This is a genomic window from Umezawaea sp., assembly GCF_036375055.1.
Classification (GTDB): domain Bacteria; phylum Actinomycetota; class Actinomycetes; order Mycobacteriales; family Pseudonocardiaceae; genus Umezawaea.
The window spans coordinates 1-83,124 of sequence record NZ_DASUSQ010000173.1; the positions used below are offsets into that span (position 1 = coordinate 1).

General features: G+C 72.6%; 53 protein-coding genes, 1 tRNA gene and 2 pseudogenes. 17 read left to right on the forward strand and 39 right to left on the reverse strand.

Annotated features, from left to right (window positions below; all coding sequences use genetic code 11):
• Positions 1-395 precede the first annotated feature (395 nt).
• The 7 genes and pseudogenes from VFZ92_RS40770 to VFZ92_RS40800 all read right to left on the reverse strand — a co-directional run bounded on the left by VFZ92_RS40770 (position 396) and on the right by VFZ92_RS40800 (position 8,586).
• Positions 396-2,075, reverse strand: a complete 1,680-nt coding sequence (locus VFZ92_RS40770) for a ThuA domain-containing protein (protein ID WP_414720119.1) — start codon at positions 2,073-2,075, stop codon at positions 396-398.
• 13 nt (positions 2,076-2,088) lie between these two features.
• Positions 2,089-4,899 (reverse strand): carbohydrate-binding protein, encoded by a 2,811-nt coding sequence (locus VFZ92_RS40775; RefSeq protein ID WP_330883263.1) that lies wholly within the window; start codon positions 4,897-4,899, stop codon positions 2,089-2,091.
• 202 nt (positions 4,900-5,101) lie between these two features.
• Positions 5,102-6,244 carry a metabolite traffic protein EboE gene (gene eboE, locus VFZ92_RS40780; RefSeq protein ID WP_330883265.1) on the reverse strand — a complete coding sequence of 381 codons (1,143 nt, stop codon included), beginning with the start codon at positions 6,242-6,244 and terminating at the stop codon, positions 5,102-5,104.
• A gap of 94 nt (positions 6,245-6,338) precedes the next feature.
• Positions 6,339-6,719, reverse strand: a complete 381-nt coding sequence (locus VFZ92_RS40785; RefSeq protein WP_330883267.1) for an EboA domain-containing protein — start codon at positions 6,717-6,719, stop codon at positions 6,339-6,341.
• Positions 6,716-6,943 (reverse strand): hypothetical protein, encoded by a 228-nt coding sequence (locus tag VFZ92_RS40790; protein WP_330883269.1) that lies wholly within the window; start codon positions 6,941-6,943, stop codon positions 6,716-6,718. Before VFZ92_RS40790 ends, VFZ92_RS40785 begins: the two co-directional genes overlap by 4 nt.
• A pseudogene (locus VFZ92_RS40795) lies at positions 6,940-7,182 on the reverse strand (myo-inositol-1-phosphate synthase); the annotation flags it as partial. The pseudogene VFZ92_RS40795 and the gene VFZ92_RS40790, both read right to left, overlap by 4 nt.
• Before the next feature lie 153 nt (positions 7,183-7,335).
• The gene (locus VFZ92_RS40800; RefSeq protein WP_330883272.1) at positions 7,336-8,586 is read right to left on the reverse strand and encodes an ROK family transcriptional regulator; all 1,251 of its coding nucleotides are present in this window, start codon (positions 8,584-8,586) and stop codon (positions 7,336-7,338) included.
• A gap of 974 nt (positions 8,587-9,560) precedes the next feature.
• Here VFZ92_RS40800 and VFZ92_RS40805 point away from each other — a divergent pair.
• Positions 9,561-10,079: an ATP-binding protein gene (locus VFZ92_RS40805; protein ID WP_330883275.1), complete on the forward strand. Its 519-nt coding sequence runs from the start codon at positions 9,561-9,563 to the stop codon at positions 10,077-10,079.
• 296 nt (positions 10,080-10,375) lie between these two features.
• On the opposite strand, the gene VFZ92_RS40810 is transcribed toward VFZ92_RS40805, so the two are convergent.
• From VFZ92_RS40810 to VFZ92_RS40825, 4 genes are read right to left on the reverse strand one after another with little or no spacing between them, the layout of a single operon-like run.
• Positions 10,376-14,197, reverse strand: coding sequence for a KR domain-containing protein (locus VFZ92_RS40810; RefSeq protein WP_330883277.1), 3,822 nt, complete (start codon positions 14,195-14,197; stop codon positions 10,376-10,378).
• On the reverse strand, positions 14,194-15,537 hold the full coding sequence (locus VFZ92_RS40815; protein WP_330883279.1) for a cytochrome P450: 1,344 nt from the start codon (positions 15,535-15,537) through the stop codon (positions 14,194-14,196). The genes VFZ92_RS40810 and VFZ92_RS40815 overlap by 4 nt, the downstream gene beginning before the upstream one ends.
• A gap of 21 nt (positions 15,538-15,558) precedes the next feature.
• The gene (locus VFZ92_RS40820) at positions 15,559-21,291 is read right to left on the reverse strand and encodes an SDR family oxidoreductase (protein WP_330883281.1); all 5,733 of its coding nucleotides are present in this window, start codon (positions 21,289-21,291) and stop codon (positions 15,559-15,561) included.
• A 4-nt stretch (positions 21,292-21,295) separates the two neighbouring features.
• Entirely contained in the window at positions 21,296-22,801 is a 1,506-nt protein-coding gene (locus tag VFZ92_RS40825; protein WP_330883283.1) for an acyltransferase domain-containing protein, read from the reverse strand.
• Between the two features lie 968 nt (positions 22,802-23,769).
• Here VFZ92_RS40825 and VFZ92_RS40830 point away from each other — a divergent pair.
• Both VFZ92_RS40830 and VFZ92_RS40835 read left to right on the forward strand, forming a co-directional pair.
• Positions 23,770-23,856, forward strand: a tRNA-Ser gene (locus tag VFZ92_RS40830).
• Positions 23,857-24,763: 907 nt separating this feature from the next.
• A complete protein-coding gene (locus tag VFZ92_RS40835; protein WP_330883285.1) occupies positions 24,764-25,402 on the forward strand; it encodes a GTP pyrophosphokinase family protein in 639 nt (212 codons plus the stop codon).
• 166 nt (positions 25,403-25,568) lie between these two features.
• Here VFZ92_RS40835 and VFZ92_RS40840 read toward each other — a convergent pair whose 3' ends face one another.
• The 9 genes from VFZ92_RS40840 to sbnB all read right to left on the reverse strand — a co-directional run bounded on the left by VFZ92_RS40840 (position 25,569) and on the right by sbnB (position 47,909).
• Positions 25,569-26,084, reverse strand: a complete 516-nt coding sequence (locus VFZ92_RS40840; protein ID WP_330883287.1) for a flavin reductase family protein — start codon at positions 26,082-26,084, stop codon at positions 25,569-25,571.
• On the reverse strand, positions 26,081-27,355 hold the full coding sequence (locus VFZ92_RS40845) for a cation:proton antiporter (protein ID WP_330883290.1): 1,275 nt from the start codon (positions 27,353-27,355) through the stop codon (positions 26,081-26,083). The genes VFZ92_RS40840 and VFZ92_RS40845 overlap by 4 nt, the downstream gene beginning before the upstream one ends.
• A gap of 155 nt (positions 27,356-27,510) precedes the next feature.
• Positions 27,511-28,452 (reverse strand): ATP-binding cassette domain-containing protein, encoded by a 942-nt coding sequence (locus VFZ92_RS40850; protein ID WP_330883292.1) that lies wholly within the window; start codon positions 28,450-28,452, stop codon positions 27,511-27,513.
• A gap of 31 nt (positions 28,453-28,483) precedes the next feature.
• Positions 28,484-28,702, reverse strand: coding sequence for an MbtH family protein (locus VFZ92_RS40855; RefSeq protein WP_330883295.1), 219 nt, complete (start codon positions 28,700-28,702; stop codon positions 28,484-28,486).
• Between the two features lie 114 nt (positions 28,703-28,816).
• Entirely contained in the window at positions 28,817-30,034 is a 1,218-nt protein-coding gene (locus tag VFZ92_RS40860; protein WP_330883297.1) for a cytochrome P450, read from the reverse strand.
• 24 nt (positions 30,035-30,058) lie between these two features.
• A complete protein-coding gene (locus VFZ92_RS40865) occupies positions 30,059-30,931 on the reverse strand; it encodes an ABC transporter permease (protein ID WP_330883299.1) in 873 nt (290 codons plus the stop codon).
• Complete coding sequence (locus VFZ92_RS40870) at positions 30,928-45,840, reverse strand: amino acid adenylation domain-containing protein (RefSeq protein ID WP_330883301.1); 14,913 nt, start codon at positions 45,838-45,840, stop codon at positions 30,928-30,930. The genes VFZ92_RS40865 and VFZ92_RS40870 overlap by 4 nt, the downstream gene beginning before the upstream one ends.
• Entirely contained in the window at positions 45,840-46,844 is a 1,005-nt protein-coding gene (gene sbnA / locus VFZ92_RS40875) for a 2,3-diaminopropionate biosynthesis protein SbnA (protein WP_330883303.1), read from the reverse strand. The genes VFZ92_RS40870 and sbnA overlap by 1 nt, the downstream gene beginning before the upstream one ends.
• A gap of 33 nt (positions 46,845-46,877) precedes the next feature.
• Positions 46,878-47,909 (reverse strand): 2,3-diaminopropionate biosynthesis protein SbnB, encoded by a 1,032-nt coding sequence (gene sbnB / locus VFZ92_RS40880; RefSeq protein ID WP_330883305.1) that lies wholly within the window; start codon positions 47,907-47,909, stop codon positions 46,878-46,880.
• A gap of 352 nt (positions 47,910-48,261) precedes the next feature.
• On the opposite strand from sbnB, the gene VFZ92_RS40885 reads away from it, so the two are divergent.
• Positions 48,262-49,854, forward strand: a complete 1,593-nt coding sequence (locus tag VFZ92_RS40885) for a tryptophan halogenase family protein (protein WP_330883307.1) — start codon at positions 48,262-48,264, stop codon at positions 49,852-49,854.
• A 67-nt stretch (positions 49,855-49,921) separates the two neighbouring features.
• On the opposite strand, the gene VFZ92_RS40890 is transcribed toward VFZ92_RS40885, so the two are convergent.
• Together VFZ92_RS40890 and VFZ92_RS40895 are read right to left on the reverse strand one after the other, a co-directional pair.
• Entirely contained in the window at positions 49,922-50,770 is an 849-nt protein-coding gene (locus tag VFZ92_RS40890) for an LLM class flavin-dependent oxidoreductase (protein WP_330883309.1), read from the reverse strand.
• 50 nt (positions 50,771-50,820) lie between these two features.
• Positions 50,821-51,705, reverse strand: a complete 885-nt coding sequence (locus tag VFZ92_RS40895; RefSeq protein WP_330883311.1) for an alpha/beta hydrolase family protein — start codon at positions 51,703-51,705, stop codon at positions 50,821-50,823.
• 130 nt (positions 51,706-51,835) lie between these two features.
• On the opposite strand from VFZ92_RS40895, the pseudogene VFZ92_RS40900 reads away from it, so the two are divergent.
• A pseudogene (locus tag VFZ92_RS40900) lies at positions 51,836-52,390 on the forward strand (TetR/AcrR family transcriptional regulator); the annotation flags it as partial.
• Between the two features lie 67 nt (positions 52,391-52,457).
• Here the strand turns inward: VFZ92_RS40900 and VFZ92_RS40905 are convergent.
• Positions 52,458-53,408 (reverse strand): helix-turn-helix domain-containing protein, encoded by a 951-nt coding sequence (locus VFZ92_RS40905; RefSeq protein ID WP_330883313.1) that lies wholly within the window; start codon positions 53,406-53,408, stop codon positions 52,458-52,460.
• A gap of 71 nt (positions 53,409-53,479) precedes the next feature.
• On the opposite strand from VFZ92_RS40905, the gene VFZ92_RS40910 reads away from it, so the two are divergent.
• On the forward strand, positions 53,480-54,529 hold the full coding sequence (locus tag VFZ92_RS40910; protein ID WP_330883315.1) for a saccharopine dehydrogenase family protein: 1,050 nt from the start codon (positions 53,480-53,482) through the stop codon (positions 54,527-54,529).
• A 10-nt stretch (positions 54,530-54,539) separates the two neighbouring features.
• On the opposite strand, the gene VFZ92_RS40915 is transcribed toward VFZ92_RS40910, so the two are convergent.
• Positions 54,540-55,271 (reverse strand): MOSC domain-containing protein, encoded by a 732-nt coding sequence (locus VFZ92_RS40915; protein ID WP_330883317.1) that lies wholly within the window; start codon positions 55,269-55,271, stop codon positions 54,540-54,542.
• Positions 55,272-55,436: 165 nt separating this feature from the next.
• On the opposite strand from VFZ92_RS40915, the gene VFZ92_RS40920 reads away from it, so the two are divergent.
• On the forward strand, positions 55,437-56,531 hold the full coding sequence (locus VFZ92_RS40920) for an ionic transporter y4hA (RefSeq protein WP_330883319.1): 1,095 nt from the start codon (positions 55,437-55,439) through the stop codon (positions 56,529-56,531).
• Between the two features lie 18 nt (positions 56,532-56,549).
• Here the strand turns inward: VFZ92_RS40920 and VFZ92_RS40925 are convergent, their stop codons facing one another.
• The 8 genes from VFZ92_RS40925 to VFZ92_RS40960 all read right to left on the reverse strand — a co-directional run bounded on the left by VFZ92_RS40925 (position 56,550) and on the right by VFZ92_RS40960 (position 64,254).
• The gene (locus VFZ92_RS40925; RefSeq protein WP_330883321.1) at positions 56,550-57,746 is read right to left on the reverse strand and encodes an acyl-CoA dehydrogenase family protein; all 1,197 of its coding nucleotides are present in this window, start codon (positions 57,744-57,746) and stop codon (positions 56,550-56,552) included.
• Positions 57,743-58,426, reverse strand: a complete 684-nt coding sequence (locus VFZ92_RS40930) for a DUF2786 domain-containing protein (protein ID WP_330883323.1) — start codon at positions 58,424-58,426, stop codon at positions 57,743-57,745. Before VFZ92_RS40930 ends, VFZ92_RS40925 begins: the two co-directional genes overlap by 4 nt.
• Entirely contained in the window at positions 58,423-59,193 is a 771-nt protein-coding gene (locus VFZ92_RS40935) for a hypothetical protein (RefSeq protein WP_330883325.1), read from the reverse strand. The genes VFZ92_RS40930 and VFZ92_RS40935 overlap by 4 nt, the downstream gene beginning before the upstream one ends.
• 83 nt (positions 59,194-59,276) lie before the next feature.
• The gene (locus tag VFZ92_RS40940) at positions 59,277-59,561 is read right to left on the reverse strand and encodes an acyl carrier protein (protein WP_330883327.1); all 285 of its coding nucleotides are present in this window, start codon (positions 59,559-59,561) and stop codon (positions 59,277-59,279) included.
• Positions 59,562-59,591: 30 nt separating this feature from the next.
• Positions 59,592-60,878 (reverse strand): type III PLP-dependent enzyme, encoded by a 1,287-nt coding sequence (locus VFZ92_RS40945; RefSeq protein WP_330883329.1) that lies wholly within the window; start codon positions 60,876-60,878, stop codon positions 59,592-59,594.
• Positions 60,875-62,224, reverse strand: coding sequence for an ATP-grasp domain-containing protein (locus VFZ92_RS40950; protein WP_330883331.1), 1,350 nt, complete (start codon positions 62,222-62,224; stop codon positions 60,875-60,877). The genes VFZ92_RS40945 and VFZ92_RS40950 overlap by 4 nt, the downstream gene beginning before the upstream one ends.
• 8 nt (positions 62,225-62,232) lie before the next feature.
• The gene (locus tag VFZ92_RS40955) at positions 62,233-63,162 is read right to left on the reverse strand and encodes a 3-oxoacyl-[acyl-carrier-protein] synthase III C-terminal domain-containing protein (protein WP_330883333.1); all 930 of its coding nucleotides are present in this window, start codon (positions 63,160-63,162) and stop codon (positions 62,233-62,235) included.
• A gap of 72 nt (positions 63,163-63,234) precedes the next feature.
• Positions 63,235-64,254 (reverse strand): LysR family transcriptional regulator, encoded by a 1,020-nt coding sequence (locus VFZ92_RS40960; RefSeq protein ID WP_330883335.1) that lies wholly within the window; start codon positions 64,252-64,254, stop codon positions 63,235-63,237.
• Positions 64,255-64,500: 246 nt separating this feature from the next.
• Here VFZ92_RS40960 and VFZ92_RS40965 point away from each other — a divergent pair, with 246 nt between their 5' ends.
• The 7 genes from VFZ92_RS40965 to VFZ92_RS40995 all read left to right on the forward strand — a co-directional run bounded on the left by VFZ92_RS40965 (position 64,501) and on the right by VFZ92_RS40995 (position 73,321).
• Positions 64,501-65,259 carry an ABC transporter ATP-binding protein gene (locus tag VFZ92_RS40965; protein ID WP_330883337.1) on the forward strand — a complete coding sequence of 253 codons (759 nt, stop codon included), beginning with the start codon at positions 64,501-64,503 and terminating at the stop codon, positions 65,257-65,259.
• The gene (locus tag VFZ92_RS40970; RefSeq protein ID WP_330883339.1) at positions 65,259-67,757 is read left to right on the forward strand and encodes an FtsX-like permease family protein; all 2,499 of its coding nucleotides are present in this window, start codon (positions 65,259-65,261) and stop codon (positions 67,755-67,757) included. Before VFZ92_RS40965 ends, VFZ92_RS40970 begins: the two co-directional genes overlap by 1 nt.
• Before the next feature lie 117 nt (positions 67,758-67,874).
• Positions 67,875-69,890 (forward strand): prolyl oligopeptidase family serine peptidase, encoded by a 2,016-nt coding sequence (locus VFZ92_RS40975; RefSeq protein WP_414720120.1) that lies wholly within the window; start codon positions 67,875-67,877, stop codon positions 69,888-69,890.
• Positions 69,891-70,002: 112 nt separating this feature from the next.
• Positions 70,003-70,563: an RNA polymerase sigma factor gene (locus tag VFZ92_RS40980; protein ID WP_330883343.1), complete on the forward strand. Its 561-nt coding sequence runs from the start codon at positions 70,003-70,005 to the stop codon at positions 70,561-70,563.
• Complete coding sequence (locus VFZ92_RS40985) at positions 70,556-71,701, forward strand: CU044_5270 family protein (RefSeq protein ID WP_330883345.1); 1,146 nt, start codon at positions 70,556-70,558, stop codon at positions 71,699-71,701. Before VFZ92_RS40980 ends, VFZ92_RS40985 begins: the two co-directional genes overlap by 8 nt.
• Positions 71,702-71,781: 80 nt before the next feature.
• The gene (locus VFZ92_RS40990) at positions 71,782-72,870 is read left to right on the forward strand and encodes an LLM class flavin-dependent oxidoreductase (protein ID WP_330883347.1); all 1,089 of its coding nucleotides are present in this window, start codon (positions 71,782-71,784) and stop codon (positions 72,868-72,870) included.
• Positions 72,848-73,321 (forward strand): MarR family winged helix-turn-helix transcriptional regulator, encoded by a 474-nt coding sequence (locus tag VFZ92_RS40995; protein WP_330883349.1) that lies wholly within the window; start codon positions 72,848-72,850, stop codon positions 73,319-73,321. The genes VFZ92_RS40990 and VFZ92_RS40995 overlap by 23 nt, the downstream gene beginning before the upstream one ends.
• On the opposite strand, the gene VFZ92_RS41000 is transcribed toward VFZ92_RS40995, so the two are convergent.
• The 3 genes from VFZ92_RS41000 to VFZ92_RS41010 form a co-directional block, all read right to left on the reverse strand.
• Positions 73,290-74,153 (reverse strand): SDR family oxidoreductase, encoded by an 864-nt coding sequence (locus VFZ92_RS41000; protein ID WP_330883351.1) that lies wholly within the window; start codon positions 74,151-74,153, stop codon positions 73,290-73,292. The two genes, VFZ92_RS40995 and VFZ92_RS41000, sit on opposite strands and share 32 nt — an antisense overlap.
• A gap of 43 nt (positions 74,154-74,196) precedes the next feature.
• Positions 74,197-74,664 (reverse strand): DUF732 domain-containing protein, encoded by a 468-nt coding sequence (locus tag VFZ92_RS41005; RefSeq protein ID WP_330883353.1) that lies wholly within the window; start codon positions 74,662-74,664, stop codon positions 74,197-74,199.
• A gap of 114 nt (positions 74,665-74,778) precedes the next feature.
• Positions 74,779-75,555 (reverse strand): isocitrate lyase/phosphoenolpyruvate mutase family protein, encoded by a 777-nt coding sequence (locus VFZ92_RS41010; protein WP_330883355.1) that lies wholly within the window; start codon positions 75,553-75,555, stop codon positions 74,779-74,781.
• Between the two features lie 65 nt (positions 75,556-75,620).
• Here VFZ92_RS41010 and ilvA point away from each other — a divergent pair, with 65 nt between their 5' ends.
• A complete protein-coding gene (ilvA, locus tag VFZ92_RS41015) occupies positions 75,621-76,862 on the forward strand; it encodes a threonine ammonia-lyase IlvA (RefSeq protein WP_330883357.1) in 1,242 nt (413 codons plus the stop codon).
• Here the strand turns inward: ilvA and VFZ92_RS41020 are convergent.
• Positions 76,855-77,472 (reverse strand): hypothetical protein, encoded by a 618-nt coding sequence (locus VFZ92_RS41020; protein WP_330883359.1) that lies wholly within the window; start codon positions 77,470-77,472, stop codon positions 76,855-76,857. The two genes, ilvA and VFZ92_RS41020, sit on opposite strands and share 8 nt — an antisense overlap.
• 192 nt (positions 77,473-77,664) lie before the next feature.
• Positions 77,665-77,832: a hypothetical protein gene (locus VFZ92_RS41025; RefSeq protein WP_330883361.1), complete on the reverse strand. Its 168-nt coding sequence runs from the start codon at positions 77,830-77,832 to the stop codon at positions 77,665-77,667.
• A gap of 18 nt (positions 77,833-77,850) precedes the next feature.
• Here VFZ92_RS41025 and VFZ92_RS41030 point away from each other — a divergent pair, with 18 nt between their 5' ends.
• Together VFZ92_RS41030 and lysS are read left to right on the forward strand one after the other, a co-directional pair.
• Positions 77,851-78,486 (forward strand): hypothetical protein, encoded by a 636-nt coding sequence (locus tag VFZ92_RS41030; RefSeq protein WP_330883363.1) that lies wholly within the window; start codon positions 77,851-77,853, stop codon positions 78,484-78,486.
• A 33-nt stretch (positions 78,487-78,519) separates the two neighbouring features.
• Positions 78,520-80,157 carry a lysine--tRNA ligase gene (lysS, locus tag VFZ92_RS41035; protein ID WP_330883365.1) on the forward strand — a complete coding sequence of 546 codons (1,638 nt, stop codon included), beginning with the start codon at positions 78,520-78,522 and terminating at the stop codon, positions 80,155-80,157.
• 44 nt (positions 80,158-80,201) lie between these two features.
• Here the strand turns inward: lysS and pgm are convergent, their stop codons facing one another.
• Positions 80,202-81,839: a phosphoglucomutase (alpha-D-glucose-1,6-bisphosphate-dependent) gene (gene pgm / locus VFZ92_RS41040; RefSeq protein ID WP_330883367.1), complete on the reverse strand. Its 1,638-nt coding sequence runs from the start codon at positions 81,837-81,839 to the stop codon at positions 80,202-80,204.
• Positions 81,840-81,897: 58 nt separating this feature from the next.
• Positions 81,898-82,905, reverse strand: coding sequence for an EcsC family protein (locus VFZ92_RS41045; RefSeq protein WP_330883369.1), 1,008 nt, complete (start codon positions 82,903-82,905; stop codon positions 81,898-81,900).
• Positions 82,906-83,124 lie beyond the last annotated feature (219 nt).

Below are 83,124 nucleotides of genomic sequence, written 5' to 3' on the forward strand. Positions count from 1 at the left end.
ACGTGGCCGTACACGTCGTTGTCGTTCCACCGCGTGGGGATCCGCTGCCAGTAGCCGTAGTCGTCGCGCACGCGACGCACCTTACGGGGATCCGGTCGAACCGCTCAGCGCCCGGCGAGGAGATCCAGCTCGGCGAGGATCCGGCCACGTGGACGGCCGGCGGCGGGGGCGGCCAGCCGGACCGGGTGTCGATCGCGTCGTTCGACGAGCGGCGCGGGGGGTCGGTGGTCGAGCCCGCGAAGGCCGTGGCGGGGTACCGGTCGTTCGAGCGGCCTCGGGCGGGCGGGTCGGCGCGTCCGGGTGGGTCGCGGGCAGCACCGGCCAGGTCGCGGGGCCGGCGGTCCGCTCGTCGTGACGGACGGTGGGCGCGGACCGCGTCCGCGCCCACCGCCGCGCTACCCGAGGGTGAAGTGGTCGACGTCGAACAGACCGCCCGACCCCGCCCCGGTGAACACGAGCACCACCTGGCCGGTCGCCGTGCCGGTCAGCGCGGTCGACACGCTGGTGAACGTGTCGTAGCCGCCGGTGTTGGGCACCGCCACCGAACCCAGCAGCGGCCCGGTGGACGAGCCGGACCGGACCTCGATCCGGCCTCCCGCTCCGCCGGAGGACACCCGTGCGGTGAACTGCCGGGCACCCGCGGTCGACACCTGGGAGTAGGCCGCCCAGTCGCCGTTCTCGATGTACCCGACGGTCTGGCCGCCGACCGCGCCGGCGTGCCCGGCGGGCTGCACGCCGGACGACGACGTGTACGCCTCGCCCTGCACCTGCGTCGGCACGACCACACCGAGTTCCTTGATCCGCACGTTGCGGAAGGACACCGCGCCGTCACCGAGGTTCTGGAGGCCGACGTGGCCCTGCCGCAGGCTCCGCGCCGGATCGGTGTTGGTGAAGTCGTTGACCTGCCTGCCGTTCAGCAGCACCCGCAGCCGTTCGCCCTCGACCAGCAGCTCGAAGGTGTTCCACTGCCCCGGCGGGTTCAGCGCCGCGTCGCGGACGGCGGTGTCGGGCGCCTGCGCGCCGTGGACCGCTCCGGTCGTGGTGTTGGCCGCACCGGAGGCGTCGATCGCCACCTCGTACCCGCCCGCGCCCGGATCGGCGGCGCCGGAGGCCGGGAACCCGAGGAAGATCCCCGAGTCGCCGTCGCCGGTGAGCCGCCAGTCGAGCTTGAGCGAGTACGAGCCGAACTCCTTGGCGGAGTGCCAGAGGTTGCCCGGTCCGCCGCGTGACGTGAGCGTCCCGTCGGCGTTGGCGAAGCTCCCGGTGCCCGCCTGCGACCAGCCAGCGGTGGAGCCGGTGAACAGCCCGGTGTAGCCCGATTCCGGTCGGCAGTCCGCCTTCGCCCGTCCGGCGGCGAACCTGATGCCGCCGAGCAGGTGGGCGCGGAACACCGGGTCGGCGTAGGACTCGATCGTGTGACCGAGTCCGGTGTAGAACGACCGGCCCGCCGACACCGCGCGGCACCAGGAGATCGGGTGGTCGGCGCCCATCCTGCCGCCGGAGTAGCTGGACTCGTCCAGCGTCGCCAGCACGTGCACGTTCGGCCTGGGGTTGGCGCGGTAGTCGTACAGCTCGTCGGTGCGGGTCCACGTCGGGCCGAGGTGCGCGGTCGCGGCGTGCGCCCGGTCCTCGACCTTCACGGTGGCCTGCTGGACGGTGGGGTGGCTGAGGAAGTACGCCCCGACCACCTGCCCGTAGAACGGCCAGTCGTACTCGGTGTCCGCCGCCGCGTGCACGCCGACGAACCCGCCGCCGCCGTTGACGTAGGACTCGAACGCCGACTGCTGGGTGCCGTCGAGCACGTCACCGGTGGTGCTGAGGAACACCACGGCGGCGTACTTGGCCAGCTCGGTGGGGGTGAACGCCGCCGCGTTCTCCGTCGCGGTGACGGTGAACCCGTTGGCGGCGCCCAGGTCGCGGATCGCCTGGATCCCCGCGGGGATGGAGTCGTGCCGGAAGCCCGCGGTCTTCGAGAAGACCAGGACCTGGTAGGGAGCTTGGGCCTGCGCCGCCGGTGTCATGACCACACCGGCCGACAGTAGTGCCGCCGCGGCGAGCACGGGGAGTCTGCGCATCGTCTTCAGCCCTTCAGCCGGAGGTGGTGAAGTGGTCGACGTCGAACGCGGAGTCCGCGGGCGCGCCCGGACCGGTGAAGGTCAGGAACAGCGGCCCGGACCCGGTCCCGGTGAGGGTCGTGGAGACCGTCTGGAACGTCTCCCACCCGCCGGTGACCGGTACCGCGACCGAGCCGAGGACCGTCCCCGTCTGGGAACCGGACCTGATCTGGATCGTGCCGCCGGTGCCGGCCGAGGACACCGACGCGCTGAACGACCGCAGACCCGCCGTGCTCACCGACGAGTACCCGGCCCAGTCGCCGGTGTTGATGTACCCGGCGGTGGCGCCGCCGCTGGCGTTCGCGTGCGGTGCGGGCTCCACGCCGCCGGTCGAGGTGAACGCCTCGCCCTCGACCCGGTTCCCGCTCGTGGTGACCGTGATCGCGTCGACGTCGAACAGGTTGCCCTGCCCGGTCACGCCCTTGAACACCAGGAACAGCGGGGTGGACCCGCTGGGCCGGTTGGTCAGCGGGGTGCTGACGTCGACGAAGGTGTCCCAGTTGCCGGTGTTGGCGACCGCCATGGAGCCGAGCAGCGTGCCGGTGGCCGAGCCCGCGCGGACCTCCAGCGTGCCGCCCGGACCGCCGGACGAGACCCGTGCGGTGACCGAGGTGGCGTTGGCGAGAACGTAGGGCGAGTAGGAGATCCAGTCGCCGTTGTCGGTGTAGCCGACGGTCTTGCCGCCCTCGGCGGTGGCGTGGTCGGCGACCTGGACGCCCTGCTGGGCCCCGAAGTGCTCGGCCTGCCGGTGCCTGGGCTGGAGGATGCTGACGCCGTGGGAGGTCAGGCCCGCGTTGTCGGTGTACTCCGCGTCGAAGACGCCGTAGACGTTCGCCGCGGCGTCGTGCTCACCGTCGACCGGCACCGGGATCGTTCCGGAGCAGCCGGTCCTCTGGGTGATCTGGTGGCGGTGGGAGTCGTGGCCGAGCAGGTAGGTGACCTTGACCCGCGAGCAGTCGACCGGGCCGTCCTCCGGGTCGCTGGCGCTCACCTGGAACGGGACGGTGTCGCCGAAGGAGAACAGCGCGCCGTCGCCCGGCAGTCGCAGGGTCACCGTCGGGGCGGTGTTGCCCGCCGTGACCAGGATGCTCGCCGACCCCGTCAGACCGGTCGGGTCCGTCACGGTCAGCTTCGACGAGTAGGAACCCGCTGTCGTGTAGGTGTGCGACGGGTTCGCGGCGGTGGACGTGCCGCCGTCGCCGAACTCCCACCGGTAGGTCAGCGCGCCGCCCTCGGGGTCGGCGCTGCCCGCGGAGGAGAACGCCACGGTGAGCGGGAGCGCGCCGGACACCCTGTCCGCCGCCACCTTCGCCGTCGGCGGCCGGGGCGTGTTGCCCTTGTAGTCGATCCGGTACAGGGCCTGGTTGTCCGACCCGGTGCCGTAGTCGAGGACGTAGAGCGCGCCCTCCGGGCCGAAGTTCATGTCCATCACCTGCGTGCCGCTCCACGGGAACGCCTCGATCGCGCCCCGCGAACCGTCCGCGTCGACGCCGATCGCCTTGATCCAGCGGCGGCCGTACTCGCCCGCGAAGTACTTGCCGTCCAAGGACTGCGGGAACTTCGTGGCCGAGTTCAGGTTCGGGTTGAACCGGTAGACCGGGCCGCCCATCGGGGACTCCGAGCCGCTGCCGAACTCCGGCGGCGACCCCTCGTCACCCGCGTACTTGATCCACGCCGCGCGCGGGGCCGGCAGCTTCGCCAGCCCGGTGTTGCGCGGCGAGGAGTTGGTCGGGCCGGTGGCGCAGTCGTGCTTCGCCCCCGACGGTCCGCTGGGGAAGGTGAACCGGTTGTACGTCTCGGTGGTGCTGTTCGAGCCGGTGCAGTACGGCCAGCCGTAGTTGCCCGCGCTGGTGATGCGGTCGAACTCCACCTGCCCGCTCGGCCCGCGGTTGGCGTTGGTCACGCCCGCGTCCGGCCCGTAGTCGCCGAGGTAGACCACACCGGTGGCCTTGTCGACGTTCATCCGGAACGGGTTGCGGAAGCCCATCGCGTAGATCTCCGGGCGCGTCCGCGCGGTGCCCGGCGCGAACAGGTTGCCGGACGGGACCGTGTACGTGCCGTCGGGTTGCGGCTTGATCCGCAGCAGCTTCCCGCGCAGGTCGTTCGTGTTGCCCGAGGTGCGCTGGGCGTCGAACTGCGGGTTGCGGCTCGTGCGCTCGTCGATCGGCGAGTAGCCGTCGGAGACGAACGGGTTCGTGTCGTCGCCGGTGGTCAGGTACAGGTTCCCGGCGGCGTCGAAGTCCAGGTCGCCGCCGACGTGGCAGCACTGGCCGCGGTCGTTGGGCACCCTCAGGACGACCTTCTCGCTGGCGAGGTCGAGGGTGTTGTCCGTCTTCAGCACGAACCGCGACAGGTGCAGCTCACCCTTGAACGGCGCGAACTGCGCCTCCGTGCCGTCGGCGGGCGCGTCACCGTCCGGTGTGGACAGCCGGGGCGAGTGGTACAGGTACAGGTAGCGGTTCGAGGCGAAGCCGGGGTCCGCGACGACGCCCTGGAGCCCTTCCTCGTCGTGGGTGTAGACGGAGAGCTTCGCGGCGACCGTCGTGGAGTTGCCCGCGGAGTTGGTGACGCGGACCGTGCCGTCGCGGGCGGTGTGCACCACGGAGCGGTCGGGCAGGACGGTGAAGGACATCGGTTCGCCGAGCTTCGCCGAGCCGACGGCGAGCTGGACCTGTTGGTAGTCGGCGGCCGGGATGTCGGCCGCGGCGGGCAGGGGTGTCAGCAGTGAGGCGATCAGCAGTGACGCGCCGAACGCCCGCGCCCACACCGGTGGGGTTGCGGACATGGCAGGGTTTCCTCTTCCGGCAGGGGGCATCGCCCGCCGACCTCTGGTGCCTGGTCGGCGGTGGTGCCCTGGCAGGGTGGTGCCCTAGTCGGTGCTCGGGACAGCGGCGCCGGCGGAGGCTTGTGGCCGTCCGACGCCGGGCTTGCGGTGGAGTTCTGGTGGGCTGGTGCTCACCCGGTCGTGCGGAGGTCGGTGGCTCGGCTCATCCACCCACCTCCACCAGGCCGAGGGACTGGAGTTCGTCGCGCACCCAGTCCAGCTCGGCCGTCAGCCCCTTCACGAGGCCGGCCTCCCCGACCGGGCGTTCGGGCAGCGCCTGCCACGTGTACGTCTCGACCTCGACGTGGTCGGTCCACGCGGTGGCACCGCCGAAGAGCTTCCTCAGCGTCCCCCGCAGGACGTCGCGGGTGGTGGTCAGCGGCGGGCGCGGGTCGGCGTGCAGCGGGGTGTGGAAGTGCACCCGCCACGGGGCGTGCCCCGGCAGGCCGCCCGCGAGCGCCGCGTCCAGGTCGTCCACGCCGTACGGCGCGCCCTCCCTGGTCTGGTGCAGGAACCGGCGCTCCACGAACGACGACAGCGCGTACCGGGTGGCCGGGTCGCGGGGCCTGCGGACGTGCAGCGCGGTGGAGGCCTGCACCTTCACCACGGGGATGCCCGCGGCCGACAGCGCGTCGAGGGCCTCGACGGGTTCCTCGAACGCGACCGCGAGGTGGCAGGTGTCCAGGCAGACGCCGAGCCTGGTGGTGTCCGCGTCGCGGAAGTGGGTGACGGCCTGGCCGGTGTTCTCCACGACGCAGCCGGGTTCGGGCTCGAAGCCGACCCTGATCGACCGGTCGAGCCGGGACAGCCCGTCGGCCAGCAGGTCGAGCTGGCGGGCCGCGCGGATCGACCGGGAGGCCGTCCACGGGTCGCGCCAGCCCAGCGGCAGCGTCGAGATGCTGCCGCGCGTCGCGTCGTCGGGCATCAGCGCCGCGAGCAGCCTGGCCAGGTCGAGCGTGTAGCGGGTGCGGCGGGGGTCGGCCCAGTCCGGGTGGTAGACCGCGTGCTTGACCACGGGTGCGGGGAAGCCCTGGTAGGGGAACCCGTTGACGGTCACCACCTCCAGACCCCGGCTGCCCAGCTCGGACCGGAGCTTGGCCAGTGCCGCCCGGTCGGCGAGCAGTTCGCTCGCGACCGGTCGCGCCAGCCAGAGCCCGAGGCCGAGCCGGTCGACGCCGAGGCGCTTGCGAACCGGCTCGCCGAACCGGCGCAGCTGGTCGAGCACCCCGGCCATGTTCTCGGCCGCGTGCACGTTGGTGCAGTAGGCGACGTGCACCGTGGTGCCGTCGGAGTGGCGGAAGCGCACGGCCCTCACCCCCGCCCGCGCGCGGGCGCGACCACGGCCCGGCGGTCGTCGGTGGTGCGGGGCCCCCGGTGGACGTGGTGGTGGAAGAAGCGCATCAGGCCTCCCCGGCGAGGACCATCGGGACGTCGGCGGGCACCGGACGTCCGGCGGCGACGCGGTCGGCGGCGAACGCGCGCGGCGTGCGGCGCAGCTCGTCGTCGATGCGCGGAGCGCCCATCTCCGCGGGCGGCACGCCCGCGGCGACGCACTTGAGGACGGCGGGCCGGTAGGCGTGCGCGTCCAGCCCCTCGACCCTCGCGGTGGCGAGCGCGGCGGCGACCGGGGCGAGGTCGTCGGTGCGCAGCGCGTCCAGGACCAGCGGCAGCCGGGCGTCACCGACCGGCAGCACGTCCAGCGCGGACCCGAAGAACTCGGGGTCGCCGAGCCGGTGCTCGGCGAAGCCGGTCGTCGCGCAGCCGAAGCGCGGCCCGGTCACGGCGGCAGCACCTCCCCGGACTGCGTGCGCCCCACCGGGTTCGGGTTCGTCCCGACCACCCGCCGCACCTGGCGCGGCACCGGATCGCGGGCCGCCTCCAGGTGCGCCGGGCCGACGGCCACCGCGTGACCGCCGAGCGGCGCGCCCCCGAGCACCGGACGGGGCGCGCCGACCTCCACCGCGACCGCGGTGGTCGCGAGCACGGGGGTGGCGGGCGCGCTCATCGGCGCGCCCAGTCGCGCAGCACGTCGTGCTGGGCGGCCAACCGGTGCGGCCCGGCACCCGGCGGGTCCTCGAAGAAGAACGCAGGCTCCGGCACCCGGCCGGGCGCGTCGACGGTCGCCGTGAACCGGGCCGGGTCGAGCACCGGCGGCGCGGCCAGCGCGGAGTCGCTGCCCTGCCAGGTGACCTGGAGGGTCATGCGGGTGCCGAGGAAGCCCTCGAACAGCACGTGGTCCCACGAGGCCGGTCGGCGCCGCGGCGACCGCCCGCACCGCCGCGGCGGCCACGACGGCCGTCGTCGCGACCGCTCCCCGTGCCCCCACGAGCCGCACCCCGGTCCTGCCCGCGGTGGCCCCCCGGTCCCGTCGCACGTCGGACGGCGCGGAGTCGGTGCTCATCGGACGCTCCCCACCGCGGACCGGACGGGCACCAGGGCCGGGTCGCCGAACACCGCTTCGAGCGCCACGTTCGCCCCGCCCCGCGACGCGGCGGCGAACCCGAGCGTGGACAGCTCCACCCGGCAGCCGCCGATGTCCGGCGCGATCACGCGGGACCGCAGCTCGGCCATCATCGGGCCCAGCAGGTACGGGCCGAGGCGGGCGAAGTAGCCGCCGAGGACGACCACCCTCGGGTTGACGAAGTTGATCAGGATCGACGCGCCGACGCCCAGCCCGGCACCGACCTCCGCCAGCGCGTCGAGCGTGCGCCGGTCACCGGTCTCCGCGCGGCGGCGGATCATGTCCAGCCGCTGCTCCAGGTCCAGCGACGGGTCGCTGACCGGGTCGTCGGCGTCGGCCGCGAGCCGGAGCATCCCCGCCATCCCGACCAGCGTCTCCCAGCAGCCGCGACGGCCGCAGCCGCACTCGTGGCCCGCCGGGTCGAGCTGGATGTGCCCGACCTCGCCGGAGAACCCCTCCGCGCCGCCGAGGAGCCTGCCGCCGGAGATCACCCCGCCGCCGACCCCGATCTCGCCGGTCAGGTACACCAGGTCGGGCGTTCCCGCGACGCCGCCCATCGCGTACTCGCCGAGCGCCGCGAGGTTCGCGTCGTTGGCCACCCGGATCGGCACCGGGTGCTCGCCGAGCAGCCCGGTGAGCCGCTCGGTCATCCCGCGCACCACGGGCACGTCCCGCCAGTGCAGGTTCGGCGCGAACGCGACGACCCCGCCCTCCACGTCGACCAGCGCCGGGATCGCGACCGTCACGCCCACCGGCAGCACGTCGCGCCGCCTGCACTCCCGCACGGCGCGCGCCGTCAGCTCCGCCACGGCGTCCAGCACGTCCCCCGGCGGCAGCGCCTGCACGTCCAGCGCGACCCGCTGCTCGAACAGCACCGTGCGGGTCAGGTCGAGCACCAGCGCGGTCAGGTAGTCGACGTTGATCTCCACGCCGATCCCGCCGACGCACCGCCCGTCCAGCTCGACGCTCTTGCCGGGCCGCCCGACCGCACCCGCCCGGTCCACCTCGCCCTCGCGCACCAGTCCGCGGTCCACCAGTTCCGCCACCAGGCTCGACACGGTGGCCTTGTTCAGCCCGGTGTCGGCCGCGATGCCCGCGCGCGAGCGGGCGCCGCGAGCGCCGAGGTGCCGCAGGACCAGCGCCAGGTTGCTCCGGCGCACGGCGGCCTGGTCGGCGGGCTGCGCCAAGGCCAGAGATCGGAGGACTGGGGAAGGGTGCACGGCCACCGCCGGTTAGTCGGTCGGATCAACGAATCGCGCCACTCGAATGCTCGTTAACAGTCGGTTTTTTACGGGTAACGACCCGTGAATTAAGACTCAAGCGGACGCGCACAAGCAACAGTTCACGTCTCCATGTCCCACTAATGGAGTAGTCATCAGCGCGCCCACCAGCCCTAATGAACCACGCGAGCCGACCACTGCTCCGCCTGGCGCAACAACCCTTGCTCCGTAGGAAATTTCCGGTCGTCAGACGGCTTGACGCCATTTGGACCACACGCTATACAGGGGGTGAATTAGTTCCGGCATTGGCTTAATCTCACGCGCCGCACAGCACGCTTTTCCATTATTCGACACCCAATTGACATCGTTGTCACCCGCGCGGACACGAATTCCGCCCACAGTTCCACGACCAGGTGGGCCACTCCCGCACCACGACCACCCCGATCCCCCGCACCACCCGGCTCGCAGCCGGAACACGTCGGGTCGGTGCCCCTGGACGGCGATGCCACCCCCTCGCACACCGGGGCAGCGCTCACCGCCGAACCCCACCGTGACGAATCCCGAGGGCGACCACCGGCCGGACGACACCCGCGCCCTCGCCCGCGCCCCGATGACACAGCGGAGGCCCGACCGGACAAATGTCCGACTGGCGTCCACGGGGCCCGCCGAGCTTCACCAGGTCACAGCCGGGATCACCGGACCTGGCACACTTCCCGTGGACCAGCGCGACGGGAAGCACCTGGTCAGGAAGGAGCGCAGGTGGTAGAAGGACACCTAGCCGCTGCTCCGACCGTGGTCAGGGCGATGCTGGGAAAACTGATGCGAACGAACCACCCCCACCCCGCGTATCTATCCACGACACCGCGTACCACTTCTTCACCCGGTTGTGGCACGATTCCGGCCACCCACTCGCGCCGGCAGCGCATGACGGAAGGAGCCAGGTGAACGCCCGCACCGAGCAGGTCGACGACCTGCAGCTCGTCGCGCTACCCAGCGCGGTGAACTGCGCGGAACTCTTCGCGCGCTTCTCGCTGGCCGAATGGTCCTTGCGCCCCATGCAGGACGAGGCAGCACACGTACTGGGCCACCTGGTCGCGTCCGTAGTGGACACCGCCAACCACAGGGTGCCGCGCTTCATCACCCTGCGCCTGCGCCTCTCCGGCAACATGCTGATCCTAGAGGTCGAGATCGACCCGTACGCCCCGAAACCAGCCCCCACGAACGCCCTCAAGGGCAGGCACGCGGGCATCCTGCAACTGGACGACGGCTGCACGCTCCTCTGGTGCGAACTACCGCTGCCCACGGGCATGACCGCCTCAGCGGTCCCGCTCCCCAGGCGCGAACCCCGCCGCTCCCCGGCAGCGGAAGGCCTCCCCCCGGAGGCGACCGAGGTAGACCCGCAGGTGATGGAACGCCTGCTCTACGGCTTGGGCGGCTCACAGGGCTGGCAGGGCGAGTAACCACAGCGGTCGAGCGACCACGGCAGTACGGGGACCGGCGCGCAGGTTCCGCGGACGAGCGGCACCGGGTTCCGCGGACCAGCAGCAGTCGGCTCCTCCGGACCAGCGGCAGCGGGTTCCGCGGACCAGCGCCGCTCGGCTCCTCCGGACCAGCGGCAGCGGAGTTCCGCGGACCAGCAGCAGGCTTCTCCTGACCAGCAGCAGCGGAGTTCCGCGGACCAGCGCCGCTCGGCTCCTCCCGACCAGCGGCAGCAGGCTTCTCCGGACCGACAGCAGCGGGGTCCGGTCAGACCCCCTCACCCCCGAGCAGCAAAGTCCTCCAAGTACCCAGCAGCCGCCCCAGCCCCACCAGCCTCCAGAAACGCCCGCCGAACCCTCCCGGCGGCCTCCCGGTACCCACCCTCCCCCAACACCGCGTCCAGGGCCGCCCCGATCTGCCGCGCCCCGGCCAACCCGAACCTGACCTGCACCCCAACCCCGGCCCCCTCCACCTGACCGGCCACGATCGGCTGATCATCCCGGATGGGGGCGACCACCAGCGGCAGCCCGGAGTTCAACGCCTCGCACACCGTGTTGTGCCCCGCGTGGCAGACCACCGCGTCCACCGACGCCATCAGCTCCAACTGCGGCACCTCCGGCAGCACGAGCACGTCGTCATCGGACGCCCCGACCGCCCCGGACGGGTCCACCACCACGGCCTGCACCCGATCGGCCCGCTCCCGGACCGCGACCACGGCCTCCCGCAGGAACCGCGCCCCGGCGCCCACGCTGATCGTCCCCAGGCTGATCAGCACCAGCGACCGCCGCGGGTCCAACCGGTCCCACGGGAAGTCGGCCACGACCGGACGCGGGTGCAGCGACGGCCCGACGTACGCGATCGGCTCACGCCGGGGGATCGGCCCGACCAGGTCCTCCACGGTGTACGCGAGCACCAGGTCCGGTGAGTACCTCAGGTCGGAGGACGGGCCGCCGTAGTCCTTGCGCAGCCCGGCGAACAGGGCGTGCAGCCAGTCCAGCACCTTCGGCAGCCCGGCCTCCATGTCGATCAGCTCGGCGGGCGTGGTGGCCGAGGTGGCCCACGGGATCCCCGCGGCTCCCGCGACCAGCGCCCCGGCCAGCGCCTGCTGGTCGGCCACGACGACGTCCGGCGCGAACACCTCCACCGCCGCCCGCACACCCGGAACCATGGTGTGCGCCAACGGTTCCAGGAACTCCTCCCACATGACCTTGATCGATCTCATGCTCCGCACCTCGGGCCCGCGCTCGGTCCACCGCCCGGCGGCGGGCGGGACGGCGCAGTCGAACACCACCGCGTCCGGCCCCAGCACCGACCGCAGCAGCGGCCCGTACCCGGCCCACGCGACCGAGTGCCCGCGCTCCACGAGCTTCGCCGCCACGCCGATCGTCGGGTTCACGTGCCCGGTCATCGGCGGCACCACGAACAGGAACCGGCGGGCCGCACCGTCCCCTCCGGACGGGACCGGGGGCCGGACCGCGAGCGGGTGCACGGGCGGCGGCGTGAACACCGGGCCGGTGTTCACGCGCAACTGGGCGACGACCTCGTCCACCAGCGTCCCCACCCGCAGGGAGATGAGCTGGTCCATGTCCAGTCCCCGGAGGAACGGGACCAGGTCGACCCGGCCGCCGTAGAACGCGCCGAGCACACCCAGCAGCACGGGCAGGTCGGTGCCGATGCTCTCGAACTGGAGGTCGGTGTGGAGGTCGGTGTCGCGGGTGATCGACTCCGCGGCCACGCCGTAGTCGCCCAGCACGCGGACCAGGATGTCCGCGACTTCGCGGTGCACGACGTCGGGGTCCACGGTGGTCGGCATCAGGTCCTCCGGAAGGGTGGGGGAAGTGGGTGTCGACGCGGTGAGGACCGGCCGACCGTCAACGGGATCGACGACGTGCCAGCGCCCCCGCACCGGGTCGCCGTCGATTCGGCTGGTGGGCGAGGGTGGCCCGTGGGGCACCAGCCTGGTGATCCGCAGCACCCGGCCCGGTCGGACCCGCAGCACCGAGCGGACGATGTTCTCCAGCGCCGCCAGCGGCAGGGCGAGCGGCGGGGTCAGCGGAACGGCCCACAGGTCGGCGGGCTGGGGTTCGCGCACCACGGCGGTCCGGTCGACCGGGCCCGCGCCCTCGTGCCAGGTGGCGACCGGGATGACCGCGCCGAGCCAGCGGGCGGGCGCGGGGACCGTCGACTCGCGCGCGGCGTGCACCGCTACCGGCGCGTCGACCTCCCGCGACTCGTAGCCGAGGCGGAGTTCGGCGACCGGACCGAGACCGGGGCGGTCGAACCGCACGTCCACCACCGTCTCACCATCCACAGTGGACAGCGTGGTGGTGCGGCGCAGTTCGAGCGCTCCCCGCTCCAGCCGCAGCCCCTCCAGGCACACGGCGACGTCGCCGATCCAGGCCACCGCGGGCTCCTCGCCCGCCGGGTGCACCCACACCGCGGACGCGAGCGCGTTCTCCAGCAGCACGCCCACCGGCACGGCGGCGTGACCGGACACGGCGAAGTCGGTCAGCACGGGCGCGCTCGCGTCGTCGAACAGCACGTCGGCGACGAACTCGACGCCGGGCCGGTAGCCGACGGGGATGCCGAGGTGGAAGACGCGCGGGTAGACGGCGGCGAACTCCGGCACCTCGCGGTGCAGCGGGAACCCCCGCACCTGCACGGGGTTCAGCGCGCTGCCGAGCGCGCCGAGGAACGTGACCTCGCCGTGGGCGGGGGCGCGCAGCTCCTCCGCCCAGCGGCGCACGCCCTCGTCGGCGCCGATGGCGGTCATGTACCGGACGGCCGCGTCGTAGTTCGTGATCAGCCCCATCCGCTCCCACGTCGGCCAGCACAGCGTGGTGACCGGGAACGGGGCGCGCGCGTCGGCCCAGAGCCCGAGGCGGGTGAGGCCGTCGTTGGCCGCCGCGTAGGCGATCTGGCCGACCATCCCGCCGAGGCGTCCGCTCATGGAACCGGTGTTGCAGAAGAACTTCAGCGGCCGGTCGCGCAGCGCCGCGAACAGGTGCGCGAACCCGTCGACCTTGGTGGCGACGGTCCGCAGGATGTCGTCGTCCGACATCCTCGGCAGCCGGGTGGCCGTGTCGACGCCCGCGTTGTGCACCACGCCGGTCAGCGCGGGCCCGAGCCTCGCCAGCAGCGCGTCGACCTGCGCGCGGTCGGTGAAGTCGCAGACCTCGTAGTCGAGGCGCAGCCCGTCGGCCCTGGCCGACGCCACGTTGGCCGCGAGCAGCCGCCGCTGCGCCATCCTGGTCGTCTCGGCGCGGACCGCGGCCAGCGTGCCGTCCGCGCTGGCTCGAATCCACAGATCCCGTTGGTGGGCCTTGAAACCGTCGTCGTCGAGCGAGCCCCACGCGTCGTCGGGGCCGGGCAGCGGGTGGCGTCCGGTGACGACCACGCGGCACCCGTGCGCCGCGGCGAGGGCCGTCGCGGCGGCGAACCCGATGCCCCGGCCACCACCGGAGACCAGGACGAGGTCGGAGGGGTCGAGGCTCACCGTCGGCGCCCCGCCGTCCTCCCGCCGGGGCGCCAGGGTGTAGCGGACGCCGCCCGCGTAGCCGACCTCGTAGGAGCCCCACCGGTACAGCTCGCGGACCAGGACGGAGGGCAGGTCGGCGACCTCGGCGGGGTCGATGTCGACGACCTTGGTGTTCAGGTTCGGCAGCTCCTGGTGCAGCGTCTTGGCCAGCCCGGCCCACAGCCCGCCCCACGGCCGGTCGCTCGCGCCCCGGTACCCCATCCGGCCGCCGAGGTAGGTGACGGCGACGTAGCAGGTCCTGGTGGCGTCGGTCTCCTCGGACCAGGCGTCGTAGCAGCCGCGGAGCGCGCCGATGGTGCGGAGCAGGGCGGGCCGCCAGTCGGCGGGGAACCCGGCGTCGGACGTGAGGTCGACGATGCCGTCCGGCCGGTCGTCGGCGTCGCGCAGGTGGCCCTGGCCCACGAGCACCACGCCGTGCGCGACCAGCTCGGCCCCGACCGCCTCCCGCGTCTCGGGCGTGCCGCCGATCAGCAGGATCCGCTTGCCCGCCAGCAGTTCCGATGGTGAGGGGTCCGGTGTGGACGTCCGGCGCGGGTGCCAGACGAACCGGCGGGTGCTCACGACGGCACGCGGGAGGCGGTCATCAGCACGTTGGGCATCGGGCGCAGGGACGCCTTGGGCCAGATGCCGGTCGGCCTGCCGGGCGTCAAATCCATCCGCACGCGTCCCACGACGGTGGCGACGACGAGCTGAACCTCCATCAGCGCCGCTTCGAATCCGATGCACTTGCGGGCTCCGCCCCCGAACGGGTAGTACGCGTACTTGGGCCGGTCCGCGACCTGGTGCGCGGGGCAGAACCGCTGCGGATCGAACGCCTCCGGGTTCTCCCACAGGCTCCGGCTGTGCTGCGTCACGTAGGACGACAGCAGCACCGAGCTGCCCGCCGGGACGTGGTAGCCACCGATGGTGTCGTCGGCCACCACGTCCCGAGGATAGGACCACACCGCCGGGTAGAGCCGCAACGACTCCGACACGACCTGCTTGAGGTAGGGCAGCTCCGGCAGGTCGTCGACGGTCGGCGTCCGTCCACCCAGGACTTCCGCCAGCTCGGACTCCAGCCGCCTGCGCACCTCCGGGTGCTGCGACAGCGCGTGCAGGGTCCACACGATGCTGCACCCGGTGGTCTCGTGGCCTGCGAGGAACAGGGTCTTCAGCTCGGCCAGCACGGCCTCGCGCGGCCACGGCGCGCCGTGCTCGTCGCGGGCGGCGAGCAGCGCGGACACGACGGTGTGCTCCTCGACCTCGCCGCGCACGTGCCGCTCGACGACCTCGTCGAGCACGCGGTCGAGCGTGGCGCGGTGCCGGGTGGAGGTCCGGCGGTAGGGGGTCGGCACCCAGCGCGGCAGCAGCTGCGACACCGAGCCGCTGCGCAGCACGGCCTGCATCGCGAACAGGGTGGCGGGCTGGAGCTCGGCGGAGTGCGGGCGCAGGTCGACGCCGAGGAACATCTTCCCGAACACGCCCATGGCCATCGTCATGACGCCGTCGGTCACGTCGACCGGCTCGCCGCGGTCGGCGGCGGCCTCCCACCCGGCGACCAGGTCCTCGGCGCACCCGGTGATCGCGGAGGACTTCTCCACCAGCCGGGGCTTGTGGAAGAAGGGCTGGCTGACCTGTCTGCGCTCGCGCCACTCGGCGCCGTCGGTGGTGAGCATCCCCCGGCCGAAGAACAGGTCGAAGTTGCCGTAGAACTTGCCGCGCACGTAGTTCCTCGCGTTGTCCTGGAGGATGTGCTTGACCGCGTCCGGGTCGCTGACCAGGTGCACCACGAACGGGCCGAGCGAGATGCGCACGATCCCGCCGTGCTCCTGCTCCATCGCCGTCACGAAGCCGATGGCGTCGCGGTCGAAGCGGCCGAGCTGGCTGCCGCTCGGGCCGGGCGCGTTCACCTGGTCAGCCACCGGGGTTCTCCTCGTGGACGGTCACGCCCGCGTCAGCGCGGCGGTGAGGGGGTCGACGTACCCGAGCGCGGTCGCCTCGACGTCGTGGATCTGGACGACCACGCGGCCGTCGGCCGTGGTGGCGACGAACCGGTTGCCGGGAGCCTGGCGGCCCACGGTCGACTCGGCTGGGGTGGCGTACAGCTCCAGGTCGCCGTGCCGCGTGACGAGGGCGTGGTCGTCGCCGCGCTGGTAGAGGTCGATGCGGCGGATCGACACGGGAACGGCCACCGGCAGCCCTTCGTCCACCGGCGCCAGCACCTCGGTGCGGACCATCGCGTCGAGCAGCACGGCGGGCACGCCGTACCCGGACGGGCGGACCTCGGCGGGCGCGAACCTCGCGCGCTTGCCCTGCGGGTGCCAGCGGGTGTCGGTGGTCGCCACGAACGGCCCGGTCAGCAGCACCGGCGAGGACTCCAGGTGGTACGGGTCGGGCAGGGCGACCTCGTCGTCCTCCGGCCACGCCTCCCAGTGCGGCGCGCGCGGGAACTCCCGCGCGAAGCGCACGACGACGCTGCTCAGCAGGCGGTCCTCGACCAGCAGGACACCGCCGGGCGACACGACGTCGACGGTGATGCGCACCTGCACGGACGTCACCTCGTCGCCCTGCTCCAGCAGCCGCGCGCTGATCCGCTTCGGTCCGGCGGGGTGCGCCTGCACGAAGTGCTCGAACCGCAGGTCGGTGAAGCCGATGACCTCCTGGCCGGGCACGATCCGCGCGGCGGTCTCGGCGGCGAGCGCGACGACCCAGCTCGCGGGCACCGTGGGCGTGCCGCGGACCAGGTGGTGCTCGACGTCCGGGACGGCCCTCGGGTCGAACTCGCGCACGAACTCCGTGCGGGGGCCCGCGTCCGCGGACTCCAGGTAGCCGGGGTAGAGCCGCCTGCCCAGTTCCAGCTCCGCGTCGCCCATGTGCAGCACGAACGGGTGCCGGTTGGTCGCGTGCAGCTCGCGGACGAAGTGCCGGACGCCCTCGCTGATGGCCATGTGCGTGTACAGGCCGCCGCGCTTGAAGTAGGAGCGGGCCAGCGCGTCCGCGCCGATGCCGACGCCGTCCCACAGCGTCCAGCCGACGGTGAACTCGTCGGTGCCGGACAGGGTGGCCGCGTGGTCGGCCGCGGAGGCGAGGAAGTCGTTGCCGGAGCCGTAGTCCAGCTCGCCGGAGAGGCCGAAGTGGCCGAGCAGCGAGCCGAAGTTGCACCACAGCCTCGGCGGCCGGTCCCGCAGCGCGCTCTTGAGGTTGCGGTAGCCGTCGACCTTGAGGTCGCGGATGGCGCGGAACTCGGCGAAGTCCTTGTCCGGGATCAGCGCCGACCGGTTGCGGCCCGCCGCGTTGATCACCAGGTCGACCCGGTCGTGCGCGGCCAGCACGGTCGCGACCGCGGCCTCCACCGACGCCCGGTCCGTCACGTCGCAGGTGAGGTAGGTGACCCGGTCCGCGCCGCAGTGCTCGACCAGCTCGGCGAGGTTGCGGTGGGCGGCGCGGGCGTCGACCATCCGGTCGAACTCGCGGTTGAGCCCGGCCACGAGCGCACCGCGGCGGCGGGACAGCTCGGCGCGGATGAAGTGGCTGCGCCCGGCGGCGAACTCCTCGTCGGTGCCCTCGAACACCTCGGGGCCGTAGTGGTCGAGCGGGTTGCTGCCCACCAGGTAGAGCCGGGGCCGGAACGTGCGCGCCAGCTCCTTGACGACCTCGGCGGTGATGCCGCGGGCGCCGCCGGTGGCCAGCACGACCGAGTCCTCCGACAGCAGCGCGTCGGCCGGGTGGTCCAGGTCGACGGGCTCCGGCACGAGCACCAGCGTCTTGCGGACCGTGCCGCCCCCGTGGTCCGCGTCGAGCACCACGACCGGGTACAGCCGTTCGGCGGCGCTCTCCCGCTCGGTGCGGCGCACGGCGGTCGCCAGGTCGGAGCCCGCGGTGAACAGCCCGAACGTGTGGCACCTCGGCAGCTCGTGGAAGGTGCACTTGACCAGCGCGGCGAACAGGCCGTGGGCCGGGTGGTCGCGGCCGTCGGGGCGGGCGCCGAGCAGCAGCGAGATGAACGAGCTGTCGCCCGCCGCCAGCACGTCGTAGCGCTCCTGCACCACGAGGAACGCGGCCTCGTGCAGCGCGGTGAGCCGGTCGTCGCCCGCGAGCACGGCGGCCGAGGCCGGGACGGCGCCGAGGTCGGCGACCAGCCGCAGGTGCCTCGCGGACGAGCCGGAGAGCAGGCTGCGGACGGCGAGCGGGGTGCGTTCGGCCAGCTCGTGCCAGCCCGCGCGGGCCTCGCGCAGCGGCCGGGTGGAGATCACGACGGTGTCGGCGGGCACGTCGACCGTCGCGAGCAGGTCGGGGTCGTCGGTCAGCACGACGGTGCCCGGCGGGAAGAACGGGACCTCGGGGCGGACGTCGTGGGCTGGCGCGGGCCGCAGCTCCGGCACGTACCTGCTGACCTCCGGTGCCGGGGCCTCCGGGTCGGTGAACCGGTGCGGCAGCCGGCAGGCGGCCCTCTCCGCCACCACCAGGTCCACGCGCACGCCGTCGCACACCACGCCGACCGGTCCGGCGGGGCCGGTCAGCGCGCGGGCCAGCGCCACCGCGCCCGCCGCGCCGGTGTAGCGGGCGTGCTCGGCGGCGTCGACGGTCCGGCGGGGGTCGGCGGACGCGTCCAGCGTCGCCAGCACCGGCAGGCCGTGCTCGGCCGCGGTCTCCGCGGTGGTCAGCGCGAACAGGAACACGCCCTCGGCGAGGGGGTCGTCCGGGTGGACCAGGTCGCCGAGCAGCGTCCGGTACTCGGGCAGCACGTTGCCGTTGAACCCGCCCACCAGCGCGAAGTCCAGCTCCCCCGCCGCGAGGTAGCGGTGGGCCACGTCGAACGCCGTCAGCGCCGAGGCCAGGCCGGAGTCCAGGGTGATGTTCGGTCCGTTGAGGTCGAAGTAGTTCGCCACCCTGGCCGAGATCACGTTCGGCATCATGCCGGGGAACGAGTCCTCGTTGGACGGTGGGACGAGCCTGCGGACCCGCGCGGACAGGGTCTCCAGGAACTCCGGTGGCAGGTCCAGCTCCGGGTCGGCGGCCAGCGCGGCGGCGATGTCGTCGAGGTAGCAGCGGGTGGCGTAGAGCATCGCCGAACGGGTCGGGCCGAGGTTGCCGACGACCACGCCCGCGCGTTCCGCACCCGCGTCCCACAGGTCGCCGAGCTGCTCGCGCAGGTCCCGCGCGCAGTGCAGGGCCATGAGCTGGCAGCGGTCGACCGTGCGGACGGTGGAGGCGGGCAGCCGGACCTCGGCGAACGGCGGCGACGGGTAGAACTCGCCGAAGCTGTCGTCCGGCGCGCGCCCGCCGTGCAGCCAGCGCACGACCTCGTCCCGCGTGGACAGGCCGGGCAGGTGGCCGGACCAGCCGACCACGACGACGGACCGGTCGGTGTCGGGCCTCGGGCGCGCGGGCGTGCCGGGGACGTGGTCGCGGAGCAGCACGTGGGCGTTGGTGCCGCCGAACCCGAAGCCGGACACGGCGGCCGTCCTGGGGCGGGTCGCGGTGCGCGGCCACGGCAGCGGGCTGGTGGGCACGGCCAGGCCGGTCCCGGCCATCCGGAACTCCTCCGGCGCGGCGGTGAACCGGTGCTGCGGCGGGATGGTCTCGTGGCGCAGCCCCAGCACGGCCTCGACCACCGACACGACGCCCGCGGCCCAGCCGGTGTGGCCGATGAGCGACTTGTTCGACGTCACGGCCGTCGGCCCGGCGGTGCCGAAGTGCTCGCGCAGCGTGCTGAACTCGGCCAGGTCGCCCGCAGGGGTGCCGGTGGCGTGCGCGAGCACCCACCCGACGTCCTCACCGCCCTTCTCGCGGCCCGCGAGCGCGCGGCGCACCGCCAGGTCCTGGCCGTCGGCGTTGGGCGCGTAGACGGCCTTGCCCCTGCCGTCGGACGACGAGCCGATCGCCTCGATGACGGCGAGCACGCGGTCGCCGTCGGCCTTGGCGCGGCTGAGCTTCTTCAGCACCACGACGGCGGCGCCGTCGGCGAAGACCACGCCGTCGGCACCGGCGTCCAGCGAGCGCACGTCGCCGCGCTCGGACAGGCCCTGGAGCTTCGCGAACAGCACCGTGCCGCGCGGGGCGAGGGCGAACGCCCCGCCGCACACGGCGACGTCCTGCCTGCCCATCAGCAGGCCCTTGACGCCGATGTCGATGGCGTACAGCGACGACGAGCAGGCCGTGTCGACCATGGTGGTCTCGGTGTCGGCCGGCAGCAGACCGGTCATGGCGAGCGCGGCGACCCGGTGCGGCAGGAACCGCGACGGCTCCTCGGCGCCGCGCCGGTACCGGGTGCGCAGCGCCCCCTCGACGCCGTCCAGCAGGGAGTCGCGTTCGACGTCGGTGAGCGGCAGTTCGGCGAGCACGTCGGCGGACAGCCCGGTGGCCGCCGCCAGCACGCCCGCCTCCTCCAGGTGCTGGCTGCCGTCGGCGGTGTAGCCGACGAGGAACGAGAAGCGGTCGTCGTGCCGGGTGGCGACGCCGTCGAGCGCCTGCACCAGCGAGTGCCGCAGCCAGCGGGTGGTCAGCTCGTGGTCGGTGTGCCCGGACGGCACGCCCGCGCCCGCCGCGGGGGTGAAGTCGGTGATGAAGACGCCGTTGTCCTGGTAGCCCTTGTCCTCGCGGGTGTGGTCGGGCGAGTGGAAGTTCGCCCGTTCCCACCGGTCGGCCGGTGCGGGCGCGAAGAGCTCCGCGCCGTCGAGCCGCAGCCGCCAGAACTCGTCCGGCCCGTTCGCGCCCGCCACGACCAGCCCCATGCCGACCACGGCGATCGTGTGGTCGTCGTCCTCGTCCTCGGCGTTGGCGTTGGCGGCGGCGGGTTCGGGTTCGGGTGCTGGTTCGGGCAGCGGTTCGGTGAGGCCCTGGACCGGCGGGAGCGGTCGCTCGTCGGGCGGGCTCGCGACGGACGCGGCCCGCCGGGGGGCGAGCGTCGCGGCACCGAGGCTGAGGCCGCCGTCGGCGAGGATGACCTGGCCGGTGATCCACGAGGAGTCGTCGGAGGCGAGGAACGCGACCACGCGCGCGAACTCCTCCGGCGTGCCGAGCCTGCCCGACGGCGTGGACTCGGCGATGACCCGCTGCATCTCCTCGGCGTCGGGGAACTTGTCGGCGACCTCGCTCACGAGCATCGCGGCCGACGCGGCGTTGACCCGGATGCCCAGCGGGGCGAACTCGACCGCGAGGTAGCGCATGGCGGCCTCGGCCGCCGCCTTCGCCGGGGCGCACGCCAGGTAGTTCGCCATCACCAGTTGGGAACCGCCGAGCGCGGACACCGTGACGATCGACCCGCCGCGGCCCTCCATGAGCGGCGCCGCCAGCCGGGCGCACCGCAGGCCGCCCTTGAGGTTCGTGTCCAGCGCGCGGTCCAGCAGCTCGTCGGTCACCTCGTCGACCGGGACGAGCGCGCCGTCCGCGGCGTTGTTGACGAGGATGTCGAGGTGCCCGAAGCGCTCGCGGATCTCGTCGAACAGCCTAGTGGCTTGATCCTTTCGGGCTATCGAAGCGCGGAACAGGTCGACGCGCGCGCCGGTGGCTTCCAGTTCCGCCTTGGTCCGCTTGGCTTCGTCGTGCGAGTGAAAATAGTTGATCAGAACGTGGGCGCCGCGGGATGCGAGTTCCGCCGAGATCGCCTTGCCCACTCCCCGCGCACCGCCCGTCACCAAGGCGAGTTTCCCGGTGAGCTCACGCATAGTGCTCATCCCGTTACTTGGTGGCGGCAACGGGGTAATCGAGGTGGCCTTCCACGATGGCGGCGTGCACGAAGTCGACGACCTTGCCCATCGTGTCGTAGTCGGCGAGTCGAACTCCCCGTGCCTGCTCGGAAATGCCGTAGCGGGTCGCGACGCGGGTCATCAACTCGATTTGCTTCACGGAGTCGACACCGAGTTCCGCCTCCAGGAGGACGTCGTCGGTGAACACCTCTTCGGGGTATTCCAACGCTGTGGCGTAAACCGCCCGGACCTCCAGCAACAGGTCCTCGCGGTCGACCTGCGCGCTGGGCACGGCGGCCAGTTTGACCACCTGGGGCTCCGGCGGCTCGACCGGCAGCGGCACGAGCCGGATCGGCGCGGGCGGCGCGACGGGGGCGCGCCCGGACGTGAACGCCTCCAGCCGGTCGGCCACGAGGTCGACGATCTCGCCGCGGCTCTCGGCCCAGAACGCGGCGAACACGGCGGGGTCGACACCGGGGGCCAGGGTCTCGGCGAGGCGGCGGACCGACTCCCCCTTCAGCAGGCCGCTCGCGCGCAGCGCGGCGACCGTCCCGGTGAGGGCGAGGACGTCGTCCCGCCCACGGGCGAGGGTCGACAGCGAGGTCGTGTCGTTGGGCACGACCGCCGTGACGAGCTTGGTCAGCGCGGTCAGCGCACCGGCCTCCACGAACACCCGGCCGCCGTCGGCGTGCACGCGGCGCAGGCCGTCGGCGAACGCGACCGGCTGGACGAGGTGACCGGCCAGCAGGTCGGCCAGCACGTCCTCGTCGCCGTAGTAGCGGCGCAGGATCGGGGAGTAAACCCGCACGTCCATGCGGTGCCGGGGCAGTCCGCGGATGCGGTCGGCGAACTCGGCGACCGCCGGGCGCAGCACCGGCGAGTGGAACGGGAACGGCGAGTTGAGCCGCACGGAGCCGATGCCGAGGTGGCGGGCGACGACCTGGAGCGTGTCCATCCCGGCCGACGCGCCGCTGACGACGACCTGGCGGTCGTCGTTCTCCGCGGCGACCGCGACGAAGGGGTCGCCGACCAGGTCCACGAGCAGTTGCGCGCGCGTGCGCGGCGTGCTCAGCGCGACGAGGTACCCGTCCGGCGAGACGGCTTCCACGGCCAGCACCCGGTGGGCGACGATCCGCGCCCCGTCCTCCACGGAGTAGGCGCCCGCGGCGACGAGCGCGGCGATCTCGCCGAGGCTGTGGCCCATGAGGACGTCCGGCCGCAGGCCCTGGGCTGCGAGCACGAGGTGCGCCGCGACGTCGCTCGCGTAGATCGCGAATTGAGACACCCAGGGGTCGTCGCGGAGCAGGTCCGCGATGTCGACCGACCGGGCGCCGAACACGACGGGCGAAAGCGGGCGGCCGAACATCTCCTCGGCGACCCGGTCGACCGCGGTGAAGACCTGCGCGACCTCGGGATGTTCCCGGTGAGCCGCGCGGAGCAGCTCACCATCGAAAGCGCCCTGCCCAGGGAAGAGCAGGACCACTTTTCCTTCAGCCATCGACCTCGCCCTTCGGATCGTGCACCACCCGGACCGCCGGGCTCATTGCCTAATGTGCGGTGAAAGCCGAACCAGGGCCGGCGACGAAATCCTAGCAGCGCCACTTGGATTCTCAAGCCCCCTGGTCTCCCCCTAAGGCAAATGCTATATATCAATGAGACCCCTACGCGTCCAGCGGCCCCCCGGACGTGGTGGTATTGCCCCCTTAGTCTTATAACAAGGTTACGAAAAAGAAGATTTATACTCTACGAAAACCGGGCCGTTCCGGGCGGCCGATTGCGACCCGGATCACCCCCGCGGAACAGCGCCGCTGGACTCTTCGGAGCAAGCGCCCGGCGCGACGACCGGCGCACCGGCCCCCACCGGCGGGTTTGCGGCGGGCCGAATGGGAACGTCACGATCCGCGCACGACTCGTCGCGGTGCCGGGCGGCGCGCGGGCCGCCGAACCGGTTCAGGTCGTGGTTCCCCCCGAGTCGCCGGTCCGGTCGGACGGTTCAGCCCCGCCTCGGCGACGTTCGCCGGGGGCTCGCGGATGGATACGACGACTGCCCGTTCCGCGCCCCCGACCGCCCACCCCCTGAAACGCCGTCACCCATCACCGGGGGACGACAGGGGTCGGGGCAGGGGTGGCGGTCCAGGTCACGAATCCGCGCAAAACAATTGACACTCGCGCGAAATGCGCGGGATAGTGATGGTCAACAGCTTCCTGGAGGACCGGATGACGGACATGCAGGGATGGGGTGCGGGTCGCCCCACCGACCATTCACACCTCGGCCGCCGTCCGCTGACGGCCGAGTGCCCACACCTCGGCCGACGCGTCCACAAGGCCCTGACCAGCGAAGGTTCCGCCTGCTGACGGCTTGACCGCCACCACGCGGAGCCGCCGTTCGCCGAGTGCGATCGAGCGGCTCTTTTTGACTGAACACTCGCGGAATCACATTCCGTGAATTCGACGACCTCTTTTTCCGGAGGGTTGGCCGAGCGGCTCAAGGCACCGCCTTGCTAAGGCGGGATCGGTAACAACCGAACGCGGGTTCGAATCCCGCACCCTCCACCGAGCCCCGGTGCCGCGTGTGATGGCACGCGGCACCGGGTCCGGTAGCAGGAGAGGGGTCACCGCCACCACCCACGCTGGTAATCGCGGTTCAGCGCCCCGTAGGCGCGGTCCGACCCCGGACCCCACACCCACGACAGGTGATCACGTGCACACGACCCCGGACATCCGCCCACGCCCCACGACCGGCACCCCCTGCCGCCCGACCGCGGTGGGCGGGTCCGCGCGGGCAGGCCGCCGACCGCCGAGCAGGCACCCCACGCCGCCCGACCGACCACCGCGCCCACCGACACGACCCGACCGCACTCGCCCGAAGGCCGCGCTCGGCGGGCTCGCGCCCGCCGAGCGCGGCCCGGGGCCGCGTCGACCAACGCGGCGCGGGCACGAGCAGGCCGAGGCGCGGTAGGGCCGAGACCGCGGCACGGGCACGAACCGGAACCCGCCAGGTGCACCGTGCGGCCGGGAGCCGCGTTCACCGACGCGGTGCAAGCGCGTGTTCCAGCGCTCGGCGGGTGCTCAGCGCGACCGGGACCGCGTCGAGCGGTGCGGTGCGGTGCGGGGCGATGCGGGGCGGGGCGGGGCGCGGGCCGGAGCCCGCCGAAGGGTGAGGGGCTCGGGCCAGGTGCGGCGGGCGGCGGCGCGAACCAGGTGCAGCAGCCGGGGGCAGGCCGTGCACAGCCCGCCGGGGGCGCAGGCCGGGTGCAGCGGGCGGGGCACGTTCAGCGCTTCCGTCCGCACCCAGCGCGGGCCGGGTCGGGCACGCGCCGCCTGCGGCCGCGCACCCCGACCGGTCGGTCTGCCGAGCGGGTCTTCGGTGTGGGGCGGGGCGGGCCCGGCGTGTCGTGCGGTGGGCGTAAGCCGCAGGTCACGTGATGGTCTAGACCAAGATCGCCGGTAGGCTTGACGCATGGACAACGGCGTGCGGGTGAGGGTGGTCGAGCCCGTCTCCGTCGACCTCGGGCAGCACCTGCTGGTGTACAAGTTCGCGATCGACGAGCTGATGACGAAGCTGCGCATTCTGAGCGAGGAGTTCGACTTCGTCCACCAGCACGACCCCATCGAGCACATCACGAACCGGATCAAGCGACCCGAAGCGATCATCGAGAAGCTCCGCCGCAAGGGTCTGCCGCCCGAGCCCGAGCTGATCGCCGAGCACCTGCACGACGTCGCGGGCGTGCGCGTGGTGTGCCCGTTCGTGTCGGACGTCTACCGCGTCGAGGCGATGCTGCGCCGCCAGCACGACGTGGAGGTCCTGCGGTCGAAGGACTACATCGCGAACCCCAAGCCGAACGGGTACCGCAGTCTTCACCTGATCGTGCGCATCCCGGTGTTCCTGTCCAACCGGGTGGAGCACGTGAAGGTCGAGGTCCAGGTGCGGACCATCGCGATGGACTTCTGGGCGACGCTGGAGCACAAGCTGTTCTACAAGTTCGACGAGCAGGCGCCGTCGGACTTCGTCGACGAGCTGACCAGCACGGCGCTCATCGCCGCCCAGCTCGACGCCCGGATGGAGTCGCTGCACCAGCGCGTGCACGGCGACGGCTGAACCCCGGTCCTGCGCGACCACCTCCACGTCCGCGGGGCGGGCGGCGCGACCCGCTGGCCCGACGAGCGGTGGTCCGGGGCGCGGGTCCGGCCGGGTGACGGCGGACCCGCGGAGGCTCGGGGGTCGCCTCCGCGGGTCCGCCGTCAGCGACGCGACCGGGGGTCGGTCACCGGCCCGGCCAGGAGAGGTACTCCCGCAGGCCGTACACGAGCGGTCCGTGCTCGTGGCGTTCGGAGACCGCGAAGACCTCGCCGAACACGACGACGTGGTCGCCGACGTGCTCGGTGCGGCTCACCCGGCAGTCCGCGGTGGAGTGGGCGTCCTGGTGCAGGTGCGGGCCGCCCGCCGCGGGCGGCATCTCCCACGGGATGAGGTCGAAGCGGTCCGGGGCTCCCGAGGCGAACAGCTCGGCCACGGTCTGCGCGCGGCCGTGCAGGAAGTTCACCGTGAAGGTCGACCGGTCGATGATCGCCTGCAACGTCGGGCTGCCGGTGCGCAGGCACACCAGCAGGGTGGGCGGGGACAGGGTCACGCTGCACACCGACGACACGGTCATGCCGCGCGGGGAGCCGTCGTCACCGGTGGTGGTGACCACGGCGACACCGGTCGGGAACCGCGACATCAGCGACCGGAAGTCGGCGACGGGGAGGTCGGACAGCGACTGGGCAGGTGATTGCGTCATTGCGTGCCACCTAGCGGTTCCAGGACCGGCTGCGGCGCCGTGCGGCGGGCGCGCAGGTCGATGAGCGACAGCAGCGGCCCGGTGAGGCCCGTGGTGACCAGGGCCATGATCACGAGTGCCAGGAACAGGCCCGGCGACAGCAGCCCGGCGCTGTAACCGGCCTGGAGCACCACGATCTCGGTGAGACCCCTGGTGTTCATCATGACGCCGATGGTGATCGAGTCGCGGCGGCTCTCGCCGCCGAGCCGGGCGCCCGCGTAGCTCCCGCCGACCTTGCCCGCGATGGCGAGGACGGTGGCCAGCACGGCCGCGAGCCACGGCAGCGACGCGGTGGGGGTGGCGAACAGGCCCATGCCCGCGACGACGAAGAACACCGGCACGAACAGGCGGCCGAGCGAGGCGACCGGCTCGGTGATCTCCTCCCAGCGGTGCGCGTCCTCGCCGTTGGGCATGGCGAGCCCGACGACGAACGCGCCGAACACGGCGGTGAGGCCCCAGTTCTCCATCTCGATCGCCAGTGCGAGGGCGGTGGCCGCCACGGCCACGGAGACCAGCTTGGGGAATCGGGCCGCCAGGGTGCCGGACAACCTGGTGCGCAGCACGACCCGGCCGAGCAGGACGACGGCGACACCGATCGCGAGCACGACGACCGAGCGGACCACCCCGCCCCAGCCGCCGGAGGCGGTGCCGAGCGCGACGACGAGCAGCAGCCACGCGGTGGAGTCGGTGAACACGGCGGCGGCCATCGACAGCTTGCCGTTGCGGCCCGTCATCAGGCCCCGGTCCTCGAGGATGCGGGCGAGCACCGGGACCGCGGTCACGCTGAGCGCGACGGCGATCATGAGCACTAGTGAGACCACGGGGGCGCCGCCGCGCAGCGACTCGTCGTCCGACCAGAGCACCCAGGCCGCGAACACGAACCCGGAGAGCAGTGCGGGGACGAAGGAGCCGACGGTCACCCAGCCGATGGAGCGGGACCCCAGGCTCCCGCTGCCCCGGCGCAGTTCGTGGGCCACGCCCACGAGGAACAGCACGAGAGCGATCTTGCCGATGTGCTTCAGCACGTCGAGCACGTCCGGCGGAAGCAGTTCCGCCAGGGCGCCGTGGCCCGCGACGGCCGCCACGACGGGGACGATCAACATACCGGCCAGGATCTCGCCGATCACCTCCGGCTGGCGCGCGGCGCGCGCCGCCAGCCTTCCCAGCAGGGCCGCGGCCAGCACGACCGCCAGCACCGCGACGACGTGCAGGCCCAGGAGCACCGTGCTCATCGGACGCCCCCCCGACCGGCGTCACCGCGGCGGGGGGTTGTCCTCACCATCGACAGTGCTCTGCTGCCGGAGAAGTTCTCGATCCGTCGTGTGGTCGTCCTCGGGTGGTCGAACATGTCTCACTCCCCAGTAGTGTGCGGAAAATCGGTGTGGGCCTACCTCGGCGCGTGGCCCACGAGGTTGAAGAAGACGTCGTCGAGAGTGGGGCGGCGCATGGCGAAGTCCGCCACCTCGACGCCCGCGTCCTTGAGCGCCACCGCGGCCGCGGCGATCCCGTCCATGCCGTCGCGCAGCTGGAGCGCGACCACGCCCTTGACGGGGTCGGACGTCGGGTGGTCGACGGCGATCGGCGCGAGCACCCGCACCGCGGTCTCGACCGCGTTCGGCAGCGCCACCACCACCTCCAGCCACTCCTGGCCGACCTTGCGCTTGAGCTCGTCGGGAGTGCCGTCGGCGATGACCTTGCCGGAGTTGATGACCACGACCTGGTCGGCGAGGTAGTCGGCCTCCTCCAGGTACTGCGTGGTCAGCAGGACCGTGACGCCGTCGGACACCAGCCCGCGCACGGTCGTCCACAGCGACTGCCTGCTGGCCGGGTCGAGGCCCGTGGTCGGCTCGTCGAGGAACAGCACGGACGGGTCCGCGACCAGGCAGCTCGCCAGGTCGAGCCTGCGCCGCATACCGCCGGAGTAGGTCTCCGCGGACCGGTCGGCCGCCTCGGTCAGGTCGAACCGCTCCAGCAGCTCGGCGGCGCGGCGGCGGGCGCCCGCGCGGCCGAGGTGCAGCAGCGTGCCCAGCAGCACCAGGTTCTCCCGACCGGTCAGCAGCTCGTCCACGGCGGCGTACTGGCCCGCCAGCCCGATCCGCCTGCGCACCTCGACGGGCTGCTTCACCACGTCGTAGCCCGCCACCATGGCCCGCCCGCCGTCGGGCTCCAGCAGCGTCGCGAGGACGCGCACGGCGGTCGTCTTCCCCGCGCCGTTCGGGCCGAGCAGCCCCAGCACCGAGCCCTGGCGCACGGACAGGTCGATGCCGTCCAGCGCCTGGTGCTGGTCGTACCGCTTCGTCAGGCCTTCGACCTGGATCGCGACGTCCACGTGCACTCCTCGTTCACTCAACCGAACCGGGTCAGCCCGCGCGGGTGGCGGACTGGTCGCGGAGGCTCCTGGGACGCATGTCCGTCCAGTTCTCCTCGATGTAGGACAGGGCCGCTTCTCTGGTTCCCGCACCGAGCGCCACGGTCCAACCGGGGGGCACCACGGCGAACGAGGGCCACACGCAGTGCTGGCCTTCGTCGTTGACCAGGACCAGGAACGACCCGTTCTGGTCGTCAAAGGGGTTCGTCACTTCGGCACTCCCGTTGGCTCGAAACTTCCTCGGTGCCCCTCGGCCAATGCTGTCCGGGGGCGCTGACCGGGCACTGACGGATTCCTGATCCACGGCGGCGCGCGGACCAGAGCACTACGGGACCAACTCGACGGGCAAGGAGCTGTAGCCGTAGACGAAGTTGGAGTACAGGCGCGTCGGTTCGGCGGGCAGCCGGATGTCCGACACGGTGTCGCGCAAACAGCCCAGCACCGCGCCGACGTGCGCCCGGCCGAGGAACGCGCCGAGGCAGAAGTGCGGGCCGAACCCGAACGCCAGGTGCTTGTTCGGCGTGCGGGCCAGGTCGAACCGCTCCGCGCCGGGGAACACGGCCTCGTCGAAGTTCGCGGAGCTGTTCCACAGCGTGACGACGTCGCCCTCGCGGATCGTCGCGCCGCCGATCTCCACGTCGGCGACCGCGCGCCTGCCGAAGTGCATGGCGGGAGTGGTCCAGCGCAGCACCTCCTCGGTGGCGCTCTCGATGCTCACGTCGCCGTCCTTGAGCGCCCGCCACTGCTCGGGGTTCTCGGCGAGCGCCCGGATCGCGCCGATGGAGGACATGCGGCTGGACTCGTCGGCGCCGAGGATGAGGCTGTAGCAGTTGAAGACGATCTCGTCGTCGGGCAGCGGCTTGCCCTCGACCAGGCCGGTGGCCAGCGCGGACACGACGTCGTCGCCGGGGTTGCGGCGGCGCTGCTCGGCGAGGCTCCCGAAGTACATCAGGATCTCGTTGCGCGCCAGCCACTCCTCCATCTCGCCGTCCTCGGAGCTGTGCCGCGCGAGGGTCTTGTTGTTCCACTCCACGAGCTGCTGCCGGTCGGCCTGGGGCACGTCCATCAGGTCGCCGATGGTGTTGATGGGGATGTTGTCGGCGACGTCGGAGGCGAAGTCGAACCGGCCCGTGCCGACGACACCGGCGAACAGGTCGCGGGTGCGCTGCCGGACCAGCTCGGCCACGTGGTCGAGCAGCCGGGGCGAGAACGACTTGAGCATCAGGTTCCGCACGGCCCGGTGGTGCGCGCCGTCGGTGACGGCGAGCATCTTGCCCGCCGCGGAGTCGTGGCCCTGGAGCAGCGTGGACAGCACGTTGCCGCGTTCGGAGGTGAAGTTCTTCGTGTCCTTGTACACCGAGACGACGTCGGCGTAGCGGGTGACGGCCCAGAAGCCGGGCACGCCGTTCTTCGGCTCGTTCCAGTGCATCGGGCTGCGTTCGCGGATCTCCCGCCACAGCCAGACCGGGTCGTGGTCGACGTAGGTCTGCGGGTCGGCCAGGTCGAGTGACGTGGCGTCGACGGTCCGCTCGGGTGCGGTCATCTCTTCAGTCCTTCAGCAGGGGGGTCACGCGGAGGCGGTGCGGTAGCGGCGGACGCTGAGCACGGTGGTCACCAGGAACAGCAGGCCGAGCGAGATGGCGATGACGGCCGCCGGGTGCTCGGACGGGAAGCTCGGCGACACCGTGACGGGGTTGCCCCACAGGTGCCGCAGGGCGGTGATGACGGCGCTGACCGGGTTCCACTCGGCGATCGGGCGGATCCAGCCGGGCAGCTTGTCCACGGACAGGAAGCCGTTGGACATGAAGGAGAAGACGACGGCGACGATGCCGGAGACCGACTCGATGGTCTCCACGTTCTTCGACACCATGCCGAGCAGCACGCCGACCCAGAGCATCGTGTACATGAACACCGCGAGCAGCGCGAACCCGGCGAGCACGGACAGGGGGTCGTTGTGCGTGCGCCAGCCGAACAGGAAGCCCGCCGCGACCACGATCACCAGGCCGATCATGGTGATCACCAGGTCGGCCAGCGTGTGCCCGACCAGCACCGCCGACCGGGAGATCGGCAGCGACCGGAACCGGTCGATCAGCCCGCCCTGGAGGTCGAGGCACACCGCGACGGCGGTCGGGCCGATGCTGGCCAGCCCGACCTGCGCCGCGACACCGGCGAAGATGAACTCCATGTAGTTGTTGCTGCCGGGGATCTCGATGGCGCTCTGGAACAGGTAGCCCAGGGCGATCATCGTGACCAGCGGGTTGAGGGTGATGCCGACGAGCCTGCCGGGGTTGCGCTTGAGGCGGCGCATCCGGCGCCCGCCGATGGCGAGCACCTCGGTGAGCGTCGCCAGCGGTCCGGCGGGCCTGGAGGGCCGCACCGGTTCGCCGCGTTCGGGTTCCAGCTGCTGGTTGTCGTCGCCGACGACGGCCGTGGTGCTCACGATTCCCCATCTCCGATCTCGGATTCGAGCACCCGGCGGAGGTCCGCCGCGACAGCCGCGCCGATCAGCGCCTGCGGTTCGGGGTGCATCATGTACTCGTGTCCACAGTGGACGGGGTGCAGCTCGACCGGCCCGTCGACGTGGGGTGCCCAGGCGGCGGCCAGTTCGCCGACCTCGGCCTCGGTCAGGTCCTCCACGGCCGCGAACAGCCGCATCGCACCGGTGTAGCGCGAGGGGGTGAAGCGCTCGACGAGCTTCGCGTGGTTGCGCACCACGGCCAGCATCGCGAGCAGCCGCTCCTCCCCCAGCTCCGCCAGGGGGTTGCGGTCGCGGCGGAGCACCTCGACCACGTCCCGAGCGGTCAGCTCACGGCCGTCGAACTCGGCCCGGTCGTGGCCGATGACCTCCATGACCCGCACCAGCTGCTCGCGGTCGTCCACGTCCTCGTCGTCGTGGCCGGGCCGGTGCGGGTAGCCGTCGAGGTTGACCAGCATCTCGACGGTGTCGCCCGCGGCCTGGAGCCGGACCGCGATCTCCTGCGCCAGCACACCGCCGAACGACCAGCCGAGCAGGTTGTACGGCCCCTCGGGGCGCACCTCCTTGATGTGGCCGACGTACAGCTCGGCCACCTCCTCCATCGACGTCGGCAGCGGGGCCATCCGCCCGACGCTCGGCGACTGGACGCCGTAGATCGGGTGCCGCTCGTCGACGTGCCCGGCCAGCCCCACGTACGGCAGGGCTGAGCCCAACCCGCTGTGGATGAAGAAGAACGGCGTGCGGTCACCGGTCGGCCTGATCGGCAGGACGGTGGCGAACGGGTCCTCCTGGTCCAGCTCCTCGATCTCGTGCAGCGCGCGGGCCATCGAGGCCGCACCGGACGCGGCGTCCGGGTCCGGCTCGACCTGGGCCGCCGCCGCGAGCGCCCGCACGGTCTTGTGCACGAACACGTCCGCGATGGTGAGCCGCAGACCGGCCTTGCGGGCCCGGCTGACGACACCGGTCGCGAGCAGCGAGTGCCCGCCCAGCTCGAAGAAGTCGTCGTCGATGCGGACGCCGTCGACGCCGAGCACGTCGCCGAACACCTCGACCAGCAGGTGCTCCGCGGCCGACTCCGGCTCGCGGGTCGGCGTCCGGGCGCCGAAGTCCGGTTCCGGCAGCGCCTTGCGGTCCACCTTCCCGTTGGGGGTCAGCGGGAACGCGGGCAGCACGACCAGCGCGGCGGGCACCATGTACTCCGGCAGCGCGACGCCGAGCGACCTCTTGACCTCGGCCGTGTCGATCCCGCCGCCGTCCGCGAGCGGCTCGCCGCTGCCCGGTACCAGCAGGTACCCGACGAGCCGCTTGTGCCCGCCCGCGTCCGTGCCGACGGTGACCACGGCGTCGACCACGGCCTCCTCGGCCCGCAGCGCGGCCTCGATCTCGCCCAGCTCGATCCGGTGGCCGCGCACCTTGACCTGGTGGTCCTTGCGGCCCAGGAACTCGATCTCGCCGTGGCGGTCCCAGCGGACCACGTCGCCCGTGCGGTACATCCGGGAGCCCGGCTCGCCGAACGGGTTCGCCAGGAACCGCTCGGACGTCAGGTCGGTGCGGTTGAGGTACCCGCGCGCCAGCCCGTCACCGGCGATGTACAGCTCGCCGGGCACGTTCGGCGGCACCGGGCACAGGGCGCCGTCCAGCACGTACACGCTGGTGTTGCTGATGGGCCTGCCGATCGTCGGCGTGCCGGTCCCGGCCTGGTCCACGTTGGAGACGGTGGACCAGATGGTGGTCTCGGTCGGCCCGTACATGTTGCGCACCTCGTGCGCCGCGGCCCGCAGCGCGTCGGCCAGCGACTCGCTGAGCGCCTCGCCGCCGGTGATGACGACCCGGACCCGCCGCAGCGACTCCGGCGTGGTGCCCACCAGCGCCTGCCACAGGCTCGGCGTGGCCTGCATGACCGACGTGCGGCTGGACACCATCAGCTCGCCCAGCGCGATCGGGTCCCGCACGGTGTCGCGGTCGGCGACGATCAGCTTCGCGCCCGCCACCAGCGGCACGAAGATCTCCAGGTTGGAGATGTCGAAGCCGAACGTGGTGACCGCGAGCAGCCGGTCGGCCTTCGTCATCGACAGCCTGCCGCACATGTCCGTGATCAGGTTGGCCAGCGCGCCGTGCGGGACGACGACGCCCTTCGGCCTGCCCGTGGAGCCCGAGGTGTACATGACGTACGCGGGGTGCGTGGGCGCCAGGACCTCGCTCCGGTCGGCGTCGGTCACGTCGACCGCACCGCCGCGCTTGCGCAGCGCCCGCTCGGCCTCAGCGCCGCCGAGCACGAAGCTCGGCGTGCCCGCCAGCTCGGGGACCCGGTCGGCCGCGGTCTCGTCGGTGATCACCAGCACCGGCTCGGCGTCGTCGAGCATGAACCGCACCCGGTCGGCCGGGTGGTCCAGGTCGATCGGCAGGTACGCGGCGCCGGACTTGAGGACCGCGAGCGCCGCCACGATCAGGTCGGCGCCCCGTGTCAGCGCGATGGCGACGACCCGCTCCGGTCCCGCTCCCCTGGCGATCAGCTCGCGCGCCAGCCGGTTGGCCCGCGCGGTGAGCTGCCGGTAGGTCAGCGCCACGTCGCCCGCGACGACCGCGGTGGCGTTCGGCGTGCCCGTCGCCGTGGTGGAGATCAGGTCCGGCAGCACGAACGCGCTGAGCGCGCGGCCGGTGTCGTTCCACTCCACCAGGATGCGGTGCCGCTCGGCGACGCTGAGCACGTCCACCTCGCTCAGCGCGGCGTCCGGGTTCGTCACGACGGCGCGCAGCAGGCGCACCAGGCGTTCGCCGATCTCGTCCACGGTGTGCGCGGTGAACAGGTCGGTGCGGTAGGCCAGCACGCCGTCCATGCCCGAGGGCGTGCCGTCGTCGTGCTGCTCGACCAGCTCGAACTCCAGGTCGAACTTGGAGCGCGTCGCCTTCATCGGCACGACGCCGCTCTCCAGCCCCGGCATCGCGTCGGCGGGCTCGTCGTTGTTCTGGAACGACAGCATCACCTGGAACAGCGGGTGCCGCGACAGCGACCGGGTCGGGTTGACCGCCTCCACCAGCGCCTCGAACGGCAGGTCCTGGTGCGCGTACGCCCCGAGGTCGGCCTCCCGGACGCGGTGCAGCAGCTGGCGGAACGTCGGGTCGCCCGCCGTGTCCGTGCGCAGCACCAGGGTGTTGACGAAGAAGCCGATCAGGTCGTGCAGCGCCTCGTCGGTGCGGCCCGCGATCGGGCTGCCCAGCGGGATGTCCGTGCCCGCGCCCAGCTTGGTGAGCAGCGCCGAGACCGCGGCCTGCACGACCATGAACACGCTGGCGCCGGTCTCGCGCGCCAGTGCCACCACGCCGGCGTGCAGGTCCGCGGGGACCGCGAACTGGCGCACGTCGCCGTCGTAGCTGCTGATCGCCGGACGGGGGAAGTCCGTCGGCAGCTCCAGCTCCTCGGGCAGCCCGGCGAGCGCGTCGGTCCAGTAGGCCAGCTGCGCGGACAGCACGCTGTCCGGGTCGGTCTCCGAGCCGAGCCACTCGCGCTGCCACACCGCGTAGTCGGCGTACTGCGCCACGAGCGGCGCCCACTGCGGGGCCCGGCCCGCGTGGCGGGCCTCGTACGCGGTGGCCAGGTCGCGGGCCAGCGGCGCGGTCGACCAGCCGTCGAACGCGATGTGGTGGAACACCAGCAGCAGCACGTGGTCGCGCTCGTCGAGCACGAACAGGTGCGCCCGCATCGCGGTGTCCGAACCGAGGTCGAAGCCGCTGTCGACCTCGGCGGCCACGGTGTCGAACAGGTCGGCCTCGGCCACGCGGCGCACGGCCAGCTCGGTGGGGGCCTGGGCCAGCACCTCCTGGTAGGGCACGCCGTCGACGTCCGGGAACACCGTGCGCAGGATCTCGTTGCGCGCCACCACGTCGCCGAGCGCGGCGGTCAGCGCCCCCACGTCCAGGTCCCCGGTCAGCCGGACCGCGAGGGGGATGTTGTAGGTGCCGGTGGACTCCTCCTCCATCCGGTTGAGGAACCACAGGCGGCGCTGGGCGTAGGACAGCGGCAGACCTTCGTCGCCGTCGCGCTCCCTGGCCACGAGCGCGGGCCGGGCGCCCTCGGCGCCCTCGACCAGCTTCGCCAGCCCGGCGACCGTGCGGGCCTCGAACAGCGCCCGCACGGGGAGTTCGACGTCCAGGACGGTCCGGACGCGGCTGACGACCCGCGTGGCGAGCAGCGAGTGCCCGCCCAGGTCGAAGAAGTCGTCCTCCACACCGACCTCGGTGGCGCCGAGCACCTCGGCGAACACGCCGCAGAGGATCTCCTCGACCGGGGTGCGCGGTCCGCGCACGGCCCGCGGCTGGGCCGCGAAGTCCGCGGCGGGCAGCGCCTTGCGGTCCACCTTGCCGTTGGGGGTCAGCGGCAGGACGTCGAGCACGACCAGCGCGGACGGCACCATGTACTCCGGCAGCGACCCGGCGAGGTGCTTGCGCACCACGGCGAGGTCGAGGCCGTCGTCACCGGGAGCCGGGACGACGTACCCGACGAGCCGCTGGTGGCCGCCCTGGTCGGAGCTGACCGCGACCGCCGCGTCGCCGACGACGTCGGCCGACCGCAGCGCGGCCTCGACCTCGCCCAGCTCGATGCGGTGCCCGCGGATCTTGACCTGGTGGTCGCGGCGCTCCAGGAACTCCAGCTGGCCGTCGGGGCGCAGCACCACGCGGTCGCCCGTGCGGTACATCCGCGCGCCGGGCTCGCCGAACGGGTCGGCGGTGAACGCCAGCGCGGTCTTGGTGCGGTCGCCCAGGTAGCCGCGGCCGACGCCCGCGCCGCCGACGTACAGCTCACCGGCCACACCGGCGGGCACGGGACGGAGGTCGTCACCGAGCACGTACAGCCGGGTGTTGCGCACGGGCCGGCCGATCGGCACGCGTGCCCCGCCCAGCTCGTCGTCCTTGGTGATCACCGCGTGCGTGACGTCGTCCGAGCACTCGGTGGGCCCGTAGGCGTTGACCAGCGCGATGTCCGGGAACCGCTGGAACCACCGGCCGCACAGGTCGGGCGGCAGCGCCTCGCCCGTGACGACCAGCCACTTGAGGCCGGGCAGTTCCGGCGCCTCGCCGGTGACGTCCCAGGAGTCCAGCGCCGCGCGCAGCAGCGACGGCACGACCTCCAGGACCGTCACGCCCTCGGTGGGGATCGTGGCGAACAGCAGGTCGGGGTCCACGGCCGTGTCGCGGCCGACGACACGGGTGGTGCCGCCGACGAGCAGGGTCGTGAGCATCTGCCAGACGGAGATGTCGAACGTGACCGGCGCGTTGTGCACCAGCTTGTCCGCGGCGGTCACCTCCAGGTCCTCCACCTTGCACAGCAGGTGGTTGACCATGCCCGCGCGGTGCACCATCGCGCCCTTGGGCTTGCCGGTCGACCCGGACGTGAAGATCACGTACGCCAGGTCGTCCGGCGCGCCGAGAGCGGGGGCCAGCTCGGTGTCCACGGCGTCGTCGAGCACGACCACCTCGACCCCGGCCGCGTCCGCGATCTCCGCGGCCAGTTCGCGGTGCGCGTCGTCCACGACCAGGCGCGTGGCGCCGCTGTCGGTCAGCAGCGCGGCGATCCGCGCCACCGGCGCGGCCACGTCCAGCGGCACGTAGCCGCCGCCCGCGCCCAGCACGCCGAGCACGGCGGTGACGAACCCGATGCCCGGCGAGGCCAGGACGGCCGACAGGTCGGAGCCGGGGACCCGGCGGGACAGCGCGCTCGCCCGGCCGACCAGTTCGGCGTAGGTCACCCGAGCGTGGTCGTCCACGACGGCGACGGCGTCCGGAGTGGACAGTGCGAACCCGCGCACCCGTTCCACCACGCCCTCGTACACCTCGGGCTTCACGTCGCCGGTGCCGATGGCCAGCAGCTCGGCGTGCTCGCCGTCCTCCAGCACGTCCACCCGGCTCAGCCGCGTGTTCGGGTCGGCGACGACGGTCCGCAGGAACGCGACCAGCCGCCGCGCCACCCGCTCCGCCGACGCCCTGGTGAACAGGTCGGTGCTGTACTCGACGACCCCGCGCATCCCGGCGGGCAGGCCGTCGGCGTACTGCTCCTCCAGCAGAACGGTCAGGTCGAACTTCGACCGCAGCGACCGCACCGGCTCGACCCGGCCGGTCAGGCCGGGCAGCAGCAGCGGCGCGTCCTCACTGGTCTGGAGGGTGAGCATGACCTGGAACAGCGGCTGCCGGTTGAGCGAGCGCACCGGGTTCAGCGCGTCCACGAGGTGCTCGAACGGCACGTCCTGGTGCTGGTAGGCGGCCAGGTTCGTGTCGCGGACGCGGTGCACCAGGTCGCGGAACGTCGGGTCGCCGCTGGTGTCGGTGCGCATGACCAGCGTGTTGACGAAGAACCCGACCAGCTCGCCCAGCTCCTCGTCGGCGCGGCCCGCGGTGGGGCTGCCGAGCGGGATGTCCGTGCCCGCGCCCAACTTCGTGAGCAGGGCGGACAGCGCGGCCTGGAAGAGCATGAAGATGCTCGCCCCGGAGTCGCGCGCCAGCGCCACCAGCGCCCGGTACAGCTCGGGGTCGACGGCGAACTCCAGCTCGTCGCCGTCGTAGGAGCTGACGGCGGGGCGCGGGAAGTCGGTCGGAAGCTCCAGCTCCTCCGGCAGGTCGGCCAGCGCGCCGGTCCAGTACGCGAGCTGGTGGGCCAGCAGGCTGTCCGGGTCGTCGTCGCTGCCGAGGAGCTCCTTCTGCCACACCGCGTAGTCCGCGTACTGCACGGGCAGCGGCTCCCACTCGGGCGCCTGGCCGGTGCTGCGGGCCTGGTAGGCCGTGCCGAGGTCGCCGACCAGCGGCGCGATCGACCAGCCGTCGAACGCGATGTGGTGGATCACCAGCAGCAGCACGTGCTCCGTCGGCGAGACGGAGAACAGCCGCGACCGCAGCACGGGTTCCACCGCGAGGTCGAACGCCAGGTCGGCCTCCGCCGTCATCGCGTCCGGCAGCTTCGCCTCGGACAGCCGCTTGAGCGGCAGCTCCGGGTAGCCCTCCGGGGCGTCCAGCACCCGCTGGAACGGCTCGCCCTCCACGTCGGGGAACACCGAGCGCAGGATCTCGTGGCGCACCACCAGGTCGTGCAGCGCGAGGCGCAGGGCGTCCACGTCCAGGTCGCCGACCAGGCGCACGGCCAGCGGCACGTTGTAGGTGCCGCTGGAGCCCTCCTCCAAGCGGTCGAGGAACCACAGGCGCTGCTGCGCGAACGACAGCGGCACCACGCCGTCCTCGGACCGCTCGGCCGGAACCAGCGCGGGACGTCCGACGCCCGCGACGCTGTGCACCTGCTCGGCGACACCGGCCACCGTGCGGGTCTCGAACAGCGCGCGGATCGGCAGCTCCACGCCGAGCGCGGCGCGGGCGCGGCTGATCACGCGGGTGGCGAGCAGGGAGTGCCCGCCCAGCGCGAAGAAGTCGTCGTCGATGCCGACCTGCGGCAGGTCGAGCACGTCGGCGAAGATGCCGCAGAGGATGTCCTCGACCGGCGTTCGCGGGCCGCGGCCACGGCCCTGGCCCGCGAAGTCGGGCTCGGGCAGCGCCCTGCGGTCCACCTTGCCCTGCGAGGTCAGCGGGATCTGCTCCAGCACCACGATCGCGGACGGGACCATGTACTCCGGCAGCGACTCGACCAGCAGCTCGCGCAGGCCGACGGGCACGGTCGTGCCCTCGTCCACCACGACGTAGGCGACCAGGCGCTTGTCACCGGTCGGGTCCTCGCGGACGACCGCGACGGCCTGCGCGACCGCGCCGTGCGACACCAGCGCCGACTCGATCTCGCCCAGCTCGATGCGGAACCCGCGCAGCTGGACCTGGTCGTCGGCGCGGCCGACGTAGTCGAGCTGCCCGTCGGCGTGCCAGCGCACCAGGTCGCCGGTGCGGTACATGCGTTCGCCGTGGCCGGAGAACGGGTCGGCGACGAACCGCTCGCCCGTGAGCCCCGGCCGGTTGAGGTAGCCGCGGGCCAGGCCGCCGCTGACGTACAGGTCGCCGACCACACCCGCGGGAACGGGCTGGAGCACGGAGTCCAGCACGTACACGCGGTGCGCCGAGGTCGGCGTGCCGATCGGCGGCCGTCCCCCGCCCGAGAGCGGGCCGCCGACGGTCGCGGCGATCACGGACTCGGTCGGGCCGTAGCCGTTGAACATCCGGTGCGTGGCCGACCAGCGGGCCACGACCTCCGGCGGGCAGGCCTCGCCCGCGACCACGATCACCAGGTCGTCGGGCAGCACCGTGCCCTCGGCCAGACCGCCCGCGACGACCGGCGGCAGCGCGGCCAGCGTGACGCCGTTGTCGGTGATCAGGTCGACCAGCGGCTGACCGGGCGCGCGGGCCTCGTCGCCCGCCACCACGACCGTGCCGCCTGCCAGCAGCGGGAGCGCGAACTCCCAGACGGTGGCGTCGAAGCTGTAGGAGGCGAACTGGAGGACGTTGGTGTCCGGCGTGATCTCGAACTTCTCGATCAGGCTCGCCGCCATCGCGACGAACCCGCGGTGGTCGACCACGACGCCCTTGGGCCTGCCGGTCGAGCCGGAGGTGTAGATGACGTACGCCGGGTGGCCCTGGCTCAGCGGTTCCCGCCGCTCCGGGTCCGTCACGTCGTGCGACGGCAGCGCGTCCAGCTCCGCGACCAGGTCGGGGGCGTCGATCGCGAGCACCGGCGCGCCGGTCACCGTCAGTCCGTCGGCCACCGCCGTGGTGGACAGCAGCACCGACGGGTTCGCGTCGGCGACCATGTAGTCGACGCGGTCGGCCGGGTACTTGGCGTCGATCGGCAGGTACGCCGCGCCTGCCTTGAGCACCGCGAGCACGGCCACGAGCGCCTCCAGCGAGCGCGGCATGGCCAGCGCCACCACGTGCTCCGGTCCGACGCCCCGGCCGATGAGCAGCCGGGCGAGCTGGTTCGCGCGGGTGTTCAGCCCGGCGTAGGACAGGCTCGTCCCCTCGAACACGGCCGCGACCGCGTTCGGTGCGGCGCAGGCGCGGGCCTCGAACACCTCGGGCACGACCTGCGGCGCGATCGGCGCGGGCGCGCCCGCCCACTCGCCCAGGATCAGCGCGCGCTCGTCGGCGGCCAGCAGGTCGAGCCGCGCGAGCGGCACGTCCGGCTCGGTCACCAGCGAGGTCAGCAGGCGCCGGAACCGGTCCACGATGGATTCCACGGTGGGCTGGTCGAACGAGTCGGAGCGGTACTGCGCGAGCAGCCGCAAGCGCTTGCCGGGGTAGACCATCAGCCCGAACGGGTACTCGGCGACCAACCGGCCGTCGGCTCCCAGGACGCGGACGCCGGGGATCAGGTCGCTCAGGTCGTCCACGTCGTGCGGGTAGTTGTGGAAGCTGACGACGGTGTCGAACAGCTCGCCGATCCCGACCAGCTGCTGCACCTCGGCCAGGCCGAGGTGGTGGTGCGGGGCCAGGTCGAACTGGTCCTCCTGGAGCTTCGCCAGCAGGTCGGCCAGCGACGCCGTCGGGTCGAGCGCCACCCGCACCGGCAGCGTGTTGAGGAACAGGCCGACCATCGACTCCATGCCGGGCAGTTCGGCGGGACGGCCGGAGCTGACCGCGCCGAACGCCACGTCGCGCTTGCCGGTGAGCCGTCCGAGCAGCACGGCCCAGCAGCCCTGCATGACCGTGTTCAGCGTCAACCCGCGGGCCCTCGCCCACGACGACAGCCGGTGGGTGACGTCCTCGGGCAGGTCGACGACGAACGACTCCGGCACGTCGGACACGCGCTCGCGGTCGGCCGGACCGAGCTTGGCGGCCTCGGCGAAGCCGTCGAACGCGGCCGACCAGGCGGCGCGGGCGGCGTCGACGTCCTGCGCGCCCAGCCAGGCCAGGTAGTCGCGGTAGGGCGGGACGGGCGGGAGCGCCGCGGTGTCGGCGCCGTTGGCGCACAGCGTGAACAGCTCGCGGGCGAAGATCGGCATCGACCAGCCGTCGACCAGGATGTGGTGCACCGCCCAGAGCAGGCGGAACCGCTCGGTGCCCACGCGCACGGCGGTGAACCGCACCAGCGGCGGCTCGGTCATGTCGAACCGGCTCGCCCAGTCGGCGTCGGTCAGCCGCGCCAGCTCGGCGACGGCGTCCTCGTCGGCCATGCCGGTGAGGTCGACCTCCTGCCAGGGCAGCGTCACCGACGACCGGATGACCTGCACGGCGTCGCCCGCCGGGCGCGACCGGAAGGACGCGCGGAGGGCCGGGTGCCGCCGCACCAGCGCCTCGGCGGCGGCGCGGAACGCGGCCACGTCCAGCGGGCCCTCCACGTCCACGACCGCCTGGAGGGTGTAGACGTCGCTGCCCTGCTTGTCGTACTCGGCCTGGAAGAGCAGGCCCTTCTGCAACGCCGAGAGCGGCAGCACGTCGTCCACGCCGCCCGCGCTCTCGAAGTCCTCGACCTCGGCCTCGGTGAGCGAGACGAGCGGGAAGTCCGACGGGCTGTGCCCGCCGGTGGCGCCGACGAACGACTCCAGCACCTCGAACCACGACCGCGCGATCTCGTCCACATCGGACTCGGCGAGCAGGTCTCCCGCCCACAGCCAGTCGGCGACCAGGCGCGGGCCCTCGGGGCGGTCCTCGGTGACGGGGGTGACCGCGAGGACGTGCCGCAGCGGCATGTCCGGGCTGACGCCCGTGCCGACGACGGACTCGCCGCCGTCGAGCGACCACTGCGCCGACGTGCCTCCCGCGGCGAACCGGCCCAGGTAGTTGAAGCCGATCTGCGGCACGCCGAAGCGGGCGAGCGCGCCGACGGTCTGCGGGTTGAGGTGGCGCAGCAGGCCGAAGCCGAGACCGCGGTCCGGCAGGGCGCGGAGCTGCTCCTTGACGCGCTTGACCGCCGCTCCCCCGGTGGCGTCACCGGGGTCGACGCGCAGCGGGAACACGCTGGTGAACCAGCCGACCGTGCGGGAGAGGTCCAGGTCGTCGGCGACCTGCTCGCGGCCGTGGCCCTCGACCTCGACCAGCACGCCGGAGTCGTCCGCTCCCAGCCGCGTGCGCCGCCAGCGCGCCACGGCCAGGGCGAGTCCCGCGAGCAGCACGTCGTTGATCTCGCCGTGGAACGCGGTGGGCACGGTGGTCAGCAGCGCGGTGGTCGTCGCGGTGGGCAGCACCAGGCGCAGCGACCGCGCCGTGCCGTAGGTGTCCAGCTCCGGGTCGAGCGGACGCGCGCCCAGCGGCGGGTCGACCGGCTTGACCTGGGCGGTCCACAGCGGCAGCTCGCGGGTGCGGGCCGCGGCGCGGGCGTTCTCCGACAGCGCCTTCGACCAGCGGCGGTAGGACGTGCCGACCGGGTCGAGCGCGACCGGGCGGCCCGCGGTGACGGCGTCGGTGGCCGCCTGGAGGTCGGGCACGATGATGCGCCACGAGACGCCGTCGACCACGAGGTGGTGCACGACCAGGACCAGCCGGTCGCCGACCAGCGCGGCCCGCACGACCCGGCCCTCCTCGGGCGCGAGGCCCTGCCTGGCGGCGGCGACGGCGCTGTCCACGTCGGACGCCTCGGCGATCTCCACGGTCACCGAGCCGACCGGCAGGGTCTCCAGGGACCACAGGCCGTCCACCGGCACGGAGAGCTTCGCCCGCAGCACGTCGTGGTGGTCCACGACGGCCTGGAGCGCGGTGGTGAGCACCTCGCGGTTCGCGGGCACCCGCACCACGACGTACTGGCTGTACTGGCGGGTGCGGTCGGTCAGCGACTCCAGGTCCTCGCGCAGCTGGTGCGCGATCGGGGTCAGCTCGACCTCGCCGACGCCGTCGGCGACCGCGACCACCTGGGCGCCGACCGGACGGGCGATCGTCGCGATGGCGGACGGGGACCGGTGGCGCAGCACGTCCCGCGAGGTGATCAGCAGACCGGCGCGGCGGGCGCGGCTGACGACCTGGATGGAGCTGATGCTGTCGCCGCCGAGCGCGAAGAAGCTGTCCTCCACGCCGACCTCGGGCAGGCCGAGGACCTCGGCCATGACCTCGCACAGCACCCGTTCCTCGGAGCTGCGGGCGGTGCGACCGCGCGGGCCCGCGGAGAAGTCCGGCTCCGGCAGGGCCTTGCGGTCCACCTTGCCGTGCGGGGTCAGCGGCATCGCGTCCAGCACGAGCAGCGTGGAGGGCACCATGTACTCCGGCAGCACGCCCGTGAGCCGGGCGCGCACGTCGTCGGTGTCGACCGGGGTCCCGTTGTCGGAGACCAGGTAGCCGATGAGCCGCTTGCTGCCGACCGGGTCGGTCACGACCGCGACGGCCGCGTCGCCGACGTGCGGCAGGGCGCGCAGCGCCGCCTCGACCTCTCCCAGCTCGATCCGGTGGCCGCGCACCTTCACCTGGTGGTCGCGGCGTTCCACGAACTCCAACTGCCCGTCCTCCCTGCGGACCACCCGGTCCCCGGTGCGGTACATCCGGAGACCGGTGCCCGCGAAGGGATCGGGCACGAACGTGGTCGACGTCCTGGCCGGGTCGCGCAGGTAGCCGCGCCCCACCCCGAGACCGCCCACGTAGAGCTCGCCGGGGACGCCGGGCGGCACGGGCCCGAGGTCGTCGCCCAGCACGTACAGCCGCGTGCCCCGCACCGCGCGCCCGATGGGCACGCGCGCGGTCGCGACGGCGTCGTCCACGGTGATCGTCGCGTGCGTGACGTCGTCGGAGCACTCGGTGGGCCCGTAGGCGTTCACCAGCGGGATCGTCGGGAACCGGGCGAACCAGCGCAGGCACAGGTCCGGCGGCAGCGCCTCGCCCGTGACCACCAGGCGGCGCAGCGAGGGCAGCCGCGGCCGGTCGCCGACGACGTCCCACGCGTCCAGCGCGGCGCGCAGCAGCGACGGGACGACCTCCAGCACCGTCACGGACTCCTCGGCCACCAGGCCGAACAGCGCGTCCGGGTCGGCCGCGGTCTCGCGCGTCACCACGCGCACCCGGCCGCCGACCACCAGCGGCGCCAGCATCTGCCACACGGAGATGTCGAACGTGAGCGGGGCGTTCTGCACCAGGGAGTCCGCCGCCGTGAGGGCGAGGTCGTCGACCTTGGCGAGCAGGTGGTTCACCATGCCGCGCCGGTGCACCATCGCGCCCTTGGGCTTGCCGGTCGAGCCGGACGTGAAGATCACGTAGGCCAGGTCGTCCGGCAGGCCCACCGCGGGCGCGAGCGCGTCGAGCGCGTCCTCGGCGTCGTCCAGCACGACGACGTCCACGGCGTGACCGGCCGCGCGGGTGATCTCCTCGGCGAGCGCGCGGTGCGCGGCGTCGACCACGAGGTGGCGGATCCCGTTGTCGGTCAGCAGGTCGGCGCTGCGCCGCACCGGGGCGCGCGTGTCCAGCGGCACGTAGGCGCCGCCCGCGCCGATCACGCCGAGCACGGCGGAGACGAACCCGGTGCCGGGGGCGCCCAGGACGCCGACCAGCGCCGCGGGCACGCGGCGGGACAGCGCGCTGGCGCGGCCGACGAGCGAGCCGTAGGTGGTGCTGACGTCGTCCTCGACGATCGCGACCGCGTCGGGGTAGCGGGCGGCCAGCGCGCGCACGGTCTCCACGACGTCGGCGTCCGCGCCCTCGGTGAACGCGCCGGTGCCCTCGTCCAGCCAGCCCGCGCGCTCGGTCGCGCTGACCACGTCGACGCGGCCCAGCGGCACGTCGTCGGCGACGGTGGCGAAGGTGACCAGGAACTCGGCGAACCGGTGCAGGTGGTCCTCGACCTCCTGCGCGGTGTACAGCTCGGGGTTGCCGTTGACGTGGATCTCGGCGCCGCCGTCGGGCGCGTCCACGACGGTGATCATCAGGTCTTCGATGAGCCCGGTCGACAGGTTGTTGACCTCGACGTCGCACGCGCCGAGCGCGAACGTCGTCTGCTGCGGCAGGATGTTGACGAACGGCCCGAACGGGCGGCGGTCCTCCGAGGACAGACCCATCTCCCGGCGGATGCGGCTGACCCGGTACCGCTGGTGCTTGAGCACCTGGGCCAGTTCGCGCGAGGTCCGCTTGAGCAGCTCGGCCTTCGTCGCGTCCGGGCGGACCTGGACGCGCAGCGGCAGGTAGTTCGCGATCATGCCGGGGATCGCGCGCATCGTGGCACCCATGCGGGCGGTGGCGGGCAGCGTGAGCAGCACGTCGCCGACGCCGGTCATCCGCTGGGTGTAGACGCCGACCGCGGACAGGACCACGGCGGGCCAGGTCGACGCGGACTTCGACGCCAGCTCGCGCAGCGCGGCGGCCGTCCCGGCGGGGACCGCGGTCGTGCGGCGGAGGAAGCCGCGCACGGCGGTGGCGGTCTGCTCGCGCTGCGACAGGCTCGGCAGGTCCGGCACCTGGTCGAAGCGGGCGGCCCAGAAGTCGCGGTCGCGCTGGAACCACACCGAGTCGGTGTAGGCCTTCTCCGCGTCCAGCAGCTCCTTGAGCGGCGGCAGCGTCCCCTCGGCGGTCGACCGGCCCTCCACCAGCGCCTGGTAGAGCTCGGCGAGCCTGCGCCAGTACACGACCTGGCTGTACCCGTCGCACAGCAGGTGGTGGATGCACATGTAGAAGAAGTGCCGGTCCGGGGCCAGCTCCACGACCGCGATCCGGAACATCGGGAAGTCGTCCAGCGTGAACGGCGTGGCCAGGTCGGCCGCCATCCACTCGACGGCCTCGGCCTCGTCCAGCCGCAGCTCCGCGATGGGCACCTCGGCCATCGGCTCGACGACCTGGCGCGGTTCGCCGTCCACCTCGACGTAGCGGGTGCGGGCGCACTCGGCCTCGACGATCAGCCGCCGCACGGCCGCGCGGAACGCGGGCGCGTCCAGCGGACCCCGGATGTCCAGGTAGCCCGCGGAGTTGTACGCGACCCCGCGTCCGTGGAACTTCTCGTCGAACCAGATCTCCGCCTGACCGGCGGACAGTGGCAAGCTCGCCGCTGCGGTCATCAGGTGCTCCTCGTGGTGGCCGTCGGGGGCGCCGGGAGCCGGGAACCGTTCTCCGCCAGCACTTCGGCGCCGTAGATGTCGGCGATCCACTGGTCGTGGTAGATGGTGTCCAGGTACCGGTCGCCGAGGTCGGGCGAGATGGCGACGGCCGACAGGTCGTCGCCGGGTGCGTTGCGGGCGAGCCAGTCCATCGCGCCGCTGATGACCGTGCCGGTCGATCCGCCGAACAGGAAGCCGTGGCGCACCAGCGTCCGGCACGCCCGCACGGTGTCGATCTCGGCGACGTGCACGACCTCGTCCACGATGGACTCGTCGAGCAGCGGCGGCCGGACGCTCGTGCCGAGGCCGGGCAGCATCCGCGGCTGGGCCGGGGTCCCGAAGGTCACGGAGCCGACGCTGTCGATGGCGACGATCCGCACCGACGGGCGGTTCTCGCGGAAGTAGCGCGAGCAGCCCATGAGCGTGCCCGTGCTGCCCGCGCCGATGAACAGCACCTCGACCTCGGGGAAGCTCTTGAGGATCTCCGGCCCGGTGGTGAGGTAGTGCGCCATCGCGTTGCCGGGGTTGGCGTACTGGTTGAGCCAGACGTAGCCCCGCTCGCGGCGCATCCGCTCGACGTAGCGGATGCGCGCGCCGAGCAGCCCCTCCTCGGGGTGCGGCTCGGTGACGACGTGCACCTGCGTGCCGAGCGACTGCATCAGCTGCCGCGCGCCGAGCGTGCACCGCGTGTCCGTGACGCACAGGAAACCGTAGCCCTGGCTCGCGGCCACCAGGCTGAGCGCGACGCCGAGGTTGCCCGACGAGCTCTCGACCAGCGTGTCGCCCGGTCGGAGCACGCCGGTGCGCACGGCGGTGGCGACCATCTCGGTGGCGGCCTTGAGCTTGATGGACCCGGCGAAGTTGAAGCCCTCGCACTTGAGGTACAACGGGTGCCCGGACAGCGTCCTGAGGTCGACGTACAGATCGTCCACGTTGAACTCTTGCGGCGTGGATATGACTGGCATGAACCGACTCCTACGAGATCGACCAGCAGCGACTCATCGCTTCCCGTAGCGATTGAGGTCAAAGAAGAAGTCCTCCACGGGAGCCAGGTCACCCGCGCGACCGACCTCGTCGTAGACGAACTTGCCGACGGCCAGGTCCAGCACGCCGAGGCCGAACGGCGAGAAGAACACCGGCTTGTCCGCGGGCAGCTCGACCGCCCCGGTCATCACGTCGAACAACGTGCCGGACAGGAACTCGCGGTTGCCCTCGGCCTGCTCGGCCAGGTGCACCGACGTGTTGGCCTTGAGGCAGTGCTCGACGTCGTCGACCACGTTGGTGCCGGACAGCACCACCTCGGGCGACAGGTCGCGCAGCGACACGTGCAGCACCAGGGGGTTGTGCTCGAACCACGTCGGGTCGGTGATGTGCGGCTCGCCCGCGACCGTGGCGAACACGACGAGGTCGCAGGCCTTGATCAGGTCCTCGGCCGACTCGTGGACGACCACGGCGCCGTCACCGGTGGACTCGACGTACCCCTGGAACCCGGCGGCGTGCTCGGCGCTGAGGTCGAAGATGCCGACCTCGTCGAACGACCAGCCGGTGCCGGTGAGGTAGGTGTGGATGTAGCGGGCGATCAGCCCGGTGCCGATGAAGCCGACCTTCGCGGGCCGGACGCGGTCGCGGGTCAGCCAGTCGGCGGCGAGCGCGGCCGAGGCGGCCGTGCGGACCGCGCTGATGATGGAGCTCTCCAGGCAGGCGATCGGGTAGCCGGTCTCCTGGTCGTTGAGGATCAGCACGGCCGACGCGCGCGGGATGCCGCGCTGGACGTTCGCCGGGAAGCTGGAGATCCACTTGACCCCGTGCACGCCGATGTCGCCGCCGATCGAGGCGGGCAGCGCGATGATCCGCGACGAGGGGTCCTCCGGGAACCGGAGGAAATACGAGGGCGGGTTCACGGTGTCGCCCGAACCGTGCAGCCGGTAGGCCGCCTCGACCAAATCCAAGAGGTGCTTGTCACGATCCCGCAAAACCTCGTGAACCTGTGCGCCGGAAATCACCGTGAAGGTCGGACTCGAATCCGACATGTGTACCCACGCTCCTCTGCGCTAACCACGGCAGGATGCCGAGGCGACCTGGTCAATAGGATGTCGACCAGGGCTGACGAGGCACTGACGCAGGACTGACGGAGCCCTTCACCTGCGGCTATGGGCACTCAAGTCGGCTTCTGGAGAAAATATATAGAAACTTCCAGAGAAGATGTATAGAACCGCATCGGCCAACTGCCCGCAACACGGACGGAACATTGACAGGGTCACCGAGCCGTGCATATGGTCTTCCTCAAGCCGAGCGCGCAATTCTTGGAAGCACCGTCGCGCCCCCATCAACAATTCTAATTCCGCGACTTTTGTCGTGTTGAGACAGAAAGGATCGTCTTCGATGGAAGATCGCAGGATCAAGAACGTCGTCGTCCTGGGCGGCGGCACGGCGGGCTGGATGACCGCGTCGTACCTCGGCCGGGCCCTGGGCCCCGCGGTGAAGATCACCGTGCTGGAGGCGCCGACGGTCCCCCGGATCGGTGTCGGCGAGGCGACCGTCCCGAACCTGCACAAGGTGTTCTTCGACTTCCTCGGCCTCTCCGAGGAGGAGTGGATGCGGGAGTGCAACGCCAGCTTCAAGATGGGCATCAAGTTCACCAACTGGCGCACCGGCGGCAGGGGTGACGCCAACCCCCGGCCCTACCGCGACACGACCGACCACTACTACCACCTGTTCGGCCTGCTGCCGAACCACGAGAACGAGCCGCTGTCGGCGTACTGGTCGCACAAGCGCCTCACCGGCCAGACCACCGAGGCGTTCGACTACGCCTGCTACCGCGAGCCCCCGATCCTGGACGCGAAGCTGGCGCCGCGCCACTCCGACGGCACCAAGTGGACGAACTACGCGTGGCACTTCGACGCCGCGCTGGTGGCCGACTTCCTGCGCCGCTTCGCGACCAACAAGCAGGGCGCGATCCACATCCAGGACGAGTTCATCGACGCCGACGTGGACACCCGCGGCCACGTGACCGCGCTGAACACCAAGGGCGGCCGCAAGATCGAGGGCGACTTCTTCGTCGACTGCTCGGGCTTCCGCGCGCTGCTGATCAACGGCGTGATGCGCGAGCCGTTCCTGGACATGAGCGACCACCTGCTCAACGACCGCGCGGTCGCGACGCAGGTCCCGCACGACGACGAGAAGAACGGCGTGGAGCCGTTCACCGGCTCGATCGCCATGACCAACGGCTGGACGTGGAAGATCCCGATGCTGGGCCGCTTCGGCACCGGCCACGTCTACTCCAGCCGGTTCACCACGCAGGACGCGGCGACGCAGGAGTTCTGCGAGATGTGGGGCCTCGACCCCAGCGAGCAGAAGCTCAACCACATCAAGTTCCGCGTCGGCCGCAACCGCCGCACCTGGGTCCGCAACGTGGCCGCGATCGGCCTGTCGTCGTGCTTCCTGGAGCCGCTGGAGTCCACCGGCATCTACTTCATCACCGCCGCGCTCTACCAGCTGGCGAAGCACTTCCCGGACAAGAACTTCGACCCGATCTTCGCCGACCGGTTCAACACCGAGATCAACACGATGTTCGACGACTCGCGCGACTTCCTCCAGGCGCACTTCAGCCTGGCCGCGCGCAACGACACCGAGTTCTGGCGCGCCTGCAAGGACCTGGTGCTCGCGGACGACATCAAGGAGAAGATCCGGATGTACAAGGCGGGGCTGGCGATCAACATGCCGGTCACCGACGAGAACACCTACTACGCGAACTTCGACGCGGAGTTCCGCAACTTCTGGACGAACGCGAGCTACTACTGCGTGTTCACCGGTCTCGGCTTCGACCCGCAGCAGACGCTGACGAAGCTGACGCACCACCCGTCCATGCTCGACTCCGCGGAGCACGTGTTCGCGGACATCAAGCGCAAGCAGGCCGAGCTGCTCAAGACGCTGCCGACGACCTACGACTACCTGAAGCAGTTGCACGGCAAGTAGTCCGGGCGACCAGGACGCCGGAACGGGCCCCCGACCCGTTCCGGCGTTCCCGCGCGTCCGCCACCCGTCAGGGCACCGCCGACGGGACGACGAGTTCGTCGGCGACCCACCGCGCCGCGGTCGCGGGGCAGGGCGACGACAGGCCGAGGACGACGTGCCCGAAGCCCGCGGCGACCGCGTCGCCGATCGCGGCGCGCGTGTCCCCCGGCCGCTCGCAGGAGACGGGCAGGTGGATCGAGCGGGTGATCGACGCGGGGTCGCGGCCGATCTCGGCGCAGCAGCGGTCCAGCAGGGCACTCCGGCGCACGACGTCGTCGATGTCGCCGCCCGCGATGTTCCGCACGTCGGCGTGCTCGGCGACCACGCGCAGCGTCCTGGACGAGCGCCCGCCGATCAGGATCGGCGGGTGGGGGCGCTGCACCGGCTTGCGGTTGCCGAACGCGCCGGAGAGCTGGACGTGCGCGCCGTCGAAGTCGAACGGCTCGGTCTCCGTCCACAGCCGCCGGATCACGGTGCACGCCTCGGCGAGGCTCTCCACCGAGTGGGCGAAGTCGTGGAGCGGCAGGCCGTGCGCCTCGTACTCGCGCCGGGCCAGCGGGTGGTCGGGCCGCGACCCCGCGCCGATGCCGAGGTCCAGCCGCCCACCGGACACGACGTCGACCGTCGCGGCGATCTTGGCCAGCACCGCCGGTGGCCGGAACCTGTTGCTGGTCACCAACAACCCGACCCGCAGCCGCCGGGTCTGGGCGGCGAGCGCCGCGAGCGGGGTCCAGCCCTCGTAGGCGGGCCCGAGCGGGCTGCCGCCGATCGGCATGAGGTGGTCGAACAGCCACGCGTGCTCGATCTCGGGGATGGCGTCGGCTTCCCGCCAGACCCGCAGGACGTCGTGGTAGTCGACCCGCACAGGGGCCGTCATGATGCCGAAGCTCGGCACGCGTGGTCCTTCCCGGTGCTCCGGGGCGCGCGTCACTTGGATTCGAGGCGGCCCAGGGGTTCCGCGCTCGCGCCGGGCCACGCGGTGTCCCCGACGCGCAGCGCGTGGCGGAGGAAGTCCGTGGTGGCGCGCTGGACGAGGGCGACCCGCTCGGGGCTCTCGTCCGTCGTCTCCGCGGCGTCGTACCCGGAGATCCCGCCCAGCGAGTGCTCCGCGCCGTGCACGGTGAGCAGGCTCTTGGGTCCGGGGCTCAGCGCGTAGGCGTCGGTGAACCAGTCCGGTCCCCTGACCGACAGCGCCGACTGGTCCCGGTCCCCCGCGACGACGAGGGCGGGCGTGGCCATCTCCGCGAAGCCGGGGTTCATGAAGGGCAGGTTCTCGACCGCGAACGGCGTCAGGTCGGCACCGCCCGCGCCGGGCACGGCGAGCAGCACGCCCGCCTTGACGCGCGGGTCGGTCGCGTCCTCGCCGGGGTGACCGTCGGCGTCGAGGACCCGCGCGCCGAGCAGCACGCTCGCGGTCTGGGCGCCCCAGGAGTGGCCCGCGACGGCGAGCCGGCCGTGGTCGACGCGGCCCGCGAGGCCCGGCAGGGCGGCTTCGAGGACGGCCAGCCGGTCGACGACCGTGCTCAGGTCCTCGACCCGGATGCGCCAGATCTCCGGGTAGCGGGGGTCGTCGGGCGTGAGGCCCAGCCTCCGCGAGTCGAGGTGGGTGGGCTGGAGCACCACGAAGCCGCGGGCGGCCCAGTGGTCGACCAGCGGGGCGTAGCCGTCCAGCGAACTGCCGAACCCGTGCGAGAAGACGATGACGGGCAGGGCGTCGCCGGTGGTCGGGGCGGACACCCGCACCAGCAGGTCGTCGCCGCGGCCGGGGGTGGGCAGCACCACCGGGCGCACCGAGTGGACGGGGTGGGTCATGGGGATCTCCTCGGAGGTGGTGGTCACGGACGTCCCGTTCCGCCATCCTGGCTAAACGGAGCCGTGTTCCACTACGAACATACGGAACCGTGTTCCGGTTATCAAGGAGGGTGACGGGGGCAACAGCGCGGTGGCCGGCAGCGAGCCGGGGTCGTCGGTGCCCAGGAAGCGCGCCGACGCCCGGTGCCGCGAACAGGCCCTCCTGGAAGCCGCCGCCGCGGCGTTCCTCACGTCCGGTGTGGACGCTCCGGTGCGCGACGTCGCGGCCGGGGCGCACGTCGGCGTCGCCACGGTCTACCGGCACTTCCCGACGCGCGCCGACCTCGTCATCGGCGTCCACCGGCACCAGGTCGACGCCTGCGCCGAGGCGGGTCCGGCGCTGCTCGCGGCGGTCGGCTCACCGCACGCCGCCCTGGTGCGCTGGATCGACCTCTTCGTCGACCTCCTCGTCACCGAGCACGGCTCGCCGAGGCGCTGCGGTCCGACGACACCGCGTTCGCGGCCCTGCACGCCCACTTCCTCGACCGCCTGGAACCCGTCTGCGCCGCACTGCTGCGCCGCCGTCGGTGCGGGCGAGGTCCGCCCCGACGTCACGGCCCTCGAACTGGGGGTCGGCGTGGGCGACCTCGGCGTCGGCGTCGGCCACGACGCCCGCCACCTGGTCGACCTCCTGCTCACCGGCCTGCTCCTGCACCAGCGGTGGCCGCGGTCCGCACGGCTCGGCGGGGGCGGCGGTCACCGCGGCAGAGCCGTCAGCGCGGGAGGCCGCCGCCGCGGAAGGTGCGGCGGTAGGCCTCGGGCGAGACCCCGAACAGGCGGGCGAAGTGCCGCCGCAGCGTCGTGGCCGTCCCCATGCCGGTCCGCGACGCGATCAGCTCCACCGTGGCGTCGGTGGTCTCCAGCAGTTCCTGGGCGCGGTGCGCCCGCTGGACCAGCAGCCACCGCAGCGGGCTGGAGCCGGTGACGGCGGTGAAGTGCCGCGCGAGGTTGCGGGAGCTCATGCCCGCCTGGCGGGCCAGGTCCCGGACGGTCAGCGGCTGGTCGAGCCGGGCGGTGATCCACGGCAGCAGGTCGGCGAGGGCGTGGCCCCGGCCGTGCGACACCGGCGCGGGCACGTACTGCGCCTGCCCGCCGGGCCGGTGCGGCGGCACGACGAGGCAGCGGGCCAGCGCGTTGGCGACGGCCGCGCCGTGGTCGGTGCGCACGAGGTGCAGGCACAGGTCCATCCCGGCGGCCTTGCCCGCCGAGGTCAGGACCGAGCCCTCGTCGACGTAGAGGACGTCCGGGTCGACCCGGACCCGCGGGTACCGCTCCGCCAGCAGCGCCGTGTGCTCCCAGTGCGTCGTGGCGCGCCGCCCGTCCAGCAGGCCCGCCGCCGCGAGGACGAACGCCCCCGTGCACAGCGAGACGACGCGGGCGCCCGCGTCGTGGGCCGCCCGGACGGCGTCGACCAGTTCGGGCAGCGGGGTGTCCTCGGCCGCGCGGAGGGACGGGACGACGACGGTGTCCGCGGTCGCGAGCACGTCCAGGCCGTGCCGGACGCCCGCCGTCAGCCAGCCGCCGACCTCGGCGCCGCCCGACCCGCAGACCGTGAACCCGTACCACGGGGAGACGAGGTCGCGGTCGACGCCGAACACCTCGCAGGCCGCGGCCAGCTCGAACAGCGGTGTCCCGTCGGTGACCGCCAGGGCGACCGAGTGCATGTCCGAAACTGTACGGGTCGTGGCTCCGCGGACGGTTGTGGCCGCCCGGCCCGCTGACCACGCTGATCACCGTGACCGAGCGGAGCACCACACCCACCAGGACCGTCGCCGTCATCGGCGCGTACGGGCACACCGGCCGGTTCGTCGTCGCGGAGCTGAGCGGGCGCGGGCTGGTCCCGATCCTCTCCGGCCGGGACGCCGACCGGCTGCACGACCTGGGCAGGGCCTTCCCCGGATCGGTCGTCCGACCCGCGGCGCTGGACCACCCCGCGGCGCTCGACCGCGTCCTGGCGGGCGCGGACGCCGTGGTCAACTGCGCGGGGCCCTTCGCGGGCACCGCCGCGCCCGTGCTCGACGCCGCCCTGCGCGCCCGCGTGCCGTACCTGGACGTGACCGCGGAGGTCGAGTCCGTCGCGGACGTGATCGCCCGGTACGACTCCCCCGCCCGCGACGCGGGTGTCGCGGTGGTCCCGGCGATGGCGTTCTTCGGCGGTCTCGGCGACCTGCTCGCCACCGCCGCGCTGCGCGACTGGCCCGCCGCGGACCGGGTCTCGCTCGCCTACGCGCTGAGCTGCTGGCGCCCGACCCCCGGCACGAGGGCGACCGGCCGGGTCTCCGCGCGACGCCGGGGCGGCGACCGGATCGTCTACACCGGCGACCGGTTCCGGAGGCGCACCGGTCCCGCACCGCTCGCGGAGTGGACCTTCCCCGACCCGGTCGGGACGCTGTCCGTGGTCGCCGAGTCCACCACGGCCGACAGCGCCACGATCCCCAGCCACCTCGCGGTCCCCGAGGTGCGCACGTACCTGTCGGCCGCGGCCGTGGACGACCTGCGCTCGGCCGATCCGAGGCCCCCGACCGCCGTCGACGACCGGGGCCGCTCCGCGCAGACGTTCCTCGTCGAGGCCGTGGTGTCGCGGGAGGGCTCGACGAGGCGCGCGGTGGCGCGCGGGCAGGACATCTACGCGGTCACCGCTCCGCTGGTCGTGGAGGCGGCCGTGCGGCTGCTCGACGCGCCGGGCAGGACCGGGGTCCTCGCGGCGGGCGAGGCGTTCGACGCGCGGGACTTCCTGCTCTCGCTGAGCCCCGAGCACCTGGAGGTCGACCTGGACCCGAGCTGACCGGGCGGCGCTAGCGGGCGCCGAAGGGCACGAAGCCGAGCGACTGCCCCACGGCCATCGACCCGCCCCTGGCGACCATGCCGACGTACCCGCGCCTGCCGGCCGCCACCCGGACGAACCGCTTGCCCAGCCTGCCGATGGGCCGCGGGTAGTACTTCTCGACCAGGGCGGCGGGCCGCGCGCACGGCTCGTTCACGCGGGTGACCACGACGGCGGCGTCGGTGAACCGGCGCCGCACCCGGTCGTACGGGCCGAAGTCGACACCCGCGGGCAGCGCGCCGAAGTCGGGGATGGCACCCTCCCCGGCGAACCCGCCGACGACGACGTTGACCCCGAGGCACTGCGCCAGGAACAGCCTGCCCGCCTCGCCGTCGGCCAGCCCGTCCAGCAGCGCCGCGTGGGCCGCGACGTCCACCCCGTCGGTGTCCACGTGGGCCGCGCCCAGCGCGCGCAGACCGTCCAGGCACGCCCGCTCGTCCAGGCCGAGCCCGGCCGCGATGTGGTCGAGGTCGGTGTCGCTGATGAGCGACACCGACTGCCGGTTGAGCACCGTCGTGCCCCGGCGGTAGGCCCGGCACCGCACGTCGGCGGCGACCACCCGGCCCGCGTTGCGGACGCTGCCGACGATCTTGTTGGCCTCCAGGTCGAACTCGGCGGCGGTCACCGGGAACGTGCTGAACTCGGTCCTGCTGGGCGCGACGAGCAGCAGGTCCACCCGGCCCGCGGGTGTCGGGAACGACATGGGCCAGGCTAGCCCGCCGTCCCCCGTGCCAAACCGGATCACCCGACGGGGGTCGGTTTCACCACACCGGAACGGCGAAACCGCTGGTTGGACGATTCGTCGGGGTGCGAAACAGCGGTGGAACAGGAATGCTGGGAGGGACCGTCCCCGAGCACGTGAGGAAGTATGGCGAACCCGACCCGCACCACCGCCCGGCACTGGACCACCGCCGTTCCCGTCGTCGCCGTCGCGGCGCTCGCCCTGACCTGGGGGCGTGAGCTGCCGGTCCTGGCGGTCGTGCTCGTGGCCGTGCTGCTGGCGGGAGCCGTGCTGGCCGCGGTGCACCACGCCGAGGTGGTCGCCCACCGGGTCGGTGAACCGTTCGGGTCGCTGGTGCTCGCGGTCGCGGTGACGGTGATCGAGGTCGCGCTGATCGTCACGCTCATGGCCGACGGCAAACCCGGCAGCGAGACGCTGGCCCGCGACACGGTGTTCGCCGCAGTCATGATCACCATCAACGGGATCATGGGTGTCTCGCTGCTCGTGGGCGCGCTGAGGCACCGGGTGGCGACGTTCAACCCGGAGGGCACGGGCGGCATGTTCGCCACCGTCACCACGATCACGACGCTGAGCCTGGTGCTGCCGACGTTCACCACGACCAAGCCCGGCCCGGAGTTCTCGCCGGCGCAGCTCGCGTTCGCGGCCGTCGCGTCGCTGGGCCTCTACGCGCTGTTCGTCGCGATGCAGACCGTGCGGCACCGCGACTACTTCCTCCCGCTCGACGAGAACGGTGTGGTGCTGGAGGAGCACGCGGAGCCGCCGACCGCGAAGGCGGCGGTGATCAGCCTCGGGCTGCTGCTGGTGTCGCTGGTGGCGGTCGTGGGCAACGCCAAGGCCGTCTCGCCCGCGATCGAGGCGGGTGTGGAGGCGGCCGGGTTCCCGCTCGCCGTCGTCGGTGTGGTCATCGCGCTGCTGGTGCTGGCCCCGGAAACCCTCGCCGCCGTGCGCGCGGCTCGCCGCGGCCGGGTGCAGACCAGCATCAACCTCTCGCTGGGTTCGGCGATGGCGAGCATCGGCCTGACGATCCCGGCCATCGCCATCGCGTCGATCTGGCTCACCGGCCCGCTGGTGCTGGGTCTCGGCCCGACGCACATGGTGCTGCTCGCGCTCACCGTCGTGACCGGGACGCTGACGATCGTGCCGGGGCGCGCCACCCTGCTCCAGGGTGGTGTCCACCTCGGACTGCTGGCCGCGTTCCTGTTCCTCGCCGTCAGCCCGTGACGGCGAGGAACAGGCGCGTCACACCGCCAGCGGCGCCGTGCGGAACGGGTCGTCGCGGTCCAGCTTGCCGGTGAACAACCCCTGGAACAGGTTCAGCTTCTGCATGTTCGAGGTGCCCTCGATGAACTCCATGCCGCGGGCGTCGCGGACCAGCTTGTCCAGCACCGGGTGCTCCAGCCTGGCGCCCGCGCCGAAGAACGTGCACGCCTGCTGCGTGGCGTCGTGGGCCAGTTCCGCGGCGCGCACCTTCGCCGCGGACGCCAGGTAGCCGTCGCCGGTGCGGGCGTCGACCGCGGCCGCCGCCAGGTGCACGAGCCTGCGCGCGCCGTCGATCCGCCGCGCCAGCAGGTCGAGGCGGTCGCGCTCGTCGCGCCGCAGCGCGCTCCGGTGGGTGATCACGTACTCGTGCGCGGCCCGCGCGATGCCCAGCGCGATGGCGGCGACACCGGGCCGCAGCAGGTTGAACGTCTGCACGAACGCCCACATCCCCCGCCGCGACGGGGAGAGGTGCCGCCCGAGGAAGCGCTCGGGTGCGATCTCCACGTCCCGCATGGTGATCGCGCTGATCCGCGCGCCCCGCAGGCCGATGGTCTCCAGGGCCTCGGCGTGGAAACCGGGGCTGGGGCTCTCCACGAGCACCGCGTTGATCCCCAGCGGGCCGGGGCTGGTGCGGGCGAACACGACGCCGAGCTGCGCGCGGGCCGCGTTGCCGACGTACCGCTTCTCGCCGCTGAGCAGCGCGGGCCGGTCCCCCGTGGCGGGCACGACCGTGGTGCTCAGCGCGCCCGCGTCGGAACCCCGGTCCGGTTCGGTGAGCGCGAAGAACGTCCACAGCGGACTCTCCAGCATCCGCCCGTAGAACCAGTCCTTCTGCTGCTCGTCGGCGAGCAGGTCGATCAGCACCCCGGCGAGCAGCGGGCCGGGTGAGGCGACCAGCATCCCCACGTCGGCGCAGGACAGCTCCTCCATGATGATCGCCCGCTCCAGGGCGAGCGTCCCGTAGAACCTGTTGCCCGCGATGGGGATCGGCACGTTGCCGTACTCCGGCGGGATGCCCATCGTGGACAGGTACCGCACGGCGGGCAGGTCGAAGTGCTCCCGGATCAGCTCGGGGTCGCGGTCGAGCGCCAACCCGAGCGCCCGGAAGTCGGCCCCCCACTCGCGGACCTGGCCGCGCAGCGCGAGCAACCGGTCGTCCAGCTGGATCGTCGTCACAGTCGCTCCTCCGGACGGCAGTAGGCCTCGGCGAGCAGCTCCGAGACGCGCGCGACCTGACCCGGCCCGCCCGCCAGGTAGCCGCTCGCGCCGAGCAGCTTCACCAGCGCGCGGTCGGCCTCGGTGATCTGGGCGTGCAGGTGGTTGAGCGAGGAGTCCGGCAGCTCGCCGGGACCGATCCCGGTCAGCACCGCGCGGACCTCCAGGTGCTCGATGAGGCCGTCCGCGACCGTGGACTTCACCATCTGCTGCTGGAGCAGCGTGGAGTTGCCGGTGCGCCTGCCGTTGAGGTAGCGCATCGCGGTCTCCCGCAGCTCCTCGGACAGGCCGAGCCGCAGCCACACCAGGCCGAGCGTCCACGCGGCGCGCTGCGCGGGCGCGAAGCCGTTCACCCCGGCCGGTGCCAGGTGGCGTTGCAGCAGCACCGGTCCGCCGGGCAGGTCGACCGAGCCGAGCGCGGTCTCCGCGCAGTCGGCCCGGTCGACCGTGATGCCGTCGGCCCAGATCCGCGTGGTGCCCGCCGCGACGTCCTCGGGGACGACGGCGTGCCCGGCGGGGCCGCACGGCAGCAGGCCGGGCAGCACCGCCGAGGCGAGTTCGGCCAGGGCGGCGGCCACGCCGTCCGCACGCGCGGCGCGGTGGCAGCGCGTCCACCGGTCGGCGTGCGCGAGCGTGGTCACGGTCCCCCCACGACGCAGTAGCCGAGGTCGCCGGTGCTCGGGTCGTGGTCGATCAGCACCACCGGGTCGGCGTCGACGCCGTGCGCGGCCAGCAGCGACCACGCCGCCGTGCACGGGTAGCCGGTCTCGGCCACGAGCACGGGACCGCTGTGCCGCACCAGGTCCGGGTCGATGCCCGCGCCGACGACGACCGTCGCCGACGAGTCGGGCCCGAGCAGCGAGCCGAGCGCGGCGTCGATCGAGGCGGGCAGGTCGGCCTGGCGGACACCGACCTCGTGCCCGACCGACAGCCCACCGGCCCTCCTGTCCTCCAGCAGGACCGCGACACCGGCGTTGCCGCGCGGCGCGGTGCCCTCGACCTCGTAGGGCAGGGTCGACTGGTCGAGCACCAGCACGAGCGCGCGCCGGTAGCCGTGCCGCCGCGCGTAGTCGCCCGCGAGTTCGAGCGCGGTGAACGGCGCGCAGGTGCCGCTGTCGGACAGCGCGAACACCAGCGGCCCGTTGGTCAGCTCCTCGGACAGGTAGGTCGCCGCGGACAGTCGGCAGTCCAGGTCCGGGGTGCTGTGCGCGACGAGCGCCAGGTCGACCTGGTCGGAGCCGAGGTCCAGCTCCGCCACCAGGTTCTGGGCCATCGCGGTGAACGTCGTCCCGGCCACCAGCACCTCGGGGCGCGCGGTGACGCCGTAGCCCCTGGTGAGGTCGGCGAAGTGGCGCTGGGAGAACTCGTCGTCGATCCGGCGGTCCCCGCCGTCGAACTTCCTGTGCACGACCCGTGCCACCCCGAGCGGGGACCGCACCAGGCGCGGGCGCCTGGTCGTCTCGGGAACGGGTGCCGCCGTCCGGTACATGCTCAGGCGTCCCGCTCTGCCACGACGAAGTCGGCGAGCGACGCGACCGTCTCGAAGTGCGCCATCTCCAGGTTGTCGGTGTCGAACTCGACCTCCAGGGCTTCCTCCAGCTGCATCAGCAGCTCGAAGACGCCGGTCGAGTCGAGGCCCAGCTCGTCGAACAGGCGCGACGACTCGGTCAGCTCGGGCAGGTCGTAGTCGAGCACCTGCGCCAGCACCGAGGTGATGGCGGAGACGATCCGGGCCCGCTCGGGCGCCGTCGTCTGGATGTCGGCCGTGTCACTCATGGTCTTCAGGTCCTTTCGGGGAAAGCGGGTCTATTCCGGCGTCGCCACGGCCGTGAGGTTCGGGAGGCGCTGGTGGCGCAGCAGGTCCTCGGTGGTGTCGCGCTCGCGCACGAGGTGGGCCCGGCCGTCCTGCACGAGCACCTCGGCCGGGTAGCCGTGGCTGAGGAACAGCACCGGGGACGCGGTCGGGCCGTACGCGCCGGAGCGCAGCACGCCGACGAGGTCGCCGACCCGCACCGGCGGCAGCGCGATCTTCTTGCCGAGGGTGTCGTTCGGGGTGCAGAGCGGGCCGGTGACGTGCCAGCTCTCGACGGCGGGCTCGTCCATCCGGTTCAGCACGGCCATCGGGAAGTTGCGCTTCACGAAGGAGCCGATGCCGACCGCGGCCATGTGGTGGTTCGTGCCGCCGTCGGCGACCGCGAACTTCTCGCCCATCGACTCCTTCACGTACCGCACCCGCACGACGTACGTGCCGGACGTGGCCGTGAGGTAGCGGCCGAGTTCCATCACCAGCCGGGTCTCCGGGTGGGCGTCGGCGAACTCCGCGATGATCGGGTTCACCCGCGCGGCCAGCAGCTCAAGGTCCAGGTCCCGCTCGCCGTCGAAGTACGCGACACCGAGGCCGCCGCCGATGTCGACCATCTCCAGCGGGAAGCCCAGGACGTCGGACACCCGGCAGGCCAGGTCGAAGATGCGCTCGGTGTTCTCGGCGATGGCCTCCTCGCTGAGGATGCGCGTGCCCATGTAGACCTGCACGCCCATCAGCCGCACGTTCGGGTGCCGCTGCGCGAGGTCGGCGTTGTCGAAGACCTGCGTCTCGTCGATGCCGAACTGGCGCGGCTTCCCGCCCATGGTCAGGCCGGAGCCCTTGACCGCGAAGCTCGGGTTGATCCGCAGCGCGACCGGCGCGACGACCCCGCGCTCGCGGGCGAACCGGTCGATCAGGGCGAGTTCGCCGAACGACTCGCAGATGATCGTGTAGATGCCCTCGTCGAGGCAGGCCTCGATCTCCCGCTCGCTCTTGCCGGGGCCGAGGAAGATGATGTTCTCCGGGGCCGCGCCCGAGCGGCGGACGGTGATCAGCTCCGCCATCGACGACACCTCGACCCGCGCGCCCGCGGCCTGGAGCACCGCGCACACGCCGATGTTCGGGTTCGACTTGAGGGAGAAGAAGAACTCCAACCTCGGGTGCAGGTGCGCCTTGAGGCCGTGCACCCGCGACGACAGCTCGTCGCCGTCGTAGAGGTACATCGGCGTGCCGAACTCCTCGGCCAGCTCGGTGATCGGGATGCCCTGGACTTCGAACTCGGCGGTCATCGCCGGTCCTCCTTCGCCAGTCGGGTGGTGATCTCCGCGTCGACGGCCGCGATCTCGTCGTCGGACGAGCCGACGACGATCCCGTACAGCCGTCCGTCGAACGCCGCGTCGTCGCGGGCGCCCGCGTTGACGGTGGCGAAGTTGTTGACCAGCAGGCCCGTTCCGCCCCGCCGTTCCAGCACCAGGCCGTCGAGCAGCGTCCGCACGGTGCCGAAGCCCAGCTCGCCGGTCAGCCGCAGCGGGTAGTGCCGGGCGAGCGCGATCTGCCCGGCGCCGACGAACCTCTCCTGCGAGGGGACCTGGTAGGTGGACATGTTGTTGCGGGCGTTGATCTCGATGACGGGGTAGAGCCCGTCGTCGGGGTCGACCATCGCGTCCACGCCGACGACGCCGAAGTACCCGTCGGCGGACAGCTTCTTGCCCAGCAGCCCCGCCGTGGCGACCAGCTCGTCCACCTGCGCGCCGGACAGCCGCGCGGGCATCCGGTGTCCCTTGTGGACCCCGCCCTCGGTGAACAGCTCCTTGACGAAGTCGAAGTGCGTCACGCCGTCGCGGCCCACGGTGAACTGGTAGTTCAGGTCGGTCTTCTTCGCGACCCAGTTCTCCACGCAGAACGCGATCCTCGGCTGCCCGGACTTCTCCACCGACTTGGCGATCATCCGGAACAGCCGGTCCATCCGGCGGGGGCTCTCCAGCACGGCGATGCCCTTGCCGGACACGCCGAGAGCCTCCTTCACCACGACCTTCTCGCCGCGCTCGACCAGCGGGGCCGCCTCGGTGAACGCGCGCTCCAGCTGCTCCAGCGTGTCGCACGCCCAGCCCGCGGGCTGCCGCAGGCCGAGTTCGTCGGCGACGCGGCGGCTGTAGACCTTGCTGTTGACCGACTTGCAGGTCGCCGCGTCCGGGGCCGCGAGCGGCAGCCCGGTCGCGGCGGCGAGCCGTTCCTCCACCTCGGACACGCCGTGCGCGACGAGGTGCGCGTCGAGCCCGCTCAGGGCCTCGACCAGCGCCGGGTCGGCCAGCGCGTCCTCGGTGACGTTGCGCAGCGGGTTCTGGTCGGCCACGACGTGCACCGTCGGCAGCACGATCCCGAGGCCGGTCAGGTGGTCCAGGTAGTCGGCGTCCGGAGCGGCCTTGAGCACCACGTGGTCGGACGGCCCGGCGAGCAGCAGGGCGAACTCGTCCATGTGGTTGACCACGGCGCTGCCGCTCGCGGCGGACACGCGCGGCAGCGTGTGCTCGCCGCGCGCCCACTGCTCCTCGACCTCGAAGTTGCCGAGGTACACCAGCGACGCGTCCGGCTCGCCGACCACGGCCCGCTTCAGGCGGGTGGTGAAGTCATCCATGTCGCGTCCTAGTGCTGGAAAACGGCGGCGGAGAACGTCTGGCCGAGACCGGCCGACGTCATCAGGTACTTGTCGCCCGGCTTGAGCAGGCCCAGTTCGCGGACGGTCTGGTAGTTGATGAACGGGTCCGCGCAGAAGCAGTGCCCGGTCTTGTCCAGGTTGTCCAGGAAGAACTTCTCGTTCGGCAGGCCCAGGTTCTTCGCGGCCACCGTCCACGACACGCGGTTCACGTTGTGCGGCAGCACCAGGTCGACGTCCGCGAGGGTGAGGCCCGCTTCGCCGAGCGCGCCGAGGATCACCTCTTCGAGGGCGTCCTGGTAGATCTTGCGCGCGTACTTGGCCACGTCCGGCGTCATGTCGATCACGCCGTCGTCGCGCCCGTGGATGCGGGTGGCGTAGCCGAGCAGGTGGTCGCGGTCGCCCCGTGCGGACACCAGGACCGCAGCGACGCCCTCGCCCATGATCGACACGTCCTCGACCCACTGGGTGAACGGCGTGAACGTCTTGTCGCCCGCGAGGATCAGCGCCAGCGCGTCCGGGTCGCCGTCGGCGGCCAGCAGCGTGCCCGCCACGTCCAGCGCCAGCAGGCCGGTCGCGCAGCCGTGGTCGGCCACCGCGAAGGTCTTGGCGTGCGTCAGCCCGAGCGCTTCGCGCACGTCCTGCACCGGGCTGATCGGGTAGGGGGCGGTGGTCCGCATCCCCTTGGCCCGGATGACGTACCGGACCCGCTCCTCCTGGCCGATGAGCGCGTCCAGCTTCCCGGCCGCCGCGATCATCAGCTCCGCTTCGGTCTGCCCCGGCGCCTGGCAGATCCGGTCCAGGCCGTACAGCCTGGTGAACCGCCGCACCTGCTGGTCGTTCAACCCCAACGACTCCCGCAGGTCCGCCACGGACACGGTCTCCGGCAGATGACTCGACACTGCCACCAATGACGTCATGGCCACAGCGTCACCGCCGGTGCTGACCACCCGCTGACACCGGACTGACCGCGTTCGCGGGGGGCTCGGGGGTCAGCTCGACGCGGGGTGCGCCTCGACGTCGTTCGGGTCGCGCGGCCACCAGCGGCCGGGGCGCGGCAGGAAGTTCGCCAGCTCCGGGAAGTCGGTGGGCCGCTCGGTCATCCAGTTCCAGTACCGCGGGATGGTCCTGGCGTAGTCGCAGTAGTACCGGCGCAGCGCGTCGATCAGCTGCCGCAGGGTGTTCGGGTGGATCGAGCCCGGCCGCCACACCAGCAGCAGGCGGCTGCGCAGCGGTTCGGTGATGGCCACGAGGTTGACGTCCGCCGTGGACCCGGTCGGGGTCGCGAGCGCCGCCGCGCCCGCGTCGCGCACCCACGCCATGGCCTCGGCGTGCCCGCCCGCGTAGTGCAGCACCTCCGGCGTCGGGTGGTCGAGCTTGCGGAACAGGTGCTCCTCGACGGGGTGGAACCAGTGGCCCTGGACGTGCTGCACCCAGCTCAGGGCGGCCATGTGCCTGCGGCTGACGGTGGTCCGGCGGGCGAGCGCGTGGTCGCGGGGCAGCGCGAGCCAGATGGGCTCGCGGACGATGATCTCCTTGGCCAGCGAGGGGTCCAGCGGGCGGACGCCGTCGACCGCCTCGGGGCTGGGCACCAGCGCGGCGGTCAGCTCCCCCCGGTTCACCGCCTCGACGCTCAGCGCGGGGTCCAGCGTCACCGTCTGGACCTCCACCGACGGCAGCGAGGCCTGGAGCGCGCGGCGCAGGGTCACGGGCGTCCACTCGGCGTTGCCGAAGCGGAGGATGCCGCTGGCCAACGAGGACGCCTCGGCCACGACGGCGTCGGCGCGGGTGGCCAGGTCCGCCAGCATGGGGATGAGCCGCTCGCCCAGCGGCGTCGGGGTGATGCCGAAGGCCGATCGCACGAACAGGTCGCCGCCCACGGCCTTCTCGATGCGCCGGAGCTGGGCGGTGAGGCTGGGCTGCGGGAGTGACAGCTTCGCCGCGGCCTTCGAGATGCTGCCCGCCTCGGCGAGCGTCATCACCACCCGTGCGTGCCGGATTTCCAGGTGCATGCGACCAACCGTTCACGTGGGACGGGACGGCTGGGCCAAACCTACCCCAGCTCCCGGCGCCGGACCCGGCTTTCCGTCGGAGAACCGAAGGTCGGGTCCCCGAGCGATTAGTCCTGCCTATCGCTGCGCCGACCAGGGAAGACCCGTTCGGGGGATGCTTTCGGGGGGCCTGCACCAGTGCGACGGCTTGCGCACCGTCCGTAAGGTCCCCCCGTGTCCGGAGTGGAAGACGTGGGGAGAAGGACAGTGGACGACGACGTGGTGCGCCTGGAGTCCGTGCGCAAGGTCTACGGCAACGACCGCAACGGCGTGGTGGCGTTGGCGGGCGTGTCGCTCGGCATCAGGCGCGGCACGTTCACGGCCGTGATGGGTCCGTCGGGGTCGGGCAAGAGCACGTGCCTGCACTGCGCGGCGGGCCTCGACCGGCCGACGTCGGGGTCGGTGGTGCTGGACGGGCACGAGCTGACGGGCCTGAACGAGCGCGAGCTGACGCGGCTGCGGCGCGACCGGATCGGCTTCATCTTCCAGTCGTTCAACCTGCTGCCCGCCCTGAACGTCGTGGAGAACGTGCAGCTGCCGCTGCGGCTCGCGGGCCGCAAGGCCAAGCGCGCGGACGTGGACGAGGTGCTGGCGCGGGTCGGCCTGTCCGACCGCAAGCACCACCGGCCCGGTGAGCTGTCGGGCGGCCAGCAGCAGCGCGTCGCCATCGCGCGGGCGCTGATCACCAAGCCCGCCGTCATCTTCGGCGACGAGCCGACCGGCGCGCTGGACACCCGCACGGCCCTGGAGGTGCTGGCGCTGATGCGCCGGGCGGTGCGCGACGTCGGCCAGACCGTGGTGATCGTGACGCACGACCCGGTCGCCGCCTCGCACGCGGACCGGGTGATCTTCCTGGCGGACGGCCAGATCGCGGGCGAGCTCCAGTCGCCGACCGCGCACGCCGTCGGCGAGCGCATGACGCAGCTCGGCGCCTGGGCCGACGAGCCCGCGGGCACGGTGAACTGATGTTCCGGCTCGCGCTGCGCACCCTGCGCTTCCGCAAGGGCGGGTTCGCCGCCTCGTTCATCGCGCTGTTCTTCGGCGCCGCCATCGTGATGGCGTGCGGTGGTCTGATGGAGACCGGCATCCGCGACGCCGTGCCGCCGCAGCGGTTGGCGGGCACGCCGCTGGTCGTGGCCAGCAGCCAGTCCTACCTGGAACGCGCGCGCGTCGACGCGGCGCTGACCGCCAGGATCGCGGCCGTCCCCGGTGTGGCGAAGGCCGTGCCGGACGTGACGTTCCCGCTGTCGCCCCTGCGCGACGGGGCCCCGGTCGCGGGCGGCGAGGTCAGCGGTCACGCGTGGGCGTCGGCGGAACTGACGCCCTACTCCCTCAAGGAGGGCACGGCGCCCACCGGTGACGGCACGGTCGTGCTGGACGAGGGCGTGGCCGCGGCGACCGGCCAGGGCGTCGGCGGCACGCTCGACGTGGCCGTGGGCGGCAAGAAGCAGGCGTTCCGCGTGACCGGTGTCGCGTCGGCCGCGTCGGACAACCGGGCGGCGTTCTTCACCGACGCCGACGCGACCCGGCTGCACGGCAAGTCCGGCAAGGTCGACGCCATCGCGGTCCTGCCGTCCGACGGCACGTCCGTCGCCGACCTCCAGGAGCGGCTCACGGCCGTGATCGGCGACAGCGAGCTGGCCGTGCTGGCGGGCGACGACCGGGGGCGCGCCGAGGCCGACGGGGCGGTCGGCGGCGGTGACGACCTGATCGCGCTGTCGGCGGTGTTCGGCGGTCTCGCGGTGATGGTCGCGATGTTCGTCGTGGCGGGCACCCTGGGGCTGTCCGTCCAACAGCGACACCGGGAGATGGCTCTGCTGCGGGCTATCGGCAGCACGCCGGGCCAGCTGCGGAGGATGATCCTGGGCGAGACGATCGTGGTCGCGGTGCTCGCGACGGCGCTGGCCTACCCGCTCAACCTGGTGCTCGGCGAGTGGCTGCTGGAGCAGCTGGCCACCGCGGGGGTCACGTCCGAGGCCATCGCGTTCCGCCAGGGCTTCATCCCGGTCGCGGCCGGTGTCGGCATCTCCCTGCTCAGCGCCACGATCGCCGCGTTCGTCGCGGGCCGGGGCGCGGCGCTGACCCGCCCGACCGAGGCGCTGGCCGAGGCCAGCCTCCAGGTCAAGTGGTTCAGCTGGGTGCGGCTCACGTTCGCGCTGATCTGCCTCGCGGGCGGCACGGCGCTGTCGATCGTGACCGCGCTGGTGATGTCCGGCCCGGTGGCCGCCAGCACCGCCGGTCCGACGGCGATGCTCTGGGCGTCCGGCCTCGCGCTGCTCTCCCCCGGCATCACCAGGGTGATCATCGCGGTGCTGCGCTGGCCGGTGCGCGCGGTGACCGGCCTGTCGGGCTACCTGGCCGTGATGAACTCCGACGCGCGCCGCGTCCGGGTCGCGGGCGCGATCACGCCGGTCATGCTCGCGACCGGTCTGGCGACCGCGCTCATCTACCTCCAGACCACGTCGGCGGGCGGCGGCTCCGGTTTCGCCGACGACCTCACCGCCGACGCGGCGGTCACGTCGCAGACCGGCGGCGTCCCGCTCGACCTCGTGTCGAGGATCGAGGGCCGCGAGGGGGTCGGCGCCGTGTCCGCCCTCGTGGACAGCACGGCCGTCTTCCGGTCCGGTGAGGACGACGACGACTCGGCCACCGCGCTGGGCGTGAACGGCGAGGGCGTCCAGGGCACCCTCGGCATCAGCCCCACGTCCGGCTCGTTCGCCGACCTCACCGGCTCGACGGTGGCGCTCACCACCGACCGCGCGGGCGCTCTCGGGTACGCGCTCGGTGACAACGTCCAGCTCAGGATGGGTGACGGCGCGAACGTCGACGCGAGGCTGGTCGCCCTCTACGCGGGGTCGGGCGAGGAGACGCTGCTGCTGCCCGCCGACCTGGTCGCGAAGCACACCACGACCGGTCTGGCCTCGCAGATCCTGGTGGGCGCCTCCGAGGGCACGTCGGAGGCCGCCCTGCTCACCGCGTTGCGGGGGCTGACCTCGTCCGACCAGGACCTGCGGGTCGGCGACCGGGCCTCGCTGGTCAGCTCCGGTGGCGGCGGCGGGGGCGAGCAGACCGGCGCGTGGGTAAACTACCTGCTGGTCGGCATGATCCTGGCCTACACGGTGATCTCGCTGGTCAACACGCTGGTGATCGCGACCGGTGAGCGGCGGCGCGAGTTCGCGCTGCAACGGCTCATCGGCGCCACGCACGGGCAGATCCTGCGGATGGTCGGTGTGGAGGCGGTGCTGATCTCGCTCGGCGGCATCCTCCTCGGCGCTCTGGTGTCGGCGATGACGCTGGTCCCGTTCGCCTACGCGGTGTACGACTCGCCGTGGCCGAGCGGCCCCCTGTGGATCTACCTCGCGGTGATCGGCGGCGCGTCCGGGCTGACGCTGCTGTCGACCGTGCTGTCCACGACGTACGTGCTGCGGACCCCGCCCGTGGAGGCCGCCGCGACCATCGGCTGACACCCACCCCGGCGGAGCCCGCTCCGGTTCCGCCGGGGGCGTACGCCCCGATGGTGCGGTCGCGGCCCCGACGACGATCACCCGGGGCAGACTGGCGGCATGACCGAGGAACTCGCCGTGCCCGCCGATGACCCCTACCTCTGGCTGGAGGACGTGACAGGGGAGGACGCGCTCGCGTGGGTGCGCGCCCAGAACGAGCGCACGCTGGGCGCGCTGAGCGGGTCCGAGGAGTTCGAGGCCCTGCGGGCGGGCGTCCTGGCCGCGCTGGACTCCGACGAGCGGATCCCGTACGTCCGGCGGCGCGGGGAGTTCCTCTACAACTACTGGCAGGACGCGGAGCACCCGCGCGGCCTGTGGCGGCGCACGACGCTCGACTCCTACCGCGACGAGCGGCCGGACTGGCAGGTGCTGCTGGACCTGGACGCGGTCGCCGCCGCCGAGGGCGAGAACTGGGTGTGGAAGGGCGCGGCCGTGCTGCGCCCCGAGTACCGGCTGGCGCTGGTGCAGCTCTCGCGCGGCGGCGCGGACGCCGTGGTGGTGCGCGAGTTCGACCTGGAGGCGGGCGACTTCGTGAGCGGCGGGTTCAGCCTGCCGGAGGCCAAGTCGTCGGTGGGCTGGCTGGACGCCGACCGCGTGTTCGTCGGCACGGACTTCGGGCCGGGCACGCTGACCAGCTCCGGCTACCCGAGGGTGGTCAAGGAGTGGCGGCGCGGCACGCCCCTCGACACGGCGACCGTCGTCTACGCGGGCAAGACCGACGACGTGTGGAACCGGGCGCACCACGACTCGACCGAGGGGTTCGAGCGGACGTTCGTGCGGCGCGCCATGACGTTCTACACCGCCGAGAAGTTCCTGCGCGCCGACGACGGCGGCCTGGTCCGGATCGAGGTGCCGGACGACGCCGAGACCGACGTGCACCGCGAGTGGCTGCTCATCGGCCTGCGCACGCCGTGGACGGTCGGCGCGACGACCCACCCGGCGGGCGCGCTGCTGGCGACCCCGTTCGACGACTTCCTCGCGGGCGGGCGGGAGCTGACGACCCTGTTCACGCCGGACGCGCACACGTCGCTGACCGGCCACGTGTGGACCCGCAACCACCTGGTGCTCAGCATCCTGCGCGACGTGCAGACCCGCATGGAGGTGCTCACGCCCGGACCGGACGGCTGGTCGCGGGAGCCGCTGGCGGGCGTGCGCGAGTTCGAGACCGCCGACGTCGTGGGCACCGACCCGCACCAGAGCGACGAGTACCTGATCTCCTCCAGCGGGTACACGGTGCCGTCCGAGCTGCGCCTGGGCCACGTCGGGGGCGAGGTCGAGGTGCTCAAGCGGGCGCCCGCGTTCTTCGACGCCGAGGGCATGACCGTGGCGCAGCACTTCGCCACGTCCGACGACGGCACCAGGGTGCCGTACTTCGTCGTCACGCCGCCCGGCGGGCCCGGCGGTCCGACGCTGCTGAACGCCTACGGCGGGTTCGAGGTGTCGCTGCGGCCCGGCTACAACTCCGCCGCGGGCCTGGGCTGGCTGTCGCGCGGCGGCACGTACGTGGTCGCGAACCTGCGCGGCGGCGGCGAGTACGGGCCGGAGTGGCACCAGTCCGCGCTGCGGGAGAACCGGTCCCGCGCCTACGAGGACTGCGCCGCCGTGGCCAGGGACCTGGTCGCGCGCGGCATCACCACGCCCGAGCGGCTCGGCATCCGCGGCGGCAGCAACGGCGGCCTGCTCGTGGGCGTGATGCTCACCCGCTACCCGGAGCTGTTCGGCGCGATCGTGTGCCAGGTGCCGCTGCTGGACATGAAGCGCTACCACCTGCTGCTCGCGGGCGCGTCGTGGATGGCCGAGTACGGCGACCCCGACGAGCCCGCCGACTGGGAGTTCATCAAGGAGTACTCGCCCTACCAGAACGCACGGGCGGGCAGGCCGTACCCGCCGACGCTGTTCATGACGTCCACCCGCGACGACCGCGTCCACCCCGGACACGCGCGCAAGATGGTCGCCAAGCTGCACGACCTGGGCTACGACGTGCCCTACCACGAGAACATCGAGGGCGGCCACGGCGCGGCGGCCGACAACGAGCAGTCGGCGTTCATGTGGGCGCTCACCTACACGTTCCTCTGGGACACGCTGGCGGAGTGAGCCCGCTCACCTGGCCGGGCCCGTCCGGGGACGCCGGCGGCGTCCCCGGACAAGAACCAGCGTGAACCGGATCGAGGAACGCAGAGCACAACGAGCGCGAGGCGCACCGGACGTGGACGAGACGCGTCCAGACCTGGCGAACGCGGAACCCGCGGCCGCGTTCGCCAGGCTGTTCGACACGCACGCCCGAGCGCTGCACGGGTACCTGGCGGGCCGCGTCGGCGTCGACATCGCGGACGACCTGGTCGCCGAGACCTTCCTGGTGGCCCTCCGCAGACGCGCCACCTACGACCCCGCGCAGGCCCCCGTCCGCGGCTGGCTGTACGGGATCGCCACCAACCTGGCGCGCAACCACGTCCGCACGGAGATCCGCGGCTACCGGGCCTCCGCACGCGTCTACGCGCTGCGGGAGGCGGGCACCGAGCACGACGCGCAGATCGTCGACCGCCTGGACGCCCAGCGGCACACCCGGCTCCTGGCCGACGGCCTGGCGGCGCTGAACGAGCAGGAGCGCGACGTGCTGCTGCTGACGTCGTGGGCCGGGCTCGAACCGGTCGAGGTCGCCGCCGCCCTCGGCGTGCCCGCCAGCACCGTCCGATCACGCCTGCACCGCGTGCGCCAGAAGCTCAAGGCGCACCTCCGCCCCACCGACGAGGAGAACCGCGATGACTGAGCGCGGCGACCACGAACTCGACGAGGCGCTCGCCTCGCTGCACCTGGAGGCCCGCGTGTCCGACCGCTCGCTCGACGACGCCCGCGCGAAGCTCATGGCCGAAGCGTCCTCGGCGAGCGCACCCGCCTCCTTTCCGTCGAAGTCGCCCTTCCGCAGGCGCGGGCTGGTCGTCGGCGTCGCCGCCGCGGCGGCCGCGCTCGTGGGGGGCGCCGTCGCCTTCGGCGGGAGCGGCGGGGCGCCGGAGCGGCAGCCCGCGGCGCAGTCGGCCCAGCCGACCACCTCGCAGCAGCCCACCAAGCGCGACGTGTCGCTGCTCTCGGCCTCCCAGGTGCTGAACGACACCGCGGACAAGATCACCGCGACGGACCCGGAGCTGAGGCCGGGCCAGTACCGGTACATCGAGGTCAGGGGTTCCTACCTGCGCGGATTCCAGGTCGGGACCTCGCAGGAGGTCGTGAGCGCTCCGACCGGCTACACGTACCTCGCCGACGTCACCTACCAGACCTGGATCCCGGGGGACGTGACGCGGGAGTGGTTGGAGAGGCGCGTCGCCGGTGACGCGAAGCTGATCGGCAGCTCCACGCCCGCGTCCGAGGTGCCCGCGTACCAGCCGGTGGACACCGACACGGGCGAGCGGCGCGGCGCGTGCGGCGACTTCTTCCCCAAGGCCCAGCCGAAGAAGGTCTGCGGCGACAAGACCGACATGGCGCAGCCCGCGTTCTACGAGGACCTCCCCCGCGACCCCGACCAGCTGCTGGCGTGGCTCAGGGACTACACCTCCCAGCGCGGCTCGGCCCCGACCACGATGTTCCACTTCGGCATCCAGTTCCTGACCTCCGGGATCATGCCCGCCGACCTGCGCGGACCGTTCCTGCGCGCGATGGCGAAGATCGACGGCGTGAAGGTCGTCGAGGAGGCGAGCACCCCGGACGGGCGCACGGGCATCGCCCTCGGCCTGGACAGCGACTCCGAGCGCCGCGACCTGATCGTGGACCCGGAGAAGGGCGAGGTGATCGGCGAGCAGACCGTCGCGAAGGAGCAGGCGGACTACCCCTGGATCAAGCCCGGCACCGTGACCGGCAGCGTGTCCGTGACGACGAAGGTCGCCGACGCGATCGGCGTGGTCCCCGCGTCCTAGTGACCTCGGGGAATAGACGCCGGTCTGCCTGGTGTTCACCTCAATGTTCATGCAAACGCATCGACTTTGGAAGAGGCACCATGCAGATCGGCGTCTTCACGGTCGGGGACGTCACCCCGGACCCCACCACCGGCACCACGGTCACCGAGCACGAGCGGATCAAGGCGATGGTCACCATCGCCGAGCACGCCGAGCAGGTCGGCCTGGACGTCTTCGCCACCGGTGAGCACCACAACAAGCCGTTCGTGCCGTCGTCGCCGACGACGCTGCTCGGCCACGTCGCGGCCCGCACGGAGCGGTTGATCCTCTCCACGTCGACGACGCTGATCACCACGAACGACCCGGTGAAGATCGCCGAGGACTACGCGATGCTCCAGCACCTCGCCGACGGCCGCATCGACCTGATGCTGGGCCGCGGCAACACCGCGCCGGTGTACCCGTGGTTCGGGAAGTCCATCCAGGACGGCATGGCCCTCACCGTCGAGAACTACCAGCTCCTGCGCACCCTGTGGGACAACGAGGTCGTGGACTGGGAGGGCAAGTTCCGCACCCCGCTGCACGGCTTCACCTCCACGCCGCGCCCGCTGGACGACCTGCCGCCGTTCGTGTGGCACGGCTCGATCCGCAGCCCGGAGATCGCCGAGATCGCCGCCTACTTCGCCGACGGGTTCTTCGCCAACAACATCTTCTGGCCGAAGGAGCACTACATCCGGCTGATCAACCTCTACCGCGAGCGCTTCGAGCACTACGGCCACGGCCGCGCCGACCAGGCGGTCGTCGGCCTCGGCGGCCAGGTGTTCATGCGCCGCAACTCCCAGGACGCCGTCCGCGAGTTCCGCCCGTACTTCGACAACGCGCCCGTCTACGGCCACGGACCGTCCCTCGAGGACTTCACCGCGCAGACGCCGCTGACGGTCGGCAGCCCGCAGGAGGTCGTCGAGAAGACGTTGACGTTCCAGGAGTTCTTCGGCGACTACCAGCGCCAGCTCTTCCTGCTCGACCACGCCGGCCTGCCGCTCAAGGTCGTGCTGGAGCAGCTGGACATGCTCGGCGAGATCGCGCCGGTGCTGCGCCGGGAGTTCGACGCCCGCAGGCCCGCCGACGTGCCGTCCGACCCGCCCACCCACGCGTCGAGGAAGCTGGCCCGTGACGCCGCCCCCGTCGGCTGAGCCCAGCCGCACCGAACTCGCCGCGGAGTCGTGGGAGGCGCTCTTCCGAGCGCAGTCCGCGCTCCTGCGGCGGTTCGCGGCCGACGACGTGTGGGACCCGATCAGCCTGCGGGAGTACGACGTGCTCTTCACGCTGAGCCGCAGGCCGGACCGGCGGGCCCGGCTGCGCGACCTGAACCGGGAGGTCCTCCTGAGCCAGCCTTCGCTCAGCCGCATGGTCGAGCGCCTGGAGGCGGCGGGCCTGGTCGCGCGCGAACCGGACCGCGCCGACGGGCGCGGCACGGTGGTCGTGCTGACCGAGGCGGGCGCGGCCGTGCGGCGCACCGTCGGCAGGCGGCACACCGCCGGCATCCGCCGCTACGTCGGCACGGCTCTGGACGACGAGGAGCTGCGCACCCTGCGGCGGCTGTGCGACAAGCTCAGGTTGGCCCAGGAGTCCATTCCGGACTAGCGGCCCAGAAGGCGGGGGCGTGCTCGCGCACCCACGACGCGAACGTGCGCGCGGGCACGCCCGTCACCTCCTCCACCGTGGGCAGCACCCGGTAGCCCGCCTCGGGCGGGTCGGTGCGCATGCGCAGGAAGAACTCGACCTCCTCCTCCGCGAAACCGCTCCCCCGCCACCCGGCCACCACCTCGTCCCTGCTCAACTCGACCAGTTCCACCTCACGGCCGAGCACGTCGGCGATGATCCGCACCCGCTCGCGCGGCGTCAGCGCCTCCGGCCCGGTGATCCAGTGGTCGAGCCCGTGGTCCGCGCCGGTCAGCCCCACGACGGCGACGGCCGCGATGTCCGCCTCGTGCACCAGCGCGCTCGGCACGTCCGGAAAGCCCTCCCGCACCACGCCCCCGGCCTTGATGGACTCCGCCCACTCCAGGGTGTTGGCCATGAACTCGACCGGCGCCAGGAACACCCGCTCCAGTCCGCTCGCCTCGATCGCCACCTCCAGCGGGCTCGGCTCCAGGTCGCCCTTCAGCACCGTCACCCGCCGCACCCCGGCCTCCTCCGCCAGCGCCACGATCTCCTCCGCCGTGGTCAACGGTCCGAACGCGGCGCTGTCGAAGGTGATCAGGTGCGCGGCGGTGACCCCGTCGAAGACCCCGTCGAGGCTGTCCACGTCCGCGAGGTCGCCCCGGACGACGTCGACGCCCGCGGGAAGCGCCGCCCGCGAAGGCTCCCTGGTCAGCGCCCGGACCCGGTGACCGGCGGCCGACAGCCGCCCGACCACGTGCCCTCCGACCGTCCCCGTCGCACCGGTCACCAGGATCGTCTTGTGATCAGTCATGGCGGTGAGGCTAGGAGCGGTGCAGGACGACCACCGCCCTCGATCAGCAGTAGGTCGTCTCCGCGGCGGTCACGAGCGCGTCGACCTGCTCCTCGGTCGTCAACCCGCCCCGCAGCGCGAGGTCGTCGACGACCTTCACCCTCGGCGTCCCCGCGGCCAGTGCGGCGCACACGCCCCGCGCGGTCTCGACCTCGGCAGCCCCGCTCGTGCTGGTGGGCACGCCCGCCGCCGTCAGCGCCTGGAGGAACAGCGCCGCCCTGTCCTGGAGCGGGGGCGGCTGGGGCGGGGGCGTCGCGGCGGGCGGGGAGCCGGTCGTGCCCGTCGCGGCGGCCGACGGCGGTGCCGCGGGGGTGCCGGACGCGGCGGGCTCCGAGGGCGCCGCACCGGCGGAGGACGTGGCGGAACCGGAGGTGGTGGTGGTGGACGCGGGGGCCGTGGTCGACGAGGAGTCGCCGCACCCGGCGGCGACCGCGACGACGACAGCGGCCAGGACGACGACGCGGCACCTCAAGGTGGACCTCCCCAGACCGTTGCCCGACACCCGCCCAGCACGCCCGACCGTAGCGGCCCGGCCGCCGACGCCGGACACGCGGTCCGGGCCGTGCGCCCGGACCGCGGGGCGGCCTCAGTTCAGCCGTCGGGTGCCCTCGGGGAGCCCGCCGCCCGCGACCACGTCGACCGCGAGGTCCTGCAACGCCGTCAGCGCCACCTGCTGGCTGAACGGCCCGTAGGAGACCCGCGCCACGCCCAGCTCCTCCAGCCGGGCCAGCGGCAGGCTCCCCGGAGCGCCGATCACCGACAGCCGCTGCGGCCCGAACGCCTCCACCAGCGTCGACACCGCGGCCTCGTCCAGCGGGCCGGGCACGAACACCACCGGCGCCCCGGCGTCGAGGAAGGCCTTGCCGCGCTCCACCGCGTCGGCCAGCACGTCGGCGGGGTCCCGGTCCCGGCCCAGCACGAACGCGTCCGTGCGGGCGTTGAGCACGAAGTCGACGCCCTCGGCCTCACCGGCCTTGAGCACCGCCTCGACGGCCGCCACGGCCTCGCCCAGCGGCTTCATCTGGTCCTCGATGTTGGCCCCGACGACGCCCACCCCGATGGCGCGCCGCACGGTCTCGCCCGGATTGCCGTACCCGGCCTCCAGGTCGGCCGTGACGGGCAGCGACACGGCCGCGGCGATCCGCCCCACGGCCTCGATCATCAGCGAGACGGGGATCTTCTCCCCGTCCGGGTAGCCGTACGAGGCCGCGATCGAGTGGCTGGCGGTGGCCAGCGCGGTGGTCCCCGGCACGTCGGCCACCACGGTCGCCGAGATGACGTCCCACACGTTCACCACCTTCAGCAGGGAGGGCGCGCGGTGCAGGTCCAACAACGTCGTGGCCTTGGAGGCGAGTGAGCTCATACCCCCGACCCTATTCGCCGCCCTCGTGCGCGCGCGGCGACCCTCGCGGAGGAGAATCCCGGTCCATGTCCTTCGCAGATGACGTGTCCGCGGCCGCCGCCAGGCTGCAGGGCGTCGCCCTGACCACCCCGCTCCAGCGCAACGACCGCCTCTCCACCGCGACCGGCGCCGACGTGTGGCTCAAGCGCGAGGACCTCCAGGTGGGCCGCTCCTACAAGCTCCGGGGCGCCTACAACCTCCTGGCCCAGCTCGACGACGCGGAACGCGAGGCCGGTGCCGTCTGCGCGAGCGCGGGCAACCACGGCCAGGGCGTCGCCTACGCGTGCGGCAGGCTCGGCGTGCGCGGCCGCGTCTACGTCCCCAGCACCACCCCCAGGCAGAAGCGCCAGCGCATCGCCTCCCTCGGCGGCGACGTGGTCGACCTGGTCGTGGAGGGCGACACCTACGACGACGCGGCGACCGCGGCGGCCGAGCACGCCGCGAGGACCGGCGCCACCGTCGTCCCGGCGTTCGACGACGTCCGCACCATCACCGGCCAGGGCACGGTGGGCCTGGAGGTCCTGGGCCAGCTCGGCCGCGCCCCGGACGTGGTCGTCGTCCCGGTCGGCGGCGGCGGTCTCCTGGCGGGTCTGGGCACGTGGCTGGCCGAACGCCACCCGGAGACCCGCCTGGTCGGCGTGGAGCCCGCGGGCGCGGCCAGCATGATCGCCGCGCTGGCCGCGGGTGGTCCGGTCACGCTCCCCGAGGTCGACACGTTCGTGGACGGCGCCGCCGTGCGCCGGGTGGGCGACGCGAGCTTCCCGCTGGTCCGCGACTCGGGCGCGTCGCTGGTCACGGTCTCCGAGGGCCAGATCTGCACCGAGATGCTCGACCTCTACCAGGTCGACGGCATCATCGCCGAGCCCGCGGGCGCGATGGCGTCGGCCGCGCTGGCGGAGTCGGTCTCCGTGGAGCCGGGCGAGACCGTCGTCTGCCTGCTCTCCGGCGGCAACAACGACGTCAGCCGCTACGCCGAGGTCGTCGAGCGCTCGCTGGTGCACCGCGGCCTCAAGCACTACTTCCTCGTCGAGTTCCCCCAGGAGCCGGGCGCGCTGCGCCGCTTCCTGGACGAGGTGCTCGGCCCGGACGACGACATCGTCCTGTTCGAGTACGTCAAGCGCGACAACCGCGAGACCGGCGCGGCCCTGTGCGGCGTGGAGATCGGCAGCCGCGAGGACTACGACCCGCTGTGGGCGAGGATGAAGGCCAGCCCGCTGAGGATCCAGCACGTGGCGCCCGGCACGACGGCGTACCGGTTCCTCATCTAGACACCGTCCACAGCTCGTAGGTGACCGACACGCGCGGGCCGCTCTCCAGCGGACCGGACACCAGCGTGGCGTGCACCGTGGCCAGCGCGCCCCGGTCGGTGACGACGCACAGGGTCGGGTGCTCCCCGAGTTCCCCCACGGCCAGCTCCTGCCGCGTGGGCTGGTCGAGGCAGTCCGCGGGCTGGTCGCCGCGGGGGAAGCTCATCTCGCCGTCGGCGAGCGCGTGCAGCGCGCAGCAGTCCAGGAGCACGTCGGCGCCCTCGCTCGGGAACGCTCCCCGATCGCGGTCGAGGTCGTACCCGGTCGACGCGCCGAGTTCCGCTCCCCCGGTCCGCACGGGACCCTCGACGCGGTATTCCACCGCGGGTCTCGCCGTGGTGGTGAGGGGAATCCCCTTCGCCGTCGTTGTGGTGTCCGGTTCGGTCCTTTCCGACGCCTTTCCCGAGGTGGGCGGAATTCCGGTGGTGCTGGAATCGTGCGCGGGTGGGGTGAATTTCTCGGAACCGTCGAGCACGATCGCGACCACCACGGCGCTGACTCCCAGCAGGAGTGCGACCAGGGCCACCACCAGCGCCTTCCGCCACGGGGGAGGCTGCGGGGCGATGTTCACCGAACCGATCCAACCGCCCTGGACCGAGGTTCCGCGCACCGAACCCGACATCGTGTTCTTGCTGCGCCCGCCGGAATGCGGGCGGGTCGAGGAATCGTCCTGGTACAGCGTCGCCTCCGGTGGACCGCGGATTCCCCGACCGCGGGAACCATTGTTCCACCACGACGTGCCGCGAGAAAGGGCGACGCGCGCTCACCTGACCTGTTCGGCGGTCTCCGCCTCGGCGATGCGCGCGTGCAGCCGTTCCCGGACCTCGTCCGGCGTGTAGGCCTGCCGCTTGCGCTCGGCACGGGCCACCACCGCCCCGGTCGCGGCCACTCCGACCACACCCGCGAGCCCCAGCACCTTCCACAGCTTCATCTGCCTAGGCTAGCGCCCATGGCCGAAACGCGGATCACCCTGGACGAAGCCGTCAACCTCACCCGCACCGGTGACGTGTGGCTGTTCCGGGGCGACTCGGCGGCCGACCGCGCGATCCGGATGACGACGAACAGCCCGGTCAACCACGTCGGCATGGCCGTGGTGATCGACGACCTGCCGCCGCTGATGTGGCACGCCGAGCTGGGCAAGTCGCTGACGGACGTGTGGACCGGCACGCACCAGCGCGGGGTCCAGCTTCACGACCTGCGCAGCGCGGTGCTGGTGTGGGCGAACAGGTACGGGCAGCGGGCGTGGCTGCGGCAGCTCGACCACGCGCACACCCGCGAGACCGACGACGCCGTGCTGAGGACGATCGCGCGGCTGGACGGGACGCCGTTCCCGTCCACGGCGAAGCTGGCGACGCGGTGGCTGCGGGGGCGGCTGCCGAAGCTGCGCCGGGGCGAGCCGGACGCGGCCCTGGAGACGGCGTACTGCGCGGAGGTCGTGGCGGTCACCTACGAGGCGATGGGTCTGCTGCCGACCGGTCGGCGGGTCAACTGGTACGACCCCGGCAGGTTCTGGAGCGGCGACGGGCTGGAGCTGGAACTGGGCGCGGAGCTGAGCGCGGAGATCGCGGTCGACATCCCGGCGTGAACGCGCTCGGCACGCCGTAGGACAATCGGACCCATGCAGGTTCAGACCGAGGCCGACTGGGTCTCCCGTTTCGCAGACGACGTCATCGCCGAAGCCGAACGCCGGGCGCCCGGCAAACCCATCGTCTGCGCGTCCGGCCTGAGCCCGTCCGGCCCGATCCACCTCGGCAACCTCCGCGAGGTCATGACGCCGCACCTGGTGGCCGACGAGATCCGCCGCCGCGGCCACGACGTCGTGCACCTGCTGTCGTGGGACGACTTCGACCGGTTCCGCAAGGTGCCCGTCGGCATCGACCCGTCGTGGGCCGAGCACATCGGCAAGCCGCTGACGTCCGTTCCCGCGCCCGAGGGCAGCGAGCACCCGAACTGGGCCGAGCACTTCAAGGCGCCGATGATCGAGGCGCTCGCCGAGCTGGGGATCGAGTACCGCGGCGTCAGCCAGACGCGGATGTACACCTCGGGTGCCTACCGCGACCAGGTGCTGCTGGCCGTGCGCGAGCGGGCGGCGATCGACGCCGTGCTCGACCGGTACCGCACCAAGGACAAGCCCGTCACGGAGCAGGACGACGAGGAGCAGTACTTCCCGTACAAGCCGTACTGCTCGGTGTGCGACCGCGACCTGACGACGGTCACGTCCTACGACGACGAGACGACCGAGCTGTCGTACACCTGCGTGTGCGGCCACGCCGAGACGGTGCTGCTCAGCGAGCACACGCACGGCAAGCTCGTGTGGAAGGTCGACTGGCCCATGCGCTGGGCCTACGAGGGTGTCGTGTTCGAACCGTCCGGTGTGGACCACACGTCCCCCGGCTCGTCGTTCGTCGTGGGCGGGCAGATCGTGCGCGAGGTGTTCGGCGGCAAGCAGCCGATCGGCCCGATGTACGCGTTCGTCGGCATCTCCGGCATGGCGAAGATGAGCAGCTCCAAGGGCGGCGTGCCCACGCCGGGCGACGCGCTGCGCATCATGGAGGCGCCGCTGGTGCGCTGGCTGTACGCGCGCCGCAAGCCCAACCAGTCGTTCAAGATCGCGTTCGACCAGGAGGTGCAGCGCACCTACGACGAGTGGGACGCGCTGGAGCGCAAGCTCGCCGACGGCACCGCGGTCGCCGTGGACGCGCTCGCCCACGACCGCGCGGTCCGCACGGCCGCGGGCCCGCTGCCCAGCACGCCGATCCCGATCGCCTACCGCACGCTGGCGTCCATCGTGGACATCACGACCGGCGACCCCGAGCAGACGCTGCGCATCATCCGCGACCTGGACCCCTCACGCCCGGTCGAGACGCTCGACGAGGTCCGCCCCAGGCTGGACCGCGCCGCGCACTGGATCACCAACCAGGTCCCGCTGGAGCAGCGCACCCGCGTCCGCGAGCACGCCGACGTCGAGCTGATCGCGTCGCTGGACGAGCAGCAGCGCGAATCACTGCGCCTGCTGGTCGCGGGGCTCGACACGCACTGGTCGCTGGACGGCCTGACCGACCTCGTCTACGGCGTGCCGAAGGACCAGGCGGGCCTGCCGAGGGACGTCAAGCCGACGCCGGAGCTGAAGGTCGCGCAGCGCGCGTTCTTCGCGCTGCTGTACCGCCTGCTGGTGGGCGTCGAAACCGGTCCCCGCCTGCCCACGCTGCTGCTGGCGGTGGGCGCGGACCGCGTGCGCAAGCTGCTGTCGGACTGAGCTGACCGGTGGGGGCCTCCGCGAGGAGGCCCCCACCTCCGTCCCTACGAGCCCAGCACGCCGTCCAGCACCGTCTGCGCCTCCTGCTGCAACAGCGCCAGGTGCTCCGGCCCCTTGAACGACTCCGCGTACAGCTTGTACACGTCCTCCGTCCCCGACGGCCGCGCCGCGAACCAGCCCGACTCCATCACGACCTTCAACCCGCCCACGGCCGCCCCGTTGCCGGGCGCGTTGGTCAGCCGGTCGAGGATCTTCTCCCCCGCGATCTCCTCCACGGCCACCTGCGACGGCGACAACGCCCCCAGCGCCGCCTTCTGCTCACGCGTGGCGGGCGCGTCGATCCGCGCGTACACCGGGTCGCCCAGCGACGCCGTCAGCTCCCGGTACCGCTCCGACGGAGTCTTGCCGGTCACCGCGATGACCTCCGACGCGAGCAGCGCGAGGATCAGGCCGTCCTTGTCGGTCGTCCACACCCGCCCGTCCCGCCGCAGGAACGACGCCCCGGCGCTCTCCTCGCCGCCGAACGCGATGGAACCGTCCAGCAGGCCCGGCACGAACCACTTGAACCCGACGGGCACCTCGACCAGCCGTCGACCCAGCGACGAGGCGACCCGGTCGATGATCGACGAGCTCACCACGGTCTTGCCGATGGCCGCGGAAGGAGCCCAGTCGGAGCGGTGCGAGTACAGGTGGTCGATGGCCACGGCGAGGAAGTGGTTCGGGTTCATCAGGCCGCCGTCGGGGGTCACGATGCCATGCCGGTCGGAGTCCGCGTCGTTGCCGGTGGCCACGTCGAACTCGGCGCGCCGCTCGATGAGCGACGCCATCGCGTACGGCGAGGAGCAGTCCATCCGGATGCGCCCGTCCCAGTCGAGCGTCATGAACCCGAACGCGGGGTCCACGACGGGGTTGACCACGGTGAGGTCGATGCCGTGCCGGTCGGCGATCTCCGACCAGTACGCGACGCTCGCGCCGCCCAGCGGGTCGGCGCCGATGCGCACGCCCGCCGAGCGGATGGCGTCCAGGTCGACCACGGACGGCAGCTCGGACGCGTAGAGGTCGAGGAAGTCGAACGGCTTGGCCGACTGGCGGGCCCGCGAGAGCGGGATGCGCTTGACGCCGACCAGGCCCGCTTCCAGCAGTTCGTTGGCGCGGTCCTGGATGCCCCTGGTGATGGTCGAGTCGGCGGGGCCGCCGTCCGGCGGGTTGTACTTGAAGCCGCCGTCCTCGGGCGGGTTGTGCGACGGGGTGACGACGACGCCGTCGGCGAGGCCGTCGACGCGACCGGCGTTGTGGACCAGGATCGCCAGCGACACGGCGGGCGTGGGCGTGTAGCCCTCGCGGCTGTCGACGAGCACCTGCACGTCGTTGGCCGCGAACACCTCCAGCGCCGTGACGAACGCGGGCTCGGACAGCGCGTGCGTGTCGCGGCCGAGGTACAGCGGGCCGGTGACGCCCGCCCGTGCCCGGTGCTCGCACACCGCCTGCGAGGCGGCGGCGATGTGGTCGTCGGTGAAGCCGGTCCTCAACGCCGACCCCCGGTGCCCGGAGGTGCCGAACGCGACCCGCTGCTCGGCGACCGACGGGTCCGGGTGCTCCGCGTAGTACGACGTGACCAGGTGGGCTACGTCGACCAGGTCGGCTCGCGTCGCGGGCTGACCGGCGCGCGGGTGGACTGCCACGGGTGTTCTCCTCGCTCTGGGCTGCGGGGTAGAGCAGACCCCTCCGCGCGCACCGAGGTCAAGGGGACACGTCGGGCTCTGCCTCGACGATCTCCGCGTCCAGGATGTCCACGATAGGGATCGTGTCGTCGCGCACCGCCGTCACGGTCGGCAGGGGCACGTCGTCGACGATGCCGTACTTCTCCTGGAGGTGCCGTTTGCGGTAGGCGTGCTCGGCGTCGTCCACGACCCGCGACAGCGTCTTCGCGTTCATGCCCGCCCCGATCAGCACGCCCACGACCGGCACGGCCTGGCCGAGCTTGCGCTGGGTGAGGCGGATGCCGAGCTGCGCGTAGACCTGCTCGACGACCTTGGTGACGACGTTCTGCCGCAGCTGGTCCCACGTGTGCTTGCGGGCGAGGCCCTGCACGAGCTTGTTCAGCTCCAGGTAGGCCGCGGCCTTGGTGACGTCCGACGACGTGCCCAGGTTCAGCACGCCGAGGGCGAACATCTGCTCCTCCGGCCGGGTCAGGTCGTAGCCGTAGTAGGCGGCGACGTGGGCGACCGCGCGCTGGCTCGCGACCAGCACGGCGGCGGCGTCGGCGGCCATCGCGCCGACCACGACGCCCGCGCCCGGTGCGCCGCCGCTGGCGAGCCCGAGCAGCTCGCCGCCGGAGACCGCGAGGCCCGCGGCGGCGCCCTGCACCGTGGAGGCGCTGATGTAGGCGATGTCGAGCCGGGGCTTGACGTCGTCGAGCACCTTGAGCGGCAGCTTGCGGATGTCCTCGATGCTCTCCACGGCGTGGCCGCGCTTCTGGAACGACTTGACCACCGCGCTCGACCGGACGCTGGCCCGCGCGGCGCGCGACCCGAGGTCGGTGAAGCCGCCGAGCGCCTTCATCAGCAGGTCCTGGAACTTCTCCGAGCCGGGGATCGAGTCGATGCGGCGCTTGGCGACCTCACCGGTCCTCTGGAGGCGGTTCCGCACGACAGCGGGCAGCAGGGAGCGCTCGGTGGTCTGCTCGCCCTCGATGAGCGAGGCCCACGCCCTGCTGTCGTACTCGGACATCCCGCTGCTGACCGACATCCCACCAACCTACCTACTCGTCCGTGATCGCGTTCGGTTCTCCGCCCCGGCGGGGTCGCCGCCAGGTAGGTACCCGTTCGCGCCCGCGGGAACCCCGGTGTCGATCAGCAGTGGCCCCGGTCGGGTTCCAGCCTGCCGACCGGCGGGGTCGAGCGCCTCGGGGAGGAACCCGGTCCGGGGTCGGGGCTCGACCCCGAACCGGCCTCGGGGTCGAGCCCC

Bases quoted from the DNA above. Each gene is read 5' to 3' on its own strand.
- VFZ92_RS40840 (WP_330883287.1), bottom strand. From the start codon at position 26,084: ATGACGCAATCACCTGCCCAGTCGCTGTCCGACCTCCCCGTCGCCGAC.
- VFZ92_RS41030 (WP_330883363.1), top strand. From the start codon at position 77,851: ATGGCCGAAACGCGGATCACCCTGGACGAAGCCGTCAACCTCACCCGC.
- VFZ92_RS40970 (WP_330883339.1), top strand. From the start codon at position 65,259: ATGTTCCGGCTCGCGCTGCGCACCCTGCGCTTCCGCAAGGGCGGGTTC.
- VFZ92_RS40895 (WP_330883311.1), bottom strand. From the start codon at position 51,705: ATGACCCACCCCGTCCACTCGGTGCGCCCGGTGGTGCTGCCCACCCCC.
- VFZ92_RS40825 (WP_330883283.1), bottom strand. From the start codon at position 22,801: ATGGCTGAAGGAAAAGTGGTCCTGCTCTTCCCTGGGCAGGGCGCTTTC.
- VFZ92_RS40950 (WP_330883331.1), bottom strand. From the start codon at position 62,224: ATGGATGACTTCACCACCCGCCTGAAGCGGGCCGTGGTCGGCGAGCCG.
- VFZ92_RS40990 (WP_330883347.1), top strand. From the start codon at position 71,782: ATGCAGATCGGCGTCTTCACGGTCGGGGACGTCACCCCGGACCCCACC.
- VFZ92_RS40945 (WP_330883329.1), bottom strand. From the start codon at position 60,878: ATGACCGCCGAGTTCGAAGTCCAGGGCATCCCGATCACCGAGCTGGCC.
- VFZ92_RS40885 (WP_330883307.1), top strand. From the start codon at position 48,262: ATGGAAGATCGCAGGATCAAGAACGTCGTCGTCCTGGGCGGCGGCACG.
- VFZ92_RS41025 (WP_330883361.1), bottom strand. From the start codon at position 77,832: ATGAAGCTGTGGAAGGTGCTGGGGCTCGCGGGTGTGGTCGGAGTGGCC.
- VFZ92_RS40835 (WP_330883285.1), top strand. From the start codon at position 24,764: ATGGACAACGGCGTGCGGGTGAGGGTGGTCGAGCCCGTCTCCGTCGAC.
- VFZ92_RS40920 (WP_330883319.1), top strand. From the start codon at position 55,437: ATGGCGAACCCGACCCGCACCACCGCCCGGCACTGGACCACCGCCGTT.
- VFZ92_RS40790 (WP_330883269.1), bottom strand. From the start codon at position 6,943: ATGAGCGCGCCCGCCACCCCCGTGCTCGCGACCACCGCGGTCGCGGTG.
- VFZ92_RS40870 (WP_330883301.1), bottom strand. From the start codon at position 45,840: ATGACCGCAGCGGCGAGCTTGCCACTGTCCGCCGGTCAGGCGGAGATC.
- VFZ92_RS40845 (WP_330883290.1), bottom strand. From the start codon at position 27,355: ATGAGCACGGTGCTCCTGGGCCTGCACGTCGTCGCGGTGCTGGCGGTC.
- VFZ92_RS40940 (WP_330883327.1), bottom strand. From the start codon at position 59,561: ATGAGTGACACGGCCGACATCCAGACGACGGCGCCCGAGCGGGCCCGG.
- VFZ92_RS40890 (WP_330883309.1), bottom strand. From the start codon at position 50,770: ATGACGGCCCCTGTGCGGGTCGACTACCACGACGTCCTGCGGGTCTGG.
- VFZ92_RS40860 (WP_330883297.1), bottom strand. From the start codon at position 30,034: ATGACCGCACCCGAGCGGACCGTCGACGCCACGTCACTCGACCTGGCC.
- sbnB (WP_330883305.1), bottom strand. From the start codon at position 47,909: ATGTCGGATTCGAGTCCGACCTTCACGGTGATTTCCGGCGCACAGGTT.
- lysS (WP_330883365.1), top strand. From the start codon at position 78,520: ATGCAGGTTCAGACCGAGGCCGACTGGGTCTCCCGTTTCGCAGACGAC.
- ilvA (WP_330883357.1), top strand. From the start codon at position 75,621: ATGTCCTTCGCAGATGACGTGTCCGCGGCCGCCGCCAGGCTGCAGGGC.
- VFZ92_RS40905 (WP_330883313.1), bottom strand. From the start codon at position 53,408: ATGCACTCGGTCGCCCTGGCGGTCACCGACGGGACACCGCTGTTCGAG.
- VFZ92_RS41045 (WP_330883369.1), bottom strand. From the start codon at position 82,905: ATGTCGGTCAGCAGCGGGATGTCCGAGTACGACAGCAGGGCGTGGGCC.
- VFZ92_RS40985 (WP_330883345.1), top strand. From the start codon at position 70,556: ATGACTGAGCGCGGCGACCACGAACTCGACGAGGCGCTCGCCTCGCTG.
- VFZ92_RS40960 (WP_330883335.1), bottom strand. From the start codon at position 64,254: ATGCACCTGGAAATCCGGCACGCACGGGTGGTGATGACGCTCGCCGAG.
- VFZ92_RS41000 (WP_330883351.1), bottom strand. From the start codon at position 74,153: ATGACTGATCACAAGACGATCCTGGTGACCGGTGCGACGGGGACGGTC.
- VFZ92_RS40775 (WP_330883263.1), bottom strand. From the start codon at position 4,899: ATGTCCGCAACCCCACCGGTGTGGGCGCGGGCGTTCGGCGCGTCACTG.
- VFZ92_RS40915 (WP_330883317.1), bottom strand. From the start codon at position 55,271: ATGTCGTTCCCGACACCCGCGGGCCGGGTGGACCTGCTGCTCGTCGCG.
- VFZ92_RS41010 (WP_330883355.1), bottom strand. From the start codon at position 75,555: ATGAGCTCACTCGCCTCCAAGGCCACGACGTTGTTGGACCTGCACCGC.
- VFZ92_RS40820 (WP_330883281.1), bottom strand. From the start codon at position 21,291: ATGAGCACTATGCGTGAGCTCACCGGGAAACTCGCCTTGGTGACGGGC.
- VFZ92_RS40955 (WP_330883333.1), bottom strand. From the start codon at position 63,162: ATGACGTCATTGGTGGCAGTGTCGAGTCATCTGCCGGAGACCGTGTCC.
- sbnA (WP_330883303.1), bottom strand. From the start codon at position 46,844: ATGCCAGTCATATCCACGCCGCAAGAGTTCAACGTGGACGATCTGTAC.
- VFZ92_RS40770 (WP_414720119.1), bottom strand. From the start codon at position 2,075: ATGCGCAGACTCCCCGTGCTCGCCGCGGCGGCACTACTGTCGGCCGGT.